This window comes from Bacillus sp. IBL03825, assembly GCF_024712505.1.
Lineage (GTDB): Bacteria > Bacillota > Bacilli > Bacillales > Bacillaceae_G > Bacillus_A > Bacillus_A wiedmannii.
In genome coordinates this window covers 4412397-4527739 of sequence record NZ_JAMXKE010000001.1, presented here as the reverse complement: position 1 = coordinate 4527739, position 115343 = coordinate 4412397, and the positions used below count along the sequence as shown (strand labels likewise).

Sequence of the window (115343 nt, the reverse complement as noted above, 5' to 3'; positions counted from 1 at the left end):
TACGGTCCAACTTGGTACGACGCAAAATAAGGAAGTGATGAAATGCCTGAATTACCAGAGGTTGAAAACGTCAGACGGACACTTGAAAATCTTGTGACAGGAAAAACAATTGAAGATGTTATTGTTACCTATCCAAAAATAGTAAAACGTCCGGATGATGCAGAAATCTTTAAAGAAATGCTAAGAGGCGAAAAGATTGAAAATATAAAGCGAAGAGGAAAGTTTTTGCTTTTATATGTAACGAATTATGTTATTGTTTCACATTTGCGTATGGAAGGTAAGTTTTTACTGCATCAAGAGGACGAGCCAATTGATAAGCATACACACGTCCGTTTCTTATTTACAGATGGAACTGAACTACATTATAAAGATGTGAGGAAGTTTGGTACGATGCATCTCTTTAAGAAAGGTGAAGAATTGAATCAAATGCCTCTTGCTGATTTAGGTCCGGAGCCGTTTGATGCTGAATTGACACCGCAGTATTTACAAGAAAGATTGCAAAAGACCAATCGTAAAATAAAAGTCGTATTATTAGACCAGCGTCTTTTAGTAGGGCTTGGAAATATATATGTAGATGAAGTTTTATTCCGTTCTCAAATTCATCCGGAACGAGAAGCTTCGTCTTTAACAGCAGAAGAAATTGAACGAATTTACGAGGCGACTGTTACAACGTTAGGTGAAGCAGTGAAGCGAGGCGGAAGTACAATTCGAACGTATATGAATTCGCAAGGGCAAATTGGCTCATTCCAAGAACTTCTAAATGTATACGGAAAAAAAGGAGAACCATGTGTGACTTGCGGTACGATATTAGAAAAAACAGTTGTTGGCGGAAGAGGAACGCATTACTGCCCGATTTGTCAGCCGAGAATATAGAAAAGAGATAACATCGGATAGGCATTTGTCATATACATACAGCAGGGCTATGTATAAGGGAGGAGCTTACCGATGTACCTTTATTTATCTCTTATTTTATTAGCTTTTACATTAAGCTTAGATAGCTGTAGTGTAGGGCTAACATATGGTTTAAGAAGCGTAAGAATTCCACTAAGATCAATTATAATTATCGGAATGTGTTCAGCGGCTGTTATGCTTGTTTCAATGGGAATTGGACATATGATCGCGAAAATATTTTCACCTGTTATCGCAACGCGTATCGGTGGGCTTGTTCTTATTGGAATAGGAATTTGGGTATTATACCAATTTTTTCGAAGTGAGAAAAAAGAAGAACCAAAGCAAGAGGAGAAGGTTTGGAAATTAGAAATTGCTTCGCTCGGGCTAGTGATTCAAATTTTACGGAAACCGACTGTTGCAGATTTTGATAAATCAGGCACCATTTCTGCAGGAGAAGCGTTACTTCTTGGTATCGCTCTTTCTATAGATTCGTTCGGTGCTGGAATTGGTGCATCTTTATTAGGGTATGCGCCCGCTATGATGGCAATATTGGTTGCGGTTATGAGTTCTTTGTTTTTATTTATTGGAATGAAACTTGGAACGGTTTTATCGAATATGAAATGGTTACAAAAATTTACATTCCTGCCTGGGGTATTACTCATTATTATTGGAATTTGGAAAATGTAAGTATGGGCGTGGAACATTAGTTTCGCGCCTTTTATATTGTGAGGAGGATTATGATGACAGTAGTAATTGGATTAACGGGAGGCATTGCAAGTGGAAAAAGTACAGTGTCTCAAATGTTTCGTGAACTGAGTATACCAGTTATTGATGCGGATATTATTGCAAGAGAAGTTGTAGAGCGAGGAAAACCAGCATATAACAAAATAGTAGAAGTGTTTGGAACGGAAGTATTACAAGAAGATGGAGAATTGGATCGGGCGAAATTAGGAAGTGTCGTTTTCTATAATGAAGAAAAACGATTGCAGTTAAATAAAATTGTTCATCCTGCAGTGCGTGAGGAAATGAATACACAAAAGGAAAAGTACATAAAGGAAGGTATGCAAGCGGTTGTGTTAGATATACCTCTCTTATTTGAAAGTAAATTAACAAGTCTCGTGGACCGCGTTTTAGTTGTAGCGGTTAAGCCACATACACAATTAAAACGTTTAATGAAACGAAATAATTTTTCAGAAGAAGAAGCAACAGCTCGTATTCAATCTCAAATGCCGTTAGAAGAAAAAGTGAAAAATGCAGATGAAGTGATAAATAATGATGGCACAATTATGGGAACGAAAACACAATTACAGGTGATTTTAAAGAATTGGAACATTATTGACTAAAAAATTGTGAAATTAATGAAAATGCTTAGTGACATATCCCCTTTTTGTGTTATACTATTATTGGGATTGGAGATAAATAGTATAACGCATTCAAGGGGGATAACATATTATGACTCGTGTGGCAATTAATGGATTTGGACGTATTGGGAGAATGGTATTTCGTCAGGCAATAAAAGAAAGCGCATTCGAAATTGTAGCAATCAATGCAAGCTATCCATCTGAAACGTTAGCACATTTAATTAAATATGATACAGTTCACGGCAAGTTTGACGGAACAGTAGAAGCATTTGAAGATCACTTATTAGTTGATGGAAAAATGATTCGCCTTTTAAACAACCGCGATCCAAAGGAATTGCCTTGGACAGATTTAGGTGTTGAAGTTGTAATTGAAGCAACTGGTAAATTTAATTCAAAAGAAAAAGCAATTCTTCATGTTGAAGCTGGAGCGAAAAAAGTTATTTTAACAGCGCCTGGTAAGAATGAAGATGTAACAATTGTAGTTGGTGTGAACGAAGACCAACTAGATATTACAAAACATACTGTTATTTCAAATGCATCTTGCACAACAAACTGTTTAGCGCCTGTTGTTAAGGTGTTAGATGAGCAGTTTGGAATTGAAAACGGTTTAATGACAACTGTTCATGCTTATACAAATGACCAAAAAAATATTGATAACCCACATAAAGATTTAAGAAGAGCACGTGCTTGCGGACAATCGATCATTCCGACAACGACAGGTGCTGCGAAAGCGCTTGCAAAAGTTCTTCCGCACTTAAACGGAAAACTTCATGGTATGGCACTTCGTGTACCAACGCCAAACGTGTCTCTTGTTGACTTAGTAGTAGATGTAAAGCGTGATGTGACAGTTGAAGCTATTAATGAAGCATTCAAAACTGTTGCAAACGGTGCGTTAAAAGGCATTGTAGAATTCAGCGAAGAGCCTTTAGTATCTATTGATTTTAATACAAATACACACTCAGCTATTATTGATGGTTTATCTACAATGGTAATGGGTGATCGTAAAGTGAAAGTACTTGCTTGGTATGATAACGAGTGGGGCTACTCTCGTCGTGTTGTAGATCTTGTAACGTTAGTTGTTGACGAATTAGCGAAACAAAAAAATGTGCAACATATTTAAGTGAATAAGGGAGAGGGCAAGTGGATATTTGCCTTCTTTTTTTATTTTTTTCTGAAAAGGAAAAAAATTATATAAGTATATTTTTGAAAGTGGACATACCACGAAACGTTGTGATTACTGTATTTGTGAATCGTTTATTTTTTTTAGGGAAAAGTAAAGAGGAAAATATGACAGAAAATCGAAAAAACTGTTGTTGCAAAATGAAAATAAACAAAGTATACTAACACTCGTAAACTTAAGAGCTGAGGTACGTAGTCACTACTTAAAGGGTTAGGACCTCTCTGGACTAACTTTCCCCCGTGGTAGTGGAGCAAGCCAAATTGCAAATTAGTTTTCAATTCGAACAGTTAGAATAAATTTACAAGGGGGAACTGTAGAATGGATACTATGGATACGATGGGTCGTCACGTAATCGCTGAACTTTGGGATTGCGATTTCGACAAGCTTAATGACATGCCGTATATTGAACAATTATTTGTGGATGCAGCACTGAGAGCTGGTGCTGAAGTACGTGAGGTTGCTTTCCATAAATTTGCACCACAAGGTGTAAGTGGAGTAGTAATTATCTCGGAATCACATTTAACAATTCATAGCTTTCCGGAGCACGGTTACGCAAGTATTGATGTTTATACTTGTGGGGATCGTATTGATCCAAATGTTGCTGCAGAATATATTGCAGAAGGTTTAAACGCGAAAACGCGTGAGAGCATCGAGCTTCCTCGAGGCACTGGTAGCTTCGAAATTAAGCAGAGAGAAACAAAAGCTCTTTAAAAAAGAACATAATTGATTTAAAATGTAAAGAGGTGTATAATGCACCTCTTTTTTAGTTTATAAAAAAGGAAAAATATAACGTACTCGTTAGTGAGATAAATTGAGCTCTTACGAATAAGTTAGCACCCCATCTACCATCTTATTTTTGAAAACGAGATGATAAAATAATGTGCTTAAACTTAAAGTGGTAAGAGAGTTAGAATGAGTTATATAATATTGTATATATATTGTCAGATGAAGTAAGTAGAGAAAAAATAAAGAGTATAGTGTAAAGGAGTGAATATATTGCGTTGTCCATCCTGTTCGCATAATGGTACAAGAGTGTTAGATTCGCGTCCGGTAGACGAGGGGCGCTCTATTCGAAGAAGGAGAGAGTGTGAAAGTTGTTTAAGTCGCTTTACGACATTTGAAAGAGTAGAAGAGTCACCTCTTATCGTTGTAAAAAAAGAAGGCACACGAGAAGAGTTTAATAAAGAAAAGATTTTGCGCGGCTTAATTAAAGCGTGCGAAAAAAGACCAGTATCTTTAAGACAATTAGAAGAAGTAACTCAAAGTGTGGAACGTGAACTTCGTAATTTAGGTATATCAGAAGTGAAAAGTGATATGATTGGTGAAATTGTTATGGAAGAACTGCGTGATATTGATGATGTTGCTTACGTGCGTTTTGCTTCTGTATATCGCCAATTTAAAGATTTAAATGTATTTATTGAAGAATTAAAAGATATACTGCAAAAAGAAAGAGAGTAGAAGTTGTATTTTATTCTCTTTACATACCGTAAGTAATGAGATAAGAGAGCTAGAAGCGAAAGCTAATAGCTCTTTTTCGCTAAGAAATTATATAATGAAGATAGAACGAATGAAGTAGAGGATAGATTGGATGAGAGAAAGGAAAAGCAAGAATGGAAAAACAGTCATGGATGGAGCTATTGCCAATTGATCGTTATAAAGTAAGTGCGAAAGGGTTACTGCATAATTACGACCGAAAAGTGTTAACGATGTTGTATCAGCCGTTAATAGGTAGTAGAGCTTTTAGCTTGTACATGACACTATGGGGAGAGTTAGAGCAAGATCGTGTGTTTGGAAAAGAGAATACACACCATTCCCTTATGGTGACCATGCAAATGCAGCTTCCCGAAATATATGAGGAACGAGTAAAGTTAGAAGCAATTGGGCTTTTGAAGGTATATATTAAGAAAGAAAAAGATATTCGAATGTTTATATACGAATTGCAACCACCTTTATCTCCGAAGCAGTTTTTTGATGATATTGTGTTAAGCATCTTTTTATACAATCGATTGAGTCGGACAAAATATAATCAAGTAAAGCAATATTTCTTAGAAGAAGAATTTGATTTTGCTTCTTATGAAAATGTTACGCGTTCTTTCAATGATGTGTTTGGTTCGTTTAATCCAGGACAGCTTGAGCATGCGCAAGAAGATCTTCGTATTCCAAAAACGACAGCTATGCCAAGTAACGAGAAGGGAGACTCTCCAAAAGTTTGGAATGATTTCTTTGATTTCTCCTTATTTGTAGATGGCTTGTCCGCTCTTGTCCCTAAAAAGGCGATTACAGATCAAGTGCGAGAATGTGTCATTACACTTGCTTACGTGTACGATGTAGATGTGTTATCGATGCAAAATATCGTTCTTGGTACGGTGACAGAGATGCAGACAATTGATATCGAAAGGCTTAGAAAAGGAGCACGTGATTGGTATCAGTTCGAAAACGGTCAAGCGTTACCTGTATTAAGTGAAAGAGTACAACCTCACGCTGCACGTATGATGGAAGGAAAAGAGCCTTCTACGCAAGAAGAGATGTTAATCAAACAGCTAGAGGAAATCTCACCAAAACAACTATTAAAAGAAATCTCTGGTGGTGCAGAGGCGACAAAGGCTGACTTGCAGATCGTTGAAGATGTAATGATCAATCAAAAATTAACGCCAGGTGTTGTGAATGTACTTATTTATTACGTTATGCTACGCTCAGATATGAAGCTTGCGAAAACGTATGTGGAGAAAATTGCTGGGCATTGGGCACGTAAAAAGGTCGGTACAGTAGCTGAAGCAATGGCGTTAGCGAAAGAAGAGAATCGTCAATATCAAGAATGGGCTGAGACGAAGAAAAAAGGCCGTACGTCGAAGAAAACGATAAGAAAAGAAATGGTACCAGATTGGCTGAAAGAAGAGCCGAAAGAACAAGAGAAAGAAACAGTGAAGAAAGATGTAAGTAAGAAAAAAGATGCAAGTACGTTAGATGATGAACGAAAACGACTAGAAGAAGTGTTAAAAAAATATAAGCGTGATTAATAGAAGAGAATGAACGCTCTTTGAGGTGAGAAAATGGAGCATATTCAAAATTCATTTGCAAAGTTAATGGAAAATAAAAATTTTAAAAATAGATATGAAGTATTAAAGGCGGAAGTAATGGCACATCCGCGTGTGAAAGAATTTATAGACGAACATCAAGGTGAAGTAACAACTTCTATGATTGAGCGCAGCCTTGTGAAGTTATACGAATATATTGGACAAAGTGTAGGTTGCGCAGATTGTCCGGATCTAGGTTCGTGTAAAAACATGCTGCAAGGATATGAGCCAAAGCTCGTTATCCAAGGGAAGATGATTGATATTCAATACGATCGTTGCGTTAGAAAAGTAGCATATGACGAGAGAAAGAAATATGAAAAACTCGTTCAAAGTGTATATATGCCAACTGACATTTTACAGGCAACGATGGAAAACTTAGATCCTTCAGATTTAGATGCGCGTATTGATGCAATTGGTGCAGCCAATGAATTTTTAAGTACATATGAACCTGGTAAAAAAGTACAAGGTTTATATTTGTACGGTAAATTTGGTGTAGGGAAAACGTATTTGTTAGGAGCAATGGCGAATGAGCTTGCTCAAAAGAAAATAAGTTCGATGCTCGTATACTTCCCTGAATTTTTACGTGAAATTAAAAGTTCGATTCAAGATAATTCGATTGGGGAAAAGATTGATGCGGTGAAACGCGTACAAGTTTTAATGCTAGATGATATCGGAGCAGAAGCGATGTCAAGCTTTGTGCGTGACGATGTGCTTGGTGCAATTTTGCAATTCCGTATGTTAGAAAACTTACCGACGTTCTTTACGTCTAACTTTGATTTCAAGGAATTGGAACATCATTTAACGTATACACAGCGTGGTGAAGCAGAACAAATGAAAGCAGCACGTATTATGGAACGAATTAAATATTTAGCGAAGCCAATTCCGATTGGCGGAAAAAACCGACGTCATAAGTAAAGAGTAAGCTGAAAAGCTTGCTCTTTTTTGTTTTGAACACTTTTCAGACTAGGTGAATTGCAAAACGAAAAACTTCTTATAGAAAATTCATTGTAGCTTGTATCATTTTTTTCTCCCTCCCTTAATATATATAAAATTAGCAAGCCGTATTGAGTGGATTTTCTAACGATAGGAAATGTAATTCTACTAAGAGTGAACTTCCACGGGACGGACTCTTATAGGATTTGTAACGTATAGATACAATCCTTTAGAGCAGGGATAAAAGGGGGGACAAAAGTGATTGAAATTTGCTTCGAAGAAAAAAATGATGCTATGCATGTATATAGACAACTATTGAAAAGAGCGGAACTGTTATATAAGGAAACGAGTGTGTATTTACAGGAACAAAAAGTGGTGATTCACATACCAGTATGTGAATCGAATTATATTGAAAAGATTTTATTGCCAGTAATGGTATATTTCATTGTGAATGTAAAGCAAAATGAGTGGATTTATACAATCTTAAAAGAGAAGTTTTTTTATGAAGAAGAGGAAGAGTGTCATCAAATATTGCATATGGCACAAGAGATTTTAAAGGGAAGAAGAAAAGAGATTGCTCGAGAATTAACACGTCACACATTTGAATCATATATTAAATCTTCTTTAAATAACTGGCTTTGTGATCCGCTTTCGTTCTCGTTTTCATCATATGTTCGTTTTCGCCTTCGTACATATAGGAAAATGGTAGCTAAGCTTGCTGAAGTGTCGATTGATGAGTATAAGTTGGAACAAGAATATCAAATGTTTATTGAGACGCTAAGGCAACAAGTACGTAGCCGAAAATCACGTTTGTCCTGTGTGCATCTTATTTTTGATGAAAGCTTTATTTTCTATGACGATAAAGGTAGACGTTTAAAACAGGAGAAATTGGTCCAATATATAGATGAGGAATTATTAAAGCAAAAGGATGTATATATTGATACGAAAGTAATTGCACCACTTCTTTCTATTTCGCCGAAAAAAATTTATTTATATACGAAAGAACAAGACCATAATATGATTATTACTTTGCGAAATGTATTTCAAGAACGGGTCCAATTACATGGATTACATGAGTTTGAGCGCAATGTGAAAAATTTAAAAAATAAAGGTAACGCCCTTGATTTTCTAAGTTTTTGAGCATATAATTACCTACATAAATGAAATATATTGAAATGTCATGATGAGGACATGAGTAGTTTTCTACGATTTTCAGAGAGGGAAGCCTTAGGGTGTGAGCTTCCTAGTACGGGATTATTACTTACCACCTCTAAACTTTAGCAGTGAACGTTTTTTTCTAGTAATTGCTAACGGACAACACCGTTATGTTGAACTTGAGCAATTAACAATAATGTTAATTGGAACAAGGGTGGAACCACGAATTCAACACTCGTCCCTTTTTACGGGATGAGTGTTTTTTATTTTGAAAAAAAGAGGAGTGACCAGTGATGGCAGATGTAGTTAAAATTACTTTCCCTGATGGAGCTGTGAAGGAGTTTCCAAAAGGCGTAACAACTGAAGAAATCGCAGCTTCTATTAGCCCAGGCTTAAAGAAAAAAGCTGTGGCTGGAAAATTAAACGATGAGATGATCGATCTTGTTACACCAATCGAAGAAGATGGTGCAGTTTCTATTATTACATTAGATTCTGAAGATGGCTTATATATTTTACGCCATTCAACAGCCCACCTATTAGCACAAGCGTTAAAACGTTTATATAAAGATGCTAAGCTTGAGCTTGGTATTGGTCCAGTAATTGAAAATGGCTTCTACTACGATATTGATATGGAAGAAGCAATTACAGTTGAAGACTTCAAGAAAATCGAAAAAGAAATGCAAAAAATCGTGAACGAAAACTTAGAAATCGTTCGTCATGAAGTACCACGTGCAGAAGCACTTCGTCGCTTTGAAGAAATCGGCGATGAGTTAAAATTAGATTTAATTAACGATCTTCCAGAAGATGCAGTTATTTCAATCTATGAACAAGGCGAATTCTTCGACCTTTGCCGTGGTGTTCACCTTCCATCTACAGGGAAAATTAAAGTATTTAAATTATTAAGCGTTGCGGGTGCTTACTGGCGCGGCGATAGCAATAATAAAATGCTACAACGTATTTACGGTACTGCATTCGTTAAGAAAGCAGAATTAGATGAGCACTTACGTATGCTTGAAGAAGCGAAAGAGCGCGATCACCGTAAATTAGGTAAAGAATTAAAACTATTTACTAATAGCCAAAAAGTAGGACAAGGTTTACCACTTTGGTTACCAAAAGGTGCAACTATCCGCCGCATTATCGAGCGTTACATCGTTGATAAAGAAGCAAGCTTAGGCTATGATCACGTATACACTCCAGTACTAGGAAGCAGAGAGCTTTATGAAACTTCTGGTCACTGGAATCACTACCGTGATGGTATGTTCCCATCAATGGAAATGGATAATGAAGAGTTAGTACTTCGTCCGATGAACTGCCCTCACCACATGATGGTTTATAAAAATGATATTCACAGCTACCGTGAATTACCAATCCGTATTGCGGAACTTGGAACAATGCACCGCTATGAAATGTCTGGAGCATTATCTGGATTACAACGTGTACGTGGAATGACTTTAAATGATGCGCACATTTTCGTTCGCCCAGATCAAATTAAAGAAGAGTTAAAACGTGTTGTAAACTTAACTCTAGAAGTGTACAAAGATTTCGGTTTAGAGAACTATTCATTCCGTCTATCTTATCGTGACCCAGCTGATACTAAAAAGTACTATGCTGATGATGAGATGTGGGAAAAAGCACAAGGTATGTTAAAAGAAGCTATGGATGAAATGGGTCTTGATTACTATGAAGCTGAAGGTGAAGCGGCATTCTACGGTCCAAAACTTGACGTTCAAGTTCGTACTGCTCTTGGAAAAGACGAAACACTTTCAACTGTACAATTAGACTTCTTACTTCCAGAACGCTTTGAATTATCTTACGTTGGTGAAGACGGTAAACAACATCGTCCAGTTGTAATTCACCGTGGTGTTGTATCAACTATGGAACGTTTCGTAGCCTTCTTAATTGAAGAATACAAAGGTGCATTCCCAACTTGGTTAGCTCCAGTTCAAGCGCAAGTAATTCCAGTTTCTCCGCAAGTACATTTAGACTATGCGAAGAAAGTACAAGATGAATTACGTCGTGCTGGTATCCGTGTTGAATTAGATACTCGTGAAGAGAAAATTGGTTACAAAATCCGTGAAGCACAAATGCAAAAAATCCCGTACATGCTTGTAGTAGGTGACAATGAAGTAACTGAAAACGGCGTAAACGTACGTAAATATGGTGAACAAAAATCAGAAACAATTGCATTAGATGCTTTTGTTGATATGATTAAAGTAGAAGGAAAACGATAAGACAGAGCCGCGGTATACCGCGGCTTTCGTATGTATTATAAAAAAGAAAAACTAGAAAAAATAACCAAACTATACTTATCATAAAAAAGTATTGCAAGTATGTTAGTTGTTTGTTACAATATTTCTTGTTGTTAGTAAAAAACATTGCGTCTTCTTGACAGACGTCATGTCCTATGATAAACTCATCAAGGATAATAGAATATTGTTTTGTGGAACAAGTAGAAGCACCCGCTTCTCACCTGATGGACGCATTCGCAGTTTACAGGTAAATGTATTTCTTACTTAAGAATTTACAAGTGTGGGTGTCGTATGCCCGCACTTTTTTTGTCGGGTTCTATGACTACAAAAGATGTTCTGAAAAAACCTTGGAGGTGGCTTACTATTAGCAAGGATATGATGATTAACGAGCAAATTCGTGCACGTGAAGTACGTTTAGTTGGTGCAAATGGCGATCAACTTGGAATCAAGTCTCGTAATGACGCTTTAGACTTAGCTGCAAATCTTAATCTTGATTTAGTATTAGTTGCTCCAAATGCGAAACCGCCAGTATGCCGCATTATGGACTACGGTAAATTCCGCTTTGAGCAACAGAAGAAAGAAAAAGAACAGCGCAAAAATCAAAAAGTAATTAGCATGAAAGAAGTTCGTTTAAGTCCAACAATTGATGAACATGACTTTAACACAAAACTTCGTAATGCTATCAAGTTTTTAGAGAAAGGCGACAAGGTTAAAGCGTCAATTCGCTTTAAAGGACGTGCCATTACTCATAAAGAAATCGGTCAACGTGTTTTAGATCGCTTCTCAGAAGCTTGTGCTGAAGTTAGTACAATTGAATCTAAGCCTAAAATGGAAGGACGTAGTATGTTCTTAGTTTTAGCACCGAAAAACGATAAGTAATAGATAGAGGAGGAAATACCTATGCCTAAACAAAAAACTCATCGCGGCTCTGCAAAGCGTTTCAAAAAGACTGGATCAGGTAAACTGAAACGTTCTCACGCTTACACAAGCCATTTATTCGCTAACAAATCTACAAAAGCTAAACGTAAACTACGTAAAGCTGGTGTAGTAAGCGCTGGTGACTTCAAACGCATTCGTCAAATGCTTGACAACTTAAAATAAGTTCGGCTGATATATAGAACAATTAGGAGGTAATATTATGCCAAGAGTAAAAGGTGGTACAGTTACTCGTCAACGTCGTAAAAAAGTTATAAAATTAGCAAAAGGTTACTACGGTTCTAAGAGTACATTATTCAAGGTTGCTAACCAACAGGTTATGAAATCTCTAATGTATGCATTCCGTGACCGTCGTCAAAAGAAACGTGACTTCCGTAAATTATGGATTACACGTATCAACGCAGCAGCTCGTATGAATGGTCTTTCTTACAGCCGCTTAATGCACGGTCTTAAAAATGCTGGCATCGAAGTTAACCGCAAGATGCTTGCTGACTTAGCTGTTCATGACGAAAAAGCTTTCGCTGAATTAGCAACAGTTGCAAAAAACAACATTAACTAATTAATTAGTTGAAACCTTAGAAGATTTTTCTTCTAAGGTTTTTTTATTTGTATGCAAAGAGAAGTATGTCGTTATCGATATGACAAAATCAATATAAAAGCTATAGCGATATAGAAGAATATATATATGAAGCCAGGAGAATTCTCCTGGCTTTTTTCAATTATCCCCCTTTGGAAAGAAGAGTATCTTTCCTACCTGAAACGACACTGCTATAATGGAAAGATGATATGGAACTTTCATCAGATAAAATAAATTTTTTATCAGTGGACAATCCCCGGATAATGATTAACTATCACCAATCGGAGTGAACAATCTAATAGTGATGATTGAAACGTATTTGTAAATTAAGGACAAGCTATTTTGTAAAGAGGTAAATGGCTGACTTATTAATAAGAAACGAAAAATAATAATGAACTTTGAGATGAAACAACATTGTTGCGTAAAATGCGATGTTGGAGGAGGACAATAGAATGGACTTACTACAACTATTTAAATTACAAAAAGAATTAGATGACCGTATTGTGAAAGAGCATGATTTACAACCGAAAAAGTTGTTAAAAGAAAAAATGTTAGCTCTTCTTGTAGAAATTGGAGAACTTGCAAATGAAACACGTTGTTTTAAATATTGGAGCAACAAACCAGCATCAGAACGTGAAGTAATATTAGAAGAATACGTAGATGGATTGCATTTTATCTTATCAATCGGAATTGATTTAGGTATTGATAAAAACTTCCTATTCTATAAATGTGCACAAACGAATAAAACACAAGTAGAAATTTTCTTAGACACATATGCGAAAGTAATTCGTTTTACAGATCAACCATCTATTACGAACTATATTGAATTATTTACAAGCTATCTTCGACTTGGACAAGCGCTAGAGTTTGAGCAAGAAGAGATTGAAAAGGCATATTTAGATAAAAATGAAGTAAATCATCAGCGTCAAACACAAGGATACTGATTTAATTTTTGAATATTTCAATTTCCTTTTGTATAATGAAGTGACTGAAGAAAAAGGAGGGTGTTGGCAATGACAAAATTAGACGCGACATTGACAATGCTAAAAGAATTAACAGATGCTCGTGGTATTGCGGGTAACGAGCGTGAACCACGCGAAGTAATGAAGAAATATATTGAGCCGTTTGCGGACGAACTTTCTACTGATAATTTAGGAAGCTTAGTTGCGAAAAAAGTAGGGGAAGAAAACGGCCCGAAAATTATGGTTGCAGGTCATTTAGATGAAGTCGGCTTTATGATTACGCAAATTGATGACAAAGGTTTCCTTCGTTTCCAAACAGTTGGTGGCTGGTGGTCACAAGTTATGCTTGCGCAGCGCGTGACAATTGTAACACGTAAAGGAGATGTAACAGGTGTAATTGGTTCAAAACCACCGCACATCTTATCTCCAGAAGCGCGTAAAAAACCAGTTGAAATTAAAGACATGTTCATCGATATTGGTGCTTCTAGCCAAGAGGAGGCAATGGAGTGGGGCGTACGACCAGGAGATCAAGTTGTACCTTACTTTGAATTCCAAGTGATGAAAAATGAAAAAATGTTACTTGCAAAAGCATGGGATAACCGAATTGGTTGTGCAATTGCAATTGACGTATTAAAACAATTAAAAGATGAAAAGCATCCAAACGTTGTATACGGCGTAGGGACTGTACAAGAAGAAGTTGGTCTTCGTGGTGCGAAAACATCTGCGAACTATATTAAACCAGATATCGCATTCGCAGTAGATGTTGGTATCGCTGGTGACACACCAGGTGTAACGGCAAAAGAAGCGCAAAGTAAAATGGGTGATGGACCACAGATCATTTTATATGATGCTTCTGTTATTGGACATACAGGTTTACGTGACTTTGTAGTTGATGTTGCTGACGAATTACAAATCCCGTATCAATATGATTCAGTAGCGGGCGGTGGAACGGATGCAGGTGCAATTCATATTGCTGTAAATGGTATTCCGTCTATGGCAATTACGATTGCAACGCGCTACATTCATTCTCATGCGGCAATGTTACACCGTGATGACTATGAAAATGCAGTGAAGTTAATTGTAGAAGTTATTAAACGTCTTGATAAAGAGGCTGTACATAACATTACATTTAATTAATAGAAAAAGCGAAGGAGGTTCTCCTTCGCTTTTTTATGTTTTAAAAAGGTCGTTCTAATCCTGCAGCAGTATGAGCTCCTAAAATAATTAAACGAGTTAATTGCATGGCCATAAAATGCGGGGTATAAATCATCCCTCTTTTTAACCATGACATAATCATCCCGATATGAGCTCCTGTCACATAACTAATTAAAATATCACGAGGAACCATAAGATCTTTATCATCTGGCTGTGAAATAGACAAGCTTAATGTTAAATGTGTTTGTATTGTTTTCATCATTTTATAAGAGTAGTTTCCAGCGGCTTTATCACCAAGCATAACGTTATAGAAGTTCACATTTTCTGCGATATGTTCGAACAAAGCCAAAAATGTCGGATGTGGTGAATCAAATGTAAGTTGAAACTCTTCTTTATTTCTATTTTTCGGCTTAATAACTTCTGTTAATTTCTCTAACATTTCTTCGATGCTTTTGTCTAATAGGTCATATTTATCATGGTAATGGCTATAAAACGTAGCACGATTTACGGGAGCACGTTCTGCAATATGTTGAACAGTTACATCATCAAATCCTTTTTCGCCTACTAAAGCGACAAAAGCATCCTGTATGAGTTGTCTCGTCCGCTTTACACGTGGATCATTTGTATTTTTAATAGACATTTTTACTTCCCCTCGTTTAATTTTTTATACTTAAACAACATATAGGTATTATATTGTTGTTTAAGCGACATTTCATACGTAAATTGTCGGTTGTAGATTCAAAATAATTATTTATAATTATAAACGATAGTCCTTCAGAAATCAGCACCGCTCGCAGGTAGATAAATTTCGATTTACACCGCAGATGGTGTGATTTTTTTGTTTAAAAGTTAATATAATTAACAATTAAACAGTCTAAACAATAAGGACGTAAATAGTTTAGAAAAAAATTATATGCGATATAAGGAGAGGAATGCAATGAATCAGTTTCGAAGAATGGTGATTATTAACATTATCACATTAATTGTACTAGTTGGCGGCGGTATTGGCGGTTATTACTATTACAATCAAGCGGAAAATTATTTAAAAACAGAAAATGCAAAAATTGATGGAAAAGTAATTCCAATTGCATCACCAGTAGCAGGTAAATTAACTGACTGGAAAGCTGAAGTAGGAAAGAACTACAACGAGAATGACAAATTAGGTGCTGTTACTGTAGCGGCAGCAAATGGAGAACAAACAGTAGACGTAACAATTCCGCAAAATGCAACAGTTGTACAATCAAACGCGACGACAAATGCTTTCGTTGGAGCAGGTAGCCCAATTGCTTACGCATTTGATATGAACAATTTATGGGTAACAGCAAACATTGAAGAAACAGATGTTGACGATGTACAAAAAGGTCAAGATGTAGATGTGTATGTAGATGCATACCCAGATACAACGTTATCAGGAAAAGTAGAGCAAGTTGGATTAACAACAGCGAATACATTCTCTATGTTACCATCAAGCAACGCAACAGCGAACTATACGAAAGTAACACAAGTAGTACCAGTTAAAATTTCTTTAGATCATAGTAAATCAGTAAATATTGTTCCTGGAATGAATGTGTCAGTTCGTATTCATAAGTAAGGGGGAGATGAGATGTCCTCAATTGCAATTGCAGGATATGCACTATTTTGTATAATCGTCTTCTTCCTTGTAAATCGTCTTTTACGAAAGAAAAAAACGAATGTGGGAGAAGAACAAGTCCCAGCCGTAAATAAAATAGAAGTAAGTAAGGTAGAAACAGAAGAGAAAGAAATTGAACGAAAGCAAGAAGCAGAAATTTCTAATGTAGTTGAGTTAGAAACAGGAAAGCAAGAAGAAGTAAAACAAGAAAAAGAAGTGCCAAAAAAACAAATGTCTACGCCTGTAGAAAATGTGAACGTAAAAGCAGTTGTAGCTGTATTAATTCTCGGCATGTTCGTTTCTATTTTAAACCAAACAATTATTAATGTTGCATTGCCTCCATTAATGAATGAATTTAACGTATCAACTTCAACAGCACAATGGTTAATTACAGGTTTCATGCTTGTAAATGGTATTTTAGTACCGATTAGTGCCTTTTTAGTTTCACGATTTACGTATCGTAAATTATTCGTAGCGGCAATGTTATTCTTCACGGTAGGATCTATCATTTGTGCTATTTCAGGAAACTTTACAATGATGATGACGGGCCGCGTTATTCAGGCGGTGGGTGCAGGTATTTTAATGCCGGTTGGTATGAATATTTTCATGACATTATTCCCGCCTCATAAGCGCGGAGCAGCGATGGGATTACTAGGTGTAGCGATGATTTTAGCACCAGCTATTGGACCAACTGTAACAGGTTGGGTGATTGAAAACTATAGCTGGAACTTAATGTTCTACGGAATGTTTGTAATTGGTTTAATTATTACGTTCCTATCTTTAAAATTCTTTACACTAGCTCAGCCGGTATCTAAAACGAAGTTAGATGTATTCGGTGTTGTTAGTTCAAGTATTGGACTAGGTAGCTTATTGTATGGATTTAGCGAAGCAGGAAATAATAGCTGGACTAGTGCAGAGGTTGTTATTTCACTTATCATTGGTGTAGTAGGTATTGCGGTATTTATTTGGAGAGAGCTAACAACGGACAATAAAATGCTTGATTTACAAGTGTTTAAATACCCAGTATTTACTTTTACTTTAGTAATTAATGCAATTGTTACGATGGCATTATTCGGAGGTATGTTATTGCTTCCAGTATATCTGCAAAACATTCGCGGTTTCACACCGATAGAATCAGGTTTATTACTACTTCCAGGATCATTAATTATGGGGATCATGGGACCTATTGCAGGTAAACTATTTGATAAGTATGGTATTCGTCCGTTAGCAATTGTCGGTTTAGCCATTACAACGTTTGCGACATATGAATTCACAACGTTATCGATGGATACACCGTATAGCGTTATTATGACGGATTATATTATACGTTCAATTGGTATGTCATTCATTATGATGCCAATTATGACAGCAGGTATGAACGCACTGCCGATGAAATTAATTTCTCACGGTACAGCAACGCAAAATACGTCAAGACAAGTAGCTGGTTCAATTGGAACAGCGATATTAATTACACTTATGACGCAGCAAACGACTGCTCACGTAGCAGATTACGGCAACATGTTAACAACGTCAAACCCAATTTTAGTTGATAAAGTACACGGTATGGGCCAAAGTTTAGCAGCGATTGCCGGATCAGCGCAAGCAGGAGATGCGATGAGCACGCAACTATTATTTGGACAAATTTCAAAGCTATCTGCAATTAACGGTATTAACGATGCCTTCTTAATTGCGACAATATTAGCTGGTATTGCTTGGGTGTTATCGTTCTTCTTACCGTCAGGCAATAAACCAAATAGAAAAGCAGGGAATTAATTTCCCTGCTTTTTGTCTTGTTAAAGAGTGAGATATAAAAAATGATAACCAGTTACGGAGCACAGCCCTGTTATAAACAAAATTGTCCCCATAGCACGAATACTTGATATTTGTCTTCCACTTATAATAGCTAATAGTCCAGCTAAAGAGAAGAAACACCAATATAAAGTTCCCGAAATTGGAACCATCCCCTCTAAATCTATTCCAGAACCTATACAAATGATAGGAACAACGATAAGTAATATGCTAATTAAACCTGCGATAAGAGTAAGTAATTTACGGTGTTTCATGCCAGCAATAATTAAAAAAATGCCGACGATGAGCTCGCATAACATCAAAGTAAGAGCTAAAATCATCCAAGTTAATATTCCGAACACTCCTGTATTACCTCCGATTTATGGGTTTCTAAAAAATATTATATATAGAATGAATCACCTACAGACACGAGTACCCAGAAAATAACCCCTAATATTCCAGCGGTAAAAATAATGAATCCCATATTACGTATACTTTTAATTTTGGCTTGGACTCCACTTCCCCCTGCTAATAATCCAGTTAAAGAAAATAGTATCCAATATAAAGTAGTTGAAATAGGGAGGATTGCATTGCTATCCACTCCCATGCCAAAAAAAACAAAAGGTAGTGTGACAAAGGAGAAGCTAAGTAGCCCCATTAAACCAACAAATAATTTACGATGTTTCATGCTAGTAACAATTAAAAAAATACCACCAAAAAATCCGCATAAAACAAGAAGTGGCATATAAACAACCCAAAGTAAGCTCAACATATATAGTCTCCTTCTATGTAATCAGTTATATTTTACTACATGAGGTTTATTTTGGATATTATTAATGAATATGTATAAATTGATAGAAATGAGAAGTGATGATACGAATTAATAGATATAGAGAACGTTGCAATGCAGCTAAGGAAAAGGAATGAAAAAGCATTATACTTTATTATCGACCAGTACGGTGGACTTATAAAAAGTATTATTCAGAAGCATTTAGCTTCGTTTCAAGATGTACAAGAGGAATGTATGGATGATGTGTTATTGGCAATTTGGAATCATATTGAAAAGTATGATGAGGAGAAAAATACTTTAAAAAACTGGATTGCAGCTATTACAAAATATAAATCTATCGATTATGCGAGGAAATATGCGAAAACAGTAAATGAAAAAGGGTTAGATCAAAATAGTTGAAATAGCGATGCATACCGATACGACTAAAAATGAAATTAGTAATGATATGCAACATATATTAGATCATTTAAAGAAGAATGATAAAGAAATCTTTATGAAGCATTACGTGGAAGAAGATAGTGTAAAGAAAATTGTTCTGACGCCTGTCCTAACTTCTGGTGAAGAGGGAGAAAAGAAAACGAATTATCGAAAAGTGTTAACGGAAGAAGAGTTTGAAGTTGTGATAAAAGAGTGAAAAGAGGTATCGCGATGATACCTCTTTTTATCCTAAAAAGGCTAACATATTATTCATAATATGAAGTAATATAGCTGGAATAATGGATTTTGTTTTTTTACATAAAATGGCCATAAATAGACCCATGATGAACATACTAAACATCACACCAGCTGAGTATATATGACCTATTGCGAAGAGGAAGCTAGACCCAAACGCTGCAATCCAAAATGGGAAGCGCTGTTGTAGGAAGTGAAGAATAATACCGCGGACTATAAGTTCTTCAAAAATAGGTACAAGTATAGCGCCACCTATTAGCAATAATAGTTTGTATTGTTTTAACATTTCTAGGTCTAAAGCGGATGACTGCTCTTTTACCGCATTAGGAAAAATATTATTAATTATAAATATATCATTAACGATATGTAGTCCATAAAAAAGAATGATATAGATGTATGTGCTTACTTTTTTTAATGCTGTAAAGTTTAGTGTCGGGACAATTAAATTTCTTAATGGCTTATATGCATAAATTAAAATTAATAAAATGCACAATACAAATAAATGCCTCCCAAAAGTAGTAAGTGATTTTGTTAAAGCAATTTGTTTTGGATCGGTTAAACCTTCTGTATAAATAACGGTAGGAAGGCCTATAAAGAGATCGGCTAGAAATCCTGTTCCCCAAATCGCAAAAACGAGTGAAAATAGAAATTGTGAGAGTGACATAGGGTGTTTTTGTGGGTAAGTTAGTTGCGTGGCTTGTATAATAGTGAATCACCTATCCTTGCTTATTTTATAGTTATATATAAAGATTATAGAATATTTATACAAAAAAGTCATCAGTGTAGTAAAAATGATATTTTGAAGCTAATATTTACAGACAGTAATGATTTTACATTGATGTTCTGTGCACACGGAAGAGTTTGAAGTTGTGATAAAAGAGTAAAAAGAGGTATCGTGATGATACCTCTTTTTAGCTCAAAAATGCCAACATATTATTCATAATATGAAATAACATAGCTGGAATAATGGATTTTGTTTTTTTACATAAAATAGCCATTAATAATCCCATGAAGAAAGTAATTACCATGACTCCAAGTGAGTATGTATGAGCGATACCGAAGAAGAAACTTGTTATGATGGCTGCAATCCAAAATGGAAATCGCTCAGAGAAGAAGCGAAGCATAAAGCCACGGAAAATAAGTTCTTCAAAAATTGGTGTGAGTATTGCGAAGCCGAGAAGTAATAATATTTGATACTGCTTAAAAACGTCTAAGTTAAGTGCGGAAGATTGCTGCTTTGTTGCGTCTTGGAACATATAATTTAACAAGATGTAATTGATTAAAATGTTTATAGCGAAGAAAAGAAGTAAGTATACGTATGTACGCCATTCTTTAAGTACTTTAAAGTTAAAAGATTGTAGTAGTAATTTTTTTGCGGGTTCGAATTTGAAAATGAAGAATAACAACACGGCTAGTTGTAATACGATACTTGCAGTGTTTACGATAGATTCATACAGGGCAATTTGTTTTTTATCTGTAAGACCTGCTGTATAAATTGTTAAGGGCATTGCTAGGAACACAGTAATAAGTCCGGTTCCGAAAAAAGCGAATAAAACGGAGCTAATAAATTGTCCCCATGACATAGAATATTTCTGTTCATTAGAAAGTTGTGTAGCGGGTTGCATTTATAAAATCACCTCTTTATATTTGTATATTTAATTATAAAGTATTTTGTTTTTGAGTGTAATATCCAAATATTACATATAAAGGTGTATTTTTCGTAAAATAATAAAAGAGGTATCACCCTATAGTGATTCCTCTTTCTCATTGATAACTATGTTCTGCTTTATTGTTCGATTTCGATTGCTCTATTTGTAATTCACGCTCTACCAATCGATCTAACTGCTGAATTGCTTTAAGTGCTTTTTCATAAGAAATTGTTCTATAATGGTGCGCTCCGCCCGGTTCTTCATCTGCTTCGTCTGCCCATTTAATAATGTTTTGAAGAGATGTTCTTTCAATTTCTTGCTGTACTAAGAAAGAATCTGTATGAAGAAGAATCGCGATAGAAATTTCTTTTGCTAGTTTCGGATGTTCTCCTAATCTAATAAGCAATTTATGAGCTCTTTCTGCACCTTTAATCGCATGTATATCATTCTTTTTATACAAGTCATAATCCCATGCTCCCTCACTGTACCATGTGTGATGTCCGATATCATGAAGGAAACCAGCTTTTGTTGCAGCATCGACTGAGGCATGATGCTTTTTCGCTAAGTGAAACGCATGGTAAGCGACAGCGATCGCGTGGACCATTCCAGAACGGTTTACATATTTTTGTGTAATGTGATGTTTAAAAACTTGTTCAAGCGTAATACGTTGCATAAAACATTCACTCCTTTTATCTAATGATGTATATGAAGAAAAATCGATCGGTTTAAATGTATTTTGAACATTGTACTCCATCTGGGTAGCGTTAGTAAAGTAGAAATGTTTAGGAGAAGAAAAATTTTATAGACATAAAAGGTCACCTTAGTTTTTTTTCTAAGGTGACCTTTTATTGTTTATTTTTTTAATCCTTGCTCCAGTGTTCCTAACATTTCGTGTTTTTCATTTTCATCAGCATTTTTCCAAATGACTTCGAATAAAACGCCAAGACCTGGAAGCATTTTTTCTTCACCGCTTTGAATTGCATCGACAATCGTTTCTTGTAATTGATCTTGTGAATTTCCAGATACATTCGCTAATACAGCGCCGCGTAAATTAAAACTCATTATCTTCACCTCTTCTTCAGAATTGAAACTGACGTTAGTTTTTGTTCTTTTTTATGTAAATATGTATGAAAAATAGGCTATAATGATAAGACAAGAAGAGAGGGAAATACATATTATGAAAAACATTGATTCAGTGCAAAATCCGCGTGTGAAGCAGTGGAAAAAGCTGCAGACGAAAAAAGAGCGCGATAAAAAGGGTTTATTTTTTGTAGAAGGATTCCACTTAGTGGAAGAAGCTTTAAAAGCAGGAGTTGTAACAGAACTTATCGTTTCTGATCAGACAGATCTTCCGAAAGATTGGACAGTTAATGATGTGGAAATGTATATCGTACCTGAAGCAATCGTAAAAGTACTCCGTGAAACAGAAACGACGCAAGGGGTATTTGCTGTTTGTGAGAAACACGAGAGTGAAGTAGCTCTTGCAGATGGAAAGTTTCTTTTATTAGATGGTCTTCAAGACCCGGGCAACTTAGGGACAATTATTCGTACAGCTGATGCAGCTGGTATTCATGCTGTTGTGCTTGGAGAAGGATGCGTTGATGCATATAATAGTAAAGTGCTTCGTTCTACACAAGGTTCTATTTTCCATTTACCAGTTGTAAAAGGGAACTTAGAAGAGTGGGTAGACAAGTTAAAAGAAAATAACGTTCCTGTATATGGAACCGCTCTTGAAAATGGAGTTCCATATGGTGAAGTAACACCAGCTGGTAGTTTTGCATTAATTGTAGGAAATGAAGGAAGTGGCGTAAGCGAAGAAATTCTTGCAAAAAGTGATCAAAACTTGTATATTCCGATTTACGGCGGGGCAGAATCATTAAATGTTGCGGTTGCAGCAGGGATTTTAACGTATTATTTGCAAAGCCCAGTTGCGAACAAATAAAAAACTTCTTATAATAAGTTGAAGTATATTATATTAAAAGTTAAATAACGAAAAACGTTGATAGAGAAGAGTAACTTACAAAATCGCCATAAAGGGAGAGAATGCCTTAGACTGAAAGTATTCTTATGGTAGACGGAAGTGAATTCACCTCTGGAGTTGACGCCAGGACCATATATATGTAAAGGCGTTCCGGTCAGAATTGATCGTTATAACTAATGAGTGGGCAGACCTGGTCTGTCAATTTAGGGTGGTACCGCGAATTTACCTCGTCCCTTTTTGGGAGCGAGGTTTTTTTATTTTTAAAATTAGGAGGGTTCCAAATGGAAGCACGTTTAAAAGAGCTAAAGCAAAAAGCGTTAGAGCTTATTGAAGAAGCGAAAGAGCTAAAGGGCTTAAACGACGTACGCGTAGCGTATTTAGGTAAAAAAGGTCCAATTACAGAAGTATTACGCGGCATGGGAAAATTATCAGCAGAAGAGCGTCCACGTATGGGAGCATTAGTAAATGAAGTACGTGAAGCGATCCAAACGCGTTTAGAAGACAAAATTGGTAACTTAGAAAAAGCAGTAATTGAAGCGAAATTAGCTACGGAAACAATTGATGTTACACTACCAGGTCGTCCTGTTGAAACAGGTTGTCACCATCCGTTAACAGCTGTTGTTGAACAAATTGAAGATGTATTCATCGGTATGGGTTATGAAGTAGCTGAAGGAACAGAAGTAGAAAAAGACTACTACAACTTCGAAGCATTAAACTTACCGAAAGATCACCCAGCGCGTGATATGCAAGATACATTCTACATTACAGAAGAAACGTTACTACGTACACATACATCTTCTGTGCAAGCACGTACGATGGAAAATAATAAAGAAAAAGGCCCAATTAAAATTATTTGTCCTGGTAAAGTGTATCGCCGCGATGACGATGATGCGACGCATTCACACCAGTTCATGCAAATTGAAGGTCTTGTAATTGATAAAAACATTCGCATGAGTGACTTAAAAGGTACACTGCAAGTATTCGTGAAAAAGATGTTCGGTGAAGATCGTGAAATCCGTCTTCGTCCAAGTTTCTTCCCATTCACAGAGCCATCTGTAGAGATGGATATTTCTTGTATGATGTGTCACGGCAAAGGTTGCGGCACTTGTAAAGGAACTGGCTGGATCGAAATTTTAGGCGCAGGTATGGTTCATCCGAACGTACTTGAAATGGCTGGTTATGATTCAAAAGAATATCAAGGTTTCGCATTCGGTATGGGCGCAGAGCGTATCGCAATGTTGAAATACGGCGTAGATGACATTCGTCATTTCTATACAAATGATGTACGTTTCTTACAACAATTCAAACGAGCGTAAGGGAAGGAGAGGATAAGTATGTTCGTATCATATCGTTGGTTACAAGAGTATGTAGATATTAAAGATGTAACAGCACAAGAACTAGCAGACAAAATCACGAAAAGTGGTATTGAAGTAGAAGGTGTTGAAGTATTAAATAAAGGTGTAAAAGGTGTTGTAGTTGGTCACGTATTAGAATGTGAAAAACACCCAGAAGCTGATAAATTAAGCAAATGTTTAATCGATATCGGTGAAGAAGAGCCAGTTCAAATTATTTGTGGAGCTGCTAACATTGCAAAAGGTTTAAAAGTACCAGTTGCAAAAGTTGGTGCTGTACTTCCTGGCAACTTCAAAATTAAAAAGGCAAAACTACGTGGTGAAGCTTCTCATGGTATGGTTTGTGCGCTTCAAGAGCTTGGCATTGATGGAAAGTTAGTTTCAAAAGAATATGCAGACGGTATCTTCATCTTCCCAAGTGACGCTGAAGTTGGTGCAGACGCACTTGAAATTTTAAACTTACATGATGAAGTACTTGAGCTTGGTTTAACACCAAACCGTGCAGATTGCCTAAACATGCTAGGTGTTGCATATGAAGTCGCTGCTATTTACGGCCGTGAAGTAAAACTTCCAGCTATCAGCTTACAAGAAACAGCAGAAAAAACTTCTGATTACATTTCTGTAAGTGTAGAAGCGAAAGAAGAAAACCCATTATATATTGCAAAAATGGTAAAGAACGTAAAGATTGGTCCATCACCAATGTGGATGCAAACGCGCCTTATGGCAGCTGGCATTCGTCCAATTAGCAATGTAGTTGATATTACAAACTACATTTTAATGGAATACGGTCAACCGTTACATGCATTCGATTACGATAAATTAGGTTCAAAAGAAATCGTTGTTCGTCTTGCAAAAGAAGGTGAAAAAATTGAAACGTTAGATGATCAAGAGCGTACGTTACAAAGCCACCACCTTGTAATTACAAACGGAACAAAAGCTTTAGCTGTTGCTGGTGTAATGGGCGGAGCGGATTCTGAAGTTACAAATGAGACAGTAAACGTTTTAATTGAATCTGCATACTTTGCAGGTCAAACAGTACGCCGTACATCAAAAGACTTAGGTCTTCGCAGTGAATCAAGTGCACGTTTTGAAAAAGGAATTGACCCAACACGTACATTTGAAGCAATTCAACACGCAGCTGCTTTAATGGCGAAATACGCTGGTGGAGAAGCACTTGAAGGTGTAGTAGAAGCTGACAACTTACAAGTACAAGAACGTACAGTATCTGTTACTGCTGAAAAAGTAAACCGTGTATTAGGTACAAATATTTCTGCAAGTGAAATGGGTACAATGTTCACAAACTTAAAATTCCCATTCACAGAAGTAGAAGGAACATTCCATGTGAATGTACCAGCACGTCGTCCTGATATTACAATTTCAGAAGACTTAGTAGAAGAAGTGGGTCGTCTATACGGTTATGACCACATTCCAGTTACATTACCTTCTGGAACAATGACTCGTGGTAAATTAACATCAGCACAAACGAAACGTCGTAAAGTACGTCGCTTCTTAGAAGGTGCTGGTTTATATGAAGCAATCACGTATTCATTAACGAGCGCTGATAAAGCGAAGCAATATATGGTTGAGCCAAACGAAAAGGCGCCTGTAAACCTTGCACTTCCAATGAGTGAAGAGCGTAGCCAACTTCGTTTAAGCCTAGTGCCACAATTGTTAGAAGCAGTTTCATACAATGTGGCACGTAAAAACGATAGTGTTGCTTTATACGAAGTAGGTTCTGTCTTCTTACCGACAGAAGCAGGAGAACTTCCGAAAGAAGAACAACATCTTGCAGGTGTTATGATAGGTCTTGCACTTCACCATGCATGGCAAGGTGAGAAGAAAGTAGTAGACTTCTTCGTTGTGAAGGGTGTACTAGAAGGATTATTCGACGTACTTGGCGTTGCAAACCAAATCACATATGCACCAGCAAAACGTGAAGGTATGCACCCAGGTCGTACAGCTGACATCGTATTAGATGGCGAAGTAATTGGTTTCATCGGTCAATTGCACCCAGAAGCAGAAAAACAATTAGATGTGAAAAATACATTCGTATTCGAACTATCTCTTGTAAAAGTGTTCGGTGCAGACGCAGAAGAAACTTACTACGCAGCAATTCCACGTTTCCCATCTATGACACGTGATATGGCTGTTGTCGTAACAAAAGAAACAAAAGCTGGCGAAATGAAGCAAGTCATTGCTGAAGCTGGCGGAGAACTTCTGAAAGACGTAGCGCTATTCGACTTATACGAAGGTGAAAAAATGGAAGAAGGCAAGAAATCACTTGCATTCTCTATGACCTACTTCGATGCAGAACGTACGTTAACAGACGAAGAAGTAACAGAAGCACATAACCGTGTATTAACGACGGTAGAAGAGAAATTTGGTGCGGAGTTACGTAAGTAATAAAAGATTGCCGGATTCAGTCCGGCAATTTTTTTATGGCACGATTGTCGGTAAGTCGATATATTACAAAAATCGCTGATATATTTTTTGGTATCTTGCATCTTTCTCTCGAATGTAGTACATTAATTTTAGTTTAACAAAATGAAAGACGATGATAAGGAAAAGTAGTATATACTATAATCCAAAGCGAGTCAGGGACGGTGAGAGCCTGATGAGGCGGTATATGTGAAGAACACCTTGGAGTTGCTAACCGAAATTGAAACTTGTATTTAAGAGTAGGCTTAGACGGGAATCCGGCCTGTTACAAACCGGGAAGTATGTATTACATACGAGTTAAAGTTGGTCTTTATGACAAATTGGGTGGTACCGCGAAGTTTAACCTTTCGTCCCTTTATGGATGAAAGGTTTTTTTGTATTTAAATATATGTGCAAAGGAGAATTTCACTATGGAAAACACATTAGTAAAAAGTCTGTATAGAGATACAGATAAATACGCAGGTCAAACAGTACAAGTATCAGGGTGGATTCGTAACTTACGTGATTCAAAAGCATTTGGTTTCATCGAATTAAACGACGGTAGCTTTTTCAAAAGCGTTCAAATCGTTTTCGATACAGAGTTAGAAAACTTCAAAGAAATTGCAAAACTTCCACTTAGCTCTTCAGTTAAAGTAGAAGGTACAGTAATTGCAACGCCTGGAGCGAAGCAACCATTTGAAATTAAAGCAGAAAAAATTGATATCGAGGGCTTATCAGATTCTGATTACCCACTTCAAAAGAAACGTCACACGTTTGAATACTTACGTACAATCGCTCACTTACGTCCAAGAACAAATGCATTCTCTGCAACGTTCCGTGTACGTTCTGTCGCAGCATTTGCGATTCACCAGTTCTTCCAAGAGCGTGGATTCGTACATGTTCACACACCAATCATCACTGGTAGTGATACAGAAGGTGCAGGCGAAATGTTCCGCGTAACAACGCAAGATTTAAACAACGTACCAAAAGGTGAAGACGGACAAGTTGATGAATCAAAAGACTTCTTCGGCAAAGAAACAAACTTAACAGTAAGTGGACAGCTGAACGCTGAAGCTTATGCATTAGCATTCCGTGACGTATACACATTCGGCCCTACATTCCGTGCAGAAAACTCAAACACAACTCGCCACGCAGCTGAGTTCTGGATGGTTGAGCCGGAGATTGCATTCGCTGAATTAGGCGACGTAATGGATCTTACAGAAGATATGCTAAAATATGCAATGAAATACGTACTAGAGCATGCACCAGAAGAAATGGAATTCTTCAACAGCTTCGTTGATAAAACAGTTCTTGAGCGCATGAACAACGTAATCAACTCTGACTTCGGTCGTATCACATATACAGAAGCAATTAAAGTGCTTCAAGAGTCAGGTGCTGACTTCAAATATCCAGTAGAATGGGGTATTGACTTACAAACAGAGCACGAAAGATACTTATCAGAAGAAATTTTCAAACGCCCTGTATTCGTAACTGACTATCCGAAAGACATTAAAGCGTTCTACATGCGTATGAATGAAGATGGAAAAACAGTAGCTGCTACTGACCTTCTAGTTCCTGGCATCGGCGAATTAATCGGCGGAAGCCAACGTGAAGAAAGAATAGACGTTTTAGTAGACAGAATTAAAGAACTAGGTATGAACGAAGAGGATTACTGGTGGTACTTAGAGCTTAGAAAATACGGCGGTACAAAACACGCTGGATTCGGTCTAGGTTTCGAGCGCTTCCTAATGTACATCACTGGCATGGCTAACATCCGTGACGTAATTCCATTCCCAAGAACTCCAGGCTCTTCTGAATTCTAAAATATAAAAAAGCGAGAGGATTTCCTCTCGCTTTTTTGTTTGCATAGTTTATTACCTCGTAGCAAAAAGTAACGCGAAGGGGTGAATATAAATGAGTAAAAAAGTAAAAAAAGATCATTCAAGATCAAGCCTAGGTTCTCCAGAAGTAGAAGGACAAGGAACGACGACACATGAAACAGGTTCTCATAAAGTATCTTCATCAAATAAGAAGCAGAAAAGAAGCTAACATAAAAAAGGAGAGTCTTGGCGGCTCTCCTTTTTTTATATGTATTACACCTTATTATCATTAATCTCTTTTGTAATTTTATCTACATCTTTGTCTAATTGATCTAAATAGAAAAACCACAGTAAGCTCATGAGCACGTAATAGATGGCCATCACACCAAGATTATCAGATATATTTTCGAATGTGGATTTAGAAGTGAAAAAAGCTCCCCAAATGGTAGAAATAGTGAGGTAAGAAAGTGGGCCTACGAGGTGTACGAAAACATATAATAACTTTTTAACTTTTAAAGCGTTCATATGAATTCCCTCCTTATGTAAACAATCTTTTTCTTCTAATCATACATTCAAGTTCCTCACAGAAGTGTTGTAGTTTTGCTGGATTATGTATTAACAAGCGGGCATCGTGTTTCCCGATAAATCTTCGAATCCGAAAGTTTAATAAGAAAGATCGGCCATAGCGCTCTATTAAATCGTTGAATTCTCGTTGTTCACTTAGTAGCTGAATGTTTTCTCTAATTTCAAACTGTCTTTCGTGTGGATCGCCTAGTAAAATATTTAGAATCATTTGTAGAAGTAGCAATGGGAATCTCCTCATGTGTTAGAATAATCTGTATATTTTAATTGTAACAAAAATAAACGGACAATAGTATAGTGAAACAAAAAACAGGAGTTTGTAGCCTCCTGTTTTTGTCGATACTATTTTAATAAGCGAAACGCCTTCTCCTTATTAGCGAAATGCATTTTCACAAACTCAGGTAATCGTTCTTTACCAAGCTTTTGAATTAATTTAGCAGCGGCGATATCAACTTGTTTACCGGCACCTTTTGGAAGTGGCATACCAGCTTTTTTGCTTAATTCGTCAAACTGTTTTACGAATGAGTAACGAGCTAAAATAGAAGCAGCGGCTACTGCTAAATGGACGCTTTCGCCTTTCGTCGCGAAGTAAACATTTTCACGCTGTACCTGTTTTTGTTTAGCTAAATATTTATAGTATGTATCAGGTTGTGTGAATTGATCGATTAAGACGCCTTCAGGCTTTGTAGGTGCAATTTTAGCTAATAAGTTTGTAATAGCTTTATTATGTAGTAAAGCTTTTAACTTACCTTGGTTGTTTCCTTTATCAAATAGCTCGTTATATTTTTCATTATGAAGGACAAGAGAGCTGTAAGGAACAACGTGTAGAAGTTGTTTTGCAATGGCAGTAATTTGATTGTCATTTAAGTTTTTAGAGTCTTTTACACCAAGTTCTTTTAACAATGGGATTTGCTTCGCATCCACATATACAGCAACTACTGTCATCGGTCCGAAGAAATCACCAGTACCAACTTCATCTGACCCTACGATAGACATTGTACTGATGGAAGCAGGCGGTGCATAACGGTGTGAATCGACAGCTTTTTTTACAGCTGTTTTCGGTGTTTGAGAGACAGTTTGCCAACGAGAAGCTTCTGCTTCAGCACGGCCACCTTGGAACATTACTTTTCCAGATTTATAAGCTGTAATCGTGCAAGATGGCACCTTTGCCATGAAGATCCCGCCTTGTGGGGTTTTTGGACTAAGCGCTTGTTTGTATTGTTGTTTCATGTCTTCAATTACTGTGGAACTTGTTTGTATTACGATAGAATTTGACAAGATGGTCGCTCCTTTTTTATATTGTTATTTTTATCATATCGGATTGTTCTTTCTGTTTCCATAATATGATGGTTCATGGTATGATAAACTTTAGGATTCTGTACGTGATTGGAGGCCGGTGAGTTGTCACAACAAAAGGGAAAGAAAAGTCGAATTAATGTAGAAATCTATGGTCAACAATATTCAGTTGTTGGCGATGAAAGTACAAGTCATATCCGCATGGTAGCAGCGATTGTGGATGATAAAATGCGCGAACTCAATGCCAAGAATCCTTCGCTTGACACGAGTAGACTAGCGGTATTGACGGCGGTAAACGTCATACACGATTACATAAAATTAAAAGAAGAACATGAGAAATTGAAAGAAAGTATGACAAAAAAAGGAATGGAATAACATGATTGATATTATTATCATTTTACTGCTTGTTATGGGATTTTTCCTCGGCTTACGCAGAGGGTTTATTCTGCAACTTGTAAAGTTAACAAGCTTTATTATCGCATACCTTGTTGCATACTGGTACTGTAAAGATTTAGCGCCAGCACTTGCGAAATTTATTCCGTATCCATTTGATAAAAACGTATCTGTTCCAGAATGGATTGATGCAAATAATATTGAAACAGTATTTTATCAAGCACTTGCGTTTATCATATTGTTTATTATTACAAAAATTGCACTTTCATTACTTGGTAATTTGTTAAATATGTTTGCAGAAATACCGGTTTTAAAGCAAGTCAATGCGTTTGCGGGGGCAATCCTCGGATTTTTAGAAGTATATATTATTTTGTTTGTTTTAATTATCGTTGGAAACATTCTTCCAATTGAACAAATACAAACACCATTACAAAAATCATCAATTAGCAAAATAATTGTAGACGATACACCGATTCTTTCTGAAAAGGTGAAGGAACTATGGCAGACAGGTAGCAGAGTATAACTTCTCTTTTTTCGGAAAGAGGAGTTTTTTTCTATGAAGGAAAGGCGGGGTAATGATGAAAGTAAATAAAAAACAAGTTATTAAATTACTAGAGACAATCGGCCTGTTTATGGAACTAAAGGGCGCGAATCCATTTAAAATATCTGCATTTCGTAAAGCGGCAGCAGCACTAGAAAGTGATGATCGTAGTCTTTCTGAGATTGAAGATTTTACGAAGATTCCGGGCATTGGAAAAGGAACAGCAGCAGTTATTCAAGAATATATAGAATCGGGAGCATCTGAAGTATTACAAGAGCTTGAGAAAGAAGTTCCAAGTAGCTTATTACCGTTATTAAAATTGCCAGGACTTGGTGGTAAAAAGCTGGCTAAGTTATATAAAGAACTTGGTGTTGTTGATATGGAATCGCTAAAAGCGGTTTGTGAGGAAAATAAAGTACAAGCTTTAGCAGGCTTCGGTAAGAAGACAGAAGAGAAAATATTAGAAGCAATCGATCAAGTAGGATCTCGTCCAGAGCGTTTACCAATCGCAATGGTATTGCCTATTGCCGGGGAAATAGAGGAGAAATTGTCGAATATTGCTGAAGTAATTCGTTTCTCTCGTGCTGGTAGTTTGCGCCGTGTTCGTGAAACAGTGAAAGATTTAGACTTTATCATTGCAACGACAGAACCAGCTGCAGTACGTGAGCATTTACTGCAATTTGATAATATGATTGAAGTAATCGCAAGTGGAGATACGAAAGTTTCTGTTCGTCTTCAATATGAATATGATATTTCAATCGATTTCCGTCTAGTAAAACCAGAAGAATTTATTACAACCCTTCACCATTTCACAGGATCAAAAGACCATAACGTAAAAATGCGCCAAATCGCGAAAGATAGAGGCGAGAAAATTAGTGAGTACGGTGTAGAAAACTTAGAAACAGGTGAAGTGAGAACATTTGAAACAGAAGAGGAGTTCTTCGCTCATTTCGGTCTTCCATTCATCCCACCAGAAGTGCGTGAAGATGGAAAAGAAATTGAATTAATTAAAGAGTATCCGAACTTAATTCAGTTCTCTGATATACAAGGTGATTTACATATGCATACAACGTGGAGTGACGGTGCCTTTTCGATTGAGGAAATGGTACAGGCATGTCGTGCTCGTGGTTATAAATTTATGGCAATTACCGACCATTCACAATACTTAAAAGTAGCGAATGGTTTAACGAAAGAACGCCTTCGTGAACAGGCAAAAGAAATTGAACGTATGAACGAAAAGTATCCAGACATTACAATTTTACGCGGAATTGAAATGGATATTTTACCGGATGCAACACTTGATTTTGATGATGAAGTATTAGCAGAATTAGATTATGTCATTGGAGCGATTCACTCTAGCTTCTCACAAGACCGTGAAACGATTATGAAACGTCTTCGTGCTGCGCTGGATAATAAGCATGTCACAATGATTGCTCATCCGACAGGACGTCTTCTTGGACGCCGCGAGGGCTATGATGTGGATACAGATTTATTAATCGAGCTCGCAAAAGAAACAAATACAGTTTTAGAATTAAATGCGAATCCAAACCGTCTAGATTTAAGCGCGAAATTATTAAAACAAGCACAAGATGCTGGTGTAAAAGTAGCGATTAATACGGATGCTCATACGCTTGAAATGTTAGAAGATATGGAAACAGGTGTAGCAGCAGCACGTAAAGGTTGGATTCAAAAAGATAACGTAATTAACACGTGGGATATTGAACGTTTATTAGACTATATTAAACGTAATAAGTAACACAAGGGGGACCTGCAACATGTTAGAAAGAACGTTGCGTGTATTAGAATACAATAAAGTAAAAGAACAATTACTTGAACATACAGCCTCTTCACTTGGCCGTGACAAAGTGAAGCATTTAGTGCCGAGCACTGATTTTGAAGAAATTGTAGAAATGCAAGATACAACGGATGAAGCAGCGAAAGTCATTCGTTTAAAAGGTAGTGCACCATTAGGTGGTATTACGGATATTCGCTCAAATGTGAAGCGTGCAAAGATTGGAAGTATGTTAAGCCCGAATGAACTACTTGATATTGCCAATACGATGTATGGTAGTCGCAATATGAAACGTTTCATTGAAGATATGGTTGATAATGGTGTCGAGCTTCCAATTTTAGAAACTCATGTCGCTCAAATTATATCTTTATATGATTTAGAAAAGAAAATTACAAATTGTATCGGTGACGGCGGAGAAGTAGTCGATAGCGCAAGTGATAAACTGCGTGGTATTCGTACTCAAATTCGTACTGCGGAAAGCCGTATTCGTGAAAAGTTAGAAAACATGACGCGTTCTTCCAACGCGCAAAAGATGCTGTCTGACGCGATTGTAACGATTCGTAACGAACGTTACGTAATCCCAGTAAAACAAGAATACCGCGGTGTATATGGTGGTATTGTCCACGATCAATCAGCTTCTGGGCAAACGTTATTTATTGAACCACAAGTCATTGTAGAGTTAAATAACGCGCTTCAAGAAGCACGAGTGAAAGAAAAACAAGAAATCGAACGCATCTTATTCATGTTAACAGAAGAAGTGGCAGTAGAAGCGGATATCGTTTTATCTAATGTAGAAGTAGTTGCGAATCTTGACTTTATTTTTGCGAAAGCTTTTTATGCGAAGCGTATAAAAGCAACGAAACCAATCGTAAATAACGAGCGCTATATGGATTTAAGACAAGCACGTCATCCACTTATTGATTCAGAAATTATCGTGCCAAATAACATTATGTTAGGGAAAGATTTCACGACAATTGTTATTACAGGACCGAATACAGGTGGTAAAACAGTTACGCTGAAAACAGTTGGTATTTGTGTATTAATGGCGCAATCTGGCCTTCACATTCCAGTAATGGATGAATCAGAGATTTGTGTATTTAAAAATATCTTTGCCGATATCGGTGATGAGCAATCGATTGAACAAAGTTTAAGTACGTTCTCCTCACATATGGTGAATATTGTTGATATTTTAGAAAAAGCTGATTTTGAAAGCTTAGTTTTATTCGATGAATTAGGTGCTGGAACAGACCCGCAAGAAGGGGCTGCATTAGCAATTTCAATTTTAGATGAAGTATGTAATCGTGGTGCTCGCGTTGTTGCTACGACGCATTACCCAGAATTAAAAGCATACGGATATAACCGTGAGAAAGTTATTAATGCGAGCGTTGAGTTCGACGTGAACACATTAAGCCCAACGTATAAATTATTAATCGGTGTACCAGGACGTAGTAATGCCTTTGAAATTTCGAAGCGCCTTGGATTATCTGATCGCGTGATTGATCAAGCTCGTAACCACATTAGTACAGATACAAACAAAATTGAAAATATGATTGCGAAGTTAGAAGAAAGTCAAAAGAATGCAGAACGTGACTGGAACGAAGCCGAAGCACTTCGTAAGCAATCTGAAAAACTGCATCGCGAATTACAGCGTCAAATTATTGAATTTAATGATGAGCGCGATGAAAAATTATTAAAAGCGCAAAAAGAAGGGGAAGAAAAAGTCGAAGCTGCAAAGAAAGAAGCAGAAGGCATTATTCAAGAACTTCGTCAATTGCGTAAAGCACAGCTTATAAACGTGAAAGACCATGAGCTTATTGAAGCAAAGAGCCGTCTAGAAGGTGCGGCGCCAGAGCTTGTGAAGAAACAAAAAGTAAACGTGAAAAACACAGCGCCAAAACAACAATTACGCGCAGGTGATGAAGTAAAAGTGTTAACGTTTGGTCAAAAAGGTCAATTACTTGAAAAAGTAAGTGATACAGAGTGGAGCGTACAAATTGGTATTCTGAAGATGAAAGTGAAAGAATCCAATATGGAATACATTAATACACCGAAGCAAACTGAGAAAAAAGCAGTTGCAAGTGTGAAGGGTAGAGATTATCACGTTTCGTTAGAGCTTGATCTTCGCGGTGAACGTTATGAAGATGCAATGATGCGCGTTGAAAAATATTTAGATGATGCACAGCTTGCAAGCTATCCGCGCGTATCAATTATTCACGGTAAAGGAACAGGAGCGCTTCGCCAAGGTGTACAAGATTACTTGAAGAAACATCGCGGTGTGAAAAACTACCGCTACGGTGACATGGGCGAGGGAGGCCTAGGCGTAACAGTTGTCGAATTAAAATAGCAAACAACGAAACAAAGGGGAACCACTATATGTTTATGGACAAACTTGCAAAAGTATTGTTAGCTTGTTGCGGAATATTTTTGGTGATTGGGGTTATTTATTTAGTTGTTTTTGCGAAGTAAACGAGCGTCAATCGTGGCATAATGATATTGCCATAGATTGACGCTTTTAATATATATGAAAAGGAATAAGCTATGAAAATCAACCAATACATAAGCGAAGCAAAATCTTGCTCAAGACGCGAAACAGACCGTCTCATTAAAGCAGGACGCGTGGCGATTAACGGCGAAATATGTACGCACGGTGCACTCGTGAGCGATGGTGATGTGGTAACGATTGATGGACAGGTTATTGCAAAAGAAGAGAAGGAAAAGGTGTATATTGCCTTTCATAAACCAGTTGGCATTACTTGTACAGCAGCCGAGCATATTGAAGATAATATTATTGATTATATCAATTACCCAGAGCGTATCTTTCCTGTTGGGCGATTAGATAAAGCGTCGGAAGGATTAATTTTATTAACGAATAACGGTGGGATTGCCAATCAAATTTTACACGGAGATCATGAACACGAGAAAGAATATATTGTTACGGTTGATAAGCAATTTACAGATTGGTTTATTGATGAGATGTCTAGCGGTGTAAAGATTAAGGATGGAATGACGAAGCCATGTAAAGTGACGAGAGTGGATCAATTTACATTTCGCATCGTTTTAACGCAAGGAATGAACAGACAAATTCGTAGAATGAGCCGTGCTTTCGGGTTTACTGTAACTAAGCTAAAACGAATTCGTATTATGAATATAGAGCTAGATGATCTAGAAGTCGGAAAATGGCGGAGCGTTACAGCTGAGGAATTAGAAATATTAATAGGGCAGTTATAGGGAGGGAAAATTTTCTCCCTATATTTTTTTGTCAGAAAAAATAAAACTATTGATTTTTTAAAAAATAGCCCATATAATAAAAAACAACAAGTTTCGACAAGATATTTTATAAAAGTAATGATGAGGACATGAGTTGTTTTTGACGATTCTCAGAGAGGGAAGCCTAGGCTGTGAGCTTCCTAATACGGAAAGACAAACTTACCACCTCTAAACTTCAAGAGTGAACTGCATGATGCATTGTAATTCTTGGCGGATAAAACCGTTATCAATTTACACGAGCTATAAAATGAGCTTATTTTGTTATAAATTCATTTTATTAGAATAAGGGTGGAACCACGATTTCAACACTCGTCCCTTTGTTAGGGACGGGTGTTTTTTGCGTTCTTTTACGGGGAAGTATGCTTGAAAGAGGACATATGACGGGTTTTAATTCAGAATATTTTGTCAATAAATTATTTAGGAGGTTAGTAGAAATGAAATCATCTTTAAAGTTTTCTGAGATGTTTGCAATAAGTTTAATGTTGTTTGCACTATTTTTCGGTGCAGGTAATATGATTTTCCCGCCGGCTTTAGGGCAAGGTGCTGGAACAGACGTATGGATCGCGTTATTTGGCTTTATCGTAACAGGTGTTGGATTACCTTTATTAGGGGTAATTGTTATAGCTCTAAAGGGAGATATTAATGAGCTAGCGGGACGTGTACACCCTGTATTCGCACTTGTTTTTATCACTGCAATTTATTTATGTTTAGGCGTATTCGTAAGTGTTCCGCGTACAGGAACAGTTGCTTATGAAATGAGTGTTGCACCGTTTTTACCAAGTGAGATAGCTGGTCAATCGTATCCACTTGTTATCTTTACATTCATTTTCTTTGCAGTAACTTTCTATTTAGCTTTAAACCCATCGAAATTAGTGGGCCGCATCGGTAAAGTATTAACTCCAATTTTGTTAGCTGTTATAGCAATTATCGTAGGTAAAGCAATTATTACACCAATTGGAGAATTTGGTGCACCGACAGAAGCATATAATGCTCCGCTCTTTAAAGGTTTTATTGATGGATATTTAACTTTAGATGGACTTGCAGCACTTGTTTTCGGAAATGTTGTTATTAATGCTTTAAAAGCAAAAGGCGTTACAAATAAGAACAGCATTGCAAAAGTAACAATCTTTGCAGGATTTATTGCAGCGCTCGGTTTACTACTTGTTTATTTAGCACTTGCTTATCTGGGAGCTTCTAGTGTGTCTCTTGGAATGGGGGCAAACGGAGGAATTATTTTAACAAACGTTGTAAATCATTTATTTGGTAGTTACGGAACTTTATTATTAGGGATCGCAATTACAGCGGCATGTTTAACAACTTCTGTAGGTATTGTTGCAGCTTGTGGGGAATATTTTTCTTCCTTATTACCAAAGCTTTCTTATCAAAAGGTTGTTTTCATCTTCTGTGTATTAGCATTTATGGTAGCAAACCTTGGGTTAACTCAGTTAAACGCATTAGCATTACCGATTTTAATTGCAATTTACCCAATTGGTATCGTACTGATTGTATTATCACTTGTTGAAAACTATATTCGTCTTCCATTAGCTATGTATGTAGGCGGTATTGTAGGCGCATTTGCAATTAGCTTCTTTGATGGATTGCATAATGCAAATCTTCAAATTGCAGCGCTAGCCCCTATTTTAGATAAGATTCCATTATATAGTGTAGGCATTGGCTGGTTAGTTCCAGGCATAATCGGTATAGGATTTGGTTATATAGTTTCTAAGTTTCAAAAGCAGGAAATTGCTGTAGAAAAATAGAGGAAAGAGGCTTTCTATCAAAGAAAGCCTCTTTTTTTGTAGAAAAAGCCGTATATAGAGAAATTTAGATATTAAAAATTTTATACGTAATATAGTTGACAAAAAATTTACGAGTAGGCTAAGATTGACTTAGTTGTGGAAATATTGGAAGGGAAGTGAGGAGTGAAAGGTATAAGGTTTTCTATAACGATATCATTTTTGTAGATAGAGGTGATAGAGTAGGAAAATGGATAGTTTTATTTTTTTTGAGTTTCATTGAGAATGATAATCAACAAATGGGATAGGGACTTATGTTAAAATATGAATCGCTCTTTATACGGAATAGAGGGGGATATTATTTTTAACATCAAGTGAGAATGATAATCAATAATGTCTACAGTACATAAAGAAAGTACAATTAAATAATGGTAGAGGATTATTATTTTTTTCTTATAAATTGAGAATAATTATCATTTTCAAAAAAGTGTGGATGAAAGATAAACAAGGAGGAAGTAAGCCAAATGAGAAAGATTTCTGTATTACCCGCTTTTATTATAACGTTCGTATGTATGCTAGCTTTTCTTGTCATGCCATATGGGAAAGCTTCAGCACAACTAGCTGACGGTACTTATGATATTAACTATGTCATTCAAAAAGCGGAAAATGATTCAGCTTCAATGGCAAATGATTATTTTGAAAAACCAGCTAAGTTAGTTGTAAAAAATGGTGAGATGAGAGTGCAAATTCCGATGAATCATAGTGCTTGGATTACAGAATTTAAAGCACCTGAGAACGGGAATTTTGTTGATGCAAAAGTTGTTAGTAAAGATGAATCAGCAGATAAAAGAACTGTAGAGTTTAAAATAGACGATTTATCTAAGCCAGCAGCTGCAAAAATTCATGTTGTTGTACCTAACGTAAATTATGACCATAACTACACAATTCGCTTTGCATTTGATGCAGATGTAAAAGCGGTAGGCGGAGAAAATAAAGCAATTACTGCAACAAAGAATAATGATCAAACAAAAACAGATACAAAAGTAAAAGAAGAAGTGAAGAAAGAAGAGAGTAAAGAAGCAAATAAAGAGGCGAACAAAGGAACAAATGAAAGCGGTAAAGCTGAAAAAACAGATAACCCAAAAACAGGCGATGAAGCACGCATCGGATTATTTGCAGCGTTAATTCTTATTTCAGGTGTTTTCTTAATTCGTAAAGTGAAGTTAAGTAAATAAATCTTTTGAAGGGTGATGAATATATGTTTAAACAATTTAAAATGATTATTGCCGTATTTGCTGTTTTATTTACGTTTATAGCAACACTAGGTTCACAAGATACAAAGGCTGCTACAAAAGTAGCTGATGGAAAATATAATATTGCTTTTACTGTATGGAAAGGCGATAAAGATGAATCGTCTAGAATGAATAGTTATTTTGAAAGTCCGGCAACATTAACAGTTAAAGATGGAAAACAATATGTTTCATTCAAAGTGAAAGATAGTACTTCTATTAAAAGTTTACAAGTAGAAAAAAATGGTCAATTCGTAGAAGCTACTGTGTTAAGTGAAAATACAAAAGTGAATACTAGAGTTGTAGAATTTGAAGTTGCTGACTTGTCAAAAAAACTAAATGGCAAGGTGAAAATTAATATCCCAATTATTAATTATAACGCTTCATATGATATTCGTTTTGTATTTGATGGGAACAGTATTAAATAATTAAAAAATTTTCAAAAGGGAGAGTCGTTCCATTGAACAGGTATGTAAAAATTATTGTTGCTATGTTTTTAATGGTATTTACATTCGTATCAACATTACAACCACTTGCAGTTCAAGCAGCTACCCAGTTGACTGATGGTGAATATTCAATCGGTTTCAAAGTTCTTAAGGACACATCAGATGAAGAATCTATGATGAATCAATACTCTGTAAGTCCAGGAACTTTAAAAGTGAAGGATGGGAAGAAGAAGGTATCCTTTACGTTAGAACATAGTTCATGGATTACAAAGTTTGAAACAGAAAAAAATGGCCAGTTTGTTGCGACAAATGTAATTAGTGAAGATAAAGAAAAAGATACAAGAGTAGTAGAATTTGAAGTGGACGATGTAGAGAAAGTATTAAATGCGAAAGTAAAAGTAGACATAGACTTTTTAAATTATCATCATGATTATGATGTACGCATTGTATTTGATCAAAATAGTATTACACCGATTCATGTAGAACAACCAAATGAAAAAGAGGACCCAGCTAATAAGCCAGATCCAAATGAAAATCCGGATCCAAGTCAGAAGCCCGACCAAAAGCCTGACCCAGATCAACAACCAAATTCTAACACAATTAAAGATGGAGAGTACAGTATTCCATTTAAAGTGTTAAAAGATCAAACAGACGAAGAATCTAAGATGAATACTTACATGGTAAATCCAGGAGTATTAAAAGTAGAAAACGGTAAGAAAAAAGCGTTTGTAACATTAAAAAGTAGTTCATTAATTAAAAATTTCCAAACGGAAAAAGATGGCGCATTTGCTGATGCAAAAGTAGTGAGTGAAGATAAAGAAAAAGATACAAGAGTAGTAGAATTTGAAGTAGACGATTTATCTAAAAAAATAAATACAAAAGTATTTATTGAAGTGGCATCACAAGGTTACAAGCAAACACATAATGTACAACTTTTATTTGAACAAGATAAACTTGAACAAATTAAAAATGAAGAGAAACAACCGGATGGAGATAAAAAGCCGGAAGTAGAAAAACCAGAAATTGAAACAATTAAAGATGGAGAGTACAGTATTCCATTTAAAGTATTAAAAGATAAGACAGATGAAGAATCTAGAATGAAAGACAAGCTAATAAGTCCAGCAGTATTAAAAGTAGAAAACGGTAAGAAAAAAGCGACTGTAACATTAACAGATAACGCATCAATTAAAAATTTCCAAACAAAAAAAGAGGGTTCATTTGTTGATGTGAAAGTAGTAAGTGAAGATAAAGAGAAAAATACAAGAGTAGTAGAATTTGAAGTAGACAGTTTATCTAACAAGTTGAATACAAAAGTATTTATTGAAGTGGCATCACAAAATTATAAACAAACGCATGAATTACAACTTCAATTTAATCAAGATAAACTTGAGCCGATTAAGAACGAAGAAAAGCAACCAGACGGTGATAAAAAGCCGGAAGTAGAAAAACCAGATGCTGAAACAATGAAAGACGGTGAATACAGCATCAATTTCAAAGCTTTAAAAGATCAAACAGAAGAAATTTCAATGATGAACACGTATACAAAGAGTCCAGGCGTGTTAAAAGTGAAAGATGGTAAAAAATATGTATCATTCACATTAACGAATAGTGCATGGATTACAAAGTTTGAATTTGAGAAAAAGGGTTCGTTTGTTAATGCGAGTGTATTAAGTGAAGATAAAAAAGCCGATACACGCGTAGTGGAAGTAGAAGTAGACGATTTATCTAAAAAGTTAAATGCAAAAGTAAAAGTAGATATCGATTCAATGAATTATCATCATTTCTACGACATTCAATTTGCATTTGATAAAGGTAGCATTAAACCGTTAGATAACCAAGGCGGAAACGATAACCAAGGCGGAAACGATAACCAAGGCGGAAACGATAACCAAGGCGGAAACGATAACCAAGGCGGAAACGATAACCAAGGCGGAAACGATAACCAAGGTGGAAACGATAACCAAGGCGGAAACGATAACCAAGGCGGAAACGATAACCAAGGCGGAAACAATAACCAAGGCGGAAACAATAACCAAGGTAATAACACAACCATTGATCCAAAAGCACTAAAAGATGGTGAATACAGCATTGGCTTTAAAGTTCTAAAAGATAAAACAGAAGAAATTTCAATGATGAACACATATACAAAGAGTCCAGCTGTACTAAAAGTGAAAGACGGTAAGAAGTATGTATCGTTTACATTAACGAACAGTACATGGATTACAAAATTTGAGTTTGAAAAGAATGGTTCTTTTGTTAACGCAAAAGTGTTAAGTGAGAATAAAGAGCAAAATACAAAAGTAGTAGAGTTAGAAGTAGATGATTTATTTAAAAAATTAAATGCAAAAGTAAAAGTAGATATTGATGCGATGAATTATCACCATTTCTACGATGTTCAATTTGTATTTGATCAAGATAGTATTAAAGCTTTAGGTAACCAAGGTGGAAACGACAACCAAGGTGGAAACGACAACCAAGGTGGAAACGACAACCAAGGTGGAAACGACAACCAAGGTGGAAACGACAACCAAGGTGGAAACGACAACCAAGGTGGAAACGACAACCAAGGTGGAAACGACAACCAAGGTGGAAACGACAACCAAGGTGGAAACGACAACCAAGGTGGAAACGACAACCAAGGTGGAAACGACAACCAAGGTGGAAACGACAACCAAGGTGGAAACGACAACCAAGGTGGAAACGACAACCAAGATGGAAATAATCAACCAAAAGTAATAGTTGATCCGAAAAATTTAGTAGATGGTCAATATGATATTCCATTTAAAGTGTTAAAAGATAAAACAAATGAGCTTTCAAAGATGCATGACTATACTGTACATCCGGCAAAATTAATCGTTAAAGATGGTAAAAAGTACATTGAGATGACGTTGAAAAATAGTGCATGGATTACAAAATTCCAAACGGAAAATAACAGTCTTTTTGCTGATGCGAAAGTAGTAAGCGAAGATAAAAATGCAAATACGAGAGTAGTGCAATTTGAAGTAAGTGATTTATTTGCAAAATTAAATGCAAAAGTAAAAGTTGATATCAACGAAATGAACTACCATCATTTCTACGATGTCCAAATTCAATTTGATACAAATAATATTGGTGCGTTAGGAACGATTAAAGAGGATCCAAAAAAAGATCCGAAAAATGATCCGAACAATCCAGTGATTACACCGAAAGTAGATAATATAAAAAAAGTAGATAATCCTGATTTTAACCGAAATGCAGATGATAAGAAGAAAAAAGAAGGCCAAAAAAATGATCCGAAAAAAGAGAAAAACTCAAAAACGGCAGATACAGCACAACTAGGCTTATACATGGTGCTATTGCTTGGGTCACTTGCTTTATTAGTTCGTAAATATAGAGCAGGAAGATTGTAATTTTGGAGTCTTGATGCATGTTCGCATGCATCAAGACTTGTTTCATATTGTTTGGAAAGGAGTGGTGATTGAAAGTGAAGAAAATTGCTAGTGTACTAATGGCTATCATTCTATTAGTGAGTATAGCTGGATGCTCGACGCCCAAAAAAGAAGCAGCAAAACAGGTAAAGAGTGAGAGTAAAGAGAGAGTAGTTTCCACGACAGTCGCTGTTACTGAAATTATGGATGCGTTAGAAGTAGATTTAGTTGGTGTTCCAACAAGTACGAAAGATTTACCAAAGAGATATAAAGGTTTACCTGAAGTTGGGAATCCGATGAGTCCTGATATGGAAAAGGTAAAATCATTAAAGCCGTCAGAAGTATTATCCGTGACAACACTTGAATATGAATTAAAGCCAGTTTTTGATGGTGTGGGCATGAAAGCAAACTTTGTAGACTTAACTAGTTTAAAAAACATGCAAAATACCATTAGTAATTTAGGTAAGCAATATGGACGTGAAAAGCAGGCGGAAGCAGTTGTAACGAAGTTAGATAACAAAGTTACAGAGATTCAAAAAGCAGTAAAGGGAAAGAAAGAACCGACAGTGCTTATTTTATTAGGTGTGCCGGGGAGTTATTTAGTAGCAACAGAGCATTCTTATATTGGAGATTTAGTGAAACAATTAGGTGGTAAAAACATTGTACAAGGTGAGAAAGTAGAGTATTTAGCTTCTAATACAGAGTATTTAAAAAAAGCTGATCCAGATATTATTTTACGAGCAGCTCATGGTATGCCTGATGAAGTTGTGAAAATGTTTGATAAAGAATTTAAAACAAATGATATTTGGAAACATTTCGCTGCAGTTAAAAATAACCGTGTTTACGATTTAGAAGAGCGCTTATTTGGGACGACAGGTAATTTAGCAGCAATTGAAGCGTTAGATGAATTGAAAAAAATGATGTATCCGTGATGCATTTTAATATAAAGGAAGAGTGGAATGAATAAAAAAACTTGGAGTTTCCTCATTGTTACTGCATTGCTTATTGTTATGACGTCATTGTCAGCGACGAAAGGAAGTTTAGAAATAGGGATAGTGGACCTTGTACAAGGGATATTTACAGGGGCCAATGAAGATGTGGAAGTAATTAAAGATTTACGTTTCCCACGTATTATTATTGCACTATTTACTGGAGCAGCTCTGGCCGTTTCAGGTGTGCTTTTTCAAGCTGTTATGAAAAATCCACTTGCTGATGCTGGGGTAATCGGGATATCTTCTGGAGCAAGTTTTATGACACTTGTTATTATTACGTTATTTCCGCAATTTTTTTTCTGGACACCCGTATTCGCCTTTTTAGGTGGTGCGTTTGCATGTTATCTCGTTTATGCATTTTCATGGAAGTCAGGGTTAAGTCCGCTTCGCATTATTTTAGTTGGTATAGCTATTAATGCAATGTTCACTGGATTAAATGAATCGTTCATTACAATTTGCGGATACTTCATTAAGAGTATTAAGCAAACGACGACTTCTAACATAACGATGAAGACGTGGGGCGATGTAGAAATAATGGTTACATATGGAACAATAGGTCTTATTCTTGCTCTGTTTGTAGGAGCTTGGTGTAACTTATTATCGCTACAAGATAAGACTGCGAAAAACTTAGGTTTGCACGTGACGAGAGTTCGTCTTATTATTTCTGCTATTGCAGTACTTTTAGCAGCAGTATCAACAGCGATTGCAGGTGTTGTTGCTTTCGTAGGATTACTCGTTCCGCACATTTCAAGACAACTAGTCGGTTCGGACCATAAAGTATTAATTCCATTTTCTGCTCTTGCAGGAGCGTTGTTAATTTTGACGGCGGATACGATTGGAAGGTTAATTGTGCCACCTAACGAAATTCCAGCAGCGACGATTATGGCAGTGATTGGTGGCCCATTCTTAATATTCTTGCTTAGAAAGAGTGATAAAGTTCATGGAAATTAAAAATGTAACCTTTTCGTATGATAATGTAACGGATCGATTAAAGTCGGTTAGTAGTGAAATAGAAATTGGTAAAATTACAACAATTATTGGTCCAAACGGTTGCGGGAAATCGACATTACTTGGTGTGATGTCAAGAAATCACGACCCTCGTAGCGGTGAGATAATACTCGATGGGAAGGCGATTAGTCAATATAAACCGAAAGAGTTTGCTAGAAAGTTAGCCATTGTCCATCAACAAAATGAAGCACCGGCAGACATGACGGTAGAGAAATTAACAAGTTATGGTCGTATGCCTCATAAAAATATTTTTTCCTCGCAAACTGATGAAGATAGAGACGCAATCGAAAGGGCTTTAGCATGTACGAATTTGCTAAGTAAACGTGATAAAGAGATTCACGCTTTATCTGGTGGAGAAAGACAACGGGTTTGGATTGCCATGACGCTAGCTCAGAAAACACCAATGCTCTTTTTAGATGAACCGACAACATATTTAGATATTTATTATCAACTTGAAATATTAGAGCTCGTAAAAGAGTTAAATGAAGTACATGGATTGACAATCGTTATGGTATTACATGATATCAATCAGGCGATTCGCTATAGTGATCATATCATCGTTATGAAAGACGGCGAGATTGTTACGAAAGGTAAGCCAAATGATGTTGTGACAGAAAGTATGATAAAGACGATATACGGTGTAGATGTCGTTGTAAAGCAAGATGAAGATACAGGGTTGTATATGGTCCCAATGGGTATTTAAATATGCGAACAATCCGTTTTGAGGTGATGATTTGAGTAGTAAAAAAGAACGGAAGAAGAATTCTTTTTTTCAACGAATACTTACAGTTGTTTTTTTAGGTACCTTTTTCTATTCAGTATATGAATTAGGTGATATTTTCATGGATTACTATGAAAATCGTAAAGTAATGGCCGAAGCACAAAACATTTATGAAAAGAGTCCGATGGAAGAGCAATCACAAGACGGAGAAGTACGTAAACAGTTCAAAGCTCTGCAGCAAATTAATCAAGAAATAGTTGGATGGATTACGATGGACGATACACAAATTAATTATCCAATCGTTCAGGCGAAAGACAATGATTACTATTTATTTCGTAATTATAAAGGTGAAGATATGAGAGCAGGCAGCATTTTTATGGACTATCGTAATGATGTGAAATCTCAAAATCGAAATACTATTTTATATGGTCACCGTATGAAAGATGGTTCTATGTTTGGAAGTTTAAAGAAAATGTTAGATGAAGAGTTCTTCATGTCGCATCGTAAATTATATTACGATACATTATTTGAAGGATATGATCTTGAAGTGTTCTCGGTGTATACAACAACAACTGATTTTTATTACATTGAAACGGATTTTAGCAATGATACGGAATACACATCATTTTTGGAGAAAATTCAAGAAAAATCGCTGTACAAAACGGATACAAAATTGACAGCAAGTGATCAAATCGTAACACTTTCGACGTGTGACTATGCACTGGATCCGGAAGCAGGAAGGTTAGTCGTGCATGCGAAACTAGTAAAGAGACAGTAAAAAAAAGTATAGAATATGAGAAGTGGTAACGCTTCTCATATTCTATACTTTAAAAAAGAAATATGTTTACTGTGCTGCAGCCATTGGCATACGTACAACTTCAACATTGTAGTAAGTGATTTTATTATCAAGAATATATTCTGGCATCCCGCCTTGATGTGAGTGAGCATCTTTAAATGCTGAGCTCTTCGTCCAACCTTGGAAATCTTCTTTTGCATTCCAGCGTGTGCTAATTGTTACTTCATCATAATCAACTGTATTTTGCGTTAAAAGAACTTCTAATCCTAAAAAGCCTGGCATCGTTTCGACTTGACCTACTTTATTAAAACGCTCAATTAATTTATGCCCATTTCCCTTTGTAATTTTAGCTGTATTTGTAACAATAATCATGTTTTATTCCTCCTATAAATGTAGCCTTTATTTTCGAGAACTCATATACATTAAATGATAATGAAAATCATTATCATTGTCAATGGTAAATGTGAAATAAATAAGTTTTTTTATTATTTTAGACAGTAAGATTTCCATTTCAAAATGTAGTAAATATGTGGCGGTTAAGTGAGAGAATGAGTGAGTTGTACTAGCAAAGCAATAATATGGTATAGTGAAACGAGGCTGTTTTTTCAGGCTCGTTTTTTAAATGCTTCCTATAGAGAAAGCATGCAAATGGAAAGGAAGTTATTATATGCGATCAGAAGTAACTGTAAAAATAAAACCGAAATTTATAAAAGAAATTAAAAGCGGATATCCGCTTATTTTAAAAGATGCGATTCAAAATTTAAATGATGTTCAGGAAGAAGGAACAATCATTAAAGTAGTAGATGAGAAGAACAATTTTGTCGGAAAAGGTTATTATGGAAAACAAAATAAAGGATACGGCTGGATTTTAACGAGAAAAGAGAGTGAACAAATTAATCAATCTTTCTTTGAAAGTAAAATAAAATCTGCCTTACATAAACGAAAGCAATTTTACAAATCAAGTGATACGACAGCATTCCGTGCCCTAAATGGTGAAGGTGATGGTCTTGGAGGCTTAATTATCGATTATTATGACGGCTATTATGTAGTCAGTTGGTATAGTGAAGGGATTTATACTTTCAGAGATGAGATTATAGCAGCTCTTCAAAAAGTAGCAAACTTTAAAGGTATTTATGAGAAAAAGCGTTTTGATACGAAAGGGAAATACATTGAAGGCGATGATTTCGTAGCAGGAGAGCGCGGCGAGTTCCCGCTTATCGTAAAAGAAAATGGTGTGAACTTTGCTGTTTATTTAAATGACGGAGCGATGGTTGGTGTATTTTTAGATCAGCGTAACGTTCGAAAACAAATTCGTGATAAATATGCGACAGGGAGAACAGTGTTGAATATGTTCTCTTATACAGGTGCTTTCTCTGTATTTGCAGCGCTTGGCGGAGCGAGCAAAACGACGAGTGTCGACCTTGCAAATCGTAGTTTAAGTAAAACGATTGAGCAGTTTAGTGTAAATGAAGTTGATTATGAAGCGCAAGATATTATTGTAGAAGATGTCTTTCTTTACTTCAAATATGCAGCGAAGAAAAAGATGAAATTTGATATGGTTGTACTTGATCCTCCAAGCTTTGCACGCTCAAAAAAATATACATTTAGTGCAGCGAAAGATTATAAAAACTTATTAAAAGAAACAATTGCGATTACAGAAAATAACGGGATTATCGTTGCCTCTACAAATTGTAGCGCATTCGATATGAAAAAATTTAAAGGATTTATTGATACAGCCTTTAAAGAAATGAATGGTAAATACAAAATATTAGAAGAACATTCTTTACCAGAAGATTTTCGTACCATTGATCAATTTAAAGAGGGAGACTATTTAAAAGTAGTTTTCATTGAGAAAATTAAAGGATAATAAAGAAAAAGGAGCTCGAGTTTACTTGAGCTCCTTTTCTTATTGAACGATATTTTGTACTCTACCGACTTGCCCGTCCTGCAATCGTACTTTAATGCCATGCGGATGAGAAGGGGAGTTTGTTAAAATATCTTTTACAATTCCACGTGTTAATTTACCGGTGCGTTGATCTTGTTTTAATACAATATCAACTTCAAGACCGGGTGCGATATTAGAACGTTTTTGTCCGTTCATTTATACACCTGTACGTCTACGTTGGTTGTTTGTTTTCTTCGTTTGTTGGTTTTGTAATTTTTTCGTTGCTTGGCTTTGATTTGTATTATTTGAACCATTTCCATTTCCTTGCTTTTTCTTTGCAAGTTGTTCACGCATTAAATCAGCTAAGCTTACTTTTTTGTTTTCTGACATGATAAGTCTCCTTTATATAAAGTTAATTATGAACAATAGTAGTGAATTTTATCATATCATTGTTAAGGAAGGAAGGGAAGTTGGTTTGAAAATTCATATAATTCTTTCCAGTATTCATTCGTTACGATACAATTGAAATGCTAATGTTTGTAAAAAAAGGGGATAGACATATGTCACATCATATTTTATTAGTTGAAGATGATATTTCAATTCAAGAGATGGTGGAAAAGTATTTAATAAAAGAAGATTTTCAAGTTACAATCGCGTCTGACGGAGAAGAAGGGGTGCAAGCATTTTTTAAATCATCCTTTGATTTAGTTATCCTTGATATAATGATGCCAAAGTTAGATGGCTTAGAGGTTGTACGTATTATTCGTGAGAAGAGTGCCGTTCCGATTTTAATGATGTCGGCAAAAGATACAGATGTTGATAAAGCTGTTGGATTAGGACTGGGAGCAGATGATTACATTTGTAAGCCATTTTCTATGATTGAATTGGCTGCACGTGTAAAAGCGGGTATTCGGAGGTCTACGAAATATTCGGCTACAGAAACAACAGAAAAGATGATTCAAATTGGTGATTTAGCAATTGATCCAATTAATTTTACGGTTGAAAAAAACGGAAAGCCCCTCAAACTGACTTTAAAAGAATTTGAGATTTTAAAGCTATTCGTAAAGAATCAAAATCGTGTATTTACAAAAGCGCAAATATATACGTTAGTTTGGAACGAAGAGTATTACGGTGATGATAATGTTATAAATGTTCATATGAGAAGATTGCGCGAGAAAATTGAAAGTGATCCATCTAATCCAGAGTATATTAAAACGTTATGGGGCATCGGCTATAAGTTGGAAGTGATGTAATATGGTCAATTTGTTAATAGGTATTATTTTTATATTGTTATGTGTCATTTACATACAGTATAAAATGAGGGAAAACAGTAGCAAAAATTTACGATACACATACAAAAAGTTAGAAAGTATTGTAAATGAACAAACAGGCGAGAAGTTACTCGTTATGACAGATGATCTAGAATTGCAAAAATTATTAGTGGCAATTAATCAATTATTAGCTGCAAAACAGAAAACGAATGCAGATCATGCGAAAGTAGAAATTTCGATGAGAAAAATGCTTTCCAATATTTCACATGATTTAAAGACGCCATTAACAGTTATTCTTGGATATACAGAAATGTTAAATAAGGATAAAACGATAAATAAAGAAGAGCAGCAAATATTACTTGAAAAGGTGCATGTAAAAACACTAGAAGTAATGGAACTGATTCATAAGTTTTTTGATTTAGCAAAATTAGAATCTGGTGACAAGGCAATTGAGATGACAAAAATAAATATGAATGAAGTTTGTCGCGAGAAGATTTTATCTTTTTATGATTTGGTGACGACGAAAGGATTTCAAGTTCATATTGATATACCAGAAAGAAATATATATGCACTTGGAAATGTAGAAGTATTAGGTAGAGTATTAAATAATTTAATATCAAATGCAATTACATATGGAGACGATGGAAAGACACTTGGGATGACACTAAGAGATGATGAAACGAGTGTTTATATAGATGTATGGGATACAGGAAAAGGAATTGATGAATCTCATATTGATAAAGTGTTTGAGCGTATGTACACACTTGAAGATTCAAGAAATAGATTGTATCAAGGAAGCGGTCTAGGATTAACGATTACGAAAAGGCTTGTGGAAGCGATGGACGGAGAAATACATCTTTCTAGTAAGCCGTATGAAAAAACAATTTTTACAGTTGTATTAAAAAAGATGCTGTTTTAGCTTGTAGAGAAGTAAATTCTACAAGCTTTTTTTCAGCGTAAGGAATTTGTAAGGAACGGGTAAGAAAAAAGAGATTTCCGTTGTCTATTATAGAAATATAAAGTAGTGCGAAAGGAGAAAATGACATGACATATATATTAAAAACGAATCAGCTAACGAAAGTGTTTAAAGGGAAAGAAGTTATTTCTAGCGTTAACATGCATGTGAAAAAAGGAGAGATATACGGTTTCTTAGGACCGAATGGTGCAGGTAAAACAACGATTATGAAAATGATCACAAATTTAATAAAACCGACGAGCGGTGATATTGAAATTTTTGGTGAGAAGTTAACGGATACATCTTATGAATTGTTAAAGCGCATGGGGACAATTATCGAATATCCAATCTTTTATGATAAATTAACGGCGAAGGAAAACCTAGAATTACATTGTGAATATATGGGGTATTACGACAAGAGCGCAATTGATCATGCTTTACATTTAGTGAAACTGCACGGTATAGATGATAAAAAAGTAAAAGATTTTTCATTAGGTATGAAGCAACGACTGGGTATTGCAAGGGCGATCATGACAAAGCCAGAATTACTCATTTTAGATGAACCGATTAACGGTTTAGATCCAATTGGTATTAAAGAATTACGAGACTTATTTAAAATGCTCTGCAAAGAATATGGTATTACGTTATTAGTTTCTAGTCATATTTTAGGCGAGATGGAACAAATGGCGGATACAATTGGTGTAATTCAAAATGGAAAACTAATAAAAGAAGTTTCAATGAAGAGTATTAACGGAAAACAAACAGAGTACATCGAAATTACTGTTCCTGACGTGAAGCGTGCAGCTTATATTTTAGAAGATAAACTCGGTATAAAAAATTACAAAATAATGAGTGGAAATATGATTCGTGTGTATGAATTGGCAGCGACACAGCAAGCTATTTCAAAAGCGCTTATTATGAACGATGTAGAAATTGAAAGTATTAATAAGAAACATAGTTCCTTAGAAGAATATTTCTTAAATGTAATGGATGGAGAAGGCATTCATGCTTAATGGATTGTTAATGAATCTAGTAAGTGGATTGATCGTAATGTTCATAAGTGGGATTTTCTATTATAGGAAACCAGAGCGGAAATGGTTGTTAATTTTACTAGTGATAGGAATGTTAAGCGTAATTACTGCTGGAATTAGAATGTTAGCAGTGTAGAGACAGTTATATAAAGAATGGAGGCGTGGTTTATATGTTTAAATTAATGAAGCTCGAATGGAAAAAACATAAATTATCTAGTTATTTTAAAGGAGTAGCGATTTGTATTATAGCAATTTTTGCTGCGGTAAGTCTTATGGTATGGGGAACTAAAGTAGAGGATGGTTTGATGTTCTCTAGCTATATGGAATACATGTCTTTAGCAAATATTTTTATTAGAATTACATTTATTATTTTTGCATCGGTTATTTTATCACGTTTAGTGATTGATGAATACAAGAACAAAACAATACAGCTACTATTTATGTACCCACTGCAAAGGAAAATGCTAATGAGAGCGAAATTAGCAATTGTTTTTAGTTTTTGCTTTGTGAGCACAATAATCGCAACATTCATTATTAGTTTGCTCATATTCTGTATGAATCCAATAATGGGACTACTTGAAACGCCTGTTACAATGTGGGAAATAATAGCTACCGTTCCAGCTACCTTTATAAATGCATTTATGATATCTGGTATAAGTTTAATTCCTTTATTTTTTGGGATGAGAAAGAAATCAACACCGACAACAATTACTTCTGCAGTAATAATTGGGATGATGATGAACAGTAACGTTGGTTCTGGAAACGGTCAAGTAAGTATGTTTGATTTTATAGCTATCCCAATAGTGTTCTGTTTATTAGGAATTTTCATCAGTTATCTATCATATCGTAAAATCGACAAGATCGATGTGGCGTGAAGCAAGGTTAAAACAACAACGAACTGGGGTATGAATGTTGAAAAAAATAATAGTAATTGCAATTTTATTTCTGACAATTGCTAGTGTGATTTTTGGTTTTAAGACATTTCAGAGGAAAGATTTTAAGAAAGAAAAGTCTTTTGAGATAAATCATATAAAAGAAATAGAAGTGGACAATGAAAACTGGGATATTGAATTTAAAAGTACAGACGCTAACAAAATAGTAATTTCCGCCCAAGGTAAACGAGTAGATAAAGAGATAGACCCCATCGAAATAGAACAAGCAGGGAATAAAGTTATAGTTAAGCAAAAACAAAAGGTGACCAGATTCTTTAATGGTTTTACGTTTCGGAAGAAAAATAGTATATGTATAGCTATTCCGAAGAAAGAAATAGATAAAATTGTATTAAATAATAAATCGGGTGATGTGAAAATAAGCGATATAGAAGTGAAAAATATCGTGACAGAAAGTGAGTCTGGAGATGAAATGGTTGTAGGACTATCAGCCGAGAAAGGTGAATTCATATCGCAAAGTGGAGAGTTAGCTGTAAAAGATAGTTCAGTACAAGAATTAAATATAAAGTCTACGACTGGTGATAACTATATAACAAGTGTAAGTAACTCAAATATAAACATCACTTCAACATCTGGGGAAGTATTACTGAAAGATATGAAAGAAGGAAAATCATTATTTGTAGAAACAAAATCAGGAGATATCGGCGTACGGTATAAAGGTGTTCCGACTTCTTTGAAACTTACGGCTAAAAGTAATTCGTCTGACGTAATGGTGAATGTAAATGGACTTAAGAAAGATAAAAATACAGAAAAAATAAAAGCGGGAACCATTGGTGATGCAAAAAACGAAGTGAAGATTTTAAGTAAAACAGGAGCGATTTATATCGATTAAAATGTAAATGAAAGGAGGACTATTATGCTACGTCTTATGAAGCTAGAATTGAAAAAGTTTAAGCTTGGATGGTATGTGAGGGGAGCGATTATTGCAAATATCGCTATACTGGCATTAATGATCTTTACGAGCATCGTTGCTCAAGTAGAAGGTGATCCGGAAATGAGGGATCCACAGACAATTTTGTTGATGGCCAGTACAGTAGTAAGGGCAACATTTATTATTTTTGGTAGTGTGTTAATCGCAAGGTTAATAATTAGTGAATATAAAACTAAAACAATACTACTCATGTTTTCTTATCCAATTAACCGAAAGAAAATGATGGCTAGTAAGTTGGCTATTACAGCGATAGTAACATTTATAACAGTTATTTTATCTAACATTTTAGTAGTAGGAGTTTTCTTTGGGATAGATAACTATTTTTCAATTCTTCCTAATTCATTCACAGTAGATCAATTGACGCAAGAAGGGATAAACCTTGTTCCTTTAGCCATTTCCACTGCTGGAATAAGTTTAATCCCTCTATATTTCGGAATGCGTAAACGTTCAGTGCCAACTACAATTGTTTCATCTCTTATCGTTGTATCAATTGCAATTAATAACACCCCAATGTTTTCTACAGCAACTTTTCTTCCCCTTCAGCTAGCGTTGGCAGCAATTGGAGTTGCGATTGCATATTACGGAATTAAAAATATAGAGAAGGAAGATATAACAGTATGACAAAAATAAGAAAAAAGAGTTGGCGTTACACCAACTCTTTTTCTGTATATGTATGCTTCGTTACTACTCTATAAATTTGGAGTGTTTGCTTAAATACTCTTGCACTCCTGGGGAAATATTAAAGTTATTAGGGCTTTTATATTCAATAGTAAACTCTCCGTCTTTACTTGTTTCAAAGGAGATTGCATAGCTATTCATTTTAGCATCGTAAGAAGTGTTTTTGACTTCCACATCTAGATTAAAGTGTTTTGTAATATACTCTTTTGATTCCGTAATTGCTGTTTGTTTTTCCCAAGGGGTACCGTAACTTATGAAATAAAGAGATACAGTTATAACTCCAATAATAGAAGTTAGTAAAATAGTTCCCATAACTATTTTTTTATTTTTTGTATTCAATTTGGTTGCTCCTCTTCATAAATATGTACTTATTTTAACGTATTTTTTTCATAAAACAACCATTTAGCAAAAATAGTTTCACATGAAACAAGTTACAGAAAAAGACAAGGTGCATAAACACCTTGTCTTTTTCTGTCGTTACATTTGGGGAGCTTCCATTCCAGTAGCAGCCCATTCTTCTTTTGCAGGACCATATACGCCAGGGACTTTTAAGCCAGCTTGACGCATTAAAACAGTCAGCTGCCCGCGGTGGTGATTTTGATGATTAATGAGTGTCATTAAAAATATAGAATTCGGCATAGGGCGACCAAAGAAGTCATTAATAGTAGCTAAGTCTTTATCAGTCCATTCACTTTGAAGCGTTTCAACAAAAGCTGCATTCACTTTACGATATTGATCAGCAATTGTTGTTGCAGAAGGTGGAACAGGATAATCTTTCGTTTCTCCTTCAAACTTAAGCCCTGTGCCAGATAGTATAACAGGAATTGCCGTCACGATATGCCAAGCAACTCTGCCTAATGTCCAGTGCTCAGGTGCAATTTCTTGTGACAAAGATTCATCTGTTAATGCATCGAGCATCTTTTGAGTAGACTCAGCCTCGTATGTCCATGATTGTAGAAAGCCTTCAATAGTTTGGTACATATTTATCCCTCCTAGTTATGTTCATAGGTTACATTCGTGAAAAAAAGATAGTTTCCTTTTAACCTATCAGAACAAATAAAAAAGAGGCTTCTCATATTAAGAAGCCTCTTTTTTTAACCAACCTTCTTCCCATTTTTCCTCATCAACCATAAGAAATAAGGTGCTCCAAGTACAGCAACGACAAGACCAGAAGGGATTTCTTTCGGGTATGCAATTGTTCGTCCGAGTAAATCAGCAATGGAAAGAAGGATTGCTCCAAATAGTGCGGAGCAAACGAATAATCTTTGATGATTCATACCAACGACGATTCGTGCTAAGTGTGGCGCAACAAGACCTAGAAAGGCAATCGTACCGACAGCTGCGATATTTACAGATGCAAGTAGTGTTGCTAACACAATGAGGGCAAGGCGCGTTTTATTTACTGGTTGCCCGAGTCCCGTTGCTAAATCGTCTCCAAGTACGAGAACATCAAGTTGTTTTATTAAGAAAAAGATAATGAATACAAGAATTAGCGATGGATATAGAATGATATTTTCTAAGTGATTCCATCCTCTTGCATACGTGCTACCTGATAGCCATGTTAAAGCAGCAGCAACGTTCAAATTTGCTCTAACGATAAAGATTTGAATAATCGCTGAACCGAGAGCTGAAATACCAATTCCTATTAAAGCAAGGGCTGTTGGGCTAAATCCTGATTTCCATGAGAAGAAGAGGACAATTCCAACTGCAAGTAGTCCGCCGATAAATGCACCAATTGGTAGGAAGAAACCAGGAAGTGCGGGAAAGACATACATAATAGTTAAAGCACCAACACCAGCTCCCGATGAAATACCAATAATAGAAGGATCGGCGAGTGGATTTCGTAATATACCTTGGAAAACAAGCCCGCTTATTGCAAGGCATGCGCCAGCAATAGCAGCAACGAGCATTCTTGGTAAACGAAGGTTCATCATCATATTTTTATCAAATTGTGTTAATTGTCCTGATATAACATTTGTAATACTTTCGATATAAGCGTTACTACCAATTGTAACACCAAGAGCAATTGTCACAATGCAAAGTGTGATAGAGATAATGATTACCTTTTTATAAGAGTAATAGCGAGAACTAGCTCCAGCTGCATTCGCTCCGTTATCATTCATATATTGTTTCGATTTCATCATTCGATACACTAAATAAATAAGCCAAGGTGATCCAATCATTGCCGTGACTGCTCCGACAGGAAGTTCAGCCCCAGTTGGATCTATTAGTCTACCAACGACATCAGCTCCAAGTAATAGTACAGCTCCCCATAAGAAAGAAGAGAGAAGGAGAGTAAAGTGTTGACGGTAGCCAATAAGACGCATTAAATGTGGTGCAACTAAGCCGACAAATCCAATTGGTCCAACAACAGTTACAATTACTGCTGTTAAAAAGATCGCAGCAATGAAGGCGATAAGACGTGTTACTGCTGTTTTTTCACCAAGAGAAACAGCGACATCATCACCAAGTAAGAGAATGTTGAGTTTACGAGACATAAATAGTAAAACTAGGAAAGAAATAATGATAAATGGAAAAGCAAATTGAACGCCATCCCAGTTATTTTGAATAAGAGATCCAGCTCCCCATAAAAATAAACCAGCTGTTTCATTTTCATAGAAAAGCTGCATCGTTCCGGTAAAGGCAGAAAGCATTAATGTAACGACCATACCAGCTAGTGCCATTCTAAGTGGGGTTCCCTTTTTTCCACCAGAAATACGGTATACAAATAAAGCAGTAATAGCACCGCCGATAAATGTGAAAAGAAGTGAATTAATTTGCAGACCTTTTGGTAAGAAAATTGTAGCCGCTACTAGAAAGAAATATGCGCCAGAGTGAATACCCATTGTACTGGATTCAGCAAGTGGATTTTTCGTTAATGTTTGTAAAATGACCCCAGATGCAGCAAGAGCACCTCCAGCTAAAATGGCAATTACGGCCCTAGGTAATCGAAGCATAATTAAAGTTTGATGCTCTAGTGATTGGTTCGGTGAGATAAGAGCATCAATAATCATACTATAGGAAATGTTTGCTTGACCTTGTCCGATATGAATAAAGAAAAGGAGGAGCAAGAGAGCTGCTCCTCCTCCGAATACAAGACTTGCTCGAAGTGTATGTTGGAAGCTATTCATCGCTGAATCACTTCTTCGCTGTCATTACATCTGCTACTTGTGTTGCTAAAGATTTTGCAGATTCAGGACCACCGAAAATCCAAGTGTCGCCTTTTAATTTATACATTTTGTCTTCTTTTTTGAAATTTAACCCTTCCCAAGCAGGATTCCCTTTTAGTTGCGTGTCAAAAATGTTATCATCATCCGCCACAATGTAAATGAAGTTTGAATCTTGTACACTTTGTAATGATTCTACAGTTGTTTGTTTGAAACCATCTGCCTCTGATTTCCCAGCTTCAAAAGTGTTTGTTAAACCTAATTTTTTTGTAACTTGTAAAGCTGTAGAATTGTCAGTCAATATACGGAATGTTGGTACGTTTTTAGCTGTAAATGCTTGTACCATTGCGATGTTTTTATCTTTTAAGTCTGCTTTTTCAATTTTTGCTTTTGCATCAGCGAATACTTTATCCATATCAGCGAATACTTTTTTACCTTCTTCTTCTTTTCCAACTGCTTTTGCGATTTGTTTAAATGTTTCTGTCATTTCAGCAAAGTGATCGTTATTACTTGTTGATGGATCAAACATAACTGTTGGTGCAATTTGCTCTAATTCGTTTTTAATAGCTTTACTACGGAATGAAGCTGTGATAATTAAATCTGGTTTTAGACGGCTAATTTCTTCTAAGTTTGGTTGTTGACGTGTCCCTACGTCTACAACATCTTTACCTGGTTTTGTTGCTGTATTTACCCATTTATTATAATTCTTAATGTCTGCCATCCCTACTGGCTGAACACCAAGTGCTAATAAGTCTTCTGAATATACCCACTCAAGTACAACAACTTTTTTCGCTGGTTTATCTAACTTTGTTTCCCCTTCAGCGTGCTTAATTGTTATAGCTTGCTTTTTATCGTCTGTCTTTGTTTCTTTTTTCTCCTCTTTTTGCTGTCCGCATCCAACAGCGAATAGAAGAACTACTATGAAAATACTGAGAATTTTCTTCATCTTCTGCCCCCAAATTAAGTGTTTTTTGTAATTAGCGCCATAAGTGAAAATGGTTATCAATTACAACACCCAAATCATACTATGAGGATATTTTAAGTGTCAATATTTTTTTAAAATTTTGACGAAAAACAACAAATTATACGGATTTTTATATACTATAGTCGCTATTTATGAAGAATAAGCCTCTTTACTAAAAAAATTGGTGAATATGGGGGAGTTTAAATGGGGACTTGGCTGTGTACGAAAGTGTAATGTGTATGGTTAATAATCTGTGGAGATGGGGCGAAAGTACAAGCAAAAGGAGAGCGAATCGCATGTAATAATTACTAGAATGTATGGAATAAATCTGTGTGTATCTACTAGGTAAAGTATTTCTTTGTTATTTAGATAGGTGTTTTCTAATTCGGTGATTGTACTTAAAAGATCGAATGTAAAGGAAGTGATCAACATGTCTTCATGGGGCAATAATATAAATGGATATTGTGGATGTAATAATCAAAATGGTGTACATGTTGATTCATGCTGTTTTAGTTGTGATGGAACAGTTCCTAAGCTTGGCCCAACAGGTCCGACGGGAGCAACGGGCCCAACAGGTGACACAGGCCCAACGGGAGCAACGGGTCCAACAGGTGACACAGGTCCAACGGGAGCGACGGGAATAACGGGAGCAACAGGTCCAACAGGTCCAACAGGAGCGACAGGAATAACAGGTTCAACGGGTCTGACGGGAGCAACAGGAATAACAGGAATAACAGGAATAACAGGAATAACAGGAATAACAGGAATAACAGGGGCAACAGGTCCAACAGGAGCGACGGGAATAACAGGTTCAACGGGTCCGACGGGAATAACGGGTCCAACAGGAGCAACAGGAGAAACGGGGGCAACAGGTCCAACAGGAGCGACGGGAATAACAGGTTCAACGGGTCCGACGGGAGCAACAGGAATAACAGGGGCAACAGGGGCAACAGGGGCAACAGGAGCAACAGGAATAACAGGGGCAACAGGGGCAACAGGGGCAACAGGGGCAACAGGAGCGACGGGAATAACAGGTTCAACGGGTCCGACGGGAATAACGGGTCCAACAGGAGCAACAGGAGAAACGGGGGCAACTGGCACCAGTATAACGGCAACATACGCTTTTGCAAATAATACATCGGGAACAGCGATATCGGTACTTCTTGGTGGAACGAATGTCCCGCTTCCGAATAATCAAAATATTGGTCCAGGTATTACTGTTTCTGGGGGGAATACAGTATTTACGGCTGCAAATGCTGGGAATTATTATATTTCATATACGATTAATATAACGGCTTCATTATTAGTCAGTTCGCGGATTACAATTAATGGAGCACCTCTTGCTGGAACGATCAATTCTCCTGCGTTAGCAACTACATCATTTAGTGCAACAATTATTACGACTCTTGCGGCTGGAAGTGCCATTAGTTTGCAACTATTTGGTTTGTTAGCTGTTGCAACGTTATCAACAACTACACCAGGAGCTGTGTTAACGATAATAAGATTAAGCTAAATAATAACTCTCTTATTCTTTTAAGATTAGGAGAGTTTATACATATAATAAGAAGTTAATGGAGTGAAGCATAGTTATATAAAAGTCAGAATATTATGATTGTAACGTTATGGCGACTATAATATAATGAAAACAACCATCATGAATGAACATTCATTTATTTTTATGTATTTGAAGGGGGAATGAAGGTGGAAAAACCATGGTTGAAAAGTTATCCAGAAGAAATTCCAAGTACGATTTCTTATGATATTCAGCCGCTTCATGGATATGTGGAACAGGTGGCTTCCCGTTATCCAGAAAAGAAAGCGCTTCACTTTTTAGGGAAGGATATTACATTTTCAGACTTCCACGATAAGGTGAAGAGGTTTGCAAATTATCTTCAAAAGCTCGGTGTGGAAAAGGGTGATCGAGTTGCTATTATGTTGCCGAACTGTCCGCAATCTGTAATTGGTTATTATGGTACATTACTTGCGGGAGGTATCGTAGTACAAACAAATCCACTATATACAGAAAGAGAATTAGAATACCAGCTTCATGACTCGGGAGCAAAAGTAATTCTTTGTCTCGATTTAGTGTTTCCAAGAGTAACGAATGTTCAATCTGCTACAAAAATTGAACATATTATCGTAACTCGGATTGCGGACTTTTTACCCTTCCCTAAAAATTTACTTTATCCATTTGTACAAAAAAAGCAGGCAAATCTTGTTGTGAATGTGTCGGAAAGCGAAACGATTCATCTATGGAAATCAGTAGAACGAGAAAGTAATGTTAATGTTGAAGTTCCTTGTGATCCTGAAAATGATCTAGCCCTTTTACAGTACACAGGAGGAACAACTGGATTTCCGAAAGGCGTTATGTTGACGCATAAAAACCTTGTTTCGAACACTTTAATGGGAGCTCATTGGCTATATAATTGTAAAGAAGGAGAAGAAGTAATTCTTGGTGTCCTTCCGTTCTTTCATGTATATGGGATGACAGCTGTAATGAATTTAAGTATTATGCAAGGATATAAAATGGTGCTGATTCCGAAGTTTGATATGAAAATGGTTTTTGAAGCGATAAAAAAACATAAAGTCACACTATTTCCAGGGGCACCGACCATTTATATTGCTCTATTAAATAGTCCCCTCTTAAAAGAATATGATATTTCTTCTATTCAAGCTTGTATTAGTGGATCTGCCCCGCTTCCTGTAGAAGTACAGGAAGAGTTTGAGAGAGTTACAGGTGGAAAATTGGTAGAAGGTTATGGATTAACGGAGTCGTCGCCAGTTACACATGGGAATTTTTTGTGGGAAAAACGTGTGCCAGGAAGTATTGGTGTGCCGTGGCCAGATACAGAGGCAAACATTATGTCACTTGAAACTGGAGAGGCTTTACCTCCGGGTGAAATTGGTGAAATTGTTGTAAAGGGTCCTCAAATTATGAAAGGGTATTGGAATAAGCCAGAAGAAACAGCAGCTGTATTACAAGACGGATGGCTTCATACAGGGGATGTTGGTTACATGGATGAAGATGGATTTTTCTATGTGAAAGATCGTAAGAAAGATATGATTGTTGCGAGTGGATTTAATGTGTATCCTCGTGAAGTAGAAGAAGTATTATATGAGCATGAAAAAGTGCAAGAAGTGGTGACGATTGGAGTTCCCGATCCGTACCGGGGAGAGACAGTTAAAGCATTTGTTGTGTTAAAAGAAGGTGCGGAGTGTTCTGAGGAAGAATTAAACCAGTTTGCGCGTAAATATTTAGCGGCTTATAAAGTGCCGAAAGTATATGAGTTTAGAGATGAACTGCCGAAAACGACAGTTGGAAAAATTTTACGCCGTGTCCTAATAGATGAAGAGAAAAGAAAAAATGAGGATGAGCAAACGGGCTAAGGCCCTTTCTTTTTGAAAAAATAGGATTGACACTTTTCTAAATAGTCAGTATTATAAGAATATGAATGACTATTCATTCAGTCATCTTCTTGAAGGGGACAGTAAAGTGAAGAAAAATAGACCGAAATACAATCAAATTATTGATGCGGCAGTCATTGTGATTGCGGAGAATGGGTACCACCAAGCGCAAGTTTCTAAAATAGCAAAGCAAGCTGGGGTAGCTGATGGCACGATTTATTTATATTTTAAAAATAAAGAAGATATATTAATATCCTTATTTCAAGAGAAGATGGGAGATTTTGTCGAAACAATTCGTCAAAAAACAGCAGGAATTGAAAGCGCTGTATCGAAGTTATTCATGTTGGTAGAAACGCACTTCTTGCTGTTATCACAAAATGATCCTCTTGCTATCGTTACGCAATTAGAGCTAAGACAGTCCAATCAAGACTTACGCCTTAAAATAAATGAAGTATTAAAAGGCTACTTACAAGTTATGGATGAGATTTTAGAGACAGGTATAAAGCAAGGTGAATTCCAAGCGGATTTAAATGTTCGCGTGGCAAGACAAATGATCTTTGGAACAGTAGATGAAGTTGTGACCAATTGGGTAATGAGCGATCATAAGTATGATCTGGTCGCACTTTCAAAAACGGTACATGGGCTACTTATTGCAGCTTGTGGTTATCGTCAATAATGGGAGGGATCATGTTGAAATTCCTATCTGTAAGAGTTGAAGATCATATCGCGGTGGCGACGTTAAATCATGCGCCGGCAAACGCGATGTCTTCACAAGTTATGCATGACGTTACTGAATTAATTGATCAAGTGGAGAAGGATGATAACATTCGTGTTGTTGTTATTCATGGTGAAGGGCGCTTCTTCTCGGCGGGAGCAGATATTAAAGAATTTACATCTGTTACTGAAGCGAAGCAAGCGACAGAATTAGCGCAGCTTGGACAAGTTACGTTTGAACGTGTTGAAAAATGTTCAAAACCAGTTATCGCGGCAATTCATGGAGCGGCACTTGGCGGCGGCCTTGAGTTTGCTATGTCTTGCCACATGCGCTTTACAACTGAAAGTGCAAAACTTGGTTTACCTGAATTAACACTTGGATTAATTCCTGGATTTGCAGGTACACAGCGATTACCACGTTATGTTGGGAAAGCGAAAGCTTGTGAAATGATGTTAACAAGTACACCGATTACAGGTGCAGAAGCATTAAAATGGGGACTTGTTAACGGAGTTTTTGCTGAAGAAACATTTTTAGATGATACGCTTAAAGTTGCAAAACAGATTGCTGGAAAAAGCCCAGCGACGACTCGTGCTGTACTAGAGTTATTGCAAACGACGAAATCGTCTCATTATTATGAAGGTGTACAACGCGAAGCTCAAATCTTTGGTGAAGTATTTACGGGTGAAGATGGAAGAGAAGGTGTAGCAGCGTTTTTAGAAAAACGTAAGCCTTCATTTAGTGGCAGGTAGTTCAATTATTTTTTAATATAAATTAACAGAAAATTAAAATTGATAGAATCTTTCTGAAAAACAAGGGGGTAAATGGAATGAACATCTACGTACTCATGAAACGAACATTTGATACAGAAGAAAAAATCGTAATTAAAAACGGTGCAATTTACGATGGCGAAGCGGAATTCATCATCAACCCTTACGACGAATATGCGATTGAAGAAGCAATTCAAGTAAGAGACGCACAAGGTGGCGAAGTTACTGTTGTAACAGTCGGTGGCGAAGATAGTGAGAAAGAACTTCGTACGGCATTAGCGATGGGCTGCGATAAAGCTGTATTAATTAATATTGAAGATGATGTGGAAAATGGTGACCAGTTCACGACAGCAAAAGTACTTGCTGAATATTTAAAAGATAAAAATGCAGATTTAATTTTAGGCGGGAACGTTGCAATTGATGGTGCATCTGGACAAGTTGGTCCACGCGTAGCAGAAGCGTTAAATATTCCGTACGTAACGACAATTACAAAACTTGAAATTGACGGTACAAACGTGAAGATTGAGCGTGATGTTGAAGGTGATACGGAAGTGATTGAAACTTCATTACCAGTTTTAGTAACAGCACAACAAGGTTTAAATGAACCTCGTTATCCATCGCTTCCAGGTATTATGAAAGCGAAGAAAAAGCCACTAGAAGAAGTAGAATTAGATGATTTAGATTTAGAAGAAGATGATGTGGAAGCAAAGACAAAAACAATTGAAATCTATTTGCCTCCTAAGAAAGATGCAGGAAAAGTGTTACAAGGCGAGCTGCAAGATCAAGTAAAAGAACTTGTATCGTTGCTCCATACAGAAGCGAAAGTAATCTAATAAAATACGAAATTATATATGCAGGAGGGAAAATCTATGGCTCGTAAAGTATTAGTAATGGGTGAAGTTCGTGATGGATCGCTACGTAACGTTTCGTTTGAAGCGGTAGCAGCAGCAAAAACAATTGCAGAAGGCGGTGAAGTAGTAGGTCTTCTAGTTGGAGACAGCGTTGCCTCTTTTGCAAATGAATTGATTCATTACGGTGCAGATCGCGTTGTGACAGTTGAAAATGATAAATTAAAATCATATACATCTGATGGGTATGCACAAGCATTTTCAGCTGTATATGCTGAAGAAAAGCCAGAAGGTATTGTATTTGGACATACAGCACTTGGTAAGGATTTATCACCAAAATTAGCAGCGAAGCTTGAAGCTGGTCTAGTTTCTGACGTAACTGCTTTAGATGTTGAAGGTGGAAATGTTATCTTTACTCGTCCAATTTACTCTGGTAAAGCGTTTGAGAAGAAGATTGTAACAGACGGTATCTTATTTGCGACAGTGCGTCCAAATAACATTGCGACGCTTGAAAAAGATGAGTCTCGCAGTGGTGACGTGTCTTCTATTACAGTAGATGTGAAAGATTTACGTACAATTATTCAAGATGTCGTCCGTAAGACGGCAGAAGGTGTTGACCTTTCTGAAGCGAAAGTTATTATCGCTGGTGGACGCGGTGTGAAGAGTGAAGAAGGATTCAAGCCATTAAAAGAGTTAGCTGACGTATTGGGCGGTGCTGTTGGAGCATCTCGTGGTGCTTGTGACGCTGAGTATTGCGATTACTCATTACAAATTGGTCAAACTGGTAAAGTTGTTACGCCAGACTTATACATTGCATGCGGTATTTCTGGTGCGATTCAGCATTTAGCTGGTATGTCTAACTCAAAAATAATCGTTGCGATTAATAAAGACCCAGAAGCAAGTATCTTCAAAGTAGCTGACTATGGTATTGTTGGCGATCTATTTGAAGTCTTACCTCTTTTAACAGAAGAGTTTAAAAAGTTAAAAGTACATTCATGATTTGAGTACCCTTGAGTTCCAAGTGAAGTACCCCTATATATAGAAAAGGTGAGAGATCCCCTGTCTCTCATCTTTTTAGTATTTAATCCGTATTTTTATATAGTATAAAGGAACACTTTTTTGTTACAATACATAACGATACATATTATTCGCCACGTATATAAGTTAATGATATACTCTTGGTAGAATATACTTGAAGGAGGAAATAAAATGGCAATTGTAAATGCAAATGACCAAAGCTTCGCAGCTGAAACTAGCGAAGGTGTTGTATTATTAGATTTCTGGGCACCTTGGTGTGGACCTTGTAAAATGATCGCTCCTGTATTAGAGGAAATTGATGCAGAACTAGGCGAAAAAGTAAGAGTAGTAAAAGTAGACGTGGATGAAAACCAAGAAACTGCTCGTCAATTCGAAGTAATGAGCATTCCAGCTCTTTTCGTATTAAAAGACGGTAAAGTAGTTGATCAAGCGTTAGGTTACAAACCGAAAGAAGCGTTAGTAGAATTAGTTTCTAAACACTTCTAAAATAAAGGGCTACCATTTGGTAGCCTTTTTTATTTTCCTTTTTTACACCTTTCCGTTACAATAAAGGAACGTATGTTGGGTGTTTTGGCATAGTATGTTTTCAGGTGAAAATAAAGATGCTAAGCATGTAGAAATGGAGGGTAACGAGTGCACGAACATTTAAAAGAAAAATTGGCTATTTTACCAGATCAACCTGGTTGTTATTTAATGAAAGATAAGCAAGGAACGGTTATATATGTCGGAAAGGCAAAAGTGCTTAAAAATCGTGTGCGCTCGTACTTTACTGGTTCGCATGATGGAAAAACACTGCGGCTTGTAGGAGAAATTGTAGATTTTGAATATATTGTAACCTCCTCAAATCTAGAGGCTCTCATTTTAGAGTTAAACTTAATAAAAAAACATGATCCAAAATATAATATTCAATTAAAAGATGATAAAACATATCCTTTTATTAAAATTACAGCTGAGAAACAGCCGCGATTACTTATTACGCGAAATGTAAAAAAGGATAAGGGAAAGTATTTTGGCCCCTATCCGAATGCACAATCAGCTCATGAAACGAAAAAACTGCTAGATCGTATGTATCCGCTTCGTAAGTGCTCAAATATGCCCGATAAAGTTTGTTTATATTATCATATGGGTCAATGTTTAGCACCTTGTGTGAAAGAAGTGACGGAAGAACAAAACAAAGAAATTGTAGATGAAATTATTAAGTTTTTAAATGGTGGGCATAAAGAAGTTCGTTCAGAATTAGAAACAAAGATGTATGAAGCTTCAGAGAAACTAGAATTTGAACGCGCAAAAGAGTTGCGGGATCAAATTGCGCATATTGATGCGATTATGGAAAAACAAAAGATGATTATGAGTGACTTAGTGGATCGTGATGTATTCGGGTATGCAGTTGATAAAGGATGGATGTGTGTTCAAGTTTTCTTCGTTCGAAAAGGAAAGCTAATTGAACGTGATGTTTCTATGTTTCCAATCTACGATGAACCAGAAGAGGGATTTTTAACATTTATCGGTCAATTTTATGAGAACAGCAGTCATTTTAAGCCGAAGGAAATTGTCGTTCCAGGAAGTATAGACTCAGAATTAGTAGAGCGCTTTTTAGAAGTTGAAGCGACACAGCCGAAACGTGGTAAGAAAAAAGATCTTGTAGAATTAGCAAATAAAAATGCGAAGATTGCTCTTGAAGAGAAATTCTACTTAATTGAACGTGATGAAGAGCGAACGATTAAAGCGGTAGATCATTTAGGGAAGCAGCTCGGGATTGAAACACCTTATCGTATTGAGGCGTTTGATAACTCGAATATTCAAGGGACAAATCCTGTTTCTGCAATGATTGCTTTTATCGATGGGAAACCAGCTAAGAAAGAATATAGGAAATATAAAATTAAAACAGTTCAAGGACCAGATGATTATGAGTCTATGAGAGAAGTTGTGAGACGCCGTTATACAAGGGCACTGAAAGAGAGCTTGCCTTTACCAGATTTAATCATTATTGATGGCGGAAAAGGTCATCTGGCGGCTGCAAGTGATATTCTAGAAAATGAACTCGGTTTATATATTCCGATGGCAGGGCTTGTAAAAGATGACAAACATAAAACCTCCCATTTAATTATTGGAGATCCACCTGAACCTGTGATGCTTGAGCGAAATAGCCAAGAATTTTATTTATTGCAGCGCATTCAAGATGAAGTGCATCGATTTGCGATTACATTTCATCGCCAATTACACGGGAAATCTGTTATTCAATCAGCACTGGATGATATTCCAGGAATCGGTGATAAACGGAAAAAGGTATTGTTAAAACATTTTGGTTCATTAAAGAAGATGAAAGAAGCTTCTTTAGCTGAATTTGTCGAAGCAGGTATGCCGAAAAATGTCGCGGAAACAATTTATACGTATTTAACAGATAAGAAGACGTTGTAGTTTACAACGTCTTCTGTTTTTTGGTATAATTTCTGAAGATTTAAAATAAATCTAACTGAATGAAAATACAAAAAAGTCAACTAAACTTATATGTCTAGTTGACTGTAGGTAATGCTACACTTCAATGAGATCTTTTATATCCCATTTCACAAGAAATGTAATAGAGTCTGAACGCTTTTTCTTTTCTTCATAGGACTCTGCAACGACGTTTCGTTGCTTTTGAATTTGTTCAGCGATGAATCCAGCTTCTAATTGATAAGAAGAATGTCTGTTTTGTTTTTGACGTTCAGCGATGAGTGTGCTTTTAAGTTGGAACTGCATTTCACGACGCTTATGTTCAATAATGCTTAAGGTGCCCCAGCCAGCTTTTTCAAAGAACTGAATGACTTCTTCAATTGTTTCTAGTGGATATTTTCTTGCAAGGTTTCTACCAGACCAGTATAAAATACCATCTAAATCGTTACCGATTAAATCAGGTAGTAATTCTTCACGTAGCAATTCATAAGCGAAGGCGTTCAATGAAACATCTTCTAAAGATGTTGTATCGATTGTATTTTTACTCACAATATTCCCCTCTTTCTATAGGGATTATTATATAACATTTTTCATTTATAAAAACAGATTTTTCTTTGGGGAAATCTGAATATATAAGAAGGGAAAAAGAATTGGCAAATTATATGCAAATTATGTATACGTTTTCTTGACGCTTCGACAAAAATAGGGGTAAAATGAACTTGTTATCAAATTATGCTGAAATATTTCGAATAATTTTTTCAGTTTTTCTTATGCCAATAGTGAAAAAACATTATTGTTGTAAATTAATCTGAAAACAGCAGTCAAACATTCAAGGGGGTAATGGGGACATGAAAGGCCGCGAGTATACGTTTCGTAAGTGGCACTCATTAATGGGGGTCATCCCGGTTGGTGTCTTTTTGACGCAACATCTAATTGTAAACAACTTTGCAACAAGAGGAGCAGAGGCTTTTAACAAAGCTGCAGGCTTTATGGAGCTCCTTCCATTCCGGTATGCGCTAGAAATTTTCATCATCTTTTTACCTATACTGTACCATGCTATATATGGCTTATATATTGCATTTACAGCTAAGAACAATGCGGTATCTTACGGTTATTTCCGTAACTGGATGTTCGTCTTCCAACGAATTTCAGGTATCGTTACGCTGATCTTCATTTCTTGGCACGTCTGGGAAACTCGTATTCAAGCATTGTTAGGTAAAGAGGTAAACTATGATATGATGGCAGATATTTTAAACAATCCAGCTATGTTTGCATTCTACTTAGTTGGTGTTGTTTCAACAATTTTCCACTTTGCAAATGGACTATGGACATTCTGCATAAGCTGGGGAATTACAGTATCTCCACGTTCACAAAGAATCTCTACTTATGTAACATTAGCTATTTTCTTAGGTCTATCTTATGTAGGTGTGAGTGCATTATTAGCGTTCATCGATCCACAGCTAGCAAACCAGTAAGGAGTGGGAGAGCATGAAAGGGAAACTTATAGTAGTCGGCGGTGGCTTGGCCGGCTTAATGGCAACGATTAAAGCGGCAGAAGCAGGAGTAAATGTTGAACTATTTTCTTTAGTACCAGTAAAACGTTCACATTCTGTATGTGCCCAAGGTGGAATTAACGGTGCCGTAAATACGAAAGGTGAAGGGGATTCTCCATGGATCCACTTTGACGATACAATTTATGGTGGGGACTTCTTAGCGAACCAACCGCCAGTTAAAGCAATGTGTGAAGCAGCACCTGGTATCATTCATTTAATGGACCGTATGGGTGTTATGTTCAACCGTACGGAAGAAGGACTTCTTGATTTCCGTCGTTTTGGTGGAACACAACATCACCGTACAGCATTTGCTGGTGCAACAACTGGACAGCAATTACTATACGCATTAGATGAGCAAGTACGTCGTCACGAAGTAGCAGGACTTGTAACGAAATATGAAGGTTGGGATTTCTTACGAGCTGTTGTTGATGACGAAGGTGTGTGCCGAGGAATCGTTGCACAAGACTTACAAACAATGGAGATTAAAAGTTTCCAAGCTGATGCCGTGATTATGGCAACAGGGGGCCCTGGTATCATCTTTGGAAAATCAACTAACTCTATTATTAATACAGGTACAGCAGCTTCTGCTGTATATCAACAAGGCGCATATTATGCAAACGGCGAGTTCATTCAAATTCATCCAACGGCAATTCCTGGAGACGATAAATTACGTCTTATGAGTGAATCTGCACGTGGTGAAGGTGGCCGTGTTTGGACATATAAAGATGGTAAACCATGGTACTTCCTAGAAGAAAAATATCCGGCTTACGGAAACCTTGTACCTCGTGATATTGCAACGCGTGAAATCTTTGACGTTTGCGTAGAGCAAAAACTAGGTATTAACGGTGAAAACATGGTGTACTTAGATCTTTCTCATAAAGATCCGAAAGAACTAGATATTAAACTTGGTGGAATTATTGAAATCTATGAGAAGTTTACAGGTGATGATCCTCGTAAACTACCAATGAAAATCTTCCCAGCAGTTCACTATTCAATGGGCGGACTATGGGTTGATTATAAGCAGATGACAAGTATTCCAGGTTTATTTGCAGCAGGTGAGTGTGATTATTCTATGCACGGTGGTAACCGTCTAGGTGCGAACTCACTATTATCAGCAATTTACGGTGGTATGGTAGCAGGACCGAACGCGATTGAGTATATGAAAGGTCTTTCTAAATCGTCTGATGCTGTTTCATCTACTGTATATGAGCAAAATGAATTAATCGAAACAGAGAAATTTAACAATATTTTAACGCTTGATGGTAACGAAAATGCATATGTTCTTCATAAAGAGCTTGGAGAATGGATGACAGATAACGTTACAGTAGTTCGTGAAAATAAAAAGCTACTAGAAACTGATGCGAAAATTGAAGAGTTAATGGCGCGTTACAAACGCATTAACATTAACGATACAGCGAGATGGAGTAACCAAGGTGCTTCATTTACACGCCAACTTGCAAATATGTTTGAGTTAGCGCGTGTTATTACAATTGGAGCGTATAACCGTAATGAAAGCCGCGGGGCGCATTACAAACCTGAATTCCCAAATCGTGATGATGCAAACTTCTTAAAAACTACGATGGCGAAATTTGAGGGAGAAGGAAAAGCACCAGCATTCCATTACGAAGAAGTGGATGTTTCATTAATTAAACCACGTAAACGTGACTATTCCTCAAAACATGATGTAGCTGCTAAGGGTGAAGAGAAGGGGGATAAGCAACATGTCTGAGAAAACAATCCGCCTCATCATTACGAGACAAGATGGACCAGATGCACAAGAGTTTGACCAAGAGTTTGAAATCCCATATCGTCCAAATATGAACATTATTTCGGCACTGATGGAAATTCGTCGTAATCCTGTTGATTCAAAAGGAAACCAGACGACTCCGATTGCATGGGATATGAACTGTTTAGAGGAAGTATGTGGCGCATGTTCGATGGTGATTAACGGAAAACCACGTCAATCATGTACAGCTCTTATTGATCAGTTAGAACAACCAATTCGTTTAAAGCCGATGAAGACATTCCCAGTTGTACGTGACTTACAAGTTGACCGTAGTCGCATGTTTAACGCTCTAAAACGCGTTAAAGCTTGGATTCCAATTGATGGAACGTATGACTTAGGACCAGGACCAAGAATGCCTGAGAAGAAACGTCAATGGGCTTATGAGCTTTCAAAATGTATGACATGTGGTGTTTGCTTAGAATCATGTCCAAACGTAAATAGTAAATCTGACTTTATTGGACCAGCACCGTTATCACAAGCTCGTTTATTCAACTCACATCCGACGGGTGAAATGCATAAAGCAGATCGCTTACGTGCAATTATGGGAGATGGAGGACTTGCAAACTGTGGTAACTCTCAAAACTGTGTGCAATCATGTCCAAAGGGTATTCCATTAACAACTTCAATTGCGGCATTAAACCGTGATACAACAATTCAATCGTTTAAAGATTTCTTTGGTAGCGACAATAACTATTAATAAATATTGCCTCTTCATGTTGAAGAGGCAATATTTATAACTTTATTTTTCTGTTTATTCTGTTTATTTTAAGGGCGAAAAGGAGAGGGAATAATGAAGAGGATTTCTTATATTGAAGACTTTGAGCAATGGGAAAGTGGTTTTTCATTTTACAATCCTGTAAAAGTTCGTTTTGGTGAAGTAGATATGTTTGGGCATGTAAATAATGTCGTTGCCTTTACTTATTTTGAAGAAGCACGTATCGCATTGTTTAAAGAACTTGGATTTATGCAAGAATGGACGCATGAATCTTCAGAAACGATGATCGTTGTTGCAGATTTACAATGTAATTTTATTAAGCAAATATATTTTGATGAACAGTTGAAGGTATATGTAAAAGCGGGAGCGGTTGGGAATTCTTCTTTAGATTTGCATTATATGGTGAAGAATGCAGAAGGAGAAGCTTGTTTAGTCGGTCGTGGAATGATGGTTCAAGCATCGAAAAAAACGGGAAGAGGTGAACCGTGGCCTGAAGAGTGGAAGAAAAAATTACTACAATAATAGAGTAAAAGAAAAATAAGAGAGCAATTTGCTCTCTTATTTTTTGTCTTTCATTGCTTCTTCTAATGTTAAATGATGTTTATATATGTATGTAGCGTATGGATTACCAACGTAGCGCAAATGCCACGGTTCATATGAATATTCTGTTGTTTCTGTTTTATCTTCTAAATAACGAATGACAAAGCCAAATTCATGGGCATGTTTTGCAACCCATTTTCCTTCGGCTGTCTCTCCAAAAATAGGCTCTAATTGGAATTTAGCAGATTTTGAACTAATATCCATTGCTAAACCAGTTTGATGTTCACTCGTACCAGGAATGGCACTTACTGAATCAGCTTCAGCTTTTCCTTGACGTCTAACGTACGTATCATGTAATGATTTTTGGCGTTTGTATGAACGATAACCAGATACACCTGTAAGTTCAAGTCCTTCTTTCTTTGCCGCTTCAAACATATTTTCAAGCGCATCTGCAGCATCTTTACGCAGTAGCGTTTTTTCTTTATCTTTTGGACTAGTAAATGGTACATTTGGTCTTGTTAAGTCTTCAGGTGTGTATCCGTCTGGTAATTTACGATGTTTATTAACTAATACAAGATTAGATTCTGGATTTGTTACAACGAAAAAATTATTGTCTAGTTTCTTTGCATTATGATCAGCTTTAGGAAAAGCAGGAATCTCTTCTTTTTGATGGTTACTATGTTTTTGATTTTCGACAGCTTTCGCCTCATTTTGTAGTGGCGATTTAGAACCGAAATAAGCGAAAGATGTGATACCGATTACAATAGTAGCGGCAGAAATAATGATTATTTTTTTCATGATACCTTGTAATCACAGTCCTTTCTTAATAAAATATGTATCGTTTTTATTATAAGTCTAGTTTGTTGAAAAAGAAATATAAGAGTCATAACGTAATAGAAATGCAAAGAAAATGTCAGAAAATGTGTAAAAATGTAGTATTTTTTTATTTAATTCATTTCTTATCTTTCATGAAATGAATTTTTTATGTAATATATATACATAAGAAGATGTAGCGATTATCGAGAATGAAGAACTTCTTGTATAGACTAGGAGTGAATGGGAATGGATTTTGCAACAATTATTGGGCTTATTTTAGGATTTGTAGCGGTAGTAGTAGGGATGGTCGTCAAGGGCGCTGACGTAACATCCTTATTGAATCCTGCCGCAGCATTAATTATTTTTATCGGTACATTTGCTGCAGTATGTATAGCATTTCCGATGAATCAACTAAGAAGGGTTCCAAAATTATTTAAAGTTCTTTTTGGTTCAAATAAAAAGGATTTAAGTTATGAACAGTTGCTAGAATTATTTGTTCATTGGACATCAGAAAGTAGAAAATACGGTATTTTGTCTTTAGAGCAACAATTAGACAAAATTCAAGATGAATTTCTTTTGCGTGGTATGAAATTTGTGATTGATGGCGTATCCGCAGAAGACTTAGAGCAGATTTTAGAAGCTGAATTAGAAGCAATTGAAGAAAGGCATGCAAAAGGAGCAGCAATTTTTTCTCAAGCTGGTACATATGCACCGACATTAGGAGTTTTAGGTGCTGTTATTGGTCTTGTAGCTGCGCTTGGTAATTTAACTGATATTGAAAAGTTAGGACATGCTATTTCAGGTGCGTTTATTGCAACGATTTTTGGTATTTTTTCAGGTTATGTATTATGGCATCCATTTGCAAATAAGTTAAAACAAAAATCTGCAGCTGAAATCGAGAAAAAACGTTTAATCATTGATTGTTTATTAATGTTACAAGAAGGTACATATCCGTTTATTATGAAGAACCGCATTTTAGGTTCACTTTCTGCAACTGAGCGTAAAAAGCTAGAACAAGGAGCAGAAAAAAATGCGGAGTAAGAAAAATAGAAGAGGCAAAAAGAAAAAACATGATGAGCATATCGACGAAACTTGGTTAATTCCATATTCAGATATGTTAACGTTGTTATTTGCATTGTTCATCGTTTTATTCGCAATGAGTAGTATAGATGCTGCGAAGTTTAAACAGATGGCAGTTGCTTTTCGAAGTGAATTAGCCGGTGGAACAGGTAACAAAGAATTTTTAAGTGATCAAAAGCCAAATGATGAAAAAGAATTATCAGCAAGTAGCCTTGAGGCAGAACAAGCAAAAAAACAAGAAGAAGCTAGAGCGAAAGAAAAAAAAGAGATGGATGAATTGAAAGCATTACAAAAAAAGATTGATCAATATATTAATGAAAAACAATTATCCTCTTCTTTTCAAACTAAATTAACTGAAAAGGGATTAATGGTGACAATATTAGAGAATATACTGTTTGATTCGGGGAAAGCAGATGTGAAATTAGAATCTTTAGGGATTGCAAAAGAGATGTCTAGCTTACTTGTTTCAGCGTCACCTCGTGAAATTACAGTATCGGGTCATACGGATAATGTCCCTATTGCCAATGCGCAGTTTGCGTCGAACTGGGAATTAAGTACGCAGCGGGCAGTTAATTTTATGCAAGTATTACTGCAAAATAAAGAATTACAACCAGAAAAATTTAGTGCGATTGGTTACGGAGAATACCGTTCGATTGCTCCAAACGATACACAAGAAGGAAAGGCTAAGAATAGACGTGTGGAAGTATTTATCTTGCCTTTAACAGAGAAAGAAAAATAAAAGAGGATGGCGAATGCCATCCTCTTTTATTTTTCTTCAAATGATTTTAAGTTGTCGCGACGGACTTTATCTTTTTCTGCATCTGACTTTTTGAAATCATAATCATATAAAGCGCCTTCCCAATCACCGTACATTGGATTAGGGAAAATAATAAATTTCTCACCAAATTGTGCTTTTGAATCTGCAACTGTTTGATTGCGATCTTTTACAGATTTCCCATCAAAACCTGTGAAATCAGATAAGTTATCACCGAAGAATAAGACGATATCATGTGTTTGAGAAACGAGTTCACGGCGTTTTTCTTTTCCTTTTTCTTTCGGATCTTGTAGTAATATATGTTCTTTCGTTGCTTGAGGAGCACCTACACGCTCAAGATTTTTAATTGTTGCATCTAGTTGTTTCGTTTTACGATTTGAGATGTAGTAAATATCTACACCTTTAGATTCCGTATATTTTAAGAAATCAATTGCGCCTGGAAGGGCTTCAGCTTCAGCCTTATTAATCCAATCATCCCATTTGTAAGGATAGCCTTTTCCTGTTTTTACGCTCATTGCTTGATGAGGGCTGTTGTCTAAAACAGTTTCGTCTAAATCAAGTACGATAGCAGGCTTTTTCTCTGTCCCTTTTGCAAGAGCTGCATCAAGCTTCAATTGACCGATATTGTACCCTTGGTAGTAAAGCGCTTTCGTTTCACCGGCTGTTTGATACCATAAATCAGCCATTAATTGCTGTTCTGTTAATTTTACTTTTTCTTCTTTTGCCACTGTTTTCTCTGGTGTTCCTGAACATGCTACAAGCGATGTAGATAGAACTGCTACAGATAATAAAGTGGTAATACCCCTCTTCATCTTCATATGTATCCTCCTTGATGTTAGAAAATCATCTTATATTATATATTAAAATATAAAAATTTTTTATGAACATTTGCATATTGTCTTTTGTATATATAGTAGTATGTCCTATATTAGAAAGATGAGAAAAATGATGGAAATCATTTTGACAACTTTTATTGTCTTAATGACAATTATAATTGACAAACGAAATGATATTATTTACAATTTTAACTAAATAGAACAAATGATGGATTAAGAAGATGTTACATACTAAGAGGATGAAGTGTAGTGCTATATTTTATCCTGAATAAACATAGTCTTTGAAAGAGAGTATGAATGATATTAAAGGGGAGGCTTTATACTTTGAGTTTACAAATTCAAAACTTAACGAAACTATTTGGGGAATCAAAAGCAGTGAACGGTTTGCAAATTTCGTTACCAAAAGGTGAAGTACTAGGATTACTTGGACGAAATGGTGCAGGGAAAACAACGACAATCAAAATGCTTCTCGGATTATTAACGCCTAATGAAGGCTCTATTACATGGGATGGAAAATCATTTGGGACTAGTGGGGTAACAATTGGTTATTTACCAGAAGAAAGAGGTTTATATACAAAAAGTAGAGTAATAGACCAGTTGCGATATTTTGGTAGATTAGAAGGAATGACGAAAAAAGAAGTAGATCTTGCTATTGATCACTGGTTAGAGCGATTAGCGATACCAGAATATAAATTTAAAACGGCAGGAGAGCTTTCAAAAGGAAATCAGCAAAAAATCCAATTAATTGCTGCTCTTCTTCATAATCCTGAACTTCTCATTTTAGATGAACCATTTAGTGGACTGGATCCAGTTAATGCTGGAATGTTAGCTAGCATTATTGAAGAACAAGTACAGAGCGGAAAGACAATTATTTTATCCAGTCATCGTATGGAACAAGTAGAGGCTTTTTGCCAACATGTATGTATTTTGAAAAAAGGCGAAGCAGTCGTAAAAGGCCAGTTAAGTGATATTAAAAAAGAATACGGTTTCCGCAATTTAACGATTGAAGATATAGAAGAGAATGCGAAGGGATTAGAAGCTATTCATGTATCGTATGAAAAACAACAAGGCCTTCTTTATGTGCAAGTACAAGATGATGCAGAAGCTCTAAAGATTTTACAACAATTGCAAGAACAAGGTGTTACCTTACGACAATTTAAAATGTTAGAGCCGACGTTAAACGAAATCTTTGTAGAGAGGGCGAAATAACGATGCGTAAATTTTCTCACGTATTTTCATTTTATTTTAGGGAAGCGTTTTTATCTAAAAAATCATTAATTACGAGTGCGATTTTATTTTTAGTTGTGTTTGGACTTTTCGCATTTAATCATTTCACTGCTGATAACGATAAAGGAAAAGATAAATTTGCGGTAGTAACTGAAAGCGATACTTATAAAGTACAAGAAAGTGATATAACAAAGTTACTTCCGTCTGCTAAAGTAACTGTAGAAAATAAGGATAAATTTAATGAGCTACGTAAGCAAGTGGAAGATGGGGATTTAGATGGCTTATTCCGTATTACAGAAAAGAATGGTATTCCAGAAGTGACGTATATGTATAGTGGTTTTCCGAGCCAATCAACAGCTACACTTATGGCAAGTTATTTAAAGGAACAGTATACAGCGGTAATGATTGAAAAAAATAATGTATCTGCAGAAGTAGCCAAACAGTTACAGATGGAAATTCCGTTAAAGCAAGAGGCAGTAAAGGATCATGCATCTTCCTTTGGAATTGGTTATGTTTTCTCGTTTGCCTTATATATGTTTATTATTGTGTTTGGAACTGCAATTGGAACGACGATAGCATCTGAAAAATCATCTCGTGTTATGGAGTTAATGCTTCCGAAAGTAAAACCATTAACAATGCTACATGCCAAAATTTTAGCAATTGTTTCTAGTGCTTTACTATTACTAGTTATTGCTTCCTTCGGTTTTCTTGTACCATATTTATTAGGTTGGGTAGATTTAGAAAACGCATCTTTAATAGGACTTACACTAGACTTTTCTAAATTGGATGCGGTAGTAATTAGTATGTTCGTTGTATATTTTGTAACGGGTTACTTACTATATGCGATGTTATATGCAGCGGTTGGTGCTGTTGTATCAAAAATTGAGGATGTACAGTCTCTTTCGTTCCCAATTACAATGTTAGGGATAGCAGCATTTTTCATTAGTATTAAATCATTATTTGATCCTAATAGTACATTAGCTGTAGTTAGTTCATATATTCCATTCTTTACACCTATGGTTACATTTTCAAGACTTGTAGCTGGTGAAGCTGGGGCTGTAGAAATTGGTGTGACGTTAGTAATTTTATTGGTGACTATCGTTATCATCAATATGCTTGCAAGCCGCATTTACGTAAACGGCGTAATGAATTACTCAGATAAAGTGAAATTTAAAGATTTAGCGAAATTTATAAAGCGTCAATAATGAGAGAAAAGTATGATTTCCTATTGAAATCATGCTTTTTCTTTATGTATAAATTAAAAATAGTATATAATAATAAGAGTCGTCTTTTAATAGAATGAATACAAAGGAGGGTGTGCAGATGGGGATTAGTAGTCGGTTTACAGTAGGTGTTCATATGCTGACATTACTTGCGATAGATCGAAACTCTCGCTGTACCTCTGAATGGATTGCTGGTAGTGTGAATACAAATCCAGTTGTGATTCGTCGCATTACAGGAATGTTGAAGAGAGCAGGACTTGTTGATGTACAAGCTGGTAAAGGTGGTACGACACTTGCTCGTGATTTAGAAGAAATTACATTACTTGATGTATATAAAGCAGTGGAAGTTGTAGAAGAAGGGCAACTATTTTCCTTCCATGAAAATCCCAACATTGAATGTCCAGTAGGAGCTAATATTCAATCAGTATTAGAAATTATTTTAATGCAAGCGCAAGAAGCGATGGAAAACGTACTTGCAAATGTAACAGTAGATCAATTAGTTACAAACTTAAAGTCTAAAATGAAAGAGTAAAAAAGCGAGCAACCTCATAATGAGGGCTCGCCTTTTTTTAGTCAGAAATATTGAAAATTCTATTTTTCAGTATTTAAAATAAATTTACCAACAATAGCTGCTACGATACCACCAAGAATTGGTGCAACGATGAATACCCATAGTTGAGAAAGTGCTTCTCCGCCAGCGAATAAAGCTGGTGCGATACTACGAGCTGGGTTAACAGAAGTTCCAGTTAACGGAATACCTAATAAGTGAACTAAAACTAATGTGAAACCAATTACTAATCCTGCTAGAGAAGAACTTCCTTTTTTACCTGTTACAGCAACGATAACTAAAATGAATACGAAAGTTAAAATAAATTCAACTAGAAATGCTCCAGATAAACCAAGAGTTCCAAAGCCATTTTGTCCTAAATTATCTAAAGGTGTTTTAGCAGAGCGTAAAATCGTTACTAACGTTGCAGTTCCTAATAAACCACCTAAAATTTGAGCTAATACATAATAACAAAGTTCCATAGCGTTCATTCTTTTGTTGATGAACATTGCTACTGATACTGCTGGGTTAATGTGACATCCAGAAATTGTCCCGATGCTATATGCCATAGCCACAATAGATAGACCGAAAGCCATAGCGATTCCTAATGTTCCAATTCCTTCAATTCCGCCGTCAATGACAGCTACTCCAGTTCCGAATAATACAAGTACAAATGTACCAATAAATTCAGCGATTGCTTTTTTTAACATAATTTACCTCCTAATATTGCGCATGAAACGTATTATAACATAGGTTTTAGTATAAACAGCTAATGAAATACTATTCTGATAAGGCGAAATAGGAGGACAATAAAAAAAGAGTATAGTTCTTTGTTAGAGAACTATACTCTTTTTTATGCAGTTTTTTTCTGCTTAACGACTGGAGCAGAACGGTTTAAAACGCTATTTGCAACCATTCCTAACATAATAATAATCATTCCAAGTAGGGAAAGACCACCAGGAAATGAACCATTCAAGAAAACAATTTCGCCAAGCACGGTAAAGACCATCGTTCCAGCTTGCGTTGCTTCAACAGCTCCAAGTAGAGCGAAGTTATCTTTGGCTAAGTCAGTAGCAAAGAAAAATGTCATCGTTGCAATTACACCAGAACATAATGCTAATAAAAATCCTTGCAACATTTGGCTGGATGTTGGAATACCAGTAGTAGAAAATCCGTATATACCAAGTAAAATTGTTATAGGTAGACTTCCTATTGCCATTCCTAATACACGTTGGAACGTATCAAGACGTCCACCAACAAGTTCCATCATTTTTCGGTTGCCGAATGGATATAAGAAGGCTGCTACTACGACAGGTAAAAAACCTGAAATGAACTGAGTCATTGTAATATGACCTGCTGCAGTTGCTTGCATACAAATTACACCAAGTAAAATAAATAATGCAACATATAAACTACGAAGTGGAATTTTTCCGCGTACAAGTTTTGTGCCTGATTTCGTTTCTATTTTAACGAAGAATAACGGTGATAAAAGTAGCCCTGCTAATATAGTAACTTGCCAAGTTCCAGCAACGAGCCAAGCTGGAGAAAAGACAGCTGCGAAACTTAATAAAGAATAGAAACCAATACCAGCAACAGACCCCCATCCAATCCACGCTAATGGATGTTTCTTTAATTCTTCCCATAAACCTCTTAAGTTTTTGCGAAATAAAACGATAAGGAATAAAATAGGGAGAGCAAATAAAAAACGGAAGGAAGCTGTCCAGGCCCAGCTCGTTCCAGATACATTCATCGCTCGATTAATAATAAAGGTTGCGGAAAAAAAGGCTGATGATAAAAGGCCTAATAAAATTGCGCGCATGAAGTATAGCACTCCTTTCGGAATTTGATGATTATGTATAGTATAATATACTTAAAAATAATAAAAGTAAACTATTTTATACTTTAAGGTGGTTTTATAGATGAAAGAATATGAAGATATGCAAACGAAAGAAGTCATTCAGCAAGTAGGTCAGCTGTTAAGACAAATTCGAAATGAACAAAAATTAAGTTTAGAAGAATTAGCTCAAAAAACAGGAGTTAGTAAATTAACATTAGGAAAGATTGAAAGAGGCGAAACGAATCCAACGTTAGCTGTCATTTGGAAAATAACGAAAGGGTTATCGATTCCTTTATCGAGACTGATGGTTGTTGGAGAACCTGTAGCTGTGGCGCGCTGTGGAGAAGGATTTGCAGTAGATGTAGGACAAGCATGGCACTTAGAAACGATGTTCCGTTATACGAAAGAAACGGGGATGGAAATGCACCGTGCTTGTTTAAGATCGAATAGTATATATGAACCAGAAGCTCATCATGAAGGTGCTATTGAGCTTGTAACGGTAATGAAAGGGAAAGTATGGATTCAAGTAGAAAGCGATGTATACGAATTAAATGAGTTTGACTCTATTCAATTTGAAGCGAATAAGAAACATAGTTATAGAAATGAAGAAGATGAAGTAGCAGTATTACATTTAACGATGAAATATTCTTCATGAAAAAATTCCCTATAGAAAAATCTATAGGGGGATTTTTTGTACGCTATGCTCAAATATATGAAAAAATGTTATTAGTAAGAGCGTGGCATAAGTAATAAACAAATAAAATAAACTAAAAACCCCGTCCCAAAACATAAAATAGCAATGACCCAAAGTATGCGAATGAGAGTAGAGCTAATATCAAAATATTCCCCTAAACCACCGCATATACCAAATAGCATTTTATCAGTTTCGGATTTACATAATCTTTTTGACATCTTCCAATCCACTCCTTTTTATCCCGCTTTAACTGCCCGTTAAAGCCCGATTGGTTCAACTAATGATCAGTGGGGGATGAACAAAACCCCCACTAATCAAAGTTTTACTTTATAGCAAACTATATACTTCTATTCTATATGGAAATTTATGAGAAGACTATGAGGTTGTATGACATTTTTTTTAGGGAACAGTCGTATTAATTGTCTTAATTTTCAGTTGATATTACAATTATAGTAAGGGATATAAGGTAACTTTTAATAAAGGGTGGGGGAAATAGAGATGACAGTATATTGGTTGACTAATGTAATGCTTGAATCGGGGTATACATATGAAGAGGGAAGAATTTCCCGAACAGAAACAGAGTTATGTAGTTTACTCATTGAAGACGGACGAATTAAAAAAATGATAGCGGGGGCTGTTCAAGAGGAAGAGGTACTAATTCTTGATGCTAATCGTTTATTGATTTTGCCTGCTTTCGAAGAGATGCATATTCATATTGATAAGACGTATTATAGTGGCCCTTGGAAAGCATGTATGCCAGCAGAGAATATTTTTACGCGTTTTCATGAAGAAGAAAAAATTCTGCCGAAGCAATTAGCAACTGCTCAAGATAGGGCAGAAAATATGTTAGCGTTATTGCTTCGAAATGGTGCAACGAATATAAGAACGCATTGTAATGTTGATCCGATTATTGGACTTGGTAATTTGGAGGCGACGTTAGCGGCGTTGGAAACATATAAAAATCAGGTTTCTGGTAGAATTGTTGCTTTTCCGCAACATGGATTATTGCGCAGCAATTCTGTGCAACTTGTGAAAGATGCGATGCGTATGGGTGCGCACCTAGTCGGTGGAGTGGATCCAGCTACAGTGGATAATGATATTGAAAAATCATTACATACCATTATGGATATCGCAGTAGAATTTAATGCGGATGTTGATATTCATCTGCATGATGCGAATAATCTTGGGACGTTTACGATGAAGCGATTGGCAAGTTTAACAGAAGAAGCGGGATGGCAAGGTCGCGTAACAATTAGTCATGCGCTTGGACTTGGTGGTGTTACGGATAAAGAAGTTGAAGAAGTGGCGGAAAGACTAGCTGCTTTAAACATTGATATTACTTCAACGGTGCCAATTGGGAAACAAGTAATCCCAATTCCGTTATTAGATAAAAAAGGTGTGAAAGTTTCATTAGGAAATGATAGTATTACTGATCATTGGTCACCGTTTGGCACAGGTGATATGCTGCAAAAGGCAAATCGATTAGCGGAACGTTTTGGCTGGAGTGACGAAAGGTCTTTAGGAAAAGCCCTTCGCTTTATTACGGGAGGAAAAGAAACGTTAAACAATGAAGGGAAGCGAGCATGGCCGAATGTAGGAGATGAAGCGAGTTTTGTTTTGACGAATGCAACATGTACTGCTGAAGCGGTAGCGCGTCAAACAGAGAAACGTTTAGTCGTGCATAAAGGGAATATTGTTGTTGGAAGTTTAAATGAGGTGGAATTAAATAATCTTGTGTAAAAGAATCGTTTGAATGTTTAGGGGAGGGTTCTAATTGTGAGTGTAGAACCCTTCTTTGTTATGCTTGCAATATATTTCTTATAGGGAAGCTAGAAAGGATGAAAAATTTGGACAATCAACATAACCAAAATCATATTATGGGAACTTTGCAATGGTTTATATTTTTATTAGCGAATTCAATCGCACTACCAATTGTCGTTGGCGGATTATTTCATCTTACGACGGAAGAAATATTTTATTTAATGCAGCGTACGTTTTTTGTAGTTGGTATATCTTCTTTTTTACAAGGGTGGTTTGGACATAGACTACCGATTGCGGATGGCCCAGCTGGATCTTGGGTTGGCGTATTTACCGTACTTGCTTACGCGACTGTCGGACAAGATCAATTACATAGTACGTTGCAAATTTTAGAATTAGGAATGATAATTTCCGGTGTTGTTTTAATAGGATTAGGAGTAACTGGTTTTATCGGACGTATTTTATTTTTATTCACGCCGCTTGTGACAGGGACGTTTTTACTTTTATTATGTTTACAATTAAGCGGTGTATTTCTAAAAGGAATGCTAGGAATTACTGCTACCGTTTCTCAAATCGATGGATTTACAGCGATAATCGCGTTTAGTATATTTTTGTTCGTTATTATACTATCTAATTTTGGAAAAGGTTTTGTCAAAAGTTATGCAGTTTTAATAGGATTAATTAGTGGGTGGATTCTTTTTCTCATTGCAGGAAAAGTTACGATTCCATCTCAAGTAACTCATTTTGTGCAACTTCCGCAAATACTTGCTTGGGGACTTCCAAAGTGGAATACAGGTATGGCTGTATCAAGTTTCGTTATGGTATGTATTTTAGTTTCAAATACAGTGGCAGCAATTATAGCAATTAATCAAGCTACTATTCAAAAAGGGACTATTGAACAGAAACAGTTGAAGGATGGTACGTGGGTTGGAGGGATTTCACATATCATTTCTTCTGTATTTTCAACTGTAGGTGTCGTACCATTACCAGCAACGGCAGGATTTATACGTTTAACGAAACAAAAGTATATACGATCATTCTTACTAGCATGTATGTTACTAGTCGTAATGTCACTGTTTCCAAGTATTATTCGTTACTTAGCATCGTTGCCATCCGCTGTCGCATCTGCGGTTTTAATGGCTTCGTTCGTACAGCTAATTGGAATTGGTTTTCATAATATAAAACAAGTGCCAATGAGCGAACGGAATGTAACGATTTTAGGAGTTGCTGTATTATTTGGAAGCGGTGTTATGTTTTTACCGTCTGGAGCACTTCAAACCTTGCCGTCTGTTATGCAATATATATTCGGAAATGGATTGTTCGTAGGTACAGTTGTCAGTATATTACTAGAACAAATATGGCGTATTGGAAAGTGAGTGGATACAAAGAGTGTGTGCACTGTATAAAAGTCTAAAATAACATGTGAAATAAAGCCCATTTTCATTCACCACCCGCACATTTCGTTCATACAATATCTTGACTAAATAAACACCCAACTTACACATACACGGCTCTGGCTTAAGCAAGGAGGGTTATACCAGTTGAAGGAAAAAGCGTATCAATCTAAACCGTTACTCACAAAAAGAGAGAGAGAAGTATTTGAATTACTGGTTCAAGATAAAACAACGAAGGAAATTGCAGGTGAACTTTTTATCAGTGAAAAAACAGTACGCAACCACATCTCAAACGCAATGCAAAAGCTAGGAGTTAAAGGACGTTCACAAGCAGTTGTTGAGCTTCTTCGCATGGGAGAGCTCGAACTATAAAAAGAAAGCCGGCTTATATAAAGAGTCGGCTATTTTTTTTGCTTATATTTTGAATTTAAAAAGGTATCTCAGACTTTGAGAGGGAAGGTATGTTTCAGGCAGAAATGTTAAAAATAATTGTTTTAGAACATGATGAGGTATTCAGGTTAGGTATCTTTGTCATTTATAAATAAGAAGGTGCAAATATGAAGTTGTATTTTAAGGATATGGAGATAGGTGAAATTAAAGATGTTTTTGGAGACATGCCATGGATGTATGGAACAATTCATCTATTCGAGAATAGTAAACCGTTCCAAAAATATTTTCGTGAGATGTTAGACGAAGATAGTGTATTTGATTTTGAAAGCATAGACCCTGAATTTTCATATGAAGAAAATTGGTCTATTTTTGATGAGGATGATCAGCGGTATTTAGGGATTAATATACCTGCTATTCATATGGAGGATAACACGATTGCGTGGCGTTGGAGGTAAAAGCTATCAGATTGTGAACATCTTTGTACGAAATAATTCAAACGAGAACAACAAGCAGAATTTTATACAAAAGGTCAGCTTGTTGTTCTCGTTTTTTCCGCTTGCTGTATGAATGATAAGAACACTCCATACATAAATAGGTAGTAAGGAGGGGATATGTTGAAAAGGATATTGTTAGTTTCAACAAGCGCTCATGATATGAATGGACACCCGACTGGTTTGTGGTTGGAAGAGCTCGCAGCTCCTTATAATGTATTTAAAAAGGCTAAGTTCGATGTTGATATTGTGTCGATAAAGGGCGGTAAAGTACCTATTGATAGAGTGTCTATTCCAAATGGCATACCTCGTGAATTTAAGTATGTCGCTTCTTTATTGCAAAATACGAAGCCGATCTCAAATGTTCATTTTTCGGATTATGATGCAGTTTTATTTGGTGGTGGGCACGGGGCGATTGTAGATTTTCCGGGTAATCCATATGTTGCAAATTTAATTGAGAATATGTATAACAATAACAGAATTGTAGCGGCTGTTTGTCACGGAGTAAGTTCTTTAGTCGGTGTGAAAAATAAGGATGGCTCGTTTTTTAGTGCCGGTAAGCGTTTAACAGGTTATACGAATGATGAGGAAAAAGCTGTACATTTAGAAAAGCGAGTGCCGTTTTTATTAGAAAGTAAATTGAAAGAAGAAGGGGCTTTGTTTTATGTTGCTCCAAATTTCACACCGCATGTAGTAGTAGATGGACATTTAATTACAGGGCAAAACCCGCAGTCTAGTATGGAAATAGGGAAAGCTATAAGAAGAGCTGTAAATAAATTATAGAAAAAATGCTCGCTACTAATAAAGGTAGCGGGCATTTTTTCTATAGTGCAAATGAAAAATACCTTAAACTAAAAAGATGTATTGAGTATAATGACTTCATTTATAATTAATCGTGAATTTGCTATACTATTTTGTATGGACAAAAGGGGAGGCTCTTTTAATGAGAAAAGTTGCGTGTGCAAACACTTATATTAATAAAATAAAGCCCGTTATTAGAAAAACGAGTTTTAGCCAATTGAAAATAGATGAAATTGCGAAGTATATGGATATTAGTAAAGCTACTTTATATAAACGTTTTTCTTCAAAAGATGAGATTATTGAAGCTGTGGTAGAAGATTTTATGAACTACCTTCTTGAAGGAGATGCGGATAATCAAGATGAAAGTATGTCTTTTGCAGAACGTTTCCAAAAGACGTTTATCCATTCTTTAAAGTGTGTGACATATATTTCTGATGTCTTTTTACAAGATTTGAAAGAGGCATATCCGCACTTATCTGATCGGTTAGTTGCTGCACAACAAAATCGTAATCATAATTTGCAAATGTTTTTTGAAGCGGGTATGGAACAAGGCTACTTTAATAAAATGAACGCACAATTATTTATGGTGCAAGATGATGTGATGTTAAGACGTATTATAGATCATTCTTTTTGTATTCAGTACGATATTACGTTAAAGAAAGCGATACTTGATTTTTATCAACTAAAGAAGTACCAACTTTTTAAACCAAAGTATATAGAAGCAATTGATGATTCGGAAATTGAAAAAGAAGTTATTGCTATTTTGCAAATGATTTCGTAAAAAAGCAGGTTTTCCTATAGTAATGGAAAACCTGCTTTTTTTATTACATGTTATTTTTTATGTGTTGTAATACTAATTCAGCTACTGGACCACCTGAAGCTGGGTTTTGACCAGTTATAACACGATTATCTTCTACAGCGTAAGCTTCCCAAGGTTGCGCGGCTTTTTCGTAAAGCCCTCCATTTTTAATGAGTTCATCTTCTGTTAAAAATGGAACGAATTGATCCAATTCAACTAGTTTTTCTTCTTCATTTGAGAATCCTGTTACTTTTTTGCCACTAATTAAGCGTTCCCCATTATTTAATGTGATATGAAATAAACCAGCAGCTCCGTGACAAACAGAGGAGACGATTCCGTCATTTTCATAAATGTTGCGGCTAATCATTTGAAGTTCTTTATTTTCTGGGAAGTCCCAAATTACACCGTGACCGCCTGCGTAATAAATCGCAGCGTAGTCTGCTGGATTCACTTCACTCGGTTTCATTGTAGAACCGAGACGATTCATAAATTCTTTCTTTTGATACCATTCCCAATCGACGCTCTCCGCCATTGCTAAACTATGCGGATCAATCGGTGTATAGCCGCCTTGTGGGCTGACATAATCTACTTCGTAACCAGCGTCTTCTACTTTTTTAACGAAATGGACAGCTTCACCGAGCCAAAGCCCAGTCGCTCTATTTAAATTTGGATATTTTTCTACGCTCGTTAATACAACTAACATTTTTTTCTTCATCATAATCCTCCTGTAATGTTTCTTCTATATAAAAATTCTTTATTTACTTGATTTTATTAAGTTAGAAATTGCAAATTTGAATAACCATGTCAGTCCTCCTTATATCGGATTCGAAATTAGTGTATAATAATTTTTGAACAAAGTAAACTAAAAACACTAAATTAGTTCACTTTGTATGTTTTTCGTTGACAAAGTGTAATGCTGAAACTATGATAGTTCCATGAATATCGAACAACGTACATGTTTCGTTTCGAATTCAGTTTGTCGCGCGATACATGTATACATTTGATGAAGTTGTTTAATAGTGATAGCAGAGCTAAACAACTTTATTTTTCATTTAGAATTATTACAATCAGGAGAGGTGTTACACATGGGGAAAGTTATAAGCAACCATTCAAAATGGTTTGTTTTCACATTATGTTTTATCGTTTTATTAGGACCGATGAATGCGGTGTTATTTAATGTAGCTTTAGAGGATATTGCGAATGATTTATCCATTAGCCAATCGAAAGTAAGTTGGGTTGTAGTAGGGTATTCGTTAGTTATCGGTATTGGTTCGATGATCTACGGGAAGTTGGCTGATCGTTATAGTGTAAAAAAACTATTAATTATTTCAATTATCATATTTGTAGCGGGTTCTATTATTGGATTTATGAATCAATCTTATGCGATTACCATTCTTGCAAGATTAGTGCAGGCAAGTGGGGGCGCGGCGTTTATTGCGCTTAGTATGATTGCAGTGGCAAAATTAGTTGTTCCTGATAAGAAGCCTGGTGCGTTAGCGATGATTAGTTCTTCTATTGCATTAGCAATAGGTGTTGGTCCTTTAGTTGGCGGGGCTATTACAAATACATTGGGGTGGCCATATTTATTTTTATTTATGGTTATTTCAGTAGTTGGGATTTTCTTGCTTATGAAATTTATGCCAGAAGAGGCGCAGCATACGGATGGAGCGTTTCATTTTGATTACATTGGAGCGGTGTTATTATTTGCGTTCATTACGACTGTTTTATTAGGTGTAAATATTAATAGTTGGCTATTTGTGTTATCGGTAGCTTTCTTATTTTTATTCACGGTTCGTATGAAGAACGCGGAGCATCCATTTATTGATATTGAGTTGTTTACAAATAAACCATTTCTTCGTTTAATAGCGGTCGGATTTATAATGAATGTGGCGCTATGTGCTAGTTTATTATTATTACCATTGCTGTTAGGTAGAGAGCACGGATTGTCTCCATTTGTTATCGGAATTGTTTTGTTTGTTGCATCACTTTTTGGTATTGTATCTAGTTTTATTACTGGAAAGATTGTCCCTTCGTTTGGAAATGTGAATATGATTTATGTAGCGTCTGTCATTATGATCGTTGGCTTTTTAATTTTAGGGATTATTCCAAACGGGAACATAGTCGTTATTGTGTTGGCGATTATTTTAACGTTTATGAGTTATTCAGCCATTCAAGTATCAGTAAACACATTTATACCGAAAACATTACATCCAGCTAAAGTTGGAGTCGGTCTTGGTTTATATAATTTAATTAACTTTTTCGGTATGGCATTTGGACCAGCTGTAGCGAGCAAAATTATGGAATCTACAAATAGTTATCGTTTGAATTTTATTTTAATCGTCATTTTAATCTCTGCTCATTTCTTCTTATTAATAGGAATGTCTTCTTTCCAAAAAAAGATGGAGCGATAAATATGTACTTTATATAGAAGAAACCGACTTTCATATAGAAGGTCGGTTATTTTTCTGTCTTGCAAATTATGAAAAAAAGGAGCAAAATAAAAAAGTCCTAGTCTATACAGGTACAAATGAAAATTTTCATACAGAAGCAGTTTAAGTGAGCGAACTTAAAGTGTGTAAAATATAATGATAAAATAAGATGATGAATGAGAAAACGGGTGATGAAGTTGAATAGAGCAATCGGTGTTATCGATTCAGGAGTTGGCGGTTTAACAGTAGCGAAGGAATTAATTCGTCAGTTGCCGAAAGAGCGCATTATATATTTAGGGGATACAGCACGTTGCCCTTATGGTCCACGTTCTCGAGAAGAAGTGCGTCAATTTACGTGGGAAATGACGGAGCATTTACTAGATTTAAATATCAAAATGTTAGTTATTGCGTGTAATACAGCAACTGCGGTTGTATTAGAAGAGATGCAGAAACAATTACCAATTCCAGTGGTAGGAGTGATTCACCCAGGATCACGTACAGCTTTAAAAGTGACAAACACGTATCATGTTGGGATTATTGGAACAATTGGAACGGTGAAAAGTGGTGCGTACGAAGAAGCGTTAAAGTCTATTAATAACCGTGTTATGGTAGAAAGTTTAGCGTGTCCGCCTTTCGTTGAGCTTGTAGAGAGTGGGAATTTTGAAAGTGAAATGGCGTATGAAGTTGTACGAGAAACGTTGCAACCACTGAAAAATACTGATATTGATACACTTATTTTAGGGTGTACACATTATCCAATTTTAGGTCCTGTTATTAAAAAAGTAATGGGAGATAAAGTACAACTAATTAGTTCAGGTGATGAAACAGCGCGCGAAGTAAGTACAATTTTATACCATAGTAAAATGTTGAATGAGGGAGAGGAACAAAGTGATCATCTCTTCTTAACAACAGGAAAAATAGGACTATTTAAAGAAATTGCATCAAAATGGTTCGGTCAACCGATTGAAAATGTGAAACATATTTATTTAGAAAAAAAATAATAGTAGAATTTATATAAGTGAGCTCCTGAGAAATCAGGAGTTTTTTGTTTATCCCGCTATTTGCCGGGCAGTAAGACCACCATTGATTAAAGTTTCACTTTATAAGAAGTATAGCTAGTTCTAAAACATGAAACAGCTCGTATACATAATAGTACAAACTTAGATTTTAGGGGGGAATGGCATGCCTAAATCCACTTTTAAATGGGTTGTTGGTGCTACTGTGAGCGCTGTTTTACTAACAGGGTGTGGCTTTATAAATCAGGAGAAAGCAACGGAACAAATTGATCCGCCAAAACAAGTTACGTATACAGAGGGTGGAAAGAAAGAAGTAGCTAAGAAAGATAAGCAAGGACAAACGGTGAATAGAGAACTATACCTTGTTGATAAAAATGGTTATGTTGTACCGCAAACGTTAGCTATACCTACTCCGAAAGCGAATGAGGTCATTCAGCAAACGTTAGAGTACCTTGTGAAAGATGGACCGGTAACGAATTTATTACCGAATGGGTTCCGTGCAGTCATTCCAGCGAATACATCGATGACCTTAAATTTGAAAAAAGATGGGACGGCAGTCATTGATTTCTCTAAAGAAATGAAAAACTATGCAAAAGAAGAAGAGCGTCAAATGGTTGAGTCAATAGCGTGGACGTTGACGCAATTTAAAGAAATAAAACAAGTGCAGTTCCAAATAAATGGTGAGAAATTGGCGAAGATGCCTGTTGGTGGTACACCGCTTGGTGAAGGGGTGAGCCGTGCTAATGGTATCAACTTCGATGATGAACAAGTAGCGGATGTAACAAATACAAAACCAGTTACACTTTATTTTATGGCACAAAATAATAATAAACAGCAATACTACGTGCCAGTAACACGCCGCGTTGTAGAAGGGAAAGAAAGTGATTATGCAGCAATTATAGATGAACTTGTAAAAGGACCGATTCATCAATCGCTTCTGAATGATTTTAATCCAGGAGTTAAGTTGATTACGAATCCGAAGTTACAAGATGGAAATCTTACATTAAACTTTAATGAAAATATATTTATAAACCCAGATAAAAATATGGTTTCAAATTACGTATTGAAGTCGTTAGTTTTATCTTTAACAGAAAAGAAAGGCGTGAAAAGTGTTTCTATTGAAGTAAATGGTAAAGCGAATCTTATAGATGAAAAGGGCGGAAAGTTAATAAAACCTGTCGATCGTCCAGAAAACGTGAATACAGGTAGTTTTTAATCTTCAATAATTTGATATACTTAAGTAAGAAAGGGGAATTGCTTTTTGGGTTCCTCTTCTTTTATTGTATACATATCATACATTTAAATTTGGCTATACTAACAAGTAGTTATGAGGAGGTTATTTTTATGCGAGTAGATGGTAGAGAGAAAACAGAATTACGCCATATACATATTCATACGAATTATTTAAAAAATCCAGAGGGATCAGTATTAATTGAGGTTGGGGATACAAAGGTAATTTGCTCAGCGACAATTGAAGAGCGTGTCCCACCGTTTATGCGTGGAGAAGGAAAGGGCTGGGTAACAGCTGAATATGCGATGATTCCACGTGCAACAGAACAACGTACAATTAGGGAATCAAGTAAAGGGAAAGTAACAGGACGTACAATGGAAATCCAGCGCTTAATTGGACGAGCTTTACGTGCGGTAGTTGACTTAGAAGCACTTGGTGAGAGAACGGTTTGGATTGATTGTGATGTTATTCAAGCGGATGGTGGAACGAGAACTGCTTCTATTACAGGTGCATATGTAGCAATGGTATTAGCGTTTGAGAAGTTATTACAAGCAGAAAAAGTATCTAAAATTCCAGTAAAAGATTATTTAGCAGCAACGTCAGTAGGGATTGTTGAAGAGCAAGGTGTTGTTTTAGATTTAAACTACGTAGAAGATTCTAAAGCAGACGTTGATATGAACGTGATTATGACTGGAAAAGGCCAGTTTGTTGAAGTGCAAGGAACTGGAGAAGAAGCGACGTTTAGCAGAGCGCAGTTAAATGAATTGCTTGATGCTGCGGAACAAGGCATCTTCCAACTGATTGACATGCAAAAAGAAGCGTTAGGTGACATCGTATCTCATATAGAGTAGAGGTGGAAAGTATGAAACAAGTTGTTGTAGCGACAAAAAATATGGGGAAAGTACGTGAATTTGCTGAGTTATTTGAGCGATTTGATTTAGAAGTAAAATCATTACACGATTTTCCTCATATTGAAGAAGTCGAAGAAACTGGTGAAACATTTGAAGAAAATGCGATCTTAAAAGCGGATAGTCTGAGTAGACAGCTGAATGCGATCGTAATCGCGGATGATTCAGGTCTTATTGTAGATGCTTTAAATGGAAAACCGGGCGTGTATTCAGCTCGTTTTGCTGGAGAGCCGAAAGATGATCAAGCGAATATTGATAAAGTGTTACAAGAATTAAATGACATAGCGTTTGAAAAGCGTAAAGCTCGTTTCTACTGTGCATTAGCAGTGGCTTTCCCTGAAGGTGATAAAAAGCCTGTCATTGTAAACGGGACGTGCGAAGGGTATATTTTAGAGCAGCGCCGCGGGGAAAACGGCTTTGGATATGATCCGATTTTTTATGTGGAAGAATATAAAAAAGCGATGGCGGAACTAAGTTCAGATGAGAAAAATGCCATTAGCCACCGTGGACGTGCTCTTCGTAAGTTAGAAGAAAAAATCCCTGAATGGTTTTTAGGAGAATAAGGGAGAGAGATTGATGAAAGCTTTAATCGTAAGCGATAGTCATAGCTCCGTGAAGGAATTACAGCAGTTGAAAGAGAAATATGAAGGAAAAGTAGATATCATGATTCATTGCGGTGATTCAGAGCTAACGCCTGCTCATGAAGAGCTGCAAGGTTTCCATGTTGTAAAAGGGAACTGTGATTATGCTAACTTTCAAGACGAAATTGTAACTGATGTAGATGGCATTCGTTTCGTAGTTGTGCACGGACATCGTCATAACGTGAAAATGACATTACAAACATTAGCGTACCATGCAGAAGAGGTAGGGGCGCAAGTTGCATGCTTCGGACACTCTCACGTATTAGGTGCAGAATTAATCGACGGCGTATTATTTATTAATCCAGGCAGTATTTTATTGCCACGTCAGCGTGTAGAAAAGACATTTGCTTTATTAGAAATGGATGAAAATCAAATGGAAGTTCGTTTTGAAACATTAGACGGACAACTAGTTGAACAAGCAGTTTTTAAAAGAGGATAAGAAAAATTATCCTCTTTTAAAAAAGGTGTTGACTTTATGTATGGTTATACATATAATAAATATTGTCGATAGGGCAACAGCGCTAACGAAGAAAAATAAAATAACATATGCGGGTGTAGTTTAGTGGTAAAACAAGAGCCTTCCAAGCTCTGGTCGAGAGTTCGATTCTCTTCACCCGCTCCATGTCCCAGTAGCTCAGCCGGATAGAGCATACGCCTTCTAAGCGTACGGTCGGGAGTTCGAATCTCTCCTGGGACGCTAAAAAAACCTTGTTATCTTTTGATAACAAGGTTTTTTGTTTGTTTAAAAATTGATGTATGTGCAAGAGGTGTAAAACATAACGTAATATATGATAATTATTATATATTACAGATTGAAGTACATTAAGAAAAGAGCGCCGTTTATGCGCCCTGTTCCTCATATTTAATTTAAAGAATCGATAGGCTTATGATGGAACTTAAATCCATATCCATATTCTCCTAATTGTTCACTTAGAATGTTATAAAACTTTTTACCATTCTAGTACGATTGAGCAGCTGTTATCGGAACTTATCCACGACAGTGTGTTACAATTAATAGAAGCGGAAAACGAGAATCTCCAATTGACTGGACGTGTGATTGGTTGGACAGTTTAAGAAGGTTGTATAAAAAAGGGAGATGGCGCAAAGATGGCGAGATCAAATGAGAATGATTTAACGGAGAAATTGGCAGAAGGTCACCGGAAATATGGTGATGGCAACTTTACAGTACAGAACATCGGTGATGAAACTAACCCAGATTGGACTGTCATAAAAAATGTGAGGAAGGGATCGGCAGGCATTCGTGAAGGAGAAGATATATTAAGACTGCGATCAAAATATATAAAATAGTACAGAAATGAGCGGAGTGGGAGTTCAACTCTCTCCTGGGACGCTAAAAAAACCTTGTTATCTTTTGATAACAAGGTTTTTTGTTTGTTTTAAATTAGTTATTAATAAATTTGTCAAAGACAAAACCATAATCTTTCACGTTATATTGTTTCTTCGTATCAACGAGCCAGTTAAAGGCGATCTCGTTCATTTCTTTAAATTGTTCTGCTAAATTTACTTGTGCGTTTGAAATACGGCTGAAAGCGTTAGATGCCATATCTAGACTTTTATGTGCATACTGCAATGTAATGTCGTTGTCGTATGAAATTTCTTCTATTTTAAGTAAAGCCTTATATAAATCTTTTAATTCTTCGATATGTTTTTTATGAACATCAATTGAATAATGCTCATCTCCCATTTGAAACTTAATTTCTACATCTAAATCAATTGTTCCCGCAGTTTCAAGTGCTACATTTTTAATTTGATATTTACTATAGCTAAAGCGGCGTAGTGTACGTTTTTTACTTGTTGCGCTTGTACCATCTAGGTGAAGTAATCCTTTGTTTGTGAAACAATATTCATCTGATTTTGATTTGATTAGAAAATAAATTTTCTCCCCATCTTCATGCATCACGTAATCATCAGCGTCAACTTTATCGTAATCTTTCGGTGTGATGACAGAACCAACATCGCTTAGTCCTAATACATCTGCAGCCATTTTCTTAAACATATATAATCCCCCTTGTAAATTAAATTCTAAATTGTATAAAAATATATTAACATGATTTCAATAAAGTGTTTTCTTATAATTGAAAATTTTTAAAGGTAAGTTAAGAAAAGTAACGAATAATTATTTCAACTCTAAGTTATTTAGTAAATCTATCAGTTTAAGAGTGGATTCTCCGAAAAAAAATCAAGAGAAAAAAGTTAATCTTGTAAGTAATTATAGAGAAATTCCGTGAAAACCTCTCAAGTAATATGAGGTTTTTTTCTATCCATTTTGAAATCTTACAATTCTGTAAGGTAACTGTAAGGAAGTTCGATGGTAACAAATTGCTAATCCTCTATAATGAAGGTAACAACGATAAAACGAGGAGGAAGAAATGATGAAAGGGTTAATCGTAACGGGTTTAACAGTTGCTTTTGGATTTGTAGCGTATGAGAAATTAACGTATGTAGTTGATGTTGTAAAACATTTAATCGCTTAGTAAAAAAACTGCCATGAGAGGGAAAGGGAATGAGTGAATGAATGGAATGGTTATTTGGAATTATAGGTACTTGTAGTGTAGTGTTATTGTTCTTTGTCCCGAGTGGTATACTTAGTTCGACAACGAGTTTGTTCTTTTTAAGTTTGTTTGCTTGTACGATGCTTATTATTATGTTTTTAATGAAGCGAAGTAAACCAATCTTCTATTGTAGCATGATTGTTATGGCAATTATTGTTCTCCAAATTATTACCCTTGTTATATACCCCACTATTATAAAAGCTTTCCATTAATGATGAATCCTCTGCTTTAATTGCTGAGGATTTTTATTTGCACATTTTTAATTTTCGGTAAGGATTTGTTTATATTCAAATATAAAAATTAAATATTTCCATATTTCAAACAAAGGGTTTTGGGATGTTGTGTTCTTATTACTCATTTGATATATTTACTTTAAAGATAATTAAAATCTAGAAAAAGAGGCGGACGTATGGATAAAAAAGAAAATACGGTCGTATTGTTTCCACAACTATCAGAGCGATATATTGATGAAGGTTTTTTAGCGCTGAAAGAGCGGAAATTCGAAGATGCATTGCGCTGCTTTGAAATATTACGTCAGTATAATGCAGAAACGGAACAAACGGAACTCGCTTCTGTTATTTGTTTGTTAGAATTAAAACATATGGAAGAAGCGAAAGACAAATGTGAACAGTTACTTGAAACAGGAGCTGTATTATTTGGTGATATTCTTGAAACATATGTGACGATTTTAGTTCAAACAAATGATTATGAAGGTGTCATTGAAATCGTTGAAAAGGTTTTGCAAACGAAAGATGTAATGCCTGAGCAAAAGGAAAAATTAGCACAGCTCGCTTTATTTGCAGAAGGTATGTTAAGTGAAGTAGATACGTCACTAGTCGATTCGAATTTTGAATTGGATGAGTTTACTAATGAAATGTTTGGAGAAAACTTTGGACAAAAGCTAAGAGCGATTCAGCAACTTTCGTTAAAAGACTTGGATCTTGCATTACCTATTTTAAAGAAAGTTTTAATAGACGAAAAACAGCACCCTTATTTGAAAACTTCTATTTTATATAAAATGATAGAAAATCAAATAGAAGAAGAGGTAGAAGTGGAAAAGTTTGGGAATACGATCAAGGTGATTCCAGCATTTACAGGTCATAATGAGGAGCAATCCGATAACATTATACATACATTATCAAGCCGATTAGAGCAAAATTATCCCGATATATTTGATGCAATGGTTACATATTGGAAAGAATTGCGAATTAGCGTTTTCCCATTCGCTCTATTAATGGATAAAGTGGAGATTTGGGCTGCTGTTTTAGAGAGAATTGGAAGAAAACGTTTCGGATTGACTATTGATGAAGAAGAGCTTATGACAGCGTATAATATTGAATTAGAAGAGTTTCATATTGCCTATCAATGGTTATTACGTGTTGAAAGAGAAGGATATTTGCCCGTATAATTATGAAAAAGAATCGTTCGGTTCTTGAAACGAGCATATTCTATGTTATAATGTAAGGGTTGCAAAAGGCAGAAATCTGCCTGTTTGTAAGAGAAGAGAAGTGTAATTCTCTTACTTAATATGTTTCATATTATTCTCGAACAAAATATACCGTAGTTGTCTTTTAGACAATTAGTAGATTGGAACATTATATCTGAAAGCTTTTGCTAGAGGATTATTTGTACTTTTGTTATTTCAAAAAAGAGATAATGAAGATTTTAATCTATAGAGGTATGTGCATACATTATTATAGTTGGAGGGAAAGAATAAATGGCTACAAAATGGGAAAAATTAGAAGGTAACGTAGGCGTTTTAACAATCGAAGTTGATGCTAAAGAAGTAAACAACTCTATCGACGCTGCGTTCAAAAAAGTAGTACAAACAATCAACGTACCAGGTTTCCGTAAAGGAAAAATGCCTCGTCCGTTATTCGAACAACGCTTTGGTATCGAATCTTTATATCAAGATGCTATAGATATCATCTTACCAAAAGCATACGGTGAAGCGATTGATGAAGCTGGTATCTTCCCAGTTGATCATCCTGAAATCAACATCGAGAAGTTCGAAAAAAATGCTAACCTTATCTTCACTGCAAAAGTTACAGTGAAACCTGAAGTTAAATTAGGTGAGTACAAAGGTTTAGCAGTAGAAAAAGTTGAAACAACTGTAACTGACGAAGATGTAGAGAACGAATTAAAATCTTTACAAGAGCGTCAAGCTGAACTAGTTGTTAAAGAAGAAGGAACTGTTGAAAACGGTGATACAGCTGTAATCGACTTCGAAGGTTTCGTTGATGGCGAAGCATTTGAAGGCGGAAAAGGCGAAAACTATTCTCTTGCAATCGGTTCTGGTACTTTCATCCCTGGTTTCGAAGAGCAAGTAATTGGTCTTAAATCTGGTGATTCTAAAGAAGTTGAAGTTTCATTCCCAGAAGAGTACCACGCTGCTGAATTAGCTGGTAAACCAGCTACATTCAAAGTAACAATTCACGAAATCAAAACAAAAGAACTTCCTGAGTTAAACGACGAGTTCGCTAAAGAAGCTGACGAAGAAGTTGCAACTCTTGATGAATTAAAAACAAAACTTCGTACAAACTTAGAAGAAGGCAAAAAGCACGAAGCTGAGCACAAAGTACGTGACGAAGTAGTAGAATTAGCTGCTGCTAACGCTGAAATCGAGATTCCAGAAGCTATGATCGACACTGAGTTAGATCGTATGGTTCGTGAATTCGAGCAACGTTTAAGCCAACAAGGTATGAACCTTGAGCTTTACTACCAATTCACAGGTACTGACGCTGACAAGTTAAAAGAGCAAATGAAAGAAGACGCTCAAAAACGCGTAAGAATCAACCTTGTTCTTGAAGCTATCATTGAAGCTGAAAACATCGAAGTTACTGAAGAAGAAGTAACTGCAGAAGTTGAAAAAATGGCTGAAATGTACGGTATGCCAGTAGACGCTATCAAGCAAGCTCTTGGAAGCGTAGACGCTTTATCTGAAGACCTTAAAGTGCGTAAAGCTGTAGACTTCTTAGTAGACAACGCTGCATAATAAAATAACAAGGCGCGATTTTAATCGTGCCTTGTTTTATAAATATAGAAATATATTTATAAAACTTTTCGATGAAGGAGGAAAACTTCCTTTACAAGTCGAATATACATATTTCAAAAGTTTTAAAATTTTTTTATTTGTACATAACTAGTCATATTATTTGTATTTCTCGCCACGTAGTGACATAATATGTATTTACATACGATACATTTATCGTGTACATACGAAGGCAAGAGGTTAGCACTTTGTAAGGGGTGTGAAAATATGTTTAAATTTAATGATGAAAAAGGTCAATTAAAATGTTCTTTCTGTGGTAAAACACAAACGCAAGTTCGAAAGTTAGTTGCAGGTCCAGGTGTTTACATTTGTGACGAGTGTATCGAACTTTGTACTGAAATTGTACAAGAGGAGCTTGCGAAGGACGAAGAAGTAGAATTCAAAGATGTACCGAAACCGGTAGAAATTCGTGAAATCTTAGATGAGTATGTCATCGGACAAGATAACGCGAAAAAAGCACTAGCGGTAGCGGTATATAACCATTACAAACGCATTAATTCTAACAGTAAAATTGATGATGTAGAATTAGCGAAGAGTAATATTTCACTTATTGGGCCAACTGGTAGTGGTAAAACATTATTGGCACAAACATTAGCGCGTATTTTAAATGTTCCATTTGCGATCGCGGACGCAACATCTTTAACAGAAGCTGGATATGTAGGGGAAGATGTAGAAAACATCTTACTAAAATTAATCCAAGCAGCTGATTATGATGTAGAGAAAGCGGAAAAAGGAATCATTTATATTGATGAGATTGATAAAGTGGCACGTAAGTCCGAAAATCCATCAATTACACGTGATGTATCTGGTGAAGGCGTACAGCAGGCACTTCTGAAAATTTTAGAAGGTACTGTAGCGAGCGTTCCACCTCAAGGTGGTCGTAAGCATCCGCATCAAGAGTTCATTCAAATTGATACAACGAATATCCTATTCATTTGTGGTGGAGCGTTTGATGGCATTGAGCCAATTATTAAACGTCGCCTTGGTGAGAAAGTAATTGGATTTGGTGCTGAGAAGAAAAATGCTGATGTAAATGAGAAGCATGTTTTATCTCACGTTTTACCAGAGGATCTTTTAAGATTCGGTTTAATTCCGGAGTTTATCGGTCGTCTTCCAGTTATTGCGAACCTAGAGCCGCTTGATGAAGATGCTCTTGTAGATATTTTAACGAAACCAAAAAATGCACTTGTTAAGCAATTCCAAAAACTATTGGAGCTTGACGATGTTGAGTTAGAGTTTGAAGAAGGTGCACTAATTGAAATTGCGAAAAAAGCAATTGAACGTAAAACAGGTGCTCGTGGACTTCGTTCTATTATTGAAGGCTTAATGCTTGATGTAATGTTCGAACTTCCATCTCGCAAAGATATCGAGAAGTGTATTCTGACGAAAGAAACAGTAGCTGATAATGAACCACCGAAATTGGTGTTACAAGACGGTACTGTACTTGATACAAAAACATCTGCATAGTGCGAAGAAGAAACAGCAATTTTTATAATTGCTGTTTTTCTTTATGTTTAGCTATGTTCCTCCACGGAAATACTAAGTGATAAAACATTGCGGGAGGAAATAAATTATGAGCTGGACAAATATATTTTTACTTGTTCAACTTGTTTTTGGTGTAATTGTCGGATTGTATTTTTGGCATTTACTTCGAAATCAGCGAACACAAAAAGTTTCAATTGATCGAGAATCGAAAAAAGAATTAGAACAGCTTCGTAAAATGCGTGAGATTTCTTTAACAGAGCCGCTTGCGGAAAAGGTACGTCCTACATCCTTTTTAGATATTGTAGGGCAAGAGGACGGAATTAGGTCGTTAAAAGCGGCTCTTTGTGGTCCGAATCCGCAACATGTAATTATATATGGTCCGCCAGGTGTCGGGAAGACAGCGGCAGCACGTCTTGTATTGGAAGAAGCGAAACGCAATCCGAAATCTCCATTTCGTACAAATGCAACATTTATCGAACTTGATGCGACGACAGCAAGATTTGATGAACGTGGTATTGCAGACCCATTAATTGGTTCAGTCCATGATCCGATTTATCAAGGGGCCGGTGCAATGGGGCAAGCGGGTATCCCACAGCCGAAAAAAGGAGCTGTAACAGATGCGCATGGTGGTATTTTGTTCATTGATGAGATTGGTGAATTACATCCAATTCAAATGAACAAAATGTTAAAGGTGTTAGAAGATCGGAAAGTATTTTTGGAAAGTGCGTACTATAGTGAAGAAAATTCGATGATTCCAACGTATATACATGATATTTTTCAAAAAGGTTTGCCAGCCGATTTTCGCTTAGTTGGGGCGACGACACGTTCGCCAGAGGAGATTCCTCCTGCTATTCGGTCACGCTGTTTAGAAGTGTTTTTCCGTGAGTTAGATACAGAAGAGATTCAAAAAGTAGCGAAGAATGCAGCTGATAAAGTGGAAATGCAAATAGGTAAAAATGGTATTGAAATGATCGGAATGTATGCAAGAAATGGACGAGAAGCGATTAACCTTGTACAAATTTCTGCTGGTATGGCAATAAATGAAGAACGTTCTTTCATTAAAGATGAAGATATAGAGTGGGTTGTTCACTCTAGTCAACTTACACCGAAATATGAAAAACGTATTTATCCTATTCCGAGAATCGGTCTTGTAAATGGACTTGCTGTATACGGACCAAATACAGGCGCGTTATTAGAAATTGAAGTAACAGCAATCAAGGCGAAAGATAAAGGATCAGTAAATGTAACTGGTATTGTGGAAGAGGAAAGTATTGGTAGTCAAACGAAATCCATTCGCCGTAAAAGTATGGCGAAAGGTTCTGTAGATAATGTATTAACAGTACTTCGTTCTCTAGATGTGTTGCCAGAAGGGTATGATATACATATTAATTTTCCAGGTGGTATCCCAATTGATGGGCCTTCGGCAGGTATTGCTATGGCAACAGGTGTATATTCAGCAGTGCATCGTACGTATGTGAGTAATGAAGTAGCGATGACCGGTGAGATAAGTATACATGGGGAAGTGAAACCTATTGGTGGTGTGTACGCAAAAATAAAAGCCGCGAAAAAAGCAGGTGCTAAGAAAGTCATCATTCCTGCTGAAAACATGCAACCGTTTTTGTATACAATAAAAGGAATTGAAATCATTCCTGTTCGTAAGTTAAAAGAAGTATTTGAGCTAACATTTATGCAGGAAAATATGCATCGAGACCTTGATATACATAATACTGTGGATGAAACAGATGCACAATCAATGTGAGAATGAACGATAATAAAATTTGCCAGACTTCGTTTAAGTTTGTATGCTTAAGCGGAGTCTTTTTTCCTTTTTATAAGAGAGAAAAAACGAGAGATTTACAATTGCGGAAAATCTCTGCAATTGCATCTAGATGTATTGTAATATAAAATAGTTGAACAGGAGTTTAATTTATTATGGAGGTGCTATGTCTAGTATGAATACGAATGAAAGAATCGTACCCCTCCTACCATTAAGAGGCGTTCTCGTATATCCAACGATGGTTCTGCATCTTGATGTAGGACGTGATAAATCGATACAAGCACTAGAGCAGGCGGCAATGGATGAAAATATCATCTTTTTAGCGATGCAAAAAGAAATGAATATCGATGATCCGAAAGAAGATGACATATATAGTGTAGGTACAGTGGCGAAAGTGAAGCAAATGTTAAAATTGCCGAACGGTACGCTTCGTGTCCTTGTAGAAGGTTTACATAGAGCTGAAGTAGTAGAGTTTATCGAAGAAGAGAATGTAGTGCAGGTTTCTATCAAAACGGTAACTGAAGAAGTGGAAGATGATCTAGAAGAGAAAGCTCTTATGCGTACATTACTCGAGCATTTCGAACAATATATTAAAGTTTCGAAAAAAGTTTCAAATGAAACATTTGCAACGGTAGCTGATGTAGAAGAGCCAGGAAGATTAGCTGATTTAATTGCTTCTCACTTGCCGATTAAAACGAAGCAGAAACAAGAAATCTTAGAGATTGTATCTGTGAAGGAACGATTACATACACTTATTTCAATTATTCAAGATGAACAAGAGTTACTTAGTTTAGAAAAGAAAATTGGACAAAAAGTGAAACGTTCAATGGAGCGCACGCAAAAAGAGTATTTCTTACGTGAGCAAATGAAGGCGATTCAAACTGAACTTGGTGATAAAGAAGGTAAGGGCGGGGAAGTTGAAGAACTTCGTGAGAAAATTGAACAGTCGGGAATGCCTGAAGAAACAATGAAGGCTGCACTGAAAGAATTAGACCGTTATGAAAAGTTACCAGCAAGTTCTGCGGAGAGCGGTGTTATTCGCAATTATATGGATTGGTTATTAGCACTTCCATGGACAGAAGCGACAGAAGATATGATTGATCTTGCTCATTCTGAAGAGATTTTGAACAAAGATCATTACGGTCTCGAGAAAGTGAAAGAGCGCGTACTGGAATATTTAGCTGTACAGAAGTTAACGAATTCATTAAAAGGGCCTATCCTTTGCTTAGTAGGACCTCCTGGGGTCGGGAAAACTTCGTTAGCGCGTTCGATTGCAACATCATTAAATCGTAATTTCGTCCGTGTATCCCTTGGTGGTGTACGTGATGAATCGGAAATCCGTGGTCACCGTCGTACGTACGTTGGAGCGATGCCAGGACGCATTATTCAAGGTATGAAAAAGGCGAAAACAGTTAATCCAGTCTTTTTATTAGATGAGATTGATAAAATGTCTAACGACTTCCGTGGAGATCCGTCAGCGGCATTACTTGAAGTGTTAGACCCAGAACAAAACCATAACTTCAGTGATCATTACATTGAAGAACCGTATGATCTATCGAAAGTTATGTTTGTAGCAACTGCGAATACACTTTCAAGTGTTCCAGGTCCGCTGCTTGACCGTATGGAAATTATTTCGATTGCTGGCTATACAGAACTTGAAAAAGTTCATATTGCCCGTGAACATTTATTGCCGAAACAATTAAAAGAGCATGGCTTACGTAAAGGTAATTTACAAGTACGTGATGAAGCACTTCTTGAAATTATTCGTTATTATACACGTGAGGCTGGTGTTCGTACGCTAGAGCGTCAAATTGCAAAAGTTTGTCGTAAAGCAGCAAAAATTATCGTTACAGCAGAACGCAAGCGTATTGTAGTAACAGAGAAAAACATTGTTGATTTACTTGGTAAGCACATATTCCGTTATGGACAAGCCGAAAAAACAGACCAAGTTGGTATGGCAACAGGGTTAGCGTATACAGCAGCAGGCGGTGATACACTTGCGATTGAAGTGTCTGTAGCGCCAGGTAAAGGGAAATTAATTTTAACAGGTAAACTTGGGGATGTTATGAAAGAATCCGCACAAGCAGCGTTTAGCTATATTCGTTCTCGTGCAGAAGAGCTTCAGATTGATCCGAATTTCCATGAGAAAAATGATATTCATATTCATGTTCCAGAAGGAGCAGTTCCAAAAGATGGACCGTCAGCAGGTATTACGATGGCAACGGCACTTATTTCTGCACTAACAGGTATTCCTGTAAGTAAAGAAGTGGGGATGACAGGTGAAATTACACTTCGTGGTCGTGTATTACCAATTGGTGGTTTAAAAGAAAAAACATTAAGTGCTCACCGCGCAGGCTTAACAAAAATTATTTTGCCAGCAGAAAACGAGAAAGATTTAGATGATATTCCAGAAAGCGTAAAAGAAAACCTTACGTTTGTGCTTGCATCTCATTTAGATGAAGTATTGGAGCACGCATTAGTAGGAGTGAAACAATGAAAGTAACAAAAGCAGATATTGTAATTAGTGCTGTTAAACCAGAACAATATCCAGACAGTGATTTACCAGAAATTGCATTAGCAGGTCGTTCAAATGTCGGGAAGTCTTCCTTTATTAATAAAATTTTAAATCGTAAAAAGTTAGTACGTATTTCTTCTAAACCAGGGAAAACGCAAACATTGAACTTTTTCTTAATCAATGAGATGATGCATTTTGTTGACGTTCCAGGTTATGGCTATGCGAAAGTATCTAAAACAGAGCGCGCAGCATGGGGCAAGATGATTGAGACTTACTTTACAACACGTGAGCAATTAGACGCAGCTGTATTAGTAGTTGATTTACGTCACCAACCAACAAATGATGACGTGATGATGTATGATTTCTTAAAGCATTATGAAATCCCAACAATTATTATTGCGACGAAAGCCGATAAAATTCCGAAAGGGAAATGGCAAAAGCATTTAAAAGTTGTAAAAGAAACGCTTGCTGTTGAAATTGGTGATGAAATCGTTCTATTCTCTTCTGAAACAGGACTTGGAAAAGAAGAAGCGTGGAAGGCAATTCATAGAATGACAAAAACAAAAAACGCGTGACGAATGTCGCGCGTTTTTTTTTATTTACTAAATTTTTTAGTGTACGTTTAATGTGACCTCAATATTACCTCTTGTTGCTTTCGAATAAGGACATACACCGTGAGCGGCTTCTACAAGTTCTTGTGCTTCGGTATGAGAGACGCCAGCAACGTGTACATCAAGTACAGCAGATAGGCCGAAACCACCATCTGTATCTTTTCCGATAGAAACGTGAGCAGTTACTTCTGTACTTTCTACTTTCACACGTTTTGTACGAATGACAAGTTGTAATGCACTATCAAAACAAGCGGCATAACCAGCAGCAAATAGTTGTTCTGGATTCGTTGCCTCTCCGCCTGCACCACCTAGTGCTTTCGGCATTTTTACATCAAGATTTAATATGCCATCATCTGAAATTACTTTTCCGTTTCTTCCACCTGTAGCAGTTACTGAAGCAGTATATAATTTATCCATGTTTATTCCCCTTTTCTATCATTAATTGTTTTCATTGTTTCAATTAGTTTATTTAATTGAATTAATAAAGAACGATATTCTTGTTCTGTAATTCCTAAATTTGTTGCCATCGTTGTCGGCAATGAACAAGCCTTTTCTTTTAAATCTTTACCTTGTTCTGTTAATTCAATACAAACTTTGCGCTCATCTTCTTTGGAACGAACGCGTTTTACAAGTTTTAATGATTCCATTCGTTTTAACATAGGTGTTAACGTACCAGAATCTAAAAATAAACGTTCTCCAATTTCTTTTACTGTTAGTCCATCTTGCTCCCATAGTACGAGTAAAGTAATGTACTGGGGATACGTAATACCCATCTCTTCTAAATATGGTCGATAAAAGCGGGTAACTTCTTTAGAACAGGCGTAAATAGAAAAACAAAGTTGGTTATCTAGGTGTAAAGAATTCTCTGTCATACATAACTCCCTTCCAATTAAGTTGTGCACAACTTAATTTTGTAAAATCAATATAACGAAAAAGAAATACAATGTCAAATACATTGTATTGAGAAAGTCTGTGCTACAATTTGGAACAATCATACATATTTTCCTTCATGATGAAAGAAGATAGGAAAGATGATGTTATAATTCATATGGAATAGTTTCCATCACTTGATTATGAGGGCTTTTTTTGGTAACGTACAAATAGAGTTATTAATTTATAATCATTATAAAGTAGGAAGTCTTTATTAGTTTTACTGAATCTCCTTTATTACATACGGAGAATAAATAAAAAATAATCGGTTGTTCACACGATTGTCAGATTCATAAGAGGAAAGTTGTATTATGATAGTAGATAAAGTGATAAAACGGGTGAAGGGGGACATGCTGCGTGCATATTCTTGTTGTTAGTGTAAATTATCGAACAGCCCCTGTAGAATTTCGTGAGAAACTCACATTTCAGGCAGCAGAGCTAGAGGAAGCAATGACTACATTACAAAATCAAAAGAGCGTGTTAGAGAATGTCATTGTATCAACTTGTAATCGCACTGAGATTTACGCTGTTGTCGATCAATTACACACGGGACGGTATTATATTAAGAAGTTTTTAGCTGATTGGTTTCAGCTTGAAATAGAAGAAGTCGCACCATATTTAACTATTTTTGAACAAGATGGTGCAATAGATCATTTATTCCGCGTGACGTGCGGTTTAGATTCTATGGTAGTTGGAGAAACACAGATTTTAGGCCAAATAAAAGATAGCTTTTTAGAAGCGCAACAAGTAAAAGCGACAGGCACAATTTTTAATGAGTTGTTTAAGCAGGTGGTTACGTTAGCGAAACGTGCGCACTCAGAAACGACGATTGGTGAAAGTGCGATGTCTGTTAGTTATGCCGCTGTTGAGCTCGGAAAGAAAATATTTGGTGAGTTAACAGATTGTCATGTGCTTATTCTTGGTGCTGGTAAGATGGGTGAATTGGCACTGCAAAACTTATATGGAAGCGGTGCTCGAAAAGTAACAGTCATGAATAGAACGTTTACGAAAGCGGAAGTAATGGCTGAGAAATATATGGGACATGCAAAGCCTTTAAGTGAATTGCAATGTGCATTATTAGAAGCAGATATTTTAATTAGTTCAACTGGTGCATCTGAATATGTCATTACGAAAGAGATGATGACAAAGGTAGAGAAAATGCGCTCTGGTCGTCCGTTGTTTATGGTGGATATTGCAGTGCCGCGTGATATTGATCCAGCGATTGATGAACTAGAAGGTTCTTTCTTATATGACATTGATGATTTGCAAGGAGTAGTGGAAGCAAATCGTGCTGAGCGTTTGAAAGAAGCAGAGAAAATTCAATTTATGATTGAAGAGGAAATTGTTTTATTTAAAACGTGGTTAAGTACACTTGGTGTTGTTCCGTTAATAGCAGCTCTTCGTGATAAGGCACTTGCTATCCAAAGTGAAACGATGGAAAGCTTGGAACGAAAAATACCGAATCTTAGTGATCGTGAGAGAAAAGTAATTAGTAAGCATACGAAAAGTATTATTAATCAATTATTAAAAGACCCAATTTTAGTAGCGAAAGAAATAGCTGCTGAAGAGGGAGCAGACGAAAAATTAGCGTTATTTGCAAAGATTTTTGACTTAGAAATGGAAGATGTAGAGAGTTGTGCGGAAGAAGTAGAACATAAAAGAGCGTGGACACCATCCGTTCCATCTTTATAATTTGGAAGGATGATCGGATGAGTTTTTTAAATAACAGTATTATTTATCATATTGCAATTATTTTATATGCTTGTAGCATTAGTTTATATTTTATAGATTATTTCCAAAGTAACCGAAAGGCGAACCGATTTGCTTTTTGGTTACTTTCGATTGTATGGGTTCTGCAGTCTATCTTTATGTTACTTAGGGCTACAGATTCAGAAACGAACCCTATATTAACTTTATTATCAGGGATTTATTTTTATGTTTGGCTATTGATTACGATGTCGTTAGTCATTAATCGATTTATGAGAATTGACTTTTTAGTCTTTTTTACAAATGTTGTCGCATTTGGCGTAAGCGCTTTTTCTATTTTTACACCGCTCGGAAAGATGTCGCCGGTACTGGCAGAGCAATTAGTTTCAGAACTTGTATATGTACATGTCGGTATGGCTATTATTTCTTATGCAACTTTCACTGTATCGTTCATTTTTTCTATTATGTATTTATTGCAATATCGCCTATTAAAAAAGAAAAAATGGAATGCGAGATTAAGAAGGTTAGGGAATTTACCGAAGCTAGAATCGATGTCTTACGGATTAAATTTATTTTCTGTTCCATTTTTCTTACTAGCTATTTTATTAGGATGCATATGGGGATATACGAAATTGGACAATTTCCATTGGTATGATACGAAAGTGATCGGGTCTTTTGTCGTTCTATTTGTATATTGTGCTGGCCTATATTTACGAGTGGCAGATGTGTTGCAAGGGAAGAAAATCGTGCAGTGGAACATCGGAGCATTTCTCGTAATGCTAATCAATATTTTTCTATTAAGCAGTTTATCCAACTTCCACTTTTGGTATTTATAATGAGGAGAGAGAATTATGCGCAAAATTATTGTAGGGTCACGAAAGAGTAAATTAGCATTAACGCAAACAAACTGGTTTATTGATCAGTTAAAAGCACTAGGTTTACCATATGAATTTGAAGTGAAAGAAATCGTCACAAAAGGTGATGTTATTTTAGATGTTACTCTTTCAAAAGTAGGCGGAAAAGGCTTGTTTGTTAAAGAGATTGAACATGCGTTACTTACGAAAGAAATTGATATGGCTGTACATAGTATGAAAGATATGCCGGCCGTACTTCCAGAAGGATTAATGATTGGTTGTACACCGAAGCGTGTTGACCCTCGTGATGCTTTTATCTCAAAAAGCGGAGCATCGTTTAAAGAGTTAGCAGAAGGCGCTATTTTAGGTACGAGTAGTTTAAGACGCAGTGCACAATTATTAGCTGCGAGACCAGATTTACAAGTGAAGTGGATTCGAGGGAATATCGATACACGTTTACGTAAATTACAAGAAGAAGATTACGATGCAATCATTTTAGCAACAGCTGGATTACAAAGAATGGGCTGGGATAATGAAGTTATTACAGAACATTTAGATGAGACGTTATGTGTACCTGCTGTAGGACAAGGTGCATTAGCGATTGAGTGCCGTGAGGATGATAAGGATTTACTACAGTTGTTAGCGCATATGAATGATGCAGTAACAGAAAGGACAGTCGCAGCAGAACGAGTATTTCTTCATAAACTTGAAGGTGGATGCCAAGTTCCGATCGCTGGATATGCAACTCTTACAGAAAATGATGCAATCGAATTAACAGCTCTTGTCGGTTCTATGGACGGTTCTGTTTTATTGAAAGAGACAGTAGTAGGAACTAATCCAGAGGAAGTAGGATTAGAGGCTGCGGACCGTTTAATTAAACAAGGCGCAAAAGAACTCATTCTTGCTGCAAATAAGGGGCAACAATAAATATGAACGCTCTCGCTGGCAAAACGGTATTAATTACACGTGCCCAGCATCAAGCGAAACAAATGAGTGTAGCGGTGAAAGAAAAGAGCGGAATTCCATTGGAAATTCCGCTTTTGCGTATGGAAGGTATGTCTCATAGGCAAATTCAACATATAGCAGGGCAGCTGCATTCGTATGACTGGGTTATTTTTACGAGTAAAAATGGGGTAGCTTTTTTTCTAGATAGTTTGAGAAAGAAGCTACCCGCAAAGACTAAAATTGCTGCAGTAGGCGTGAAAACAAGGTTAGAGTTAGAAAAGCGGGGCTATCAAGTGGACTTCGTTCCAACTTCATTTGTTGCAGAAGTATTTGCAGAAGAGTTTGTAAAAAGACTAAGTGGAAACGAGTGCATTTTATTTCCGAAAGGGAATTTAGCAAGAGATGTAATTCCAGTTGCACTTCGCGAAATTGGTGTTTCTCTAGAGGAGCTAATCGTATATGGTACGAAAGAGAATATAGAGAAAAGGCAAGAGCTTATAGTAGCGTTAGAAGTAGGGAAAGTAGAAATTATTACATTTACGAGCCCTTCAACTGTTACTAGTTTTGTTCGTTTACTTGAGGGTACAAACTGGAGAGAATGGACAAAAAACTGTACAATTGCTTGTATAGGGCCTATTACGGAAAAAGAGGCGATCCTTTATTTTCCACATGTTATTACGCCGAAAGAGTACACTGTAGAAGCATTACTACAATGCATTTGTGAATCTATAAAATAAAAGAATGGGGATAGAAATCTATGAACTCTTTACAATTTAATCGTCATCGTCGCTTAAGACAAAGCGGTAATATGCGTGCGCTTGTGCGTGAAACGTTTTTACATACGGAAGATTTTATTTACCCTATTTTTGTATTAGAAGGAGAAAATGTTCGTAATGAAGTGCCTTCTATGCCAGGCGTATATCAAATGTCTTTAGATTTATTGCAAGCTGAAATGCAAGAGGTTGTTGATTTAGGTATTCGTTCTGTTATTGTATTTGGTTTACCTGCTGAAAAAGATGAAGTTGGATCATCAGCATATTGTGATCATGGAATTGTGCAACGTGCAATTAAGCAAATTAAAGGTGAATTCCCTGAGCTAGTAGTAGTTGCAGATACATGTTTATGTCAATTCACAAGCCATGGTCATTGCGGTGTAATTGAAGATGGTATTATTTTAAATGACGAGTCTCTTGCAGTTCTTGCGAAAACAGCTGTAAGCCAAGCGAAAGCAGGAGCGGACATTATTGCGCCATCAAACATGATGGACGGATTCGTAACAGCAATTCGCCATGCATTAGATGAAAATGGTTTTGGACACGTACCAGTAATGTCGTACGCTGTGAAATATTCATCAGCATTTTACGGACCATTCCGTGATGCGGCGCACGGTGCCCCGCAATTTGGTGATCGTAAAACATATCAAATGGATCCAGCGAACCGTATGGAAGCATTCCGTGAAGCAGAATCAGATGTAATGGAAGGGGCAGATTTCTTAATTGTAAAGCCAGCTCTTTCTTACTTAGATATCGTTCGTGATGTGAAAAATAACTTTAATTTACCAGTCGTTGCTTATAACGTAAGTGGTGAATATTCGATGATTAAAGCAGCGGCGCAAAATGGTTGGATTAATGAAAAAGAAGTTGTACTTGAAAAATTAATTAGCATGAAACGTGCAGGAGCAGATTTAATTATTACGTATCATGCAAAAGATGCAGCAAGATGGTTACAAGAAGGAGGCGCTAAATAATGAAAAAGTTTGATAAGTCGATTGCGGCGTTTGAAGAGGCACAAGATTTAATGCCTGGTGGCGTAAATAGCCCCGTTCGTGCTTTTAAGTCTGTTGGTATGAATCCGTTGTTTATGGAGCGCGGAAAAGGCTCTAAAGTATATGATATCGATGGAAATGAATACATCGATTACGTATTATCATGGGGTCCTTTAATTCATGGTCATGCGAATGATCGTGTTGTTGAAGCTTTAAAATCTGTTGCTGAAAGAGGAACAAGCTTCGGTGCCCCAACGGAAATTGAGAATAAATTAGCGAAACTTGTTATTGAGCGCGTACCATCAATTGAGATTGTACGTATGGTTAACTCTGGAACAGAAGCGACAATGAGTGCACTACGTTTAGCTCGTGGTTATACAGGACGTAATAAAATTTTGAAATTCATCGGTTGTTACCACGGTCATGGTGATTCGTTATTAATTAAAGCGGGTTCTGGTGTGGCGACGCTAGGTTTACCAGATAGCCCTGGTGTACCAGAAGGTGTAGCGAAAAATACGATTACCGTAGCGTATAACGATTTAGAAAGTGTGAAATACGCTTTCGAACAATTTGGTGATGATATTGCTTGTATAATTGTAGAACCAGTAGCAGGAAATATGGGTGTTGTTCCTCCGCAACCAGGATTTTTAGAAGGTCTTCGTGAAGTAACAGAGCAAAATGGTGCATTGCTTATTTTTGATGAAGTCATGACAGGATTCCGAGTTGCTTATAATTGCGGACAAGGTTATTACGGTGTAACACCTGATTTAACTTGTTTAGGTAAAGTAATCGGTGGTGGCTTACCAGTAGGAGCATACGGTGGTAAAGCAGAAATTATGCGCCAAGTTGCACCGAGCGGACCGATTTACCAAGCAGGTACTTTATCAGGTAACCCACTTGCAATGGCAGCAGGTTATGAAACGTTAGTACAGTTAACGCCAGAATCATATGTAGAATTTGAGCGTAAAGCGGAAATGTTAGAAGCTGGCTTACGTAAAGCGGCTGAAAAACATGGCATTCCGCATCATATTAACCGTGCGGGTTCTATGATTGGTATTTTCTTTACAGATGAACAAGTTATTAATTACGATGCAGCAAAATCTTCAAACTTAGAATTCTTTGCGGCTTACTATCGTGAAATGGTAGAACAAGGTGTATTCTTGCCACCATCTCAATTCGAAGGTCTATTCTTATCGACAGCACATAGTGATGCAGATATTGAAGCGACGATTGCAGCAGCTGAAATTGCAATGTCAAAATTAAAAGCTTAATTGTTGAAAGAAAATCGCTCTCCATAAGGGGAGCGATTTTTTTTATTCATAAAGTCAGCTTTCCATACATAAATCTGTAATGACATATAGTTTGGGAGGGGGAAAAGAAGTGGCAACAGATCATTCATTACGTTTTTCATTAAAAGAATCTGTTTGGTTCCAAAAAGGACAGGAAGTCGAAGAACTTTTGTCAATTTCGTTAGATCCAGACGTTGAGATAGAAGAGCTTGATCATGAAGTTATCGTGAGAGGGCAATTAGATTTAACGGGAGAGTATGTTGCGCGGCAAGATGATTCGGCTTATTCATTAAGAGATTTATCGCCAGCGAAATCAATTGATTATGTAGAAACAAGGGAAGATGGGGTTAATGAACTTGTTCATTCCTTTCCGCTTGAAATATCAATTCCGAGAAACCGTGTGAAAGTAATTGAAGAACTATATGTATCTATTGAGGAATTTGATTATGAATTAAAGGAAAATGGTTGCTTACAATTATTAGCGGATATATCTATCACTGGTTTATGTGATGAAGAAAGAATCGAGGATGAAGAGGAAGAAACAGCGTATGCTGAGTTAGAGACTGATTCCGCACAAGAAGATGAAAATAGACCTGCCATGCACGTAGAAGAACCAGTCTATAAGGAATCAGATGAGTGGGAAGATTACGCATTTGAACCGTTTCAACTAGAGGAAAGAAAAGAGCAGGAAGTAGAGGAAGAGGAAGTAGAAGAACATGAATTTGTGGAGCGTGAAGAGGAGAAAGAATCAACGCCACAATTTGAATTGTTCGGAAGAAAAGATTTCAAGAAAGAAAAAGCGAAAAAACAAGAAGAGCAAGAAGAAGAAACGTATTCACAGCGGGATGAAAATGCACTTTATTTAACGAAAATATTTACGAAAGAACCGGAAGAAGAATTTACAAAGTTAAGAATGTATTTCGTGCAAGAAGGGGATACAATCGAATCTGTTGCAGACCGTTATGAAACGTCTGTACAAAACTTATATCGTGTCAATCAAACAGAAGATATATATTTAACTGCGGGACAAATTATTTATATTCCTGTTTCAAGGGCAAAAGCGAAGTAAGTGAGTGTTTTCACTCACTTATTTTCCTAAAGGCTATGTTTTGAATAGAAAGGGTTATTCGTATGGATATTGAATTACGAAATCGCTATGAACCCATTGTAAGGCAATATAGATTGGATACACAGCATATGGAAGAGCACGGAAGTGTAACGAAAATTTACACGAATCAAGGTCCGTATGCGCTCAAGAAAATAGAAGACGGGAAGTTAGAGCGGAATAACTTTTTGCACCATATTCAATATTTGAAGGAGAACGGTTTTTCAAATTATGTACCTATATACCATGCGACGGATGGAAATTATATTTTAAGTGACGGGACGTATAATTATTATTTAATGCCTTGGTTAGAACGTGCGGAAGGCAACGGCGAGGATAATGATCAATACCATAAAATGTTTCAAACTCTCGGGACGTTACATCAAAAAACGGTGAAAGAAGAAACGTATACAGAAGAAGATTTAGAAAAACATTATACAAATATATCCGATCGCTGGGAGAATGATGGTGAGATGTTAGAAGAGTTTCTCGTAGAATCTGAAGCGAAGTGGTATATGTCTCCGTTTGAATTGCAATATTGTACGTACTATCATCATGTAATGAGGGCGCGTGAGTTTGCAACGAAGCAATTAACTGAGTGGAACGATGCGATGAAGGAAAAAGAAAAAACACGTATTACTTTTGTACATGGTAACGTATCGCTTAATCATTTCTTATTTGATTATGAACGGAATGGCTATTTTATTAGTTTAGAAAAATCGAAGTTTGCCACACCGGTGCAAGATATAGTAGGGTTTTATTCTCGGTCTTTAAACACGTATCCAATTGCGCGAAGTGATCGGTTTGAATGGTATCAAATGTACCAAAAAAATTTCCCTTTTACGAAAGAAGAGCAACTACTCATGTTTGCGTATATGACGTATCCATCGCAATTTATTCGGCAAATCCAGTCTTATAAGAAAAGAAGAGAGAGTCGCAATGAGGACAATGAACTTCTCGGAGTAAAGAGCTTACAACAATCGCATTGGCTCGTTAGCAATATAGAATATTTCCTTTCGCAATTACAAGCTGCCCAGCAAGGGAACGGATAAAAAGATAAGTAGTATCTCTACTTATCTTTTTTTTTTCGTTCGTCCAAAAAGCCGTAGTATTAAATTTATCTTGACGAATAGGGTTTCGTTTTTTACACTATTGTATATAATAATTAACAATCATATAAATGCCTTGAAAGGGAAGAGTATAACAAGAAACGTCTTCAGAGAGGAGAATCATTAGCTGGAAGATTCTCTAGATAGTTATGTTAGAAGGTAGCCCTGGAGCATCTTTTCTGAACGGAATAGTTCTCATTAGGAAAAGACGGATTTGTCCGTTATCAAATTAAGAGTATAAGCAAATTCCTGAATTTGTTTG

117 protein-coding genes, 2 tRNA genes, 2 pseudogenes and 6 other annotated features (2 of these 127 cut by a window edge) are annotated in these 115343 nt (G+C 36.3%); of the genes and pseudogenes, 94 read left to right on the top strand and 27 right to left on the bottom strand.

The window, feature by feature from the left end; genetic code table 11:
• The 16 genes from polA to NHG49_RS23140 all read left to right on the top strand — a co-directional run.
• Positions 1 to 30: the end of a DNA polymerase I gene (gene polA, locus NHG49_RS23215; protein WP_142289400.1), read on the top strand. 2604 nt of this gene lie to the left of the window's left edge; only the last 30 of its 2634 coding nucleotides appear in the window; its start codon lies off the left edge, out of view; it ends in the stop codon at positions 28 to 30.
• Between the two features lie 12 nt (positions 31 to 42).
• Positions 43 to 873, top strand: a complete 831-nt coding sequence (mutM, locus tag NHG49_RS23210; RefSeq protein WP_001114486.1) for a DNA-formamidopyrimidine glycosylase — start codon at positions 43 to 45, stop codon at positions 871 to 873.
• Between the two features lie 72 nt (positions 874 to 945).
• Positions 946 to 1578, top strand: coding sequence for a sporulation membrane protein YtaF (gene ytaF, locus NHG49_RS23205; protein ID WP_000281739.1), 633 nt, complete (start codon positions 946 to 948; stop codon positions 1576 to 1578).
• Between the two features lie 53 nt (positions 1579 to 1631).
• Complete coding sequence (gene coaE, locus NHG49_RS23200; RefSeq protein ID WP_064474613.1) at positions 1632 to 2234, top strand: dephospho-CoA kinase; 603 nt, start codon at positions 1632 to 1634, stop codon at positions 2232 to 2234.
• A 109-nt stretch (positions 2235 to 2343) separates the two neighbouring features.
• Positions 2344 to 3372, top strand: a complete 1029-nt coding sequence (locus NHG49_RS23195) for a glyceraldehyde-3-phosphate dehydrogenase (RefSeq protein ID WP_000198978.1) — start codon at positions 2344 to 2346, stop codon at positions 3370 to 3372.
• 387 nt (positions 3373 to 3759) lie between these two features.
• Positions 3760 to 4143 carry an adenosylmethionine decarboxylase gene (gene speD / locus NHG49_RS23190; protein ID WP_002003660.1) on the top strand — a complete coding sequence of 128 codons (384 nt, stop codon included), beginning with the start codon at positions 3760 to 3762 and terminating at the stop codon, positions 4141 to 4143.
• A gap of 285 nt (positions 4144 to 4428) precedes the next feature.
• Positions 4429 to 4890 (top strand): transcriptional regulator NrdR, encoded by a 462-nt coding sequence (gene nrdR / locus NHG49_RS23185; RefSeq protein WP_001203687.1) that lies wholly within the window; start codon positions 4429 to 4431, stop codon positions 4888 to 4890.
• A 152-nt stretch (positions 4891 to 5042) separates the two neighbouring features.
• Positions 5043 to 6449: a replication initiation and membrane attachment family protein gene (locus tag NHG49_RS23180; RefSeq protein WP_064474615.1), complete on the top strand. Its 1407-nt coding sequence runs from the start codon at positions 5043 to 5045 to the stop codon at positions 6447 to 6449.
• 33 nt (positions 6450 to 6482) lie between these two features.
• The gene (dnaI, locus tag NHG49_RS23175) at positions 6483 to 7421 is read left to right on the top strand and encodes a primosomal protein DnaI (RefSeq protein WP_000400114.1); all 939 of its coding nucleotides are present in this window, start codon (positions 6483 to 6485) and stop codon (positions 7419 to 7421) included.
• 276 nt (positions 7422 to 7697) lie between these two features.
• The gene (ytxC, locus tag NHG49_RS23170) at positions 7698 to 8579 is read left to right on the top strand and encodes a putative sporulation protein YtxC (protein ID WP_258126560.1); all 882 of its coding nucleotides are present in this window, start codon (positions 7698 to 7700) and stop codon (positions 8577 to 8579) included.
• A gap of 31 nt (positions 8580 to 8610) precedes the next feature.
• Positions 8611 to 8840: a binding site (T-box leader), on the top strand.
• A 47-nt stretch (positions 8841 to 8887) separates the two neighbouring features.
• Complete coding sequence (gene thrS / locus NHG49_RS23165; protein ID WP_000786074.1) at positions 8888 to 10825, top strand: threonine--tRNA ligase; 1938 nt, start codon at positions 8888 to 8890, stop codon at positions 10823 to 10825.
• A 210-nt stretch (positions 10826 to 11035) separates the two neighbouring features.
• Positions 11036 to 11156, top strand: a sequence feature (ribosomal protein L20 leader region).
• A gap of 62 nt (positions 11157 to 11218) precedes the next feature.
• Positions 11219 to 11722 (top strand): translation initiation factor IF-3, encoded by a 504-nt coding sequence (gene infC / locus NHG49_RS23160; RefSeq protein ID WP_000973214.1) that lies wholly within the window; start codon positions 11219 to 11221, stop codon positions 11720 to 11722.
• A gap of 21 nt (positions 11723 to 11743) precedes the next feature.
• The gene (gene rpmI, locus NHG49_RS23155; RefSeq protein ID WP_001125946.1) at positions 11744 to 11944 is read left to right on the top strand and encodes a 50S ribosomal protein L35; all 201 of its coding nucleotides are present in this window, start codon (positions 11744 to 11746) and stop codon (positions 11942 to 11944) included.
• A gap of 37 nt (positions 11945 to 11981) precedes the next feature.
• A complete protein-coding gene (gene rplT / locus NHG49_RS23150) occupies positions 11982 to 12338 on the top strand; it encodes a 50S ribosomal protein L20 (RefSeq protein ID WP_001138364.1) in 357 nt (118 codons plus the stop codon).
• A 470-nt stretch (positions 12339 to 12808) separates the two neighbouring features.
• Complete coding sequence (locus tag NHG49_RS23145; RefSeq protein ID WP_000365057.1) at positions 12809 to 13300, top strand: dUTP diphosphatase; 492 nt, start codon at positions 12809 to 12811, stop codon at positions 13298 to 13300.
• A 69-nt stretch (positions 13301 to 13369) separates the two neighbouring features.
• Positions 13370 to 14455: a M42 family metallopeptidase gene (locus NHG49_RS23140; protein ID WP_064474618.1), complete on the top strand. Its 1086-nt coding sequence runs from the start codon at positions 13370 to 13372 to the stop codon at positions 14453 to 14455.
• 40 nt (positions 14456 to 14495) lie between these two features.
• Here the strand turns inward: NHG49_RS23140 and NHG49_RS23135 are convergent, their stop codons facing one another.
• Positions 14496 to 15113 carry a TetR/AcrR family transcriptional regulator gene (locus NHG49_RS23135; RefSeq protein ID WP_000023655.1) on the bottom strand — a complete coding sequence of 206 codons (618 nt, stop codon included), beginning with the start codon at positions 15111 to 15113 and terminating at the stop codon, positions 14496 to 14498.
• Positions 15114 to 15410: 297 nt separating this feature from the next.
• Between NHG49_RS23135 and NHG49_RS23130 the strand changes: the two genes are divergently transcribed.
• On the top strand, positions 15411 to 16064 hold the full coding sequence (locus tag NHG49_RS23130; RefSeq protein WP_001071413.1) for an HlyD family secretion protein: 654 nt from the start codon (positions 15411 to 15413) through the stop codon (positions 16062 to 16064).
• A gap of 12 nt (positions 16065 to 16076) precedes the next feature.
• On the top strand, positions 16077 to 17876 hold the full coding sequence (locus NHG49_RS23125; RefSeq protein WP_000094767.1) for a DHA2 family efflux MFS transporter permease subunit: 1800 nt from the start codon (positions 16077 to 16079) through the stop codon (positions 17874 to 17876).
• A 20-nt stretch (positions 17877 to 17896) separates the two neighbouring features.
• On the opposite strand, the gene NHG49_RS23120 is transcribed toward NHG49_RS23125, so the two are convergent.
• A complete protein-coding gene (locus tag NHG49_RS23120; protein ID WP_064474619.1) occupies positions 17897 to 18253 on the bottom strand; it encodes a hypothetical protein in 357 nt (118 codons plus the stop codon).
• A 38-nt stretch (positions 18254 to 18291) separates the two neighbouring features.
• Positions 18292 to 18663, bottom strand: coding sequence for a DNA-binding protein (locus NHG49_RS23115; RefSeq protein ID WP_098111473.1), 372 nt, complete (start codon positions 18661 to 18663; stop codon positions 18292 to 18294).
• Between the two features lie 132 nt (positions 18664 to 18795).
• Here NHG49_RS23115 and NHG49_RS23110 point away from each other — a divergent pair.
• Positions 18796 to 19213 (top strand): annotated as a pseudogene (locus NHG49_RS23110) (sigma-70 family RNA polymerase sigma factor); the annotation flags it as partial.
• A pseudogene (locus tag NHG49_RS31495) lies at positions 19193 to 19315 on the top strand (DUF4179 domain-containing protein); the annotation flags it as partial. The pseudogenes NHG49_RS23110 and NHG49_RS31495, both read left to right, overlap by 21 nt.
• A 27-nt stretch (positions 19316 to 19342) precedes the next feature.
• Here NHG49_RS31495 and NHG49_RS23105 read toward each other — a convergent pair.
• From NHG49_RS23105 to sspI, 4 genes are all read right to left on the bottom strand, one after another.
• Positions 19343 to 20017, bottom strand: a complete 675-nt coding sequence (locus tag NHG49_RS23105) for a CPBP family intramembrane glutamic endopeptidase (protein ID WP_064474622.1) — start codon at positions 20015 to 20017, stop codon at positions 19343 to 19345.
• Positions 20018 to 20264: 247 nt separating this feature from the next.
• Positions 20265 to 20978, bottom strand: coding sequence for a CPBP family intramembrane glutamic endopeptidase (locus tag NHG49_RS23100; RefSeq protein ID WP_064474623.1), 714 nt, complete (start codon positions 20976 to 20978; stop codon positions 20265 to 20267).
• 139 nt (positions 20979 to 21117) lie between these two features.
• On the bottom strand, positions 21118 to 21675 hold the full coding sequence (locus NHG49_RS23095; RefSeq protein ID WP_064474624.1) for an HD domain-containing protein: 558 nt from the start codon (positions 21673 to 21675) through the stop codon (positions 21118 to 21120).
• 179 nt (positions 21676 to 21854) lie between these two features.
• Positions 21855 to 22064, bottom strand: coding sequence for a small acid-soluble spore protein SspI (sspI, locus tag NHG49_RS23090; RefSeq protein ID WP_000009511.1), 210 nt, complete (start codon positions 22062 to 22064; stop codon positions 21855 to 21857).
• A gap of 82 nt (positions 22065 to 22146) precedes the next feature.
• Between sspI and NHG49_RS23085 the strand changes: the two genes are divergently transcribed.
• The 5 genes from NHG49_RS23085 to NHG49_RS23065 all read left to right on the top strand — a co-directional run bounded on the left by NHG49_RS23085 (position 22147) and on the right by NHG49_RS23065 (position 28802).
• Positions 22147 to 22944, top strand: a complete 798-nt coding sequence (locus NHG49_RS23085; RefSeq protein ID WP_002096285.1) for a TrmH family RNA methyltransferase — start codon at positions 22147 to 22149, stop codon at positions 22942 to 22944.
• Between the two features lie 48 nt (positions 22945 to 22992).
• Positions 22993 to 23221: a binding site (T-box leader), on the top strand.
• 43 nt (positions 23222 to 23264) lie between these two features.
• Positions 23265 to 24299, top strand: coding sequence for a phenylalanine--tRNA ligase subunit alpha (gene pheS, locus NHG49_RS23080; RefSeq protein WP_000388220.1), 1035 nt, complete (start codon positions 23265 to 23267; stop codon positions 24297 to 24299).
• Between the two features lie 18 nt (positions 24300 to 24317).
• Entirely contained in the window at positions 24318 to 26738 is a 2421-nt protein-coding gene (pheT, locus tag NHG49_RS23075) for a phenylalanine--tRNA ligase subunit beta (RefSeq protein ID WP_098101957.1), read from the top strand.
• A 142-nt stretch (positions 26739 to 26880) separates the two neighbouring features.
• Positions 26881 to 27132 (top strand) — a binding site (T-box leader).
• A 52-nt stretch (positions 27133 to 27184) separates the two neighbouring features.
• Positions 27185 to 28576, top strand: a complete 1392-nt coding sequence (asnS, locus tag NHG49_RS23070) for an asparagine--tRNA ligase (RefSeq protein WP_064474627.1) — start codon at positions 27185 to 27187, stop codon at positions 28574 to 28576.
• 91 nt (positions 28577 to 28667) lie between these two features.
• Entirely contained in the window at positions 28668 to 28802 is a 135-nt protein-coding gene (locus tag NHG49_RS23065; protein ID WP_000039594.1) for a YuzL family protein, read from the top strand.
• A gap of 44 nt (positions 28803 to 28846) precedes the next feature.
• Here the strand turns inward: NHG49_RS23065 and NHG49_RS23060 are convergent, their stop codons facing one another.
• The 3 genes from NHG49_RS23060 to rnhC all read right to left on the bottom strand — a co-directional run bounded on the left by NHG49_RS23060 (position 28847) and on the right by rnhC (position 30433).
• Positions 28847 to 29098: a hypothetical protein gene (locus tag NHG49_RS23060; protein ID WP_088048034.1), complete on the bottom strand. Its 252-nt coding sequence runs from the start codon at positions 29096 to 29098 to the stop codon at positions 28847 to 28849.
• Positions 29099 to 29111: 13 nt separating this feature from the next.
• Positions 29112 to 29381, bottom strand: coding sequence for a hypothetical protein (locus tag NHG49_RS23055; RefSeq protein ID WP_000925541.1), 270 nt, complete (start codon positions 29379 to 29381; stop codon positions 29112 to 29114).
• A 116-nt stretch (positions 29382 to 29497) separates the two neighbouring features.
• Positions 29498 to 30433, bottom strand: coding sequence for a ribonuclease HIII (gene rnhC / locus NHG49_RS23050; protein ID WP_088048035.1), 936 nt, complete (start codon positions 30431 to 30433; stop codon positions 29498 to 29500).
• 123 nt (positions 30434 to 30556) lie between these two features.
• On the opposite strand from rnhC, the gene zapA reads away from it, so the two are divergent.
• From zapA to srtB, 13 genes are all read left to right on the top strand, one after another.
• Positions 30557 to 30826: a cell division protein ZapA gene (gene zapA, locus NHG49_RS23045; protein WP_000082701.1), complete on the top strand. Its 270-nt coding sequence runs from the start codon at positions 30557 to 30559 to the stop codon at positions 30824 to 30826.
• Between the two features lies 1 nt (position 30827).
• Positions 30828 to 31367: a CvpA family protein gene (locus NHG49_RS23040; RefSeq protein WP_000565411.1), complete on the top strand. Its 540-nt coding sequence runs from the start codon at positions 30828 to 30830 to the stop codon at positions 31365 to 31367.
• 55 nt (positions 31368 to 31422) lie between these two features.
• On the top strand, positions 31423 to 33141 hold the full coding sequence (gene polX, locus NHG49_RS23035) for a DNA polymerase/3'-5' exonuclease PolX (protein ID WP_064474630.1): 1719 nt from the start codon (positions 31423 to 31425) through the stop codon (positions 33139 to 33141).
• A 19-nt stretch (positions 33142 to 33160) separates the two neighbouring features.
• On the top strand, positions 33161 to 35521 hold the full coding sequence (locus tag NHG49_RS23030) for an endonuclease MutS2 (protein ID WP_064474631.1): 2361 nt from the start codon (positions 33161 to 33163) through the stop codon (positions 35519 to 35521).
• A 194-nt stretch (positions 35522 to 35715) separates the two neighbouring features.
• Entirely contained in the window at positions 35716 to 36405 is a 690-nt protein-coding gene (locus NHG49_RS23025) for a 23S rRNA pseudouridine(2604) synthase RluF (protein ID WP_064474632.1), read from the top strand.
• Positions 36406 to 36513: 108 nt separating this feature from the next.
• Positions 36514 to 36764, top strand: a binding site (T-box leader).
• Between the two features lie 114 nt (positions 36765 to 36878).
• Complete coding sequence (gene brnQ6 / locus NHG49_RS23020) at positions 36879 to 38204, top strand: branched-chain amino acid transport system II carrier protein BrnQ6 (RefSeq protein ID WP_064474633.1); 1326 nt, start codon at positions 36879 to 36881, stop codon at positions 38202 to 38204.
• A 500-nt stretch (positions 38205 to 38704) separates the two neighbouring features.
• Entirely contained in the window at positions 38705 to 39415 is a 711-nt protein-coding gene (gene isdC / locus NHG49_RS23015; RefSeq protein WP_064474634.1) for a heme uptake protein IsdC, read from the top strand.
• A gap of 23 nt (positions 39416 to 39438) precedes the next feature.
• Entirely contained in the window at positions 39439 to 39897 is a 459-nt protein-coding gene (locus NHG49_RS23010) for an NEAT domain-containing protein (protein ID WP_258126555.1), read from the top strand.
• Between the two features lie 32 nt (positions 39898 to 39929).
• Positions 39930 to 43304, top strand: coding sequence for an NEAT domain-containing protein (locus NHG49_RS23005; RefSeq protein ID WP_258126552.1), 3375 nt, complete (start codon positions 39930 to 39932; stop codon positions 43302 to 43304).
• Between the two features lie 68 nt (positions 43305 to 43372).
• Complete coding sequence (isdE, locus tag NHG49_RS23000; protein ID WP_064474637.1) at positions 43373 to 44254, top strand: heme ABC transporter substrate-binding protein IsdE; 882 nt, start codon at positions 43373 to 43375, stop codon at positions 44252 to 44254.
• Between the two features lie 27 nt (positions 44255 to 44281).
• Positions 44282 to 45265: a FecCD family ABC transporter permease gene (locus NHG49_RS22995; RefSeq protein WP_258126549.1), complete on the top strand. Its 984-nt coding sequence runs from the start codon at positions 44282 to 44284 to the stop codon at positions 45263 to 45265.
• Positions 45255 to 46025, top strand: a complete 771-nt coding sequence (locus NHG49_RS22990; RefSeq protein WP_098102913.1) for an ABC transporter ATP-binding protein — start codon at positions 45255 to 45257, stop codon at positions 46023 to 46025. The genes NHG49_RS22995 and NHG49_RS22990 overlap by 11 nt, the downstream gene beginning before the upstream one ends.
• A gap of 31 nt (positions 46026 to 46056) precedes the next feature.
• Complete coding sequence (gene srtB / locus NHG49_RS22985) at positions 46057 to 46821, top strand: class B sortase (protein WP_087982261.1); 765 nt, start codon at positions 46057 to 46059, stop codon at positions 46819 to 46821.
• 66 nt (positions 46822 to 46887) lie between these two features.
• Here the strand turns inward: srtB and isdG are convergent, their stop codons facing one another.
• A complete protein-coding gene (gene isdG / locus NHG49_RS22980) occupies positions 46888 to 47211 on the bottom strand; it encodes a heme oxygenase (protein ID WP_000587825.1) in 324 nt (107 codons plus the stop codon).
• A 295-nt stretch (positions 47212 to 47506) separates the two neighbouring features.
• Between isdG and NHG49_RS22975 the strand changes: the two genes are divergently transcribed.
• Entirely contained in the window at positions 47507 to 48706 is a 1200-nt protein-coding gene (locus NHG49_RS22975; RefSeq protein WP_064474641.1) for a class I SAM-dependent rRNA methyltransferase, read from the top strand.
• 39 nt (positions 48707 to 48745) lie between these two features.
• Here the strand turns inward: NHG49_RS22975 and NHG49_RS22970 are convergent, their stop codons facing one another.
• On the bottom strand, positions 48746 to 48940 hold the full coding sequence (locus tag NHG49_RS22970; RefSeq protein ID WP_001014310.1) for a YwbE family protein: 195 nt from the start codon (positions 48938 to 48940) through the stop codon (positions 48746 to 48748).
• A complete protein-coding gene (locus NHG49_RS22965; RefSeq protein ID WP_001293584.1) occupies positions 48941 to 49114 on the bottom strand; it encodes a hypothetical protein in 174 nt (57 codons plus the stop codon).
• Positions 49115 to 49284: 170 nt separating this feature from the next.
• Between NHG49_RS22965 and NHG49_RS22960 the strand changes: the two genes are divergently transcribed.
• The 7 genes from NHG49_RS22960 (at position 49285) to NHG49_RS22930 (ending at position 54483) form a co-directional block, all read left to right on the top strand.
• The gene (locus NHG49_RS22960) at positions 49285 to 49977 is read left to right on the top strand and encodes a response regulator transcription factor (protein WP_064474642.1); all 693 of its coding nucleotides are present in this window, start codon (positions 49285 to 49287) and stop codon (positions 49975 to 49977) included.
• Between the two features lies 1 nt (position 49978).
• Positions 49979 to 50914 (top strand): HAMP domain-containing histidine kinase, encoded by a 936-nt coding sequence (locus tag NHG49_RS22955; protein ID WP_064474643.1) that lies wholly within the window; start codon positions 49979 to 49981, stop codon positions 50912 to 50914.
• Positions 50915 to 51039: 125 nt separating this feature from the next.
• A complete protein-coding gene (locus tag NHG49_RS22950) occupies positions 51040 to 51963 on the top strand; it encodes an ABC transporter ATP-binding protein (RefSeq protein ID WP_064474644.1) in 924 nt (307 codons plus the stop codon).
• Positions 51956 to 52117: a hypothetical protein gene (locus NHG49_RS22945; RefSeq protein WP_176713060.1), complete on the top strand. Its 162-nt coding sequence runs from the start codon at positions 51956 to 51958 to the stop codon at positions 52115 to 52117. The genes NHG49_RS22950 and NHG49_RS22945 overlap by 8 nt, the downstream gene beginning before the upstream one ends.
• Positions 52118 to 52151: 34 nt before the next feature.
• On the top strand, positions 52152 to 52856 hold the full coding sequence (locus NHG49_RS22940; RefSeq protein WP_258126546.1) for an ABC transporter permease: 705 nt from the start codon (positions 52152 to 52154) through the stop codon (positions 52854 to 52856).
• 34 nt (positions 52857 to 52890) lie between these two features.
• Positions 52891 to 53763 (top strand): DUF4097 family beta strand repeat-containing protein, encoded by an 873-nt coding sequence (locus tag NHG49_RS22935; protein ID WP_142289402.1) that lies wholly within the window; start codon positions 52891 to 52893, stop codon positions 53761 to 53763.
• A gap of 24 nt (positions 53764 to 53787) precedes the next feature.
• Complete coding sequence (locus NHG49_RS22930; RefSeq protein WP_222654777.1) at positions 53788 to 54483, top strand: ABC transporter permease; 696 nt, start codon at positions 53788 to 53790, stop codon at positions 54481 to 54483.
• Between the two features lie 63 nt (positions 54484 to 54546).
• On the opposite strand, the gene NHG49_RS22925 is transcribed toward NHG49_RS22930, so the two are convergent.
• The 4 genes from NHG49_RS22925 to NHG49_RS22910 form a co-directional block, all read right to left on the bottom strand.
• A complete protein-coding gene (locus tag NHG49_RS22925; protein WP_098102909.1) occupies positions 54547 to 54879 on the bottom strand; it encodes a YfjL-like protein in 333 nt (110 codons plus the stop codon).
• 138 nt (positions 54880 to 55017) lie between these two features.
• Positions 55018 to 55521: a DinB family protein gene (locus NHG49_RS22920; protein WP_064474648.1), complete on the bottom strand. Its 504-nt coding sequence runs from the start codon at positions 55519 to 55521 to the stop codon at positions 55018 to 55020.
• Positions 55522 to 55634: 113 nt separating this feature from the next.
• The gene (gene fhuB / locus NHG49_RS22915; protein WP_064474649.1) at positions 55635 to 57671 is read right to left on the bottom strand and encodes a Fe(3+)-hydroxamate ABC transporter permease FhuB; all 2037 of its coding nucleotides are present in this window, start codon (positions 57669 to 57671) and stop codon (positions 55635 to 55637) included.
• 7 nt (positions 57672 to 57678) lie between these two features.
• The gene (locus NHG49_RS22910) at positions 57679 to 58653 is read right to left on the bottom strand and encodes an ABC transporter substrate-binding protein (RefSeq protein WP_258126544.1); all 975 of its coding nucleotides are present in this window, start codon (positions 58651 to 58653) and stop codon (positions 57679 to 57681) included.
• A 448-nt stretch (positions 58654 to 59101) separates the two neighbouring features.
• Between NHG49_RS22910 and NHG49_RS22905 the strand changes: the two genes are divergently transcribed.
• From NHG49_RS22905 to uvrC, 8 genes are all read left to right on the top strand, one after another.
• A complete protein-coding gene (locus NHG49_RS22905; RefSeq protein ID WP_258126543.1) occupies positions 59102 to 60184 on the top strand; it encodes a BclA C-terminal domain-containing protein in 1083 nt (360 codons plus the stop codon).
• Positions 60185 to 60372: 188 nt separating this feature from the next.
• Positions 60373 to 62058 carry a long-chain-fatty-acid--CoA ligase gene (locus NHG49_RS22900; RefSeq protein ID WP_064474652.1) on the top strand — a complete coding sequence of 562 codons (1686 nt, stop codon included), beginning with the start codon at positions 60373 to 60375 and terminating at the stop codon, positions 62056 to 62058.
• Between the two features lie 106 nt (positions 62059 to 62164).
• Entirely contained in the window at positions 62165 to 62752 is a 588-nt protein-coding gene (locus NHG49_RS22895; RefSeq protein ID WP_000742213.1) for a fatty acid metabolism transcriptional regulator FadR, read from the top strand.
• Between the two features lie 11 nt (positions 62753 to 62763).
• Positions 62764 to 63540, top strand: coding sequence for an enoyl-CoA hydratase (locus NHG49_RS22890; protein ID WP_088048045.1), 777 nt, complete (start codon positions 62764 to 62766; stop codon positions 63538 to 63540).
• Between the two features lie 77 nt (positions 63541 to 63617).
• Positions 63618 to 64391 carry an electron transfer flavoprotein subunit beta gene (gene etfB / locus NHG49_RS22885; protein WP_064474654.1) on the top strand — a complete coding sequence of 258 codons (774 nt, stop codon included), beginning with the start codon at positions 63618 to 63620 and terminating at the stop codon, positions 64389 to 64391.
• Between the two features lie 36 nt (positions 64392 to 64427).
• Positions 64428 to 65405: an electron transfer flavoprotein subunit alpha gene (etfA, locus tag NHG49_RS22880; RefSeq protein WP_000101967.1), complete on the top strand. Its 978-nt coding sequence runs from the start codon at positions 64428 to 64430 to the stop codon at positions 65403 to 65405.
• A gap of 210 nt (positions 65406 to 65615) precedes the next feature.
• Positions 65616 to 65930, top strand: coding sequence for a thioredoxin (gene trxA / locus NHG49_RS22875; protein ID WP_064474655.1), 315 nt, complete (start codon positions 65616 to 65618; stop codon positions 65928 to 65930).
• Between the two features lie 147 nt (positions 65931 to 66077).
• Positions 66078 to 67862, top strand: a complete 1785-nt coding sequence (gene uvrC / locus NHG49_RS22870; RefSeq protein WP_064474656.1) for an excinuclease ABC subunit C — start codon at positions 66078 to 66080, stop codon at positions 67860 to 67862.
• A 114-nt stretch (positions 67863 to 67976) separates the two neighbouring features.
• On the opposite strand, the gene NHG49_RS22865 is transcribed toward uvrC, so the two are convergent.
• Positions 67977 to 68426, bottom strand: a complete 450-nt coding sequence (locus NHG49_RS22865; protein ID WP_064474657.1) for a YslB family protein — start codon at positions 68424 to 68426, stop codon at positions 67977 to 67979.
• A gap of 299 nt (positions 68427 to 68725) precedes the next feature.
• On the opposite strand from NHG49_RS22865, the gene sdhC reads away from it, so the two are divergent.
• The 4 genes from sdhC to NHG49_RS22845 all read left to right on the top strand — a co-directional run bounded on the left by sdhC (position 68726) and on the right by NHG49_RS22845 (position 72453).
• Complete coding sequence (sdhC, locus tag NHG49_RS22860) at positions 68726 to 69352, top strand: succinate dehydrogenase cytochrome B558 (protein WP_000678353.1); 627 nt, start codon at positions 68726 to 68728, stop codon at positions 69350 to 69352.
• 13 nt (positions 69353 to 69365) lie between these two features.
• Positions 69366 to 71159 (top strand): succinate dehydrogenase flavoprotein subunit, encoded by a 1794-nt coding sequence (gene sdhA, locus NHG49_RS22855; protein ID WP_061677094.1) that lies wholly within the window; start codon positions 69366 to 69368, stop codon positions 71157 to 71159.
• Positions 71152 to 71913, top strand: coding sequence for a succinate dehydrogenase iron-sulfur subunit (gene sdhB / locus NHG49_RS22850; RefSeq protein ID WP_001291830.1), 762 nt, complete (start codon positions 71152 to 71154; stop codon positions 71911 to 71913). The genes sdhA and sdhB overlap by 8 nt, the downstream gene beginning before the upstream one ends.
• 93 nt (positions 71914 to 72006) lie before the next feature.
• On the top strand, positions 72007 to 72453 hold the full coding sequence (locus tag NHG49_RS22845; RefSeq protein WP_222654781.1) for an acyl-CoA thioesterase: 447 nt from the start codon (positions 72007 to 72009) through the stop codon (positions 72451 to 72453).
• A gap of 36 nt (positions 72454 to 72489) precedes the next feature.
• Here NHG49_RS22845 and NHG49_RS22840 read toward each other — a convergent pair whose 3' ends face one another.
• Positions 72490 to 73269 carry a M15 family metallopeptidase gene (locus NHG49_RS22840; RefSeq protein ID WP_258126540.1) on the bottom strand — a complete coding sequence of 260 codons (780 nt, stop codon included), beginning with the start codon at positions 73267 to 73269 and terminating at the stop codon, positions 72490 to 72492.
• Between the two features lie 264 nt (positions 73270 to 73533).
• Here NHG49_RS22840 and motA point away from each other — a divergent pair, with 264 nt between their 5' ends.
• Together motA and motB are read left to right on the top strand one after the other, a co-directional pair.
• Positions 73534 to 74328: a flagellar motor stator protein MotA gene (gene motA, locus NHG49_RS22835; RefSeq protein WP_258126539.1), complete on the top strand. Its 795-nt coding sequence runs from the start codon at positions 73534 to 73536 to the stop codon at positions 74326 to 74328.
• A complete protein-coding gene (gene motB, locus NHG49_RS22830; RefSeq protein WP_064474661.1) occupies positions 74318 to 75106 on the top strand; it encodes a flagellar motor protein MotB in 789 nt (262 codons plus the stop codon). The genes motA and motB overlap by 11 nt, the downstream gene beginning before the upstream one ends.
• 26 nt (positions 75107 to 75132) lie before the next feature.
• On the opposite strand, the gene NHG49_RS22825 is transcribed toward motB, so the two are convergent.
• Positions 75133 to 75960: a 5'-nucleotidase, lipoprotein e(P4) family gene (locus NHG49_RS22825; RefSeq protein ID WP_258126537.1), complete on the bottom strand. Its 828-nt coding sequence runs from the start codon at positions 75958 to 75960 to the stop codon at positions 75133 to 75135.
• Positions 75961 to 76302: 342 nt separating this feature from the next.
• Between NHG49_RS22825 and NHG49_RS22820 the strand changes: the two genes are divergently transcribed.
• The 3 genes from NHG49_RS22820 (at position 76303) to NHG49_RS22810 (ending at position 78960) form a co-directional block, all read left to right on the top strand.
• Positions 76303 to 77187: an ABC transporter ATP-binding protein gene (locus tag NHG49_RS22820; protein WP_064474663.1), complete on the top strand. Its 885-nt coding sequence runs from the start codon at positions 76303 to 76305 to the stop codon at positions 77185 to 77187.
• Positions 77188 to 77189: 2 nt separating this feature from the next.
• Complete coding sequence (locus NHG49_RS22815) at positions 77190 to 78410, top strand: ABC transporter permease (protein ID WP_064474664.1); 1221 nt, start codon at positions 77190 to 77192, stop codon at positions 78408 to 78410.
• Positions 78411 to 78528: 118 nt separating this feature from the next.
• Positions 78529 to 78960 carry an Rrf2 family transcriptional regulator gene (locus NHG49_RS22810; protein ID WP_000512998.1) on the top strand — a complete coding sequence of 144 codons (432 nt, stop codon included), beginning with the start codon at positions 78529 to 78531 and terminating at the stop codon, positions 78958 to 78960.
• Positions 78961 to 79019: 59 nt separating this feature from the next.
• Here NHG49_RS22810 and NHG49_RS22805 read toward each other — a convergent pair whose 3' ends face one another.
• Both NHG49_RS22805 and NHG49_RS22800 read right to left on the bottom strand, forming a co-directional pair.
• Complete coding sequence (locus tag NHG49_RS22805) at positions 79020 to 79685, bottom strand: aquaporin (RefSeq protein ID WP_258126536.1); 666 nt, start codon at positions 79683 to 79685, stop codon at positions 79020 to 79022.
• A gap of 143 nt (positions 79686 to 79828) precedes the next feature.
• Positions 79829 to 80794, bottom strand: coding sequence for a DMT family transporter (locus NHG49_RS22800; protein ID WP_064474665.1), 966 nt, complete (start codon positions 80792 to 80794; stop codon positions 79829 to 79831).
• Between the two features lie 100 nt (positions 80795 to 80894).
• On the opposite strand from NHG49_RS22800, the gene NHG49_RS22795 reads away from it, so the two are divergent.
• On the top strand, positions 80895 to 81467 hold the full coding sequence (locus tag NHG49_RS22795) for a helix-turn-helix domain-containing protein (RefSeq protein ID WP_064474666.1): 573 nt from the start codon (positions 80895 to 80897) through the stop codon (positions 81465 to 81467).
• Positions 81468 to 81538: 71 nt separating this feature from the next.
• On the opposite strand, the gene NHG49_RS22790 is transcribed toward NHG49_RS22795, so the two are convergent.
• Positions 81539 to 81724 (bottom strand): PspC domain-containing protein, encoded by a 186-nt coding sequence (locus NHG49_RS22790; protein ID WP_000044335.1) that lies wholly within the window; start codon positions 81722 to 81724, stop codon positions 81539 to 81541.
• A 280-nt stretch (positions 81725 to 82004) separates the two neighbouring features.
• Between NHG49_RS22790 and NHG49_RS22785 the strand changes: the two genes are divergently transcribed.
• From NHG49_RS22785 to NHG49_RS22760, 6 genes are all read left to right on the top strand, one after another.
• Positions 82005 to 83246: an amidohydrolase family protein gene (locus NHG49_RS22785; RefSeq protein WP_098101645.1), complete on the top strand. Its 1242-nt coding sequence runs from the start codon at positions 82005 to 82007 to the stop codon at positions 83244 to 83246.
• A 98-nt stretch (positions 83247 to 83344) separates the two neighbouring features.
• On the top strand, positions 83345 to 84640 hold the full coding sequence (locus NHG49_RS22780) for a purine/pyrimidine permease (protein ID WP_088048052.1): 1296 nt from the start codon (positions 83345 to 83347) through the stop codon (positions 84638 to 84640).
• A gap of 165 nt (positions 84641 to 84805) precedes the next feature.
• Positions 84806 to 85030, top strand: coding sequence for a spore germination transcription factor GerE (gerE, locus tag NHG49_RS22775; RefSeq protein ID WP_000659484.1), 225 nt, complete (start codon positions 84806 to 84808; stop codon positions 85028 to 85030).
• 185 nt (positions 85031 to 85215) lie between these two features.
• On the top strand, positions 85216 to 85503 hold the full coding sequence (locus tag NHG49_RS22770; RefSeq protein ID WP_154131241.1) for a hypothetical protein: 288 nt from the start codon (positions 85216 to 85218) through the stop codon (positions 85501 to 85503).
• 156 nt (positions 85504 to 85659) lie between these two features.
• Positions 85660 to 86322, top strand: a complete 663-nt coding sequence (locus NHG49_RS22765; RefSeq protein WP_088048054.1) for a type 1 glutamine amidotransferase domain-containing protein — start codon at positions 85660 to 85662, stop codon at positions 86320 to 86322.
• Positions 86323 to 86482: 160 nt separating this feature from the next.
• Positions 86483 to 87121, top strand: a complete 639-nt coding sequence (locus tag NHG49_RS22760; protein ID WP_088048055.1) for a TetR/AcrR family transcriptional regulator — start codon at positions 86483 to 86485, stop codon at positions 87119 to 87121.
• Between the two features lie 43 nt (positions 87122 to 87164).
• Here the strand turns inward: NHG49_RS22760 and NHG49_RS22755 are convergent, their stop codons facing one another.
• Positions 87165 to 87854 carry a type 1 glutamine amidotransferase domain-containing protein gene (locus NHG49_RS22755; protein WP_258126534.1) on the bottom strand — a complete coding sequence of 230 codons (690 nt, stop codon included), beginning with the start codon at positions 87852 to 87854 and terminating at the stop codon, positions 87165 to 87167.
• 370 nt (positions 87855 to 88224) lie between these two features.
• Between NHG49_RS22755 and NHG49_RS22750 the strand changes: the two genes are divergently transcribed.
• From NHG49_RS22750 to NHG49_RS22710, 9 genes are all read left to right on the top strand, one after another.
• Positions 88225 to 89550 (top strand): MFS transporter, encoded by a 1326-nt coding sequence (locus tag NHG49_RS22750; RefSeq protein WP_088048057.1) that lies wholly within the window; start codon positions 88225 to 88227, stop codon positions 89548 to 89550.
• Positions 89551 to 89759: 209 nt separating this feature from the next.
• Positions 89760 to 90569 carry a glutamate racemase gene (gene racE / locus NHG49_RS22745; protein ID WP_088048058.1) on the top strand — a complete coding sequence of 270 codons (810 nt, stop codon included), beginning with the start codon at positions 89760 to 89762 and terminating at the stop codon, positions 90567 to 90569.
• A 181-nt stretch (positions 90570 to 90750) separates the two neighbouring features.
• Positions 90751 to 91800 carry a spore germination protein GerM gene (gene gerM, locus NHG49_RS22740; RefSeq protein ID WP_088048059.1) on the top strand — a complete coding sequence of 350 codons (1050 nt, stop codon included), beginning with the start codon at positions 90751 to 90753 and terminating at the stop codon, positions 91798 to 91800.
• A gap of 128 nt (positions 91801 to 91928) precedes the next feature.
• Positions 91929 to 92666, top strand: coding sequence for a ribonuclease PH (rph, locus tag NHG49_RS22735; protein ID WP_001261774.1), 738 nt, complete (start codon positions 91929 to 91931; stop codon positions 92664 to 92666).
• Between the two features lie 11 nt (positions 92667 to 92677).
• Entirely contained in the window at positions 92678 to 93286 is a 609-nt protein-coding gene (locus tag NHG49_RS22730; RefSeq protein ID WP_046956272.1) for an XTP/dITP diphosphatase, read from the top strand.
• A gap of 13 nt (positions 93287 to 93299) precedes the next feature.
• Positions 93300 to 93803, top strand: a complete 504-nt coding sequence (locus NHG49_RS22725; RefSeq protein ID WP_064474675.1) for a metallophosphoesterase — start codon at positions 93300 to 93302, stop codon at positions 93801 to 93803.
• Between the two features lie 109 nt (positions 93804 to 93912).
• Positions 93913 to 93986, top strand: a tRNA-Gly gene (locus NHG49_RS22720).
• A 1-nt stretch (position 93987) separates the two neighbouring features.
• A tRNA-Arg gene (locus tag NHG49_RS22715) sits at positions 93988 to 94061 on the top strand.
• 410 nt (positions 94062 to 94471) lie between these two features.
• Positions 94472 to 94672 (top strand): hypothetical protein, encoded by a 201-nt coding sequence (locus tag NHG49_RS22710; RefSeq protein ID WP_000124457.1) that lies wholly within the window; start codon positions 94472 to 94474, stop codon positions 94670 to 94672.
• 94 nt (positions 94673 to 94766) lie between these two features.
• Here NHG49_RS22710 and NHG49_RS22705 read toward each other — a convergent pair whose 3' ends face one another.
• Positions 94767 to 95381: a PH domain-containing protein gene (locus NHG49_RS22705; RefSeq protein ID WP_000473874.1), complete on the bottom strand. Its 615-nt coding sequence runs from the start codon at positions 95379 to 95381 to the stop codon at positions 94767 to 94769.
• Positions 95382 to 95900: 519 nt separating this feature from the next.
• Here NHG49_RS22705 and NHG49_RS22700 point away from each other — a divergent pair.
• The 7 genes from NHG49_RS22700 (at position 95901) to ysxC (ending at position 105341) form a co-directional block, all read left to right on the top strand.
• Complete coding sequence (locus NHG49_RS22700) at positions 95901 to 96149, top strand: hypothetical protein (protein ID WP_001973787.1); 249 nt, start codon at positions 95901 to 95903, stop codon at positions 96147 to 96149.
• A 197-nt stretch (positions 96150 to 96346) separates the two neighbouring features.
• A complete protein-coding gene (locus NHG49_RS22695; protein ID WP_088048061.1) occupies positions 96347 to 97345 on the top strand; it encodes a hypothetical protein in 999 nt (332 codons plus the stop codon).
• Positions 97346 to 97654: 309 nt separating this feature from the next.
• Positions 97655 to 98932, top strand: coding sequence for a trigger factor (gene tig, locus NHG49_RS22690; RefSeq protein WP_064474678.1), 1278 nt, complete (start codon positions 97655 to 97657; stop codon positions 98930 to 98932).
• A gap of 264 nt (positions 98933 to 99196) precedes the next feature.
• Positions 99197 to 100456 carry an ATP-dependent protease ATP-binding subunit ClpX gene (gene clpX, locus NHG49_RS22685; RefSeq protein ID WP_000472283.1) on the top strand — a complete coding sequence of 420 codons (1260 nt, stop codon included), beginning with the start codon at positions 99197 to 99199 and terminating at the stop codon, positions 100454 to 100456.
• Positions 100457 to 100562: 106 nt separating this feature from the next.
• Entirely contained in the window at positions 100563 to 102233 is a 1671-nt protein-coding gene (gene lonB, locus NHG49_RS22680; protein WP_064474679.1) for an ATP-dependent protease LonB, read from the top strand.
• 184 nt (positions 102234 to 102417) lie between these two features.
• On the top strand, positions 102418 to 104748 hold the full coding sequence (gene lon, locus NHG49_RS22675; RefSeq protein WP_000097312.1) for an endopeptidase La: 2331 nt from the start codon (positions 102418 to 102420) through the stop codon (positions 104746 to 104748).
• Positions 104745 to 105341: a ribosome biogenesis GTP-binding protein YsxC gene (gene ysxC, locus NHG49_RS22670; protein ID WP_000869124.1), complete on the top strand. Its 597-nt coding sequence runs from the start codon at positions 104745 to 104747 to the stop codon at positions 105339 to 105341. Before lon ends, ysxC begins: the two co-directional genes overlap by 4 nt.
• A 36-nt stretch (positions 105342 to 105377) precedes the next feature.
• Here ysxC and NHG49_RS22665 read toward each other — a convergent pair whose 3' ends face one another.
• Together NHG49_RS22665 and NHG49_RS22660 are read right to left on the bottom strand one after the other, a co-directional pair.
• Complete coding sequence (locus tag NHG49_RS22665) at positions 105378 to 105794, bottom strand: organic hydroperoxide resistance protein (RefSeq protein WP_064474680.1); 417 nt, start codon at positions 105792 to 105794, stop codon at positions 105378 to 105380.
• Between the two features lie 2 nt (positions 105795 to 105796).
• Entirely contained in the window at positions 105797 to 106249 is a 453-nt protein-coding gene (locus tag NHG49_RS22660; RefSeq protein WP_044737640.1) for a MarR family winged helix-turn-helix transcriptional regulator, read from the bottom strand.
• Between the two features lie 415 nt (positions 106250 to 106664).
• Between NHG49_RS22660 and hemA the strand changes: the two genes are divergently transcribed.
• The 8 genes from hemA (at position 106665) to ysxE (ending at position 115024) form a co-directional block, all read left to right on the top strand.
• Positions 106665 to 107999, top strand: a complete 1335-nt coding sequence (gene hemA, locus NHG49_RS22655) for a glutamyl-tRNA reductase (protein ID WP_088048062.1) — start codon at positions 106665 to 106667, stop codon at positions 107997 to 107999.
• Between the two features lie 17 nt (positions 108000 to 108016).
• A complete protein-coding gene (locus tag NHG49_RS22650; RefSeq protein WP_000008998.1) occupies positions 108017 to 108850 on the top strand; it encodes a cytochrome c biogenesis protein in 834 nt (277 codons plus the stop codon).
• 15 nt (positions 108851 to 108865) lie between these two features.
• Positions 108866 to 109795 carry a hydroxymethylbilane synthase gene (gene hemC / locus NHG49_RS22645; protein WP_064474682.1) on the top strand — a complete coding sequence of 310 codons (930 nt, stop codon included), beginning with the start codon at positions 108866 to 108868 and terminating at the stop codon, positions 109793 to 109795.
• A gap of 2 nt (positions 109796 to 109797) precedes the next feature.
• Positions 109798 to 110550, top strand: a complete 753-nt coding sequence (hemD, locus tag NHG49_RS22640) for a uroporphyrinogen-III synthase (RefSeq protein WP_088048063.1) — start codon at positions 109798 to 109800, stop codon at positions 110548 to 110550.
• A gap of 20 nt (positions 110551 to 110570) precedes the next feature.
• Positions 110571 to 111560, top strand: coding sequence for a porphobilinogen synthase (gene hemB, locus NHG49_RS22635; protein WP_001087076.1), 990 nt, complete (start codon positions 110571 to 110573; stop codon positions 111558 to 111560).
• A complete protein-coding gene (hemL, locus tag NHG49_RS22630) occupies positions 111560 to 112849 on the top strand; it encodes a glutamate-1-semialdehyde 2,1-aminomutase (protein ID WP_048541355.1) in 1290 nt (429 codons plus the stop codon). Before hemB ends, hemL begins: the two co-directional genes overlap by 1 nt.
• A 109-nt stretch (positions 112850 to 112958) precedes the next feature.
• Positions 112959 to 113936, top strand: a complete 978-nt coding sequence (spoVID, locus tag NHG49_RS22625; protein WP_088048066.1) for a stage VI sporulation protein D — start codon at positions 112959 to 112961, stop codon at positions 113934 to 113936.
• Between the two features lie 62 nt (positions 113937 to 113998).
• The gene (gene ysxE, locus NHG49_RS22620) at positions 113999 to 115024 is read left to right on the top strand and encodes a spore coat protein YsxE (protein ID WP_064474685.1); all 1026 of its coding nucleotides are present in this window, start codon (positions 113999 to 114001) and stop codon (positions 115022 to 115024) included.
• A 124-nt stretch (positions 115025 to 115148) separates the two neighbouring features.
• Positions 115149 to 115343, top strand: a binding site (T-box leader); it runs 38 nt beyond the window's last position.

Excerpts from the sequence above, each read along its gene's own strand:
- NHG49_RS22785 (WP_098101645.1), top strand. The coding sequence starts at position 82,005 with ATGACAGTATATTGGTTGACTAATGTAATGCTTGAATCGGGGTATACA.
- NHG49_RS22995 (WP_258126549.1), top strand. The coding sequence starts at position 44,282 with ATGAATAAAAAAACTTGGAGTTTCCTCATTGTTACTGCATTGCTTATT.
- NHG49_RS23105 (WP_064474622.1), bottom strand. The coding sequence starts at position 20,017 with ATGTCACTCTCACAATTTCTATTTTCACTCGTTTTTGCGATTTGGGGA.
- trxA (WP_064474655.1), top strand. The coding sequence starts at position 65,616 with ATGGCAATTGTAAATGCAAATGACCAAAGCTTCGCAGCTGAAACTAGC.
- NHG49_RS22790 (WP_000044335.1), bottom strand. The coding sequence starts at position 81,724 with ATGTCAAAAAGATTATGTAAATCCGAAACTGATAAAATGCTATTTGGT.
- NHG49_RS22890 (WP_088048045.1), top strand. The coding sequence starts at position 62,764 with ATGTTGAAATTCCTATCTGTAAGAGTTGAAGATCATATCGCGGTGGCG.
- lon (WP_000097312.1), top strand. The coding sequence starts at position 102,418 with ATGTCTAGTATGAATACGAATGAAAGAATCGTACCCCTCCTACCATTA.
- ysxC (WP_000869124.1), top strand. The coding sequence starts at position 104,745 with ATGAAAGTAACAAAAGCAGATATTGTAATTAGTGCTGTTAAACCAGAA.
- speD (WP_002003660.1), top strand. The coding sequence starts at position 3,760 with ATGGATACGATGGGTCGTCACGTAATCGCTGAACTTTGGGATTGCGAT.
- tig (WP_064474678.1), top strand. The coding sequence starts at position 97,655 with ATGGCTACAAAATGGGAAAAATTAGAAGGTAACGTAGGCGTTTTAACA.
- polX (WP_064474630.1), top strand. The coding sequence starts at position 31,423 with ATGAAAGTAAATAAAAAACAAGTTATTAAATTACTAGAGACAATCGGC.
- NHG49_RS22990 (WP_098102913.1), top strand. The coding sequence starts at position 45,255 with ATGGAAATTAAAAATGTAACCTTTTCGTATGATAATGTAACGGATCGA.
- clpX (WP_000472283.1), top strand. The coding sequence starts at position 99,197 with ATGTTTAAATTTAATGATGAAAAAGGTCAATTAAAATGTTCTTTCTGT.
- NHG49_RS23095 (WP_064474624.1), bottom strand. The coding sequence starts at position 21,675 with ATGCAACGTATTACGCTTGAACAAGTTTTTAAACATCACATTACACAA.
- NHG49_RS22935 (WP_142289402.1), top strand. The coding sequence starts at position 52,891 with ATGTTGAAAAAAATAATAGTAATTGCAATTTTATTTCTGACAATTGCT.
- rph (WP_001261774.1), top strand. The coding sequence starts at position 91,929 with ATGCGAGTAGATGGTAGAGAGAAAACAGAATTACGCCATATACATATT.
- NHG49_RS22665 (WP_064474680.1), bottom strand. The coding sequence starts at position 105,794 with ATGGATAAATTATATACTGCTTCAGTAACTGCTACAGGTGGAAGAAAC.
- NHG49_RS22780 (WP_088048052.1), top strand. The coding sequence starts at position 83,345 with ATGAAAAATTTGGACAATCAACATAACCAAAATCATATTATGGGAACT.
- NHG49_RS23125 (WP_000094767.1), top strand. The coding sequence starts at position 16,077 with ATGTCCTCAATTGCAATTGCAGGATATGCACTATTTTGTATAATCGTC.
- NHG49_RS22795 (WP_064474666.1), top strand. The coding sequence starts at position 80,895 with ATGAAAGAATATGAAGATATGCAAACGAAAGAAGTCATTCAGCAAGTA.
- NHG49_RS23010 (WP_258126555.1), top strand. The coding sequence starts at position 39,439 with ATGTTTAAACAATTTAAAATGATTATTGCCGTATTTGCTGTTTTATTT.
- asnS (WP_064474627.1), top strand. The coding sequence starts at position 27,185 with ATGGAAAACACATTAGTAAAAAGTCTGTATAGAGATACAGATAAATAC.
- etfA (WP_000101967.1), top strand. The coding sequence starts at position 64,428 with ATGGCTCGTAAAGTATTAGTAATGGGTGAAGTTCGTGATGGATCGCTA.
- ytaF (WP_000281739.1), top strand. The coding sequence starts at position 946 with ATGTACCTTTATTTATCTCTTATTTTATTAGCTTTTACATTAAGCTTA.
- NHG49_RS22840 (WP_258126540.1), bottom strand. The coding sequence starts at position 73,269 with ATGAAAAAAATAATCATTATTTCTGCCGCTACTATTGTAATCGGTATC.
- NHG49_RS23145 (WP_000365057.1), top strand. The coding sequence starts at position 12,809 with ATGGACTTACTACAACTATTTAAATTACAAAAAGAATTAGATGACCGT.
- NHG49_RS22800 (WP_064474665.1), bottom strand. The coding sequence starts at position 80,794 with ATGCGCGCAATTTTATTAGGCCTTTTATCATCAGCCTTTTTTTCCGCA.
- NHG49_RS22920 (WP_064474648.1), bottom strand. The coding sequence starts at position 55,521 with ATGTACCAAACTATTGAAGGCTTTCTACAATCATGGACATACGAGGCT.
- NHG49_RS22805 (WP_258126536.1), bottom strand. The coding sequence starts at position 79,685 with ATGTTAAAAAAAGCAATCGCTGAATTTATTGGTACATTTGTACTTGTA.
- hemL (WP_048541355.1), top strand. The coding sequence starts at position 111,560 with ATGAAAAAGTTTGATAAGTCGATTGCGGCGTTTGAAGAGGCACAAGAT.
- thrS (WP_000786074.1), top strand. The coding sequence starts at position 8,888 with ATGGCAGATGTAGTTAAAATTACTTTCCCTGATGGAGCTGTGAAGGAG.
- isdG (WP_000587825.1), bottom strand. The coding sequence starts at position 47,211 with ATGATTATTGTTACAAATACAGCTAAAATTACAAAGGGAAATGGGCAT.
- sdhC (WP_000678353.1), top strand. The coding sequence starts at position 68,726 with ATGAAAGGCCGCGAGTATACGTTTCGTAAGTGGCACTCATTAATGGGG.
- NHG49_RS22765 (WP_088048054.1), top strand. The coding sequence starts at position 85,660 with ATGTTGAAAAGGATATTGTTAGTTTCAACAAGCGCTCATGATATGAAT.
- NHG49_RS22725 (WP_064474675.1), top strand. The coding sequence starts at position 93,300 with ATGAAAGCTTTAATCGTAAGCGATAGTCATAGCTCCGTGAAGGAATTA.
- sdhA (WP_061677094.1), top strand. The coding sequence starts at position 69,366 with ATGAAAGGGAAACTTATAGTAGTCGGCGGTGGCTTGGCCGGCTTAATG.
- NHG49_RS22700 (WP_001973787.1), top strand. The coding sequence starts at position 95,901 with ATGGAATGGTTATTTGGAATTATAGGTACTTGTAGTGTAGTGTTATTG.
- fhuB (WP_064474649.1), bottom strand. The coding sequence starts at position 57,671 with ATGAATAGCTTCCAACATACACTTCGAGCAAGTCTTGTATTCGGAGGA.
- ysxE (WP_064474685.1), top strand. The coding sequence starts at position 113,999 with ATGGATATTGAATTACGAAATCGCTATGAACCCATTGTAAGGCAATAT.
- coaE (WP_064474613.1), top strand. The coding sequence starts at position 1,632 with ATGACAGTAGTAATTGGATTAACGGGAGGCATTGCAAGTGGAAAAAGT.
- hemB (WP_001087076.1), top strand. The coding sequence starts at position 110,571 with ATGAACTCTTTACAATTTAATCGTCATCGTCGCTTAAGACAAAGCGGT.
- NHG49_RS23040 (WP_000565411.1), top strand. The coding sequence starts at position 30,828 with ATGATTGATATTATTATCATTTTACTGCTTGTTATGGGATTTTTCCTC.
- racE (WP_088048058.1), top strand. The coding sequence starts at position 89,760 with ATGAAGTTGAATAGAGCAATCGGTGTTATCGATTCAGGAGTTGGCGGT.
- NHG49_RS23065 (WP_000039594.1), top strand. The coding sequence starts at position 28,668 with ATGAGTAAAAAAGTAAAAAAAGATCATTCAAGATCAAGCCTAGGTTCT.
- NHG49_RS22815 (WP_064474664.1), top strand. The coding sequence starts at position 77,190 with ATGCGTAAATTTTCTCACGTATTTTCATTTTATTTTAGGGAAGCGTTT.
- rplT (WP_001138364.1), top strand. The coding sequence starts at position 11,982 with ATGCCAAGAGTAAAAGGTGGTACAGTTACTCGTCAACGTCGTAAAAAA.
- gerM (WP_088048059.1), top strand. The coding sequence starts at position 90,751 with ATGCCTAAATCCACTTTTAAATGGGTTGTTGGTGCTACTGTGAGCGCT.
- NHG49_RS22825 (WP_258126537.1), bottom strand. The coding sequence starts at position 75,960 with ATGAAGATGAAGAGGGGTATTACCACTTTATTATCTGTAGCAGTTCTA.
- NHG49_RS23030 (WP_064474631.1), top strand. The coding sequence starts at position 33,161 with ATGTTAGAAAGAACGTTGCGTGTATTAGAATACAATAAAGTAAAAGAA.
- NHG49_RS22650 (WP_000008998.1), top strand. The coding sequence starts at position 108,017 with ATGAGTTTTTTAAATAACAGTATTATTTATCATATTGCAATTATTTTA.
- pheS (WP_000388220.1), top strand. The coding sequence starts at position 23,265 with ATGGAAGCACGTTTAAAAGAGCTAAAGCAAAAAGCGTTAGAGCTTATT.
- NHG49_RS22710 (WP_000124457.1), top strand. The coding sequence starts at position 94,472 with ATGGCGAGATCAAATGAGAATGATTTAACGGAGAAATTGGCAGAAGGT.
- NHG49_RS23180 (WP_064474615.1), top strand. The coding sequence starts at position 5,043 with ATGGAAAAACAGTCATGGATGGAGCTATTGCCAATTGATCGTTATAAA.
- sdhB (WP_001291830.1), top strand. The coding sequence starts at position 71,152 with ATGTCTGAGAAAACAATCCGCCTCATCATTACGAGACAAGATGGACCA.
- lonB (WP_064474679.1), top strand. The coding sequence starts at position 100,563 with ATGAGCTGGACAAATATATTTTTACTTGTTCAACTTGTTTTTGGTGTA.
- motB (WP_064474661.1), top strand. The coding sequence starts at position 74,318 with ATGCGGAGTAAGAAAAATAGAAGAGGCAAAAAGAAAAAACATGATGAG.
- NHG49_RS22960 (WP_064474642.1), top strand. The coding sequence starts at position 49,285 with ATGTCACATCATATTTTATTAGTTGAAGATGATATTTCAATTCAAGAG.
- NHG49_RS22660 (WP_044737640.1), bottom strand. The coding sequence starts at position 106,249 with ATGACAGAGAATTCTTTACACCTAGATAACCAACTTTGTTTTTCTATT.
- NHG49_RS22730 (WP_046956272.1), top strand. The coding sequence starts at position 92,678 with ATGAAACAAGTTGTTGTAGCGACAAAAAATATGGGGAAAGTACGTGAA.
- NHG49_RS23135 (WP_000023655.1), bottom strand. The coding sequence starts at position 15,113 with ATGTCTATTAAAAATACAAATGATCCACGTGTAAAGCGGACGAGACAA.
- NHG49_RS22760 (WP_088048055.1), top strand. The coding sequence starts at position 86,483 with ATGAGAAAAGTTGCGTGTGCAAACACTTATATTAATAAAATAAAGCCC.
- NHG49_RS22940 (WP_258126546.1), top strand. The coding sequence starts at position 52,152 with ATGTTTAAATTAATGAAGCTCGAATGGAAAAAACATAAATTATCTAGT.
- NHG49_RS22695 (WP_088048061.1), top strand. The coding sequence starts at position 96,347 with ATGGATAAAAAAGAAAATACGGTCGTATTGTTTCCACAACTATCAGAG.
- infC (WP_000973214.1), top strand. The coding sequence starts at position 11,219 with ATGATGATTAACGAGCAAATTCGTGCACGTGAAGTACGTTTAGTTGGT.
- NHG49_RS23140 (WP_064474618.1), top strand. The coding sequence starts at position 13,370 with ATGACAAAATTAGACGCGACATTGACAATGCTAAAAGAATTAACAGAT.
- NHG49_RS23195 (WP_000198978.1), top strand. The coding sequence starts at position 2,344 with ATGACTCGTGTGGCAATTAATGGATTTGGACGTATTGGGAGAATGGTA.
- NHG49_RS22950 (WP_064474644.1), top strand. The coding sequence starts at position 51,040 with ATGACATATATATTAAAAACGAATCAGCTAACGAAAGTGTTTAAAGGG.
- pheT (WP_098101957.1), top strand. The coding sequence starts at position 24,318 with ATGTTCGTATCATATCGTTGGTTACAAGAGTATGTAGATATTAAAGAT.
- NHG49_RS22970 (WP_001014310.1), bottom strand. The coding sequence starts at position 48,940 with ATGAACGGACAAAAACGTTCTAATATCGCACCCGGTCTTGAAGTTGAT.
- NHG49_RS23060 (WP_088048034.1), bottom strand. The coding sequence starts at position 29,098 with ATGAACGCTTTAAAAGTTAAAAAGTTATTATATGTTTTCGTACACCTC.
- NHG49_RS22910 (WP_258126544.1), bottom strand. The coding sequence starts at position 58,653 with ATGAAGAAAATTCTCAGTATTTTCATAGTAGTTCTTCTATTCGCTGTT.
- sspI (WP_000009511.1), bottom strand. The coding sequence starts at position 22,064 with ATGAGTTTTAATTTACGCGGCGCTGTATTAGCGAATGTATCTGGAAAT.
- brnQ6 (WP_064474633.1), top strand. The coding sequence starts at position 36,879 with ATGAAATCATCTTTAAAGTTTTCTGAGATGTTTGCAATAAGTTTAATG.
- NHG49_RS22930 (WP_222654777.1), top strand. The coding sequence starts at position 53,788 with ATGCTACGTCTTATGAAGCTAGAATTGAAAAAGTTTAAGCTTGGATGG.
- NHG49_RS22945 (WP_176713060.1), top strand. The coding sequence starts at position 51,956 with ATGCTTAATGGATTGTTAATGAATCTAGTAAGTGGATTGATCGTAATG.
- NHG49_RS23100 (WP_064474623.1), bottom strand. The coding sequence starts at position 20,978 with ATGCAACCCGCTACACAACTTTCTAATGAACAGAAATATTCTATGTCA.
- mutM (WP_001114486.1), top strand. The coding sequence starts at position 43 with ATGCCTGAATTACCAGAGGTTGAAAACGTCAGACGGACACTTGAAAAT.
- NHG49_RS22965 (WP_001293584.1), bottom strand. The coding sequence starts at position 49,114 with ATGTCAGAAAACAAAAAAGTAAGCTTAGCTGATTTAATGCGTGAACAA.
- NHG49_RS22755 (WP_258126534.1), bottom strand. The coding sequence starts at position 87,854 with ATGAAGAAAAAAATGTTAGTTGTATTAACGAGCGTAGAAAAATATCCA.
- etfB (WP_064474654.1), top strand. The coding sequence starts at position 63,618 with ATGAACATCTACGTACTCATGAAACGAACATTTGATACAGAAGAAAAA.
- motA (WP_258126539.1), top strand. The coding sequence starts at position 73,534 with ATGGATTTTGCAACAATTATTGGGCTTATTTTAGGATTTGTAGCGGTA.
- NHG49_RS22770 (WP_154131241.1), top strand. The coding sequence starts at position 85,216 with ATGAAGTTGTATTTTAAGGATATGGAGATAGGTGAAATTAAAGATGTT.
- NHG49_RS22905 (WP_258126543.1), top strand. The coding sequence starts at position 59,102 with ATGTCTTCATGGGGCAATAATATAAATGGATATTGTGGATGTAATAAT.
- NHG49_RS22810 (WP_000512998.1), top strand. The coding sequence starts at position 78,529 with ATGGGGATTAGTAGTCGGTTTACAGTAGGTGTTCATATGCTGACATTA.
- NHG49_RS23115 (WP_098111473.1), bottom strand. The coding sequence starts at position 18,663 with ATGTTGAGCTTACTTTGGGTTGTTTATATGCCACTTCTTGTTTTATGC.
- NHG49_RS23130 (WP_001071413.1), top strand. The coding sequence starts at position 15,411 with ATGAATCAGTTTCGAAGAATGGTGATTATTAACATTATCACATTAATT.
- NHG49_RS22975 (WP_064474641.1), top strand. The coding sequence starts at position 47,507 with ATGCGATCAGAAGTAACTGTAAAAATAAAACCGAAATTTATAAAAGAA.
- NHG49_RS22750 (WP_088048057.1), top strand. The coding sequence starts at position 88,225 with ATGGGGAAAGTTATAAGCAACCATTCAAAATGGTTTGTTTTCACATTA.
- NHG49_RS23085 (WP_002096285.1), top strand. The coding sequence starts at position 22,147 with ATGATAAGACAAGAAGAGAGGGAAATACATATTATGAAAAACATTGAT.
- hemD (WP_088048063.1), top strand. The coding sequence starts at position 109,798 with ATGAACGCTCTCGCTGGCAAAACGGTATTAATTACACGTGCCCAGCAT.
- dnaI (WP_000400114.1), top strand. The coding sequence starts at position 6,483 with ATGGAGCATATTCAAAATTCATTTGCAAAGTTAATGGAAAATAAAAAT.
- NHG49_RS23025 (WP_064474632.1), top strand. The coding sequence starts at position 35,716 with ATGAAAATCAACCAATACATAAGCGAAGCAAAATCTTGCTCAAGACGC.
- isdC (WP_064474634.1), top strand. The coding sequence starts at position 38,705 with ATGAGAAAGATTTCTGTATTACCCGCTTTTATTATAACGTTCGTATGT.
- rpmI (WP_001125946.1), top strand. The coding sequence starts at position 11,744 with ATGCCTAAACAAAAAACTCATCGCGGCTCTGCAAAGCGTTTCAAAAAG.
- NHG49_RS22955 (WP_064474643.1), top strand. The coding sequence starts at position 49,979 with ATGGTCAATTTGTTAATAGGTATTATTTTTATATTGTTATGTGTCATT.
- NHG49_RS22705 (WP_000473874.1), bottom strand. The coding sequence starts at position 95,381 with ATGTTTAAGAAAATGGCTGCAGATGTATTAGGACTAAGCGATGTTGGT.
- hemC (WP_064474682.1), top strand. The coding sequence starts at position 108,866 with ATGCGCAAAATTATTGTAGGGTCACGAAAGAGTAAATTAGCATTAACG.
- NHG49_RS22845 (WP_222654781.1), top strand. The coding sequence starts at position 72,007 with ATGAAGAGGATTTCTTATATTGAAGACTTTGAGCAATGGGAAAGTGGT.